This is a genomic window from Actinomycetospora sp. ABD4_176 (genome assembly GCF_056311855.1).
In genome coordinates this window covers 3,893,317-4,007,011 of the sequence record NZ_CM149974.1, presented here as the reverse complement: position 1 = coordinate 4,007,011, position 113,695 = coordinate 3,893,317, and the positions used below count along the sequence as shown (strand labels likewise).

Genomic DNA, 113,695 nt, shown 5'->3' with positions numbered 1-113,695 from the left:
CGTGACCCGCGCGGCAGGGCACAATGAGGCGTCAGTGAAGCGTGACGAGGTGTGGAGTCCGGACCCCGGACGCGGACGATCGGGAGCGAAGTGCATGCAGCTGCTCAGCCGCGGTGACGCCGGCCCGCCGGTCGCCGAGGTCCGGGCAGCACTCGAGGAGATGGGGATCCTCGAGCCGACGGGCCCCGGTCCGGCCCTGTTCGACGACCAGCTCGAGCAGGCCGTGCGCATCTTCCAGCAGCGCCGGGGCCTCATCACCGACGGCATCGTCGGTCCCGCCACCTACCGGGCCCTGCGGGACGCCCGCTGGGCGCTGGGCGACCGCATGCTGCTGCTCCACACCCAGCAGCCGCTCACCGGCGACGACGTGTTCTCACTGCAGGAGCGGCTGCTCGAGCTCGGGTACGACTCGGGCCGCGCCGACGGCGTCTTCGGCCGCCAGACCGAGCAGGCGCTGCGCAGCTTCCAGCGCGACTACGGCATGAGCCCCGACGGGATGTGCGGACCCCGCACCCTGCGCCACCTCGGCTACCTCGGCCGCAAGGTCACCGGCGGCCGCCCGGGCCTGCTGCGCGAGCAGGAGCGCCTGCACCGCGCGGGCCCGCGGCTCTCGGGCAAGCGCATCGTCATCGACCCGGGCCACGGGGGCGCCGACCGCGGTGTCTCGGTGGGCACCGGGGTGGAGGCCGTCACCGAGGCGGGGCTCGTGGGCGACATCGCCCGCCGCCTCGAGGGCCGCATGGCCGCCGCCGGCATGGAGGCGCTGCTCTCCCACGGTCCCGAGGACTGCCCCACCGACGCCGAGCGGGCCGGCTTCGCCAACTCCGCGGGCGCCGACGTCGTGCTGTCGCTGCACGTCGACGCCAACGCCAGCCCTGCCGCCAACGGCCTCGCCGCGTTCCACTTCGGCACCGGCACGGGCGCGACCTCGACGGTCGGCGAGGCCCTCGCGGGCTTCATCCACCGCGAGCTGCTGGCCCGCACCCGGATGCTCGACTGCGGGGTGCACCCGCGCCCGTGGGAGCTCCTGCGGCTCACGCGCATGCCCGCGGTCCGCGTGGAGATCGGCTACCTCACCAACGACCGCGACCGCGCCGCCCTGCTCGACCCGGGCTTCCGCGACGTCGTGGCCGAGGGGATCCTCGTCGCCGTCAAGCGGCTCTACCTGCTCGGGCAGGACGACAAGCCGACCGGCACGTTCACCTGGGCCGAGGTGCTCCAGCGCGAGAGCAACCGCCCGGCCGCCGCCCGCTAGGACGGCGGCCGGCCCGACGAACGCGGCGGGCGCGCCCGCTCAGCCGCAGCCCACGCGCGCCGGGGGCGCGGCGGCCGGGGCCGTCGAGATGGTCACCGAGCCCAGGAGCTGGGCGATGGCCGCCTCGACGTCCTCCTTCCAGTTGAAGCCGGTGCGCAGCTCGTAGCGCATCCGCGGCCAGCGCGGGTGGGGCGCGACCGTCTTGAAGCCCACCGCCCGCAGGAACGCCGCGGGCAGCACGCAGGTCGGGGTGTCCAGGTCGGTGCGACCGTGGCCCTCGGCGCGCGGGCGATCGGTGTCGTCCGCGAACGACTCGACGGCCTTCACGCCGCGACGGGTGAGGTCGCGGACGACGTCCTGCACCAGCAGGCGTCCGACGCCCTCGCCCGCGAAGTCGGGCAGCACGTGCAGCCCGCACAGCAGCACCGCGTCCGGGGACACGGGCGCGGTGGGGAACGCGGCGGCGCGCGGGACGGCGGTGGGCGGGGCGTAGAACGCGAAGCCGGCGGGGACGCCGTCGACGTGGGCGATCCGTCCGCACGAGCCCCACTCGAGGAGCACGCCGGAGACCCACGCCTCCTTCTCGAGCTCGACGGTGCCGAAGTCCTCCGCCTGGTCGCTCAGGTGCGGGGGGATCTCCCAGTAGACGCATCGACGGCACTGCTTCGGCAGCTCATCGATGTTGTCGAGGGTGACCCCGACACAGGTCCGCGACACGCGTTCCGCCTTCCCCGACGATGGTCGAGCTCGTCCGCGCCGTGTCCCGGCGAACCGATGCCCGCGAGGAGGATACGGGCACCGTCCCGCGTCGTCTCCGGCGCGGGGTCCCCCACGTGGACGAACCGGTCCGGACGATCGCCGCCACGGCCCGCCGCTCTCCGTCGATCTCAGGGCGCCCCCAGATCGACGCTGGGGGCCCCGACGATCAGTCCTGGGGTCCGGAGCCCGGGGAGGGCGCCGAGTCCATCAGACGCGCGATGCGCTCCAGATCGTCCACCGAACCGAACTCCACGACGATGCGGCCCTTGCGCTGGCCCAGCTCGACCTTCACGCGGGTGTCGAAGGTGTCCGACAGGCGCTCGGCGAGATCCTGGAGCCCCGGCGCGTGCATCGGCCGGCGGGCCGGCGCCTTCTTCGCCGGCGGCTGCCCGCCGCGGGCGAGCGTCACCGCCTCCTCGGCCGCGCGCACCGACAGGCCCTCGGCGACGATGCGCGCGGCGAGCTCCTCCTGCGCGCCCGGGTCGTCGAGACCGAGCAGCGCCCGGGCGTGCCCGGCCGAGAGGACGCCGGCGGCCACCCGGCGCTGCACCGCCACGGGCAGGCGCAGCAGGCGGATCGTGTTGGTGATCGCCGGGCGGCTGCGTCCGATGCGGTCGGCGAGCTGCTCGTGCGTCACGTCGAACTCGGTGAGCAGCTGCTGGTACGCCGCCGCCTCCTCCAGCGGGTTGAGCTGGACGCGGTGGATGTTCTCGAGCAGCGCGTCGCGCAGGAGCGTGTCGTCGGGCGTCTGCCGGACGATCGCCGGGATGTGCTCGAGGCCGACCTTCTGGGCCGCACGCCAGCGCCGCTCGCCCATGACGAGCTCGTGGGTGAGCGACGGCCCGCCGTCGGGAGCCGGCTCCGGGTCAGGCAGCTCGCGGACGACGATCGGCTGCAGCAGCCCGAACTCGCGGATCGAGTGCTCGAGCTCGGCGAGGGCCTCCTCGTCGAAGACCTGCCGCGGCTGGCGCGGATTGGCGCGGATGCCGTCGAGGCGCACCTCGCGGTACACCGCGCCGGCGACCTCGCCGGACACCTCGCCGGACACCTCGGGGCCGGGCGCCTCGGGGTCGGGCGCCGACCCATTGCTCGTCGGGGCCTCCGCCGGGGGCTCCGGCGTGCGCCGCGACCCGAACACGACGTCCGCGGCCTGGTTGCCGAGACCGTGCCGCGACGGGGCGGGGGCGCCCTCGGTCTCCGGGGGACCGGTCGGGATGAGGGCTGCGAGCCCGCGTCCCAGCCCGCCGCGCCGTTCGGTGCGCTCGCTCATCGCACTCCCTCACCCTCGCGCTGACGGCGCACGACCGCGCGCGCCGCGAACTCCCGTGCCGCGTCGAGGTAGCTCATCGCTCCTCGTGAGCCCGGGTCGTAGGTGAGCACGGTCTGACCGAAGCCGGGCGCCTCGGAGACCTTCACGCTGCGCGGGATGACGGTGCGCAGCACGACGTCGCCGAAGTGCGCCCGGACCTCGTTGGTCACCTGGTCGGCGAGCTTGGTGCGCCCGTCGTACATGGTCAGCAGGATCGTCGACACGTGCAGCTCGGGGTTGAGGTGCGACTGCACGAGCGCGATGTTGTTGAGCAGCTGGCTCAGGCCCTCGAGCGCGTAGTACTCGCACTGGATGGGGATGAGCACCTCGGGCGCCGCCACCATCGCGTTCAACGTGAGCAGGCCGAGCGACGGCGGGCAGTCGATGACGACGTAGTCGACGTCGAGCCGGTCGAGCGCCTCGCTCGTCAGGGCGTTCTTGAGTCGCGACTCCCGGTTGAGCATCGAGACGAGCTCGATCTCCGAGCCGGCGAGGTCGATCGTGGCGGGCACGCACAGGAGGTCCGACGAGCGCTCGCAGACGGCGGCGGCCTCGTCGATCGTCATCTCGCCGAGCAGGACCTCGTAGATCGAGGGGGTCCCGCTGCGGTGGTCGACGCCGAGTGCGGTGCTGGCGTTGCCCTGCGGGTCGAGGTCGACGACGAGCACGCGCGCGCCGTGCAGCGACAGCGCGGCCGCGAGGTTGACCGCGCTCGTCGTCTTGCCGACGCCGCCCTTCTGGTTGGCGACGGTGATGATGCGCCGCTCGGGGGGGCGGGGCAGTCGGTGGTCCTCGGGGTGCAGCACGCGCGCGGCGCGGGCGGCCTCCTCGGCGATCGGCGTCAGACCCTCGTCACCGTTCGGGTAGAGGACCTCGCCGGCGCCGAGCACGCCCGCCCCGACACTCGCCGCGGCGTCGCTGACGGCCTCGCGCACCTTCTCGGCGGAGGGACGGTCGGCGGGTGTTCCACGTGGAACAGAGCGGCTAGGTGTCGGTCGGTCGGTCACGGGCTCGATCCTTCCTGCCGCGCGCGCGGCGTCCGGAACCGGGGGAGGGGCCGCGTCGCTCGCTCCGGCTTACCAGCACGACGGTGGTCGCCGCTTCTCCCACGCCGCAGTGCACCACCCGTGGGTCGTCGCCACCGGCCGCGCGGATCTCCTTGAGGTCACGCTCGACCTCGCTCGCGGCGCTCGCGCCCTTCATCGCCGCCAGGATCCCACCCGGGCGCACGAGGGGGAGCGTCCAGGTCACGAGTCGCCCGATCGGCGCCACGGCCCGCGCCGTGACGACGTCGCTCTCCCCGCACCGGCGGCGGGCCTCGCGCTCCTCGGCGCGCCCCCGGACCACGGTGACGGTCAGCCCGAGCTCCTCGCAGACACGCTCCAGCCACGCCACCCGGCGCGCCATCGGCTCGAGGAGCGTGATCGCGAGGTCGGGGCGGGCGAGGGCGAGCGGGATGCCGGGCAGGCCGGCGCCGGACCCGACGTCGACCACCGACGCGTCGGCGGGCAGGACCTCGCCGACCGCGGCGCTGTTGAGGACGTGACGCTCCCAGAGCCGTGGGAGCTCGCGGGGACCGATCACCCCCTGCTCGTGGCCGGGCCCGGCGAGCAGCGCGACGTAGCGCTCGGCGGCCGCGAGGCGGTCACCGAACACCGCCGCGGCCGCCGCCGGGGTCGCCGGGACCGCCGACACCTCGACGGGACCGCTGCCGTCCGCGGCCCCGTCGTGGGTGGTGCTCATCGCCGTGTTCCACGTGGAACGTCACGCCGGATCGGACCGCTCACCGGTCTCAGCCCGCCGGGTGGACCACGACGCGACGGCGGGGCTCCTCGCCCTCGCTCTCGCTGCGCACCCCGCCGACCGCGGCGACCGCGTCGTGCACGATCTTGCGCTCGAACGGCGTCATCGGCCGCAGCCGCTGCGAGCGGTGGGTGTCCTTGGCCTCCTGGGCGGCGGTGCGCCCGAGGTCGGTCAGCTCCGAGCGGCGCTGCGAGCGCCAGCCGGCGACGTCGAGCATGAGGCGGTTGCGGGCACCGGTGGACTGCTGGACCGCCAGGCGCGTGAGCTCCTGGAGCGCTTCGAGGACGTCGCCGCGGGCGCCGACGAGCTTCTCGAGGTCCTTGCCCCCGTCCACGCTGACCACCGCGCGGCCGGCCTCGACGTCCAGGTCGATGTCCCCGTCGAAGTCGAGGATGTCGAGCAGGCGCTCGAGGTAGTCGCCCGCGATGTCGCCCTCGCGGACGAGCTGGTCCTCCGAACTGCGCTCGGCCCGCGACGCGTCCTCCGCCGGGCCGTCGGTCCGGGCCGAGCCGTCCTGCTCCTGCTCCTGGTCCTGGTCCTGGTCCTGCTCCTGCTCCTGCTCCTGCTCCTGCGACGCCACCGTCTCCGACACGCCGTCTCCTTCCGCCGGGCCCCGGAGGGCCGTCTGGCACGCGCTGCGCCGCTCCGCGCGCGTGCGGGTCCGTGTCCGGCTCGCGCGGCCCGGGGGCGTGCGCGATGGCCGGGGCCCGTGTCGGCGGGGGACGGTCCGGCCGTCCGCACCCGCCGCCCGCGGGCTACTTCTTCTTCTTGCCGCGCTTGCCCTGGCCCGAGGACGCCAGCTGGCCGCCCTTGCCGCCGTTGCCGCCGGCCTTGCCCGGCCCGCCGGCGGAGCCGTGGGAACCGTTGCCGCCGGACGCCCCCGACCCGTTGCCGGCACCGTTGGCGCCGCCGCGGGCGACCTTGCCGGGCGTCGCGGTGCCGGTCCCCTGCCGGGCGGCGCCGCCGTTGCGGGCGGGACCGACCTTGCCCGGCGCGCGCCGGCCCGAGCCCTTGCCGGGCTTGCCCCCGCCACCGGCCTTCGCGCCGGCCGTCGTGCCGGCCGTCGCCCCCGCGGCCGGCTGCGCGTCGGGCACGTCGCTGTCCGCGTCGACGGCGTCGTCCCGGCCGTCCCCGACGACGACCTCGTCGGCCGACTCCTCCGCGCCGGTCTCGGCGGTCTCGGTGGTCTCGGTGGTCCCGGAGGTCCCGGAGGTCCCGGCGGGGCGTCGGCGCTGCGGCTTCTGACCGACCTGCGGCTTCTGGCCGACCTTCGGGGCCATCGCGTCACGCTGCTCGCGGGCCTGCTCGCGCAGCTCCTCCTCCTCGCGGGCGATCTTGCGGTAGATGAGGAACTGCTGGGCGAGCGTCCAGGTGTTCTGGCTCAGGAAGTAGATGAGGATCGCGACCGGGAAGAAGACACCGAAGATCAGCAGGCCGGCCGGGAACAGCCACATCGTGATCTTGCCCATGATCGCGGCCTGCGGGTTCGCGGCGGCCGCCGGGCTCTGGTGCTGCTGCGAGACGCGAGCGGTGAAGTGCGTCGCCACCGCCGCGGCGATCATCAGGGGGAGCGCCACCGGCAGCACGCTCGCCTGGAAGTCACCGAAGGTGAACGAGAAGCTCCCGGGCGCGGGCATCCCGCCGGCGACGGCCTCGTTCAGCCGGACCCCGAAGATGTCGGCGTTGGTGAACGACTCGATGTCGGCGCGGTCGAAGACGTAGTTGTAGGGGAAGTTCGGCTGGAAGCCCCGCAGCACGTGGAACAGACCGATGAACACCGGCAGCTGGACCAGCAGCGGCAGGCAGCCCCCGAGCGGGTTGACCCCGTGCTCGCGCTGGAGCTTCTGCATCTCCTCCGCGAGCTTCTGCCGGTCGTTCTTGTACTTCTCCTGCAGCTTCTTGATCTGCGGCTGGAACTCCTGCATCTTGCGCATCGAGCGGACCTGGCTGATGAACGGCTTGATCAGCAGGGCCCGGAGCGTGAAGACGAGGAAGATCACCGACAGGGCCCACCCGAGGCCGCTGGCGGGCCCGAGGACGAAGCCGAACACCTCGTGCCAGAACCACATGATGGCCGACACGGGGTAGTAGATGAAGTTCAGCACGACTCTCGCTCCTCGTGGTGGGGGGTCTCGGCCCCCGTGTCGGCGGCGCGGCGGGGCCACCCGCACCGCGTCCGGTGCCCGCGGGGCGGCACCGGGTCCAGGCCTCCAGGGTGCCAGGGGGCGCACTTGGCCACCCTGACCAGGGTCAACCCCGTGCCGATCACGACCCCGTGCGTCCGCAGCGCGCCGACGGCGTAGGCGCTGCAGGTGGGGTGGAAGCGGCACGACGGCGGGAACATCGGCGAGATCCAGCGCTGGTAGAAGCCGAGCACGGCGACGAGCGCGCGCACGGCGACCGACGGCCGACCGACGGCGCCCGGCTCCCGGGCGTCAGCGGCGGGCGGTTCCCCCGCCGCGCCGTGCACCGGTGCCCGGTCCTCCACCGATGCCGTCCTCCTCGTCGCGACCACGGCCGCCCGCCGTGGGGATGCCGAGAACCCGTCACGCGGCGCTCCCGGTCGTGCGCTCCATGGTGCCCGTCCGCGGGCCCGGAAGCGACCGCCTGCAGGGCTCCCGCGGTCGGCCGTCGCCACCGTGGGAGCATCCGCCCCGTGTCGATCGACGGAGGGGCGGCCACCGAAGGACGCAGTGGTGGGGCGGACGGACCGTCGCCGGGCGTGCCCGCGGGGACGCGTCGCTCCCGCACCGTCCACCGGGTCCTCGCGGCCGCCGCGCGTCGGGGCTCCGCCGTCGAGAAGGAGATCCTCGGCCTCGCGGACCTCGTCGGCCCGGGCGACGTGTGCCTCGACGTCGGCGCCGAGTTCGGCCTGTACACCCACGTGCTCGCCGACCTCGTCGGGCCGGGCGGCGCGGTCCACGCCTTCGAGCCCCAGCGCGCCGCACACCGGGCGCTGCGGCTCGGCGTCCGCGCCGCGGGCCTCTCGTGGGTGCGGCTGCACCGGGTCGCGCTCGGCGCCGTCCCCGGGACCGCGGAGCTCTCCGTGCCCCGCCGCCGCGGCCTGCCGGTGCACGGCCGCGCGTTCGTGACGGCCGGGGCGTGCGACGACGGACCGAACCGGGAGTTCCCGGGGCGGCGCCTCGAGGTGGTCGCGGTCGAGACCCTCGACACCGCCGTCGCCGACCTCGTGCCGGGCCGGCTCGCGCTGGTCAAGGCCGACGTGGAGGGTGCGGAGGGCGCGCTGCTCGACGGCGGCGCCGCGACGCTCGCGGATCACCGACCGCACCTGCTGCTCGAGATCGAGGATCGGCACACGCGCAAGTACGGCGTCGGCGCCGACGCACTGTTCGATCGGCTCACGGGCGAGCTGGGGTACCGCGGCCACACCTGGGCGGCGGGCTGGCGGCCCGTCACGGGGATCGTCGACACCGAGCGGAACTACCTGTTCAGTCCGTGAGCCGCAGGCGGGCGAGAGCGGCGTCGAGGTCCTCGCCCAGCTCGGCGGACGTCGCGTCGGCGGCCGCCGGCTGCGCGCGAACCACCAGGTCCGTCCCGGCCGGCAGCGCCTCGAGGCGCGGGCGCAGGAGGTGACGCAGCCGCCGGCTGACCCGGTGGCGCGTGACGGCCGGACCCACGCCACGGCCGACGACCAGCCCCGCGCGGGCCGGCCGGTCGGGCGTCGGGGGGACGTCCGCGGGCGGCAGCGCGTGGACGACGAGGCGGCGGCGCCCGGCACGGCGTCCGCGGCGCAGCACGAGGCGGAAGTCCTGGGGCCGGGTGATCCGGAGCGGGCGCGGGAGCACGAGGGCGTCAGCGGGGAGGGGCGCGGGGACCCGGCACACGACGACGGGACCGCGTCCTGCCAGGAGCGGTCCCGTCGTGGGGTCGTGCCAGCGGGTCGGACCCGCGCGCGATCAGGCGCTGAGGGTCTCGCGGCCCTTGCGGCGACGCGCGGCGAGCACCGCACGGCCGGCGCGCGTCCGCATGCGCAGCCGGAAGCCGTGGGTCTTCGACCGCCGACGGTTATTCGGCTGGAACGTGCGCTTGCCCTTGGCCACTTTCGGGTTCTCCTGCTCCAACGCGTCGCGTGAGGGCGACACCACGGTTAGTCACGGATCGGATCCGGCCACCCGCACGGCAGCGGCTCCGCTTCGCGACCAGGGTAGCCGGTGCTGCGACCGGGTCGCCCACCCCGGGTCGGCACCGCCGTCCGGGGGAGGTTGTGGGCGTCGCGGGGAGCTTGTTAGCGTCCACCACTCGCCGAGGGTGCGACCTCGGCCCGGGGCCGGCGGAGTGGCTCCAGCGGGGGGTGGAGGACCCGGGCGTCGGGGGGCGCCCGTCGCACCCGCTCGCCACCCTCAGCGCGCCGTCGTGCACAGTTGTGGACAGGGCTGTGGACACGTGTGCCCAGCGACGGGTCGGCAGTACCCACGACGGTGTCAGGGGACGGAGGGGGTGCGGTGTCGGACCAGCTCTTCGACCTCGACGAGACCTGGGGTCAGGTCGTCGCCGAGCTCACCGCCGGCTCGGGCGACGGGGCGACGCTCTCCCCGCAGCAGCGGGCGTGGGTGCGCGTGACCCGCCCGCTCGGTCTGCTCGACGACACCGCGCTGCTCGCCGCGCCCAGCGAGTTCGCCAAGGAGGCGATCGAGCGTGCGCTGCGCGACCCGATCGTCGCCTGCCTCTCGCGCCACATCGGCCGGCCCGTCTCGCTCGCGGTGCGCGTGGACCACAGCGCCCGCCCGACGCCGGACATCGGGCCCAGCACGTCGCCGCTGCCGCGGGTCTCGCTCTCCGCCGACGGCGGTCACCCGACGAACGACGGCCACCACCCCGACACCGGGCCCGACACCGGCTACCTCGCCGCGACCTCGTCGCCGAGCGCACCCACGTCGTCCCACCGCGCCGAGGCGATCGCCGCGGCCGCCGGCGTCGGCCGGGTCACCCACAACCCGGACCGCGCGCACCCCGAGGAGGAGGTCGACGAGGTCCGCGAGGGCCTCGCCGCCGTCCACGAGATCTGGGCTCCGCGCACGCCGGGCGAGCCGGTCGGCGAGATGCGCGACACGGGCCCGGACCCGGCGCGCGGCGCCCCGCGCTCCCAGACCCGCCTCAACGAGAAGTACACCTTCGACACGTTCGTCATCGGGGCGTCCAACCGGTTCGCCCACGCCGCGGCCGTCGCGGTGTCCGAGGCGCCGGCGCGGGCGTACAACCCGCTGTTCGTCTGGGGCGACTCGGGGCTCGGGAAGACGCACCTGCTCCACGCCGTCGGCCACTACGCCCAACGCCTCTTCTCGGGCATGCGGGTGCGCTACGTGTCCACCGAGGAGTTCACGAACGACTTCATCAACAGCCTGCGCGACGACCGCAAGGTCGCCTTCCAGCGCCGCTACCGCGACGTCGACGTGCTGCTGGTGGACGACATCCAGTTCCTGGAGGGCAAGGAAGGGACCCAGGAGGAGTTCTTCCACACCTTCAACACCCTCCACAACGCGAACAAGCAGATCGTCGTGTCCTCGGACCGCCCGCCCAAGCGGCTGGAGACGCTCGAGGACCGCCTGCGCACCCGGTTCGAGTGGGGCCTCATCACCGACATCCAGCCCCCCGAGCTCGAGACCCGGATCGCGATCCTGCGCAAGAAGGCCGCCGGCGAGCGGATGGCCGCGCCGCCCGAGGTGCTCGAGTTCATCGCCGACCGCATCGAGCGCAACATCCGCGAGCTCGAGGGCGCGCTGATCCGCGTCACCGCCTTCGCCTCGCTCAACCGGCAGCCGATCGACCTCCAGCTCGCCGAGATCGTGCTCCGCGACCTCATCCCGGACTCGCGCCAGTCCGAGATCACGGCGCCGACGATCATGGCGGTGACCGCCGAGTTCTACAGCGTCTCCATCGACGACCTCTGCGGCCCCGGCAAGACCAAGGCGCTCGCCCTGGCCCGCCAGATCGCCATGTACCTCTGCCGCGAGCTGACCGACCTCTCGCTGCCCCGGATCGGGCAGATGTTCGGCAACCGCGACCACACCACGGTCATGCACGCGGACAAGAAGATCCGCAAGGAGATGGCCGAGCGCCGCCGGACCTACGAGCAGGTCCAGGAGCTCACCGCGCGCATCAAGCAGCGCGCCCGCAGCTGAGGCCAGCGACGCGGGAGCTCGCCCCCGAGGAGGCAGCGAACGGCACCCTCGCTGCCTCCCAGGCAGCCGGGGACGCCCCTCGCCGACCCTCGACGCGTGGGGGCGCCCAGGACGCAGCCAACGCCACCCTCGCTGCCCCTCCGCGCGCCCGGGCTCGCGCCGGGCCCGAGATCTCACGCTGCGTCGAGATCGGGCGTCACCTCGAGCGACGGACGGTGACCACTGGAGCAGGCCCGACGCGCCGAGACGACGGTGCCGCGCGCCGGGCTCCGTGTGCGGTAGCACACCGCGATCGTTCGACTCCCGATCGACCCACAGCTGGGGACAAGTCTGTGGACATCCGCCGCCCGGCGGTGGAAACGGGCGGGACGAGCCGGACAGCACGCGGTCCGTCCACCGGACACGCCGCTCCGTCCCCGGATCCGGGCACCGCCGACGCGGAGGTGTCCACACCGGAACCGGCCGCCCGACCTGCAGCGATCGCCCCGATCCACACCACGCACAGGACTTACTACTTCTACTGTTCTTCTCTCTTCGGAGAACGACAAGAGAACAGGTGGTGTGGACGCGTGGAGCGCGCCACGCCGAGGACGCGGCTCGACCACCCGAAGGGCGACCCGATCGGCCCGCACCGAGACCGGGCCCGGAGTGTCGGACCCCTCCTGCACGCTCTACCGTGATGCACCCGCGCCGGGGTGCGTCACCGCCCGACGGCACCGCGCCGGACGGAACTCGGCCACCGGCCCAGCAGGGGGAGGACCCGCGATGAAGTTCCGCGTCGAACGCGACGCCCTCGCCGACGCCGTGGCCTTCGTCGCCCGCAGCCTCCCGAGCCGCGCGCCCGTTCCGGTCCTCGGCGGCGTCCTGCTCGACACCGAGGGCGACGGCACGCTGACGGTCTCGGGGTTCGACTACGAGGTCTCCGCCCGCGTCGAGGTGCCGGCGATGATCGGCGACGCCGGCCGCGCGCTCGTGTCCGGTCGCCTGCTGGCCGACATCACCCGCGCCCTCCCGCCGCACCCCGTGGACGTCACCGTCGACGGGCCGCGCGCCGCCATCGCCTGCGGCAACGCCCGCTTCAGCCTCCCGACCATGTCGGCCGAGGACTACCCGCAGCTGCCGGACATGCCGCCGGTGGCCGGCGCGCTCGCCCCCGAGGTGTTCGCGCAGGCCGTCTCGCAGGTGGCCGTGGCCGCCGGCCGCGACGACACGCTGCCGATGCTCACCGGCGTCCGCATCGAGATCGACGGCTCGACGCTGACGCTCGCGGCCACCGACCGGTTCCGCCTCGCCGTCCGCGAGTTCTCGTGGGAGCCCGGCGAGAGCGCGGGCGGCGGCGAGTCGGGCGAGGTCGCGCTGCTCGCGCCGGCCAAGACCCTCGCCGAGGCCGCGAAGACGCTGACGTCGTCGGGCTCGCGCATCGAGCTCGCCCTGGCCCGCGGCGACGGCCTGCTCGGGCTCGCCGGTGGCGGCCGTCGCTCGACGACGCGGCTGCTCGACGCCGAGTTCCCGCGCTACCGCCAGCTGCTGCCCAAGGAGCACACCTCGGCGGCGGTCATCGAGATCGCGCCGCTGGTCGAGGCGATCAAGCGCGTGTCGCTGGTGGCCGAGCGCGGCACGCAGGTCCGCCTCGAGTTCGCCGACGACACGCTGCGCCTCACGGCGGGCGGTGACGACGAGGGCAGCGCCGAGGAGGAACTCGCCTGCCGCTTCGTCGGCGAGCCGCTGACCATCGCGTTCAACCCGGGCTACCTGCTCGACGGTCTCTCGGCGCTGGGCGCCGATCACGCGCACCTGTCGTTCACCACGCCCAGCCGCCCCGCGCTGCTGCGCCCCGCCGCCGCGCCCGCCGCGCCCGGCGCGGGCGACGACGCGGGGGCGGCCGACGCGCCCGCCGAGGCCGGCGCCACCGCCGTGGAGCCGGGCCCGGGAGACCAGGTGGACGACCTCCCCGAGCCCCGTCCGGGGTACCTCTACCTCCTCATGCCGGTGCGCCTCCCGGGCTGAGCCCCTACGGTTCGGCGCGTATCCCGACCCGTGCGCAGGAGCCGCCCCGTCCGGGGTGGCCGACCGAGAGGAACGCGACGTGCAGCTGGGGATGGTCGGACTCGGACGGATGGGCGGCAACATGGCCGAGCGGCTGCGCGCCGCCGGCCACGAGGTCGTGGGTTACGCCAACGACGGGTCCGGCGACGTCGCGTCGCTGGACGAGCTGGTCAAGGCGCTCGCGGCGCCGCGCACGCTGTGGCTGATGATCCCGGCGGGCGAGCCCACGCACTCCACGGTCCGCAGCCTCGCGGACCTGCTCGACGAGGGCGACCTCGTCGTCGACGGCGGCAACAGCAAGTTCACCGACGACACCGTGCACGCCGAGCTGCTCGACGCCCAGGGCGTCCGCTACGTCGACTGCGGCGTCTCCGGCGGCGTGTGGGGGCGCACCGAGGGCTACGGGCTCATGGCCGGCGGCGACGCGGCCGACATCGAGCGGATGATGCCCGTCTTCGACGCCCTGCGCCCGGAGGGTCCGCGCGACGAGGGCTTCGTGCACGCCGGCCCGGTCGGGGCGGGGCACTACGCGAAGATGGTCCACAACGGCGTGGAGTACGGCCTCATGCAGGCCTACGCGGAGGGCTACGAGCTGCTCAGCGCCGGCGGCCCGGTCGACAACGTCGGCGCCGTGATGAAGGCCTGGAGCCGCGGCACGGTCGTGCGCAGCTGGCTGCTCGACCTCATGGTCCGCGCCCTCGAGGCGGACCCGCACCTCGACGAGATCACCGGCTACGCCGAGGACTCCGGCGAGGGGCGCTGGACGGTCGACGAGGCGATCGTGCACGCCGTGCCCGCGCCGGTGATCTCGGCCGCGCTGTTCGCCCGGTTCGCCTCGCGCCAGGTCGATTCGCCGGCGATGAAGGCCGTCGCGGCCCTGCGCGCGCAGTTCGGCGGGCACGCGACGCACAAGGCCGGCGACGCGGCGAACGAGCCGCCCACCGGGGGTTGAGCGACACCGTCGGGACGAGCGGCGCGACGGGGAGGAGCTGATGTACGTCCGGGCGCTCTCGGTCACCGACTTCCGCTCCTGGGAGCAGGCCGACCTCACCTTCGCGCCCGGGGTCTCGGTGCTGGTCGGGGCCAACGGCCAGGGCAAGACGAACCTGGTCGAGGCCGTCGGCTACCTCGCGACCCTCGCCTCGCACCGCGTCGCCGGCGACGCCCCGCTGATCCGGCGCGGCGCCTCGTCGGCGACGGTGCGGGCGGTGGCGGTGAACGAGGGCCGCGAGCTCACCGTCCAGGTCGAGATCGCGAGCGGCCGGGCGAACCGGGCGCGGGTCAACCGCGCGCCGGTGCGCAGCCCGCGCGAGGTGCTCGGGATCGTGCGCACGGTGGTGTTCGCGCCCGAGGACCTCGCGCTGGTCCGCGGGGATCCGGGTGAGCGCCGCCGCTTCCTCGACGAGCTGCTGGTCGCCCGGGCACCGCGGTGGGCGGGGGTGCGCGCCGACTACGACAAGGTGCTGCGCCAGCGCTCGGCGCTGCTCAAGACCGCGAAGAACGCCCGCGGCGACACGAGCACCCTCGACGTCTGGGACGCCCACCTCGCCCGCGCCGGGGCCGCGCTGGTCACTGGACGCCTCGAGCTCACCGCGGACCTCGCGCCGCACGTCGCCCGGGCCTACGCCGAGGTGGCGCCCGAGTCCGAGCCGGTCGGCGCGCGCTACCGCTCGCGCGCGGAGGGCGTGGACGCGCTCGGCGCCCCGGAGGCCGTGCTCCCGCCCGCGGAGGACGTCGAGGCCGTGCTGCTCGAGGAGATGCGGCGGCGGCGCCACCAGGAGATCGAGCGCGGCGTGTGCCTGGTCGGCCCGCACCGTGACGACCTCGAGCTCACGCTCGGCGAGGGCCCCGCCAAGGGCTACGCGAGCCACGGCGAGTCGTGGTCGCTGGCGCTCGCGCTGCGCCTCGGCGGGTTCGAGCTGCTGCGCGGCGAGGGCTCGGAGCCGGTGCTCGTGCTCGACGACGTGTTCGCCGAGCTCGACGTCCGCCGCCGCCGAGCGCTCGCACGGACCGCCGCGCGCGCCGAGCAGGTGCTCGTCACGGCGGCCGTGGACGACGACGTCCCCGACGACCTGCAGGGAGCACGCTACGTGGTCGAAGCAGGCACGGTGCGTGAGATGACGGCGGTCGGTCGGACGACAGGGGGTGGTTCTGGTGGCCCGGACGCGTGACAGCGGTGGAGGTTCTGGGGACAGACCTGTGGACGCTGTGGACAACTCGGGCGACGTGCGGCGACCGGCGGGTGCTCCGGGCCCGGATCCGGGCCGCGACCAGCAGCGCCGTCCTGACCACGCTGTCCACACCCCCGAACCGGACGATCCGGGCCTGGACGGGGCTGCTGCGCCGGACGGTCCCGGCGGCCCGCGCCGGGGCGCCGACCTCGCCCGCGACGCGCTCGCCGCGGCCCGCGCCGCGTCGGCCGAGCGCCGGGCGGCCGGCGGCGGGGCCGCCGGGGTGCGCCGGCCGGTGCGCCGCGGCGGCGGGCCCGGACGCCCCCGGCGTCGTGGCTGGTCGGGGGCCGGTGCCGACGACCGCGACCCCCAGACCCTCGGCCGTCTCGCCTCCCGCCTCTCGGGCGACCGTGGCTGGGCACCGAAACTGGCGAACGGGTCGGTGTTCGGCCGCTGGGCCGAGCTGGTGGGCGCGGAGGTCGCCGAGCACGCCCGTCCCGAGTCCCTCCGCGACGGCGTGCTGACCGTGCAGGCGGACTCGACGGCGTGGGCGACCCAGCTGCGCCTGCTCCAGCGCCAGCTCGTCGCCCGCGTGGCCGCGGGCCTCGGGGACGGCGTCGTCACCTCCCTGCGCATCCACGGCCCCGCCGCCCCCAGCTGGCGGCGCGGACCACGCCACGTGTCGGGGCGCGGGCCGCGCGACACCTACGGCTGAGCGGCGTCGGGAAGCCGCGTCAGAGCCGCGAACGAGCCCCGGACGACCCTTCCCGGCCGGTCGGACCCTCCGACGGTCGTTTCGTGCGCCGTGTGACGCGCTGAGCGGCGTGCCCGGGCCGTTTCTGCACGAGCGACCCGGTAGACTGGAGGCCAGGACGGTCCCGCCCGCGCGCCTCGCGCCCGGGCACGTGCCCACGCGAGGGAGACACCGGAGCTCGTGGCAGCCGCACAGAACTCGGCCCAGAAGAAGAACAACGGGGACTACAGCGCCTCGTCCATCACGGTCCTCGAGGGCCTCGAGGCGGTCCGCAAGCGGCCTGGCATGTACATCGGCTCCACCGGCGAGCGGGGTCTGCACCACCTCATCTGGGAGGTCGTGGACAACGCCGTCGACGAGGCCATGGCCGGCTACGCGACGCGGGCCGAGGTGACCCTGCTGGCCGACGGCGGCATCTCGGTCGTCGACGACGGGCGCGGCATCCCGGTCGACACCCACCCCGTGGAGAAGAAGCCGGCGGTGGAGATGGTGCTGACCATGCTCCACGCGGGCGGCAAGTTCGACGACAAGTCGTACGCCGTCTCCGGTGGTCTGCACGGCGTCGGCGTCAGCGTCGTCAACGCGCTGTCCACCGCGCTCGACGTCGAGATCCACCGTGACGGCCAGGTCTGGACGCAGCACTACGACCACGCGCGCCCCGGCCCGCTCACCGAGGCCGGCAGGACGCGCAAGACCGGCACCACGATCACGTTCTGGGCCGACCCCCAGATCTTCGAGACGACGACCTACAACCTCGAGACGATCTCGCGGCGCCTGCAGGAGATGGCGTTCCTCAACAAGGGGCTGACCATCGTGCTGCGCGACGAGCGCAAGCCCGAGAACGCCGACGAGACCGGCGAGGTCGACGAGGCGCCCGACGCCGAGGGCTACGTGTCCAAGGTCAAGGAGCGCACGTTCCACTACCCGGGCGGCCTCGAGGACTTCGTCGCCCACATCAACCACGCGAAGGAGCCGATCCACCGCAAGCCGGTGGGGTTCCAGGCCGAGGGCACCGGCCACCAGGTCGAGATCGCGATGCAGTGGAACTCCGGCTACTCCGAGTCGGTCTACACCTTCTGCAACACGATCAACACCACCGAGGGCGGCACCCACGAGGAGGGCTTCCGCTCCGCGCTCACCGCCACGGTCAACCGCTACGCGCGGGACAAGAAGCTCATCAAGGACAAGGACCCGGCGCTCACCGGCGACGACATCCGCGAGGGCCTCGCGGCGATCGTCTCGGTGAAAGTCGCCGAGCCGCAGTTCGAGGGCCAGACGAAGACGAAGCTGGGCAACACCGAGGTCCGTTCGTTCGTCCAGAAGGTCTGCAACGAGCACCTGGCCGACTGGTTCGAGGCGAACCCGGCCGAGGCCAAGACCATCATCAACAAGGCGGTCGGCTCGGCGCAGGCCCGCCTCGCGGCGCGCAAGGCCCGCGAGCTCGTCCGGCGCAAGACCGCCGGCGACCTGGGCGGCCTGCCCGGCAAGCTCGCCGACTGCCGCAGCAACGACCCGGAGCGCAGCGAGGTCTACATCGTCGAGGGCGACTCGGCGGGCGGCTCGGCGAAGTCCGGCCGCGACTCGATGTTCCAGGCGATCCTCCCGATCCGCGGCAAGATCATCAACGTCGAGAAGGCCCGGATCGACCGCGTCCTCAAGAACAACGAGGTCCAGTCGATCATCACGGCGCTCGGCACGGGCATCCACGACGAGTTCGACCTCACCAAGCTGCGCTACCACAAGATCGTGCTGATGGCCGACGCCGACGTCGACGGCCAGCACATCCGCACGCTGCTGCTGACGCTGCTGTTCCGCTTCATGCGCCCGCTGATCGAGAACGGCCACGTCTTCCTGGCGATGCCGCCGCTCTACAAGCTCAAGTGGGGCGGTCGGAACGCCGAGCCCGAGTTCGCGTACTCCGACCGCGAGCGCGACGCCCTGCTCGAGGCAGGCCGCGCGGCCGGGAAGAAGATCAACAAGGACGAGGGCATCCAGCGGTACAAGGGCCTGGGCGAGATGAACGCCAAGGAGCTCTGGGAGACCACGATGGACCCGGAGACCCGGCTCATGCAGCAGGTGACGCTGGACGACGCGGCCACGGCCGACGAGCTGTTCAGCGTGCTCATGGGCGAGGACGTCGAGTCGCGTCGGTCGTTCATCACCCGCAACGCCAAGGACGTGCGGTTCCTCGACGTGTAGTCGAGGTCGAGGGCGGGCGGCGACGTTTCCCGTGGAACGACGCCCCCGCCCCGACCCGGACGGCCGCGGTGACCGGCGTGGACACGCCGGCTCGGGCCGACCGGGGAGCCGGGGGAGCACCCCCGGCCCCGATACAGTGCGAAAGGTGAGAGCCGCGTGACCGAGACGACCCTGCCTCCCGGTGGGTCCGGCGACCGCATCGAGCTGGTCGACATCCAGCAGGAGATGCAGCGCTCCTACATCGACTACGCGATGTCGGTCATCGTGGGTCGCGCGCTGCCGCTGGTGGAGGACGGCCTCAAGCCGGTCCACCGCCGCGTCCTGTACTCGATGTACGACTCGGGCTTCCGGCCCGACCGCAGCTACGTGAAGTGCGCCCGCGTCGTCGGCGACGTCATGGGGAACTACCACCCCCACGGCGACTCGGCGATCTACGACGCGCTCGTGCGCCTCGCGCAGCCGTGGTCGATGCGCTACCCGCTGATCGACGGACAGGGCAACTTCGGCTCGCCGGGCAACGACCCGGCCGCGGCCATGCGCTACACCGAGTGCCGCCTGACCCCCCTCGCGATGTCGATGCTCGCCGACATCGACGAGGAGACCGTCGACTTCATCGACAACTACGACGGCCGCACGCAGGAGCCGTCGGTGCTCCCGAGCCGCGTGCCCAACCTGCTGATCAACGGCTCGGCCGGCATCGCGGTGGGCATGGCGACGAACATCCCGCCGCACAACCTCCGCGAGGTGGCCGCGGGCGCGACGTGGGCGCTGGACAACCCGGAGGCCTCCGAGGAGGAGACCCTCGCGGCGCTCATGGAGCGCATCAAGGGCCCGGACTTCCCGACCGCCGGGCTCGTCGTCGGCACCGACGGCATCGACTCGGCCTACCGCACCGGGCGCGGCTCGATCCGCATGCGCGCGGTCGTCGAGGCCGAGGAGGACGCCAAGGGCCGCACGATCCTGGTCGTCACCGAGCTGCCCTACCAGGTCAACCCGGACTCGCTCATCGAGTCGATCGCGACGCTGGTGCGCGACGGGAAGCTCCAGGGGATCGCCGAGATCAACGACGAGTCGTCGGACCGGGTGGGCCGGCGCATCGTCATCACGCTGCGCCGCGACGCCGTGGCGAAGGTCGTGCTGAACAACCTCTACAAGCACACGCAGCTGCAGTACAGCTTCGGTGTCAACATGCTGTCGATCGTCGACGGCGTGCCGCGCACCCTGCGGCTCGACCAGATGATCCGGCACTGGATCCGCCACCAGATCGACGTCATCGTCCGGCGGACGCGCTACCGGCTGCGCAAGGCCGAGGAGCGGGCCCACATCCTGCGCGGCCTGGTCAAGGCGCTCGACGCGCTCGACGAGGTCATCGCGCTGATCCGGTCGTCGGAGACCGTCGACGTCGCGCGCACCGGCCTCATGGAGCTGCTCGACGTCGACGACGTCCAGGCCCAGGCCATCCTCGACATGCAGCTGCGGCGCCTCGCGGCCCTCGAGCGCCAGAAGATCGTCGACGAGCTCGCCGAGCTCGAGGAGACGATCCGGGACCTGCAGGACATCCTCGAACGCCCGGACCGCCAGCGCCAGATCGTCCGCGACGAGCTCGGCGAGATCGTCGAGAAGCACGGCGACGACCGGCTGACGCGCCTCGTCGGCTACGACGGCGAGGTCGCCGACTCCGACCTCATCGCCGTCGAGGACGTCGTCGTCACGATCACGCGCACCGGCTACGCGAAGCGCACGAAGACCGACCTCTACCGCACCCAGAAGCGCGGCGGCCGCGGCGTGCAGGGCGCGACGCTGAAGCAGGACGACATCGTCTCCCACTTCTTCGTCTGCTCCACGCACGACTGGCTGCTGTTCTTCACCAACCGCGGCCGGGTGTACCGGGCCAAGGCCTACGAGCTGCCCGAGGCCACCCGCAACGCCCGCGGCCAGCACGTCGCGAACCTCCTCGCGTTCCAGCCCGAGGAGCAGATCGCGCAGGTCATGCACATCCAGGACTACGAGGCCGCGCCGTACCTGGTGCTCGCCACGAAGTCCGGGCTGGTGAAGAAGTCGCGGCTGACCGACTTCGACTCCAACCGCGCCGGCGGCCTCATCGGCATCAACCTCCGCGAGGGCGACGAGCTCGTCGGCGCCGTGCTCTGCTCGGGCGACGACGACCTGCTGCTCGTGTCCGCGGAGGGCCAGTCGATCCGGTTCTCGGCGACCGACGACGCGCTGCGACCCATGGGCCGCGCGACGTCCGGCGTCACCGGCATGCGGTTCAACAGCGGCGACGAGCTGCTCTCGCTCGGCGTCGTCCGCGACGGCACGTTCCTGCTCGTCGCCACCGGCGGCGGCTACGCGAAGCGGACGCCGATCGAGGAGTACCCCGTTCAGAACCGGGGCGGCAAGGGCGTGCTGACGCTGCAGTACGACCGGCGGCGCGGGACCCTCGTGGGTGCGCTCATCGTCGAGCTCGACGACGAGCTGTACGCCATCACGACGAGCGGCGGGGTGATCCGGACGACCGCCAAGGAGGTCCGCAAGGCGGGCCGTCAGACCAAGGGCGTGCGGCTGATGAACCTCGGTGAGGGTGGCACGCTGTTCGCGATCGCCCGCAACGCCGAGAGCGCCGTCGACCCCGACGCGGGCGGCGCGACCACCCAGCCCCAGCCCTGATCGGCCACGGTCGTCCCCGACGTCCCCGGCCCCGTCACCGAGCGACGAGACGAGTCCTGCCGTGAGCACACCCAACAAGCCGGACGAGCCGAACCCCGCGACGTCGGAGACGTCGGGCGGGTCGCGGACGGGCACGCAGGAAGCGGATCGGTCCGGGGACTCCGGGGCCCGTGAGGTGGACTCGACCACGCAGGTCGAGGCCGTCGACGAGGGCAAGCCGGGCCGGCAGGGCACGCCGGACGAGCCCGCGGACGGTGAGCCGGCCGCGGCGTCCGGGTCGGGCGCGGACGCCGGCGAGTCGACCGCGGGCGGCCCGGCGGGCCCGCCCCCGCCGTGGCAGCGCGGGGGCGTGGCGACGGGCCCGCCGTCGGGCCCACTGCCGGCCGGTCGGCCCGGCGGCGCGCCGTCGGCGCAGCCGCGGTCCGGGCCGGGGGGCCAGGGCGGCTCCGGTGGCCCGGGGGGTCAGGGTGGCCCGGGGAATCAGGGCGGCCCCGGAGGCTCCGCCGGTCCGGGTGGCCCCGGTGGCGCGCAGCCGCCGTCGGGCCCGTTCCCGCGGCCCGGCGGCCCGGGCCCGCAGGGCGGCCCCGGCTACGGACGTCCGCCCGGCGAGGGGTCGGGGACGCCGGCGGGTGGCATCCCCGTCGCGGTGCGGACGGCGTCGGCGTCGGGCACCGCCCGGCCGGAGGGCACGGGCACGCCGAGCGGCTCCGGTATCGATGCGCCGACCAACCAGCTCACTCCCGAGCAGCTCGGGATGCGCCGCGACGACGAGCCGCGCCACGAGCCCGACGACGTCGCGGACCTCTCGGCCGGCCGCCCGCGCACGGCCAAGGCGCCGCGGCGGGCGAGCCTGCAGGTGCGCCGCTTCGACCCGTGGTCGGTGCTCAAGCTCGCGCTCGTGCTCGGCGTGGCCCTGTTCTTCGTGTGGATGTTCGCCGTCGGCGTGCTCTACGCGGTCCTCGACGGGATGGGCGTCTGGGCGCAGCTCAACGGCACCTATCAGGACCTGACGTCGGACTCCGGCGGCAGCGGCGAGCTCATCACCGCGGGCGGCGTGTTCGGCGTCGCGGCGGTGATCGGGGTCGTGAACATCATCCTGTTCACCGCGCTGGCCAGTGTCTCGGCGTTCATCTACAACATCTCCGCCGACGTCGCCGGCGGCATCGAGGTCACCCTGTCCGAGCGCGACTAGCGCTCCGGGAGGGCAGGGGCCGGGTGTCGGGCGCCGGGTGACCGTCGGGTACCGTGGCGCCCGCACCTGGTTGGTCGCTGCGAGGGCCCATAGCTCAGTTGGTTAGAGCGCGTCGCTGATAACGACGAGGTCGCTGGTTCAAATCCAGCTGGGCCCACCCCCACGGTGCACCCCACCGACACGACGGCCCCGGAGCATCGCGCTCCGGGGCCTTCGTCGTTCCGGCCTCTTCTCGGGGCCGATCAGCCCGAGAACGTCGCGGAGTGGTCGGAACCCTTCCGCTGGGCCTCCCACGCCTCGACCACGTTGTTGGGCACGCGGCCGCGGTCGGACACCTCGAAGCCCTGGGCCTTCGCCCACTCGCGGATCTGCTTCGAGGTCTCGCGGTCGTAGCCGCCGGGCGAGGTCGCGCGCGGCGTGCCCGTCCCCGCGCCCGAGCGACGGCGACCGCCGCCCGAGGAGCGCCGGCCGCCGGTGCGGCGGGCGGCCGCGACGTAGTCGGCGAGCGCGTCGCGCAGCTTCGCGCTGTTCTTGTCGTCGAGGTCGATCTCGTACGTCACGCCGTCGAGAGCGAACTCGACCGTCGTGATGTCCTCGGCCTCCTCGCCGGTCAGGTCGTCGACCAGGGTGACGATGGTCCTCTGCGCCATGGGGGGCGTGACTCCTCACTACTTCATCGAACCGATGAGGTGCCGTCTATTCGTTGCTCTTCCGACATTAGCAAAGAAATGACGAGGTGTTCGCACCGGTCCCGATTCGTGCCCTGGACGTCACGCTGTCGAGGACAAATGCGCCGTGAGGCCCTCCAGTCCGCTGGCGAACACATCCCGGGAGAAGAACGCCTTGAGCCGTTCGGCGTCATCCGGGTCACAGTCGAAGAGGACCGACCAGGACACGAAGCATTCGCCCGTCGAGGTCACGGGGAACACGCGGATGGTCGCGCGGTAGTCCTGGACCCCGAACGGCGATTCGAGGATGGCGTACGTGAGCGTCCGTTCGCGGTCGTCGAGGGCGACCAGCTGTTCGACCACGGTGCCGCCGTCGCCGTCCAGGGTGAGCCGGCGGACGGCCCCGACCTGGTCGGACGGGACGTCGCCGTCGAGCCGGCAGGCGGCGATCGCCGGGACCCAGGCGGTCAGGCTGTCGAAGTCGCGGACCACGCGCCAGACGGTGTCGACGTCGGCCGGGATCACCGTGCTGCTGCGGGTCTCGGGCATCAGAATCTCCTCCTCGGGGGTGGGGCGCAGGTCGACGAACGCGCGGGTGGTGGCCGTCAGGGCCTGTTCGGTGGGGAGGCGCTCCATGCTGCTGGCGCCGTAGAAGCCGTGGCAGGTGCGCGTGCGGGACAGGACGTACGCGGCGTCGTCCGGCGACGAGACGGGCCCGCCGTGCACGAGGACCAGGACGTCGTCGCGCACCGACAGCGCCGCCTGCGCCCACTCGTCGACGAGCGCGACGCAGTCGTCCAGCGACTTCGCGGTCTGCGCGCCGATCGAGCCGCCGGTGGTGAGGCCCATGTGACAGACGACGATGTCGGCGCCGGCGTCGGTCATCGCGCGGGCGTCGTCGGCGGAGAACACGTACGGGGTCGTCAACAAATCCTCGTCGTGTGCGGCGGCGATGAGCTCGACTTCACGGTCGAACCCCATCCCGGTCTCCTCGAGATTCACCCGGAAGGTGCCGTCGATGAGGCCGACGGTCGGAAAGTTCTGGACCCCGGCGAACCCGAGCTCACGCAGCTCGCGCAGGAAGCGGGGCCGGATGAGGAACGGGTCGGTGCCGTTCACCCCCGCGAGCACCGGGGTGTGCCGCACGACGGGGATGACCTCCCGCGCCATCTCGACGACGATGTCGTTGGCGTTGCCGTAGGCCAGCAATCCGGCGAGCGAACCGCGACCGGCCATGCGGTATCGGCCGGAATTGTAGATGACGATGAGGTCGATCCCGCCCTCCTCCTCGCAGCGCGCGGACAGGCCGGTGCCGGCGCCGCCGCCGACGATCGGCTCGCCGCGATCGACCTTGGCGCGCAGGCGCTCGAGGATCTCGGCGCGGGTCACGGGCGTCCTCCGGTGATCTCCTCGAGCGCGGCGACGAGGGTCGCGGCGAACTCGGGGTCGTTGACGTGGTGGGGGCTCTCGACGATCCGGTGGTCGTCGCTCTCCCGGAACTCCCGCCGCAGGGTGTCGAACAGTGCGGCGTCGGCCTCGGCATCGGCGAAGGGCATGCCGGGGGCGTCGAGGGCGGACACGCCGCCGGTGGGCAGCACGAGGCGCACGGGTCCGGGGCAGGCGTCGAGCTGCCGCGCGAGGAACGCGGCGGCGGCCCGGTTCTCGTCGGGCGTGGTGCGCATGAGGGTCACCTGCGCGTTGTGCTCGTAGAAGGTGCGCCCGCGGAAGTGCTCGGGGACGGTGTCGGGCGCCCCGAAGTTGACCATGTCGAGGGCTCCGACCGAACCCACCCACGGCACGCCGGTCCGCGCCACCGCGCCCAGGCGGTCCTCGGTGGCGGCCATGACGCCGCCGACGACGAGGTCGGCGATCTCGGTGGTGCTCACGTCGACGACGGCCTCGACCAGCCGGTCGTCGACGAGCTTCTCCATCGCGCGCCCGCCGGTGCCGGTGGCGTGGAAGACGAGGCAGTCCCAGCGGTCGCCGACGGCCTCGGTCACGGCGGTGACGCACGGCGTCGTCACCCCGAACATCGTCAGCCCCAGCGCCGGCCGGTCCTGCGCCGGCGGGGTCTCGGCGCCGATCATCCCGCCCAGCGCGTGCGCGGCGTTGGCGAGCACCCGCCGGCTGATGCGGTTGAGCCCGGCCACGTCGGTGACCGAGTACATCAGCGTCATGTCGACCGCGCCGACGTACGGCGCGACGTTGCCCGACGCCACCGTCGACACCACGACCTTCGGCACGCCCACCACGAGGCGCTGCAGCGCCGGCGTGGTGATCGCCGTCCCTCCGGAGCCGCCCAGCGCGAGGACGCCGGCGAGGTCCTCGCGCGCCGGCAGCCACCGCTCGAGCGCGGCGGTCATCGCCGCCACCGAGGTCCCGCGGTCGCCGGTGAACGCCTCGGCGCCCGCGACGTCGCGCGGGGTGACGTCGGCGGTGCTCCCGTCCGGGTCGCTGGTGCCGACGTCGACCGTCGTCACCGCGTGCCCCGCGTTGCGCAGGAGCCCGGCGACGTAGCGCAGCTCCTCGCCCTTCGTGTCGAACGTGCCCACCACGTAGGCACGATCCGTCCCGGCCATCCGCGCTCCCGTCCACGAGACCTCGTCGTCCGACGGGTGAGTCCTACCGCCCACCCGCCGCCCGGCGATACCCGTGGACGATCACCTCGGCACCGAGCCTCCGGCGGCGAGGGGCACGTTCGGCAGGTCCGCGGGGCCGTCGATCATGCGCAGCGTGCCCCTCGCGTGCTCGGGGGCGAGTGTAGGTGCTGCGGTACCGTGGGCCTGGTCGTCGTCGGAAGGGGTGCGGTGAAGGCACTCGTGACGCTCGCCCTGGCCGCCGGGGCCGCCCTGATCCTCCGGCGCCGTCGCGATCAACGACCGACGCGAGACGTCTGGCGCGAGGCGACCACCTCGTCCTGACCCTCGGGGACGTAGCTCAATTGGCAGAGCACCGCCTTTGCAAGGCGGGGGTTGAGGGTTCGATTCCCTTCGTCTCCACCATGTCTGACCTGCGACGAGGCCCGTCCGGACCGGTCGCCCGATCCAGGACGTGATGCGACATCGCGGCAGGCGAGGACGACGTCCTGGACGACCTCGTCGTGCCTGGGCAACATTTCCTCGCGCGACTGCTCGGCACGGTCCCGGCGGCAGCCGGCCATCAGGATGAGGGAGGGCGCGATGCTGACGGCGGCGTAGATCGGGCCTCGGCGTCAAGCATGCAGCCCTGCGCACCTGCTCCCCGCCGCCGAGAGCGTCTACCGGCGCACCGCGGACATCGTCAACGTCAGCTCCGGGGGCCGCCCGCGTCGGCTTGGGCGTCGCCAACCTCACCGAGCAGGCGTTGGTGCGTCAAGCGAGTCGCTGCGCCGGAATACCGCCGGCCGCGACGTCCGCGTCTCGATCGTCGAGCCCGGCCCGTCCTCACCGAGCTCTTCGAGCACATCCGCCCGAGGTGCTCAAGGGCGCTGAGGGGACCTTCGGTACCACCGATCTCCTCACCGCCGAGGACGTCGCCGAGACGATCCCGTTCGTCGTCACCCGTCGCGCGGGGCCGTGGTCGACGAGGTCCCGCTCCGCCCCGACGCCGTGCTCGGACCGGGCCCAGGCCGGGCGCCCCGCTCGGCGCCCGGGCCCGCCGGCCCCACCGTGCTCTGGCCACCGAACAGGGACGTCGGGAACCCGTCGGCGCGCAACGGACGGGCCATTGTGTCCTCGAGGAGCTTCACCACCTGTGTGGACCAGGCGTCGCCCCCGTATAGGGCGCGGGCACGCTCGAAGATCTGTTGGACCTGGCCGGCGACCTCGAGCGGCACCCCGTACGTCCGCCCGAGGTCGTGGGCGAGCCCGAAGTCCTTGCAGGCCAGGTCGAGGCTGAAGCGGAAGTCGTAGCTGCCGCTGAGGACGAGCTGGGTCTCGACCTCGAACGACCAGCTGTTGCCCGAGCTGTTCCGAATGCCCTCGTAGGCGCGACCCAGGTCGATGTCGGCCGCCTCGGCGAGCATGAGCGCCTCCCCGGCCACCCACTGGTGGACGAAGGCGAGCATGTTGGTGATGACCTTGAGCGTCGTCGCCTTGCCGAGGTCGCCGACGTGGATGACGGGGTCGGTCATCGCGGCCAGAAGGTCGCGATGGCGGGCGAAACACCGTTCGTCGCCGCCGACCAACGCGGTGATGCGGCCGACCTCGGCGGTGTGGACGCCACCGGTCACGGGACATTCGAGGGTCTCGACGCCCTGCTCCGCGGCGCGTCGAGCGAGGCGCCTGAGCACTCCGACGTCGTTGGTGCTCATGTCGATCCATGTGGCCCCGGCCGACGTCCCGCCCAGGATTCCGGCCTCACCCTCCACACAGCTGGCGACGACCTCCGGCGTGGGCAGGCAGGTGATCACGCAGTCGGCGCCCGCGGCGGCGGCACGCGGACTCGCGCGCCAGGCGGCCCCGGCGGCGAGCAGCGACGCGGCGTTCTCCGGGCGCAGGTCGGTGACGGCCACGTGATAGCCGGCCCGCAGCAGGCTGTGGACGAGCAGGCTGCCGAGGTGCCCGACGCCGACGAAGCCGATCGTCGGGCGAGGGACGGCACCGGGCCCCACAGGCGACGTCACCGGGTGTCCTGCGCGGCCGTCGCCGTCTCGACGGGCCGGACCCGGTCCGGGGCGAACACCCGACGCACCATCGGTGCGAAGAACGTCAGCGGTTCGGAGGAGTAGTCGGGGTCGAAGGAGTTCTGGTCGTAGTCCGCGCAGAAGCGCACGCAGTCGTCGTAGAAGGGATGCCCGGCCCAGCGCCGCCGCGCGTCGGGGTCCGCGCCGACGTGGTGGAACCAGTAGGCACCCTGGAACACCCCGTGGTGCTGGAGAACCCAGTGATTGCGCTCGCTGACGTAGGGCCGTACCAGCGCGGCGACGACCTCGGAGTGGTTGGCCGGCGCGAGGACGTCACCGATGTCGTGCACCAGCGCGCAGACCACGGTCTCCTCGTCCTCCCCGGCGTGGTGCGCCCGGGTGGCCGCCTGCAGGCAGTGCTCCAGTCGCGTGACTTGGTACCCGGTACGCACGTCCATCTCGCGCAGCCAGTCCAGGACGCGCTCGGGGAACTGCGCGAGCTCGGCCTCCTCGTAGGCGGCCAGCAGCCGATAGTCGGCGGCCGTCCCGTCGGCCATCGCGGTGAAGCCCACGGTGGGGTGCCCGTCCGGGGCGCTCACGACGGCCCCGCCTCGGTCTGGGCGGGCATCGGCTTGTGCTCGCCGCGCAGCACCCGCCGCCGCGCGAGGAAGTCGTCGAACTCCATGTAGACGTCCTGGAGGTGGCGCTCGCCGGTCGCGGGGTCGTAGGGCAAGCGCCCGTGCAGTACGCGGTGCGAGTGCACCGTGAGCAGGTCCCCGTCGTCCGAGCGGAACACGGCGCGGTAGCGGCCGGAGTCGATGATCGAGCCCAAGGTGCGGTAGGCGTCGTAGAAGGCCTCGACCTGGTCGAACGCGACCGACAATGGTTGGGCGAGCTGGTTGGAGAACCGGAAGAGCTTGATCTCTCCATCGGCGTCGAGGGTGACCATGGGGTTCTCGGCCCAAGTGTCCTCGTCGTCGCTGAACAGCTGGTACGGCACCGGGATCCGGCACAAGGTGTCGAAGTGCTGCGGGTGGCGTCGCCGCAGCTCGGTCAGGGCGGCCCACCCGTCGACCAGGGTGGATTCTCCCCCGGCGGCGCGGTTGGTCAGGAAGTGCAGCAGCTGCACGGACGGCGGCCAGTTGTAGCTGGGCATGTCGGTGTGGGGCTTGAGCTCGCCCGGGGTGTGTGCCACGTTGTAGCCGGCTGGGTCGTGGCGCACGTTGTGCACCCGTTCGAAGGCCACCTCGCGCACGTGGCCGACCGTCTCGGCGAAGCGCTCGACCTCGCCGTCGACCGACGGCACCCCGGTGACGATCGCCGCCCCGTGCTCGCGCACGGCGTCGAGGTAGGCGAGCTGCCGGGCGACGCTGCCGACCACCTCGGCGTGCCGGAAGCGGGGCGGCTCCGCCGGTGCCTCCGCCCACAGCGTCACCCGCGGCTCGCGGGCCCGGCGAGGGCGTGTCGAGTAGTCGTGCCGACGCAGCCACTCCGGGTGGTAGGTGCAGGCCTGCCCATCGTTCCAGAGCACGGCCAGCCCGTCGGCGGGGTCGAAGGACGCGGCCGTCGGCGCGATGGCGGGCGGGATGTGCGCGGTGAACAGCCGGCGCTCGCCCGACTGCGCCACCCGGTCGGCGGCGGCCCAGCTGTTGTCCCGGAGCCAGACGTAGTGGAACCGCCGCTCGACGCCGTCGAGGACGACGGCGAGGCTGCGTCCGCCCAGGGTCAGGGTCCCCTCCGGCTGATCGGACGATCCGGTTCCGGGGTGCTCGACGGTGGTCTGGCTCACGGGACCCCTCCAGGTGCGCAGGACGTGCACCCTGCACTCTCCGTCAGGGACCACCACCAACTCAAACAAGCTCTTCCCGGTCTCAGCCCTGCCTGGACCGATGGCTCGGACGGGCGCCATGCGGTTACCGTGCGACAATGACGGAGCGAGACCCGCTGCCTCCGCTCCCCGAGGTGCAGGCGTTCGAGGCCGCCGCCCGCCTGGGCAGTTTCACGGCGGCCGCGGGCGAGCTGCACCTGACCCCGGCCGCGGTCAGCCAGCGGATCCGCTCCCTGGAGACCCATCTCGGGGTGCGGCTGTTCGAACGTCTCGCGCGCAGCGTGGCGCTCACTGAACTGGGTCGTGCCTACCTGCCCCACGTGCGGGAGAGTCTCGACGACCTCGCCGTCGCCACCACCGGCCTGTTCGGACCCGCCCGTCGCGGCCAGCTCACGGTCCGCACCCAGGTGTCCTACGCCGCGACTTGGCTCGCCCCGCGACTCGCCCGCTTCGAAGGGGTGCACCCCGAGATCGAGCTCCGCCTGGTGTGCGCGGTGTGGTCCGACGCCCTGACCCCCGAGGGCGTCGACGTCGACATCCATCAGGGGCGCGGCGCGCAGATCGGCATCGACGCCGAGCTCCTCCACCACGACCACGCGGTCGTCGTGCACGGTCCCGCGCATGCCGAGCGCTACGGCCCGGTCCGCTCGACGCACGATCTCGGCGGGCGGCCCCGTATCCAGGTCCTCGGGTTCGACGACGTCTGGCAACGGATCCTCCCCGCGCGAGCGGCGGCGCCCTCCCGTGCGATCACCGTCGACACATCCGTCACCGCCCTCGAGCTCGCGGCGACCGGTGACGCGTGTGCGGTGGTGCCCGAGCGCTTCGCCCGCAGTGCCGTCCGAGCCGGACGGGTCGCCCTCACCGTCGATCACTCGTGGCCGATGCGCCAGGCCCACTACCTGCTCCGCACCCGCGACGCTCCTCATCCCGGCCCGCAGGCGCGTGCCTTCCTCGACTGGCTCGCCGACCTCGACGAGCACGACCCGCCCCTGGTCCCGCCGACCGCATCATCGTCGCCGTAGCGAGCAGGGACCCGGGCCGGCGAGCAGCGCCCTCCGCGCAGGGGCATGACGTCGCGACCACCGTGGCGGCGAGCCCTCGCACCGCCTGCCCGACCGATACCGCTGACCACCGGTCCCCGGCCGGAGTACGTTCCCCGGCAGGCGTGCCGGGAAGTCTGGTCGGCGATCGTTGGACGACGCCCGGGTCCGCCCGGGCCGACCGATCGGCGGCTCCCGTGCGCATCCTCGTGACCAGCTTCGGCACCCGCGGCGACATCCAGCCCTACGTCGCCCTCGCCGGCGCCCTCGTGCTCCGGGGTCACGACGTCACGCTGGCCGTTCCCGCGGCCTTCCGCGAGGTGGTCGAGGGTGTCGGCGCCCGGTGCCATCCCGCCGGCTCCCGCATGCTCACGATGCTGCAGGAGCTCATGCCCGAGCTGCGCGGCGCGCGGGACGCGCTGCGGTCGCTCGGGGTCATGCGCGACGCGATGCGCGAGCACCTCGACGAGCAGGCGGACGCGGCCCGGGCGGTCGACCCGCAGGTGATCGTCCACCACCCCAAGTGCCTCGCGGGTCCCCACCTCGCCGAAGCGCTGGGCGTGCCCGGGGTGCTGTCGATCCCGTTGCCGTTCTCCACACCCACCCGCGCGTACCCCATCCCGTTCCTGGGCGGGGCATCCCTGCCGGGGTGGGCCAACCGGGCGTCGTACTCGTTCACGCGCGCGGCCGGGGTGCTGTACGGGGGGATGATCAACGACTTCCGGCGCCGGCTCGGGCTGGGGCGCGTCGGGCGGCTCGCCGACCCGCTCCGCGGTCCGGACGGGCCACCGGTGCCCGTGCTCTATCCCTACAGCCGCCACGTGGTCCCGGTCCCGGCCGACTACCCACCGTCGGCGCACGTCACCGGCTACTGGTTCCTCGAGCGCGACCCGGCGTGGCGGCCGGACGCGCGTCTCGTCGACTTCCTGGCCGCGGGGCCGGCGCCGGTGTACGTCGGCTTCGGGTCGATGGGGTTCGGCAAGGGCGCCGACGAGCGGCGTGACGCCGTGCTCGACGCGCTCGCGGCGCACCGGCTGCGCGGGGTCGTCGCCACCGGGTGGGGTGGCCTGGCCGCGGGCGACGCCCCGTCGCCGGACGTCCTGGTCGTCGACGAGGTGCCCCACGACTGGCTCTTCGACCAGGTCGCCGCCGTCGTCCACCACGGCGGTGCGGGCTCGACGGGGGCGGGGCTGCGGGCCGGCCGACCCACCCTCGTCTGCCCCTTCGTCGGGGACCAGCCGTTCTGGGGTGCGCGGGTCCGCGCCGTGGGCGCAGGGCCGGCGCCGCTGCCCGCGCGGCACCTCGTCGCCGGCCTGTCCGAGCGCCTCGGTGTCCTCGTGCGCAGCGACGCGTTCCGGCGCGAGGCGGCCCGGCTCGGCGAGCGGATCCGCGACGAGGACGGCCTGTGCCGGGGTGTCGAGGTCGTCGAGGGCCTCGGCCCACGGTGAGATGCTCCGGCGCCGACGGACGGCGGCCCGACCGGCTTCCCGGAGATCTCATCCGCGACGGACGAGGTCGCCGGGCCGGGTGGAGCGCCGGCGTGATGTCGTGCGGCGATCCGGTCGAGGACCGGGGAAGGTGGTCCCGTGGAGACAGCGCGGCTCGGCGTGGTCTACGACATCGACGGTGTCCTGCGGGTCGCGCCCCTGTCCCGGCAGTGGGGCCGCCTGCGGGTCCTGATGAGCCGCGGCCCGCGGGACCGCCGCTCGCTCCTGGGCATGCAGCGCCTGCTGCGCACGGTCGCCGCCGACGTGTCGGCCGACGTCTTCTTCCTGACCACCCTGCCGCCGGCCCTGTCCCGGCCGCTGCAGCGCGCCCTGCGCCACGACCACTACCCATCGGGCATCCTGCTGACGGCCGGCCGCGCCCTGTTCTCGGGCTGGCTGGTCGGCGTGGGACTGGGACGCAAGCGCGCCGCGCTCGAGCGGCTGGCCGCGGAGCACCCGGACACGTCGTGGGTGCTCGTCGGCGACGACGCCGGCCACGACCCGGAGCTCTTCGCCGGCTTCGCGCGGGACCACCCCGGGCGGGTGGCCGCGATCGCGATGCGACGGCTGGTCGACGTCGAGCGGGTCGTCCGGCACCTCCGTCCCGACGCGCTCGGCGGCGGGGCGCCCCCGCTGGTCGAGGCGCCGAACGGCGAGGAGCTGCTGCCGCGGCTGCGTGCGGTGCTGGGGCTGGGTCGGCCGACCGGCGCGCCGGCGATCGAGGACTGGTTCCTCACCGCCGAGGAACGCGGCAACCCGGCGACCCGCCTGCGGTCGTGGACCGAGGGCAACGCGGTCCGGCTGCGCGTGCACGGCGGCAACTACTACGCCGCCCTCGCCGCACGCCTGGCCGGCACCGGCGACGGCGACCTCGTGCTGGTCGCGGGCTGGCGCGGTGACGGCGACCAGGAGCTCGGCGACGACGGACCGACGGTGGCCGCGGCGCTCGCCGGGACGGCGCGGCGCGGCGCGCGGCTCGCCGTCCTCCTGTGGCGCTCGCACCTGGAGGCGTTCGGCTACCACGTCGAACGGAATCGCCGACTCGCCGCGCACCTCCTCCCGCTCGGCGCCGAGGTGCTCCTCGACCAGCGGATCCGGCCGTTGGGCAGCCACCACCAGAAGCTCGTCGTCGTCCGCGACGCGGGGTCCGCCGGTGGGGCGGACGACGACGTCGCGTACGTCGGCGGCATCGACCTCGTCCTGGGCGCCCGCGACGACGCCGTCCACCGCGGCGACCCGCAGTCCGCCGCGAACGCCGACGAGTACACCCGCAGCCCCCGACACGACGCCATGGTCGAGCTGCGCGGGCCGGTCGTGCGTGATCTCGAAGAGGTCTTCCGCGAGCGGTGGGACGACCCGACGCCGCTGGCCCGGCTGCCCTGGCATTTCCTCCCCGACCGCCTCCACCGGCTGCCCCGCCGCGGGACACCGCTCCCGGCGCCCGTGCCCGACCCCGCTCCGGCCGGGCGGTGCGCCGTCCAGGTCCTGCGCACCTACCCGCGCCGTCGACCGCCCTATCCCTTCGCGCCGCGCGGCGAGCGCAGCATCGCCCGCGGGCTGATCAAGGCGCTGGGCCGGGCCGAGCGACTGGTCTACGTCGAGGACCAGTACCTGTGGTCCGCCGACGTCGCGCGGGTGTTCGCCGCGGCCCTGCGCCGCGCCCCGCGGCTCCACCTCATCGCGGTCGTGCCCCGGCCCGAGCACGACGACCGGCCGGGACCCGCGGTCCTGGGGCAGGGCGAGGCGCTCGCGATGGTGCACGAGGCCGGCGGCGCGCGGGTGCAGGTCCTCGACGTCGAGAACGACGGGCAGCGCCCGGTCTACGTGCACGCCAAGGTCTGCGTCGTCGACGACGTCTGGGCGACCGTGGGCAGCAACAACTTCAACACCCGCTCCTGGACCCACGACTCCGAGCTGGTCGCCGCGGTCCTCGACGAGGAGCGTGACGGACGCGCGCCGGCGGACCCCGCGGGCCTCGGCGACGGTGCCCGCGCCCTGGCCCGGCGCCTGCGCCTCGAGCTGATGCGCGAGCACCTCGAGCTCGGGGACGACACCGACCTGCTCGACCCCGACCACGCCGCGCGGGCCGTCCGGGAGCGGGCGGCCGCGCTCGACGCCTGGCACGCGGTCGGCGCCCGGGGCCCGCGCCCGCCCGGTCGCCTGCGCCGCCACGTCCCCGGCCACGAACAGGTCCGGTTGACCCTGCGGCGCCGCTGGCTGATCGACCCCGCCTACCGGATGGTGCTCGACCCCGACGGCCGTCCCTGGGGCGCCCGGCTCCGCCGCATCTACTGACCCCGCCGGTCAGTGGAGCGCGGCCTTGAGCACGATGATCACGACACCGAAGACGACCGAGCCGATGACCGACCCGATGGCGGTCGGTACCGAGAGCCGCCGGAGGTCGGCGAGGAGGAAGAAGGCACCGGCGAGGATTCCCGGGGCGGCGGCCATGGAGCTGGCACTGATCTCGTGACGGACCTCGGCCCGCGGCACCTTCCGCTCCGAGGCCAGAGCCGTCGACAGCAGCCCGACGCCGTCCCGGACTCGTCCGTAGCCGCCACCCTGACCTCCATCCACCTGTGTCGACGATGCGGGCGCCGCCCGCGAGCGGGCGGTCGGCCCGTGACGGACGCCGCGGCCCGGCGCCCCGGATGCGGTGGCGCTGGACGTGCCCGGCACGCTCCAGCCGGTCGATCACGGCGGTGGCGGCGCCGGTGCTCACGCCGAGGGACGCGGCCAGATCGTGACGGCGGGCGGGAGCAGCGTCATCGACCCCGAGGACACCGAGTGGGGCACCCGCCGCGCCCGCGGCCTCGACCCCTCGGGCCATAGATGGTGCTTCGGCACCTACCGGCCGGGCGAGGCCTGGTGAGGTCCGGGAGCCCCGGGCTCAGGCTGCCTCGAGCGTCGCGCGCAGGGCGAGCTCGGTGCCGACCCGCACGACCGGGCGAGCACGGAGCTGGTGCCCGAGCGGCGTGACGCGCGCGCGGAGCTCCGCGCCTGGTGGGACGAGCAGCGCGTCCACCAGCGCACCCACGCTCGGAGCGGCTGCGGCACCCGGTCGTCGGGGACCTCCTCGCAGCTGATCACCGGAAGACTGCGCCGCGCAGGACGAGGAAGGTGATGGCGGTCCCCACGCCCTGGGACACGACCCACGCCGTCACGGCGATCGCCGGCGCCGCGACGACCGCCGGGAGCAGGGCGAGCGCGACCCCGTGGGTCACCACCACGACGGCGGAGGTCGCGACGTAGAGCAGCGCGGTCCAGCCGAGCGCGCCCCGCACGCCGGCGGTGCGGAACGTCCAGCGCCGGTGGAGCACCGCGACGAGCGTGGTGCCGACGGCGAAGGAGGGGACCCGGGCGGCCAGCGGGTCGAGGCCGAGCGCCACGGCCGCGAGGTAGAGGCCCAGGCTCAGCGGCAGCACGAGGAGGCCGGTGGCGAGGAACCGCGCGATCCCGCCCACGAGGCCCCGCCGCGGCGACCCCGGCCCTGACACGATGCGCTCGTGGACGACGGCCGCCTGGCGATCGACACGCCGACACGGCAGCCGGCGTCGGTGTCGCGGCTCTCGATGCGGGTCGTCGCCCTCGTGCCGCCGCTGGTCGCCCTGGTGGTCGGCGCGCTCATCCTCAGCCGCGGTACCGGGCTCTGGGGGCGGGGGACCACGGCCGTGGCCCGGCTGCCCCGGGCCGGCGCACCCCGGCGCGCACGGCGGCGGCTCGCGGGCGCGGCCGTATCCTGAGCGGTCTCAGCTCAGCCGGCCGGGCGGAACGTCCGCGCGAAGCGGCCGAGGAGGTCGCTCCGCCCGCGCAGCACCTCGACCGCGCCGGTCGCGATCGCGCGGTCCGCCGCCCTGGCCGTCCGTACGGACGGGCACCGCGTCAGCCCGTCGCTGGGTGCGCGGCCGACACCGGCGAGAACACGTGCGGGGTCAGGACCGCGCGTCAGCACCTCGTCAGCACCGCGTCAGCACCGCGTCAGCACCGCGTCAGCACCGCGTCAGCACCGCGTCAGCACCTCCGGCCCGTGCTCGGTGACGGCGACGGTGTGCTCGGCGTGGGTGGTGCGCGAGCCGTCGGCCGAGCGGATGGTCCAGCCGTCGGGGTCGTAGACGATCTTCCCGGTCGTGCGGGCGAACCACGGCTCGAGCGCGAGCGTCAGCCCCGGCCGCAGTGTCAGGCCGCGACCGGCGCGCCCGTCGTTGGGGACGTGCGGGTCCTCGTGCATCGTGCGCCCCAGCCCGTGGCCGCCGAACTCGAGGTTGACCGGGTAGCCGTGCCGCGCGGCGACGCGCCCGATCGCGGCGGAGATGTCGCCGAGCCGGCCGCCGGGCTGCGCGGCGGCGATCGCGGCCTCGAGGGCCTCCTCGCCGGCGCGCACGAGGCGCCGGTCCTCCTCGGCGGCCTCGCCGACGATGACGGTGCGCGCGGAGTCGGCCACCCAGCCGTCGATCCCGAGGGCGAGGTCCATGGTCAGCACGTCGCCGTCGCGCAGGACGTAGCGGTGCGGCAGCCCGTGCAGGACGGCGTCGTTGACCGAGAGGCAGACGACGTGGCGGAACGGTCCGCGGCCGAACGACGGTGCGTAGTCCCAGTAGCACGACTGGGCGCCCCGCTCGCGGATCATCGTGCGGGCGTGCTGCTCCAGGTCGAGCAGGTCGACGCCCACCCGGGCGCGGTCGGCGAGCTCCGTGAGCACCTGGGCCACGAACCGCCCGGCGACCCGCATCCGCTCGATCTCGGCGGGGGTCTTGAGTTCGATCATCGGGCACTCCTGGTCGGGATAGTTATACCGGTATTACTATCACGCCCATGGTGCGTGTGCCGCTGACCCCGGAGGAGCGCGAGCGCGGGCAGCGGCTCGGTGAGGTCCTGCGGGAGGCCCGGGGGTCGCGGAGCATGGCGTCGGTCGCCGCGGCGGCCGGGATGTCGGTGGAGACGCTGCGCAAGATCGAGTCCGGCCGGGTCCCGACACCGGCGTTCTTCACGGTCGCCGCGCTGGCCGACGAGCTCGCGTTCCCGCTGGCCGACCTGGCCGCGGCGTGCGTCCCCGCGAGCGCCGACGACCAGCCGCGCACCGCCTGAGCTACAGGGGCGCGGGGGAGTCCGGCTCGCCCAGCCGCTGCACGAGCCAGCCGGTGCGCGGCGCGACCCCGAGCCGGTCGAGCACCCGCCGCGCCCCGCCCGGCCCGTCGCTCTCGAGCAGCTGGACGAGCAGGCGCCGGCGCACGACGCTGCGCCCGCGGGGGTCGGTGCTGCGGTCCGGGCGCACCCAGGTGGCGAGGCTCGGGTCGTCCTCGATGCCGGCCCGGAGGCGTTCGAGCGCCCGCCGCGCACCGTCGCTGAGGCTCATGTCCTCCGGGCGCGGCAGCAGGCCCGGTCGGGCCCCGATGCCGGCGTGCACCGGCCGGCCGATCTGCGCCTGGACCACGCCGAAGTCGACGCCCGCCTCCAGCACCAGCCGCCGGGCGACGGGGTCGAGCAGGCTCGCGACCAGGAGGTGCTCGCTGCCGACCCGCCAGGACCCGACCCGCTCGGCCTCCTGCAGCGCGCCGACCCCCCGCGCCCAGGACGTGGGGTCGCCGGCGTGCGGCGCCCCGTCGCCGGCGACGTCGGGGGCGCCGGACGGCGCGTTCCCGGGCCCCGACAGCACGTGCTCAGCGTGCCATCGCCGATCCGCTCCGTACACGGCCGCGCGGGCAACGACGCGGCGTCACGCCGTCGAGTCGTGCACGAGCGACCTCGATCGGACCTCGGGGCGGCGTGGCCGGGGCTGCGCGACCGGCACGGCCGGCACGGCCTCGGCGGTCCAGGCGCCGTCGCGGAACGTGGACCGCTCGGTGACGACGCCGCTGAGCAGCGCGGACGGCGTGACGTCGAAGGCCGGGTTGTAGACCGGGGTCCCGGGCGGCGCGGTCGGCGTCCCCGCGACCGTGCGGACCTCGTCGGCGTCGCGCTCCTCGATGGCGATGTCGGCACCGGTGGGCGTGGCGTGGTCGACGGTCGACTCGGGCGCCACGACGACCACCGGCACGCCGTGGCGGACCGCGGCGCACGCGTGCGCGTAGGTGCCGATCTTGTTGGCGGCGTCCCCGTTGGCGGCGATGCGGTCGGCGCCGACCACCACCGCGTCGACGAGCCCGCGCGCGATCGCCGAGGCGCCCGCGGCGTCGACGCACAGGCGGTGGTCCACGCCCATCTCGCGCAGCTCCCAGACCGTCAGGCGGGCGCCCTGGAGCAGCGGTCGGGTCTCGCACGCGAGGACCTCCGCGACGCGTCCCCGCTCGGCGAGCTCGCGGATCGCGCCCAGCCCGGTGCCCCAGGCCACGGCGGCCAGGGCGCCGCTGTTGCAGTGGGTCAGCAGGCGCAGCGGGCGGTCGCCGCAGAGCTCGGTGAGCAGGTCGGCGGCGCGGGCGGACAGGCGCCGGTTGGTGGCCTCGTCCTCGTCGAGCACGGCGCACGCCTCGGCGAGCACCGCGTCGGCGCCGTCGTCGAGGCGCGCGAGCGCCCGCTCCACGCCGCGGCGCAGGTTCACCGCGGTCGGGCGGACGGCGGCGACCCGCTCGGCCTCCGCCCGCACCCGGAGGTGGTCGCCGGGGTGCCGGCGGGCCGCGAGCGCGACGCCGAGGGCGCCCACGGCGCCCAGGGCGGGCGCGCCGCGGACGGTGAGGTCGCCGATGGCCGCGACCACCGCCTCGACCGTCGCGAGGCGCCGGATCCGGTACTCCGCCGGGAGCGCCCGCTGGTCGATCGCCGCGATCGCGTCGCCGTCCCAGTCCACGGTGCGCGTCACGACCACCACCTTCGCCGGGAGCCGGGCCGGGCGCCAGGTCCGTGCGGCGAGACGGCGGACGCTGATGCCCGGATCACCCGTTCCCTGCCAGGGTGGTGGGGGGCACAGCGCGGCGCCGTGGCCGCGCGCGACGAGAGGACGGCGTGATGGCTGAGGTCAAGGTCGAGCACGAGGTGACGCTGTCGCGCGAGGAGGTCGCCGACTGGCTCGCCGACCTCGCCGACGCCATCCGCGAGGGCGGATCGGCGGAGCTGTCGCTGTCCGGACCGGTGCTCACGCTGCCCCTCGCCGACGACATCGAGGTCGAGATCGAGGTGGAGATCGACGGCGACGAGGTCGAGCTGGAGCTCGAGCTGTCGTGGACGACCGGCCGGCGGGGGCGCACGGGCGGGGACGAGGACGCGGAGGACAGCGAGGACGACAGCGAGGACGACAGCGAGGACGAGGACGAGGGCGAGGACGGGGGCGACAGCGAGGGCGAGGGCGCCGGGGAAGGCGACGGCGCGGACGCCGGTGAGGGCGCCGCCGCGACGTCGTCGCCCGGCGCGGGCTCGTCGTCGGGCACCCCGGCCACCCCGTCGTCCGGGGCGTCCGGCGGGTCCGGGTCGTCCGGCTCCGCCGGGGCATCCGGGGCGTCCGGCTCCGCCGGGTCGTCGGGGTCCTCGGGGTCGTCTGCGTCCTCCGGCTCGTCGGGCGCCGCCGGCTCGCGCACCGCGCCGGGCCGCTCGGTGGCGAAGGGCCCGGTGAAGGACACGTCGGCCACGCCGGCGAAGGGGCGGGTCATGAGCGCCCCGAAGACACCCGCCAAGAGCCGGGGCGCCGCGTCCTCGTCGTCCTCCTCGTCGGGCTCCGGGAACGGCGAGGGCTAACCCGCCCGGCCCGCCGCGGAGATGTTGACCATCCAGCGCACGCCGAAGCGGTCGGTGCAGTCGCCGTAGAGGTCGCCCCACATCTGCTTCTCCAGCGGGGTGCCGACCGTGCCGCCCGCGGAGAGCTGCTCGTACCACCCGCGCAGCGTCGGCTCGTCGTCGCCGGACAGCGAGACGGTGACGTCGTTGCCGCGCTCGCGGGTGGACCCGGGCGGCATGTCGGAGACCATGAGCGTCATCCCGTCTCCGGTCTCGAGCTGCCCGTGCATGACCCTGTCCGCGTCCGGGCCCTCCATGCCCATCTGCCCGAAGGTCATGACGTTGCTGGTCGCGCCGAACACGCCGGCGTAGAAGGCGATGGCCTCGGCGGCCTCGCCGTCGAAGTGCAGGTAGGGGTTCAGCAGGACGGCCACGGTGTGCTCCGGTGATCGACGAGACGGGGCCCGACGGGAGCGGAAGGTAGACCCCGGGCGGGGCGTGCGGAACCCCTCGTCAGCCGTTCGCCGCGCAGTCCTCCGGATGCGCCTCGCAGTGCGGCGTCGTGCCCGGGAAGGCTCCCCGGTGGTCGGCCACCCAGCGGTAGGCCCACTCCTGCACGCCGCCGGTGGCCCGGTAGAGCAGCGAGGGCAGCGGGGTGCCGGTGATCTCGGAGAGCACCGCGTTCACGGCGTCAGCTCCGCTGCGGCGCACGCCGTCGCGCCCGCGCCACTGCACCGCCTCGCCGCACTCCTCGACGGTCGCGCCGACCGAGGCAGGCACGCCCGCGGCCTGGTAGGGCGCCACGTCGATGCGCCCGCGCCGGTCCAGCAGGCGCAGCCAGCCGACGCAGCGCGTGCAGAAGCCGCAGCGGCCGTCGAAGACCAGGCGGCCGGTCGTCGTGTCGGCGGAGGTCACCCGCTCCACCCTGCCAGCGCCGCGTGCACCGGGCCGCGTCAGGAGCCGCCCGGACGATGGGTCCCGAAGCTCCACACGTTGTCCTCGCCGTCGACGGCGGCGTACTCCCGGGAGCCGTAGGGCTGGTCGGTGAGGCCCATGGTCACGGTGGCGCCCGCGGCGACGGCGCGGTCGTGGTGGGCGTCGACGTCGTCGACCACCACGTAGATGACGGCCCGCCCGGTGGCGAACGCGTCGCCGCCGCGGCGGGGGCCCAGGAGCACCGCGCCGCCGCCGTGGGTCAGCTCGGCGTGCTCCACGGTGCCGGCCTCGCCGCGGTGCTCGGCGGCGACGGTGAAGCCGAACGCGTCGCGCAGCAGCACGACGGCCTCGTCCGGGTCCTGATAGCGCAGGGTCGGGTAGATGCTCATGGGTGACGACGCTAGGAGTCCGCGGCCGTCGCGTCTTGGACGTCGGGGAACCCCGCCCGCCACTCCTGCACGTAGCGGCTGGGCGTGCAGCCGGCGAGGTCGCGGAACTCGCGCACGAGGTGGGAGTGGTCGGCGAACCCGCAGGCCGCGGCCACGTCGGCGATGCGGGCGGCGATGCGGGCGGCGGACGGCTCGTCCGGGCCCCACGCGCCGGGCACGAGCAGCCGCGCGGCCTCCCGGAAGCGCAGCACGCGCCCGGCGGTCGTCGGGGTGAGGCCCACCTGGTCGCGGAAGCGGGTGGAGAGGTGCCGCCGGCTCCAGCCCGTCTCGTCGGCGAGGGTCGACACCGCGACCCGTCCGCGCGCCCCGGCCAGGCGGGCCCAGGCGTGCGTCACCTCGGGGTCCGGGCGGGTGCGCGAGCGGTCGAGCAGCCCGCACAGCTCGGCGTCGACGAGGGCGAGGCGCTCGCGGGGTGGTGTGTGTGCCAGGCGCTCGGGCAGTGCGGCGAGCTCCGGGGAGAGCGCGTCGAGGGGGACGATCCGGTTGGTCAGCGCGGACGTGGGCCGGTCGAGCAGGCGCAGCACCCCGAGCGGGGTGAGGTCGACCTGGACGCCCTGCTGACGGCCGGCGAACGCGGTGACGACGGCGCGGTCGTGCATGCCCGCGAGGAACGCGGCGTGGTGGGCGCGGCCGCCGGGTCCGGTGAGCTCCAGCGGGTCGGCCCAGGCGAGGATCAGCGTGCACGCGCCGTGGGGCGCCTCCCGCCGACGCAGCGGCGCCGAGGCCGCGACCTCGTCGTAGGGCTCGCAGCGGCGCACGACGTCGGCGAGCGCCGGGTGCGGACGTCGCCCGGTCGAGGTCACGTTGGCAGCCTGCCAAAAGCGGCGCGGAACGGATACCGTCCGGCCCGTGACGGGACAGGACGGAACTGGTCGGGAGGCCTCGACGCGCGTCGTGGTCGTGGGCGCGGGCTTCGGCGGCATCGCGGCGGCGATCGAGCTGCGCGAGCACGGGATCACCGACGTGGTGATCCTGGACAGCGCCCCCGAGATCGGCGGCACCTGGTACTACAACAGCTACCCCGGCGCGGCCTGCGACGTCCCGAGCCACCTGTACTCGTTCTCGTTCGCCCAGCGCAGCGACTGGTCACGGCTCTGCTCCCCCCAGCCCGAGATCCTCGAGTACCTCCAGGGCGTCGCCAAGGAGTACGGCCTCGGCGAGGTGTTCGTGCCGGACGTGCGCGTGGAGGCGGTCCGGCTCGACGAGGCGACGATGACCTGGACCGTCGAGGCGCAGGACGGCCGTCGCTGGGAGGCCGACGCCGTCGTGCTGGCCACCGGACAGCTCAACACCCCCGCCGTCCCGCCGATCCCCGGCGCCGACGACTTCGCCGGCCCGGCCATGCACTCCGCGCGCTGGGACCACGACGTCGACCTGGCCGGCAAGCGCGTCGCCGTGGTGGGGACGGGCGCGAGCGCGGTGCAGTTCGTGCCGGCCATCGCGCCCGAGGTCGGGGCGATGACCGTCTTCCAGCGCAGCGGCAACTGGTTCTTCCCGCGCAAGAACCGCTACTACCCGCCGGCGATGCGCCGCGCCTTCCGCGCCGTGCCGGGGATCATGCGCGCGCGCCGGTTCCTGCTCAAGGGCTACCTCGAGCTCCTGACGATCATGATCCGGCACCCGAGGACGGTCGGTCGGGCCGGGCGCGTCTGGTCGACGCTGTTCATGCGCCGCCAGCTGCGCGACCCGGAGGTGCGGCGCAAGGCCTGGCCGGACTACACGTTCGGGTGCAAGCGGATCCTCTTCAGCTCGCACTACCTGCCCGCGCTCGAGCGCGACAACGTCGAGCTCGTCACCGACCGGGTCACCGAGATCGTCCCCGACGGCGTGCGCACCGAGGACGGGCGGCACCACCCGGCCGACGTGCTCATCTGGGGCACGGGTTTCAGGAGCACCGACTTCATGTTCCCGATGGACGTCGTCGGACGCGGCGGGCGGACGCTGCAGGAGGAGTGGGGGCAGGGGGCGCACGCCCACCTGGGGATGACGGTGCCGGGCTTCCCGTCGCTGTTCCTGCTCTACGGGCCGAACACCAACACCTCGGGCGGCTCGATCATCGTCTTCCTGGAGGCGCAGGTCGCGTACGTGCGCCAGGCGCTCGAGGAGACCGCGCGGCGCCACGCCGCGGCGCTCGAGGTCCGCCGCGACGTCGAGCAGGCCTTCGACGAGCGCCTGCAGGCGCAGTTCGAGGGCACGGCGTGGACGCAGTGCGACTCCTGGTACCGCGACGAGTCGGGCCGCATCGTCGCCAACTGGCCGCGCTACATGGAGGAGTACGTCCGCGCGGTGGCGAAGCTCGACCCGACGGACTACGAGTTCGTCCCCCGCTGAGAGGGGCGGGTTGTCCACAGGCCCTGTCCACAGTGGGGACGAATGACAGCCGTGTCATTCCGACACGGGATCCGGGCCCTGTCTAGGGTCGGGGCATGCTGCGGCGCTCCGAGATCGAGCTGAAGACCTCCGGTGAGGTCGAGGCCATGCGCGAGGCCGGCCGCGTCGTCGCCCGCTGCCTCGACGCGGTGCGCGCCGCGGCGGCCCCGGGAGTGAGCCTGAAGGAGCTCGACCGCGTCGCCCACGACGTGATGGACGACGCCGGCGCGGTGCCCGCGTTCCTCGACTACCACCCGCACTTCGCGCCGAGCCCGTTCCCCGGGGTCATCTGCGCGAGCGTCAACGACGCGGTCGTGCACGCCATCCCCGGGTCCCACCGCCTCGCCGAGGGCGACCTGTTGAGCGTCGACTGCGGCGCCTTCCTCGACGGCTGGTGCGGCGACGCGGCCTTCAGCGCGGTCGTCGGCGCCGACGCCGACCCGGCGGACCTCGCGCTCATCGCCACCACCGAGCGCGCACTGCAGGCCGGCATCGCCGCCGCGCGACCGGGCGGGCGGCTCGGCGACATCGGCGCCGCGGTCAGCGCGGTCGCCCGCGAGGCCGGCTACGGGATGCTCGCCGACCACGGCGGGCACGGCATCGGGCGCGCGATGCACGAGGCGCCGCACGTCCCCAACGAGGGCCGCTCCGGCCGGGGGATGCGCCTGCGGCCCGGGATGGTCATCGCGATCGAGCCGATGCTCCACGCCGGCGGCGGTGACGACTACGTCCACGACGACGACGGCTGGACGCTGCGCACCGCCGACGGCAGCCGCGCCGCGCACGCCGAGCACACGGTCGCCGTCACCGCCGACGGCCCGCGGATCCTCACGCTGCCGTAGCTACGACCGGCTCGACGCGCGCCGCTGGTCGTCCTGCGGCGAGTCACCCTGCGACGAGCCCTCGCGCGGGGCGTCGGCGCGCTCGCGGTGCGCCTTCTCCCACTCGGCGTCGTCACGCGCGGCGTCCTGCCCGTCGTCCTGCCCGCTGCTCTTCGACGGCTTGCGCCGCACGCTGCGCCGGTCGAGGCGGTGCAGCTGCCCGTTGGTGTCGCGTCCCCAGTGGGTGCCGTGGGAGTCGGTGAACCGCATCTCGGGCACCGCCGGCGCCGAGTACAGCTCGTCGCGGCTGACGTCGTCGTGCCCGAACGGCAGCGACTGGATCTCGTCGCTCGCCGGGGGCAGCAGCGCCATCGAGACGCTGTGCTGCTCGTCGCTCGAGGGGAGGCTGAACAGGCAGCGCACCTGGAACACCGGGGAGTCGCCGCCGTTGTGGACGACGATCACGTAGTCCTCGTCCCGGTCATGACGCGCCCCCTCGTCGAGCCAGGCGGTGACGCCCTGGGCCTGCTGCTCCTGGCGGACCTCCACCTGGTCCTTGCGGTTCAGCAGCATGATCCAGACGTAGGCGGCGAACCCGAGCAGGGAGCCGGCGCTGCCGATCGCCGACACCCATTGGGCGGCGATCTGTGACGTGCTCATCGACGGAGGTCACCTCGGGGAGACGGAGCGGGTCGTGTGCGCACAGGTGCCCGCGCGCGGGGCCGTCTACGCTCCTGGTCGTGAACGCCTCGTGAGCGCTGAGCCTACCTCCTCCCCGCCGTCGGGCCGGTCGGGTCGCCCGTCCGCGCCGGACCCGCCCGGCCCCACGCCGCCCACCGGGGCGACGCCGGGCGCGCTCGTGCGGTGGAGCGTCGACGTCATCAACAGCCACGACGCGCCGTCGCTGCGCCAGGCCTGGGCGCCGGACGTCCGCGTGCGGTTCCCGATGCGCACCGTCCGCGGCGCCGACGAGCTCGTCGCCTGGTGGGCGAACGTGTTCACCGCCGTCCCCGACCTCACGATGACGATCGAGGGGATGGCGGAGCAGGGCACCGGCGAGAGCGGGCAGAGCGGGGAGGTCTTCCTGCGCTGGCGGCTCGCCGGGCACCACACCGGCGGCGACTGGGAGGGCATCGCGCCCTCGGGCGCCCGCCTGGACCTCGACGGGATGGACCACTTCGTCGTCGAGGACGGCCGCGTGACCAGCAACGTCGTGGTCTTCGACCAGATGCGGTTCGCCCGTCAGATCGGCCTGCTGCCGGCCGACGGCTCCCGCCTCGACGTCGGCCTCAAGACCGCGTTCAACGCGCTGGTGCGGCGCCGCGCCCGGCGCTAGCTCGCGGACTTGGCGGTGCTCGCCGTACCGGCCGTGCTGGCCGTACTGGCCGTACCGCTCGTGCCGTCCTTGCGGGTGCGCCCCTGGGTACCGCCGCGGCCGCGGAACTCCACGCCCGCGTCGACGAGCAGGCGGCGGACCCGACCGATGCTGTAGCCGGTCTCGGCGCAGATCTCACGGATGCTGGCGCCCTTCTGGTACCGCTTGAGCAGCTCGTTGCCCAGTTTGGTGCGCTCCGCCCCCGTCACCCGCTGGTTGCGCGCCAGCTCCGGTGTCTTCGCCATGCGAGGAAGTATCACAGCGCGTGGCCGAATGCCGCCACTACCGGCGATTACTCCTGAGTCAAGCGGTCGGGAGCGTACTGCGAACGAGTTCAAGGTCCGCCCGACGGCGGAGTGCGGGCACGGGCAGTGATCGAATCTGTTCGACTGTGTACTACCTGTAGGCGGGGTACTGCCGGCCGCGCGGCGCGACGTCCTCGGCGGACTCCGCGCCCCAGCTCGTCCACCCCGGACGGGCGTAGCGGGCGAACATCTCGAGGTAGGGCCCGGGGGAGCACGCCTCGATGAGGTCGTAGGCCTCCTCGGGCTTGCGGGAGTGCTCCCGCTTGCGGGTCTCGATCATGTTCACCTGCCGCCGGCCGGGCTCCAGCGTGCGCAGCGAGCCCCGCACCCCGAACAGGATCAGCTCGGTGACGTTGCGGAAGTAGAACCCGACGCCCCGCCCGTCCGGCCCGCCGTCCTTGCGCCGCTTGGCCCAGACGAGGTTGCTGACGTACCGGAAGCCCCAGCCCTGCATCACCGCGAGTCCCTCGGGCAGCAGGGCGTTCGGCACCCACAGGTAGAGGTGCGCGTTCGCTGAGACGACATCGGCCACCGGCAGCGAGGCGATCTCGGGCGCGGACATCGTGTCGTAGCGGTCGAGCCGCCGGTGCTCGGGCGCGACCTTGCCGGTGCGGTTGGTGAACCGCCACGGGGGGTCGGCGTAGACGCACGACCAGCCGCCGGCCGTGCGGGGGAGCGCGACGCTCTCCAGCGGCGTCGCGTCCGCGCGCAGGGGCTCCGCGCGGCGGGCCGGCGGGGGCGCGCCGGGGTCGTCGGGCGCGCCGGGGCCGATCCCTGCCGGGATCTGGGTGCCGGTGTCCGTGGTCATCTCGGCGCTGCCGGCGTCCGCCGCCAGGGTCATCGTCTCGGGCCTCCTCGCCGGGGTCGGGGTGGGCGGGACGCTAGCGCCGGGGTCCGACAGTGATCGATCGTGCGCCGGTGATCGGTCGTGCGCCGGTGATCGGTCGTGCGCCGGGTGCCCGTTCACCAGCTCACCCCGTCGGTGAGCATCCACGGTGCCGGGGCCTCGGGGCGCGCCGGCTCGCCGTCGGCGGGCACCCAGCAGCGCCGGGAGATCGCGACGGCGAGCAGGGGGCAGCCGCCGGCGTCGCCGCGCGTCATCCGGGACTCGAGCTTGCCGAGGTGGGTGGTCGTCGAGGTCGAGAGCCGGCTGCGGACCTCGTCGTCGCTGCGCCCTGCCGCGCGGGCCAGCTCGCGGGCGAGGTCGCGCAGGTCGTCGTGGGTGCGCGTGAGCAGGACCGCGCCGTCGATGAGGCCCGCGTCGTAGAGCGCGCGGTAGGCGGAGACGTCGCGGTCGAGGTTGCCGTCCTTGGCGTTCCACTCGACGTCGAGCGCCACCCGGCCCTTGACGTTGTCGACCTTGTAGCCCTCGTTGACGACCTCGCTCTCGCGCACCGTCACGCCCACCTCCCCCGCCGGCGCCCACGGCTGCACCTGCAGCCGCGAGGTGACGACGGTGTCGACGCGCCCCTCGCGCCACCCGCGCGACCGGAAGGCGGCGTTGAGCCGCGCGGCGAGGCGGGACTCGTTGCCGCCGGCCTCGACGAGGTCGGCGGTGGTGAGGGCGAAGTGGGCGAGCACGGCGCAGATCTCGGCGAACTCGTCCGGGCTCGTGGCGGCGAGGACGGCCGCGGCGTTGCGCGTCTCGCGCAGCTCGTAGCGCTCGCCGACACCGGCCGGCAGGGCGGTGCTCCAGCTGCCGGTGAGCTCCATGGCGGGCCAGTCTGCCCTACCGCCCCGCCCGTCCTCGCCCGCGCACGCCGGCCGGGCGTCAGGCGAGAGCGCGGCGGGCGTAGGCCTTGGTGCGTCGGAGGCGCCAGTAGGCGGCGACGAAGTAGACGACCGTCCCGGCGCCCGCGATCCAGAAGAACTGGTCGCGGCTGGCGGTGTAGGTGGCGACGTCCGGACTGGCCACGAGCACGAGCACGGCCGCACCGGCGACCACCAGGAGGTCGACGATCCACACCACCCGCAGCACCTGGCTCAGCGGCCGGCGGTCGGTCGTGTCCACGTCGGTCGGGGCCTTCCTCGCCTGCTCGGCGTGGAACACCTCCACCCGCTCGGCGAACAGCTCGTCGGCGGCCTCGCCCTCGGGGTACCGCTCGGCGGCGCCCATCCGCCGGGCGGCCACCACGTAGACGGCGACGGAGAGCAGGAACGCCGGCGGGAACAGGAAGTACACCGGCACGAGGCCCAGCACGAGCACCAGGAACGCGAGCCCGACCGGGAGGCCCCAGGCCAGCAGCGCCGGGGTGTTGCGCACCCCCTTGTACCGCGCCCAGTACCTCGTCAGCCCGAGCCGCGGGAGCAGGTGGTGCTCGGCGAGCAGGACGCCGCCGATCGGCACCAGGATGATCCCGATGTAGGTGACCAGGTCCAGGTAGCCGCGGTAGATGAACGGGAACAGGGCGGCGAGGACGACGAGGGCGCCGATGACGAGGGTGGCCCGCTGCCGGGAGAGCCGCGGGAAGAGGCCCTGGGCCGCGAGCCCGGAGCGGTACAGGTTGGCGTTGGCGGTCGTCCAGCCGCCGACGACGACGACGACCAGGCCGGCGTAGCCCAGGGCCTGGAACGCGACGGTCCCCGGCGAGATGACGTCGATGCCGGTCGACACGATCGCCGCCGCGGCCGCGCCCATGAACCCGGCCGCGATCCAGGCCACGTAGTGGCCGAGGAACATCCCGAACGCCGACATGTAGCCGTACCAGCTCTTCCTCGCGTACCGGAACAGCGACATGTCGATCAGCCCGACGTGGGCGAAGCTGTTCGCGGCCCAGGCGTAGCCGATGATCCCCAACAGCGTGATCCCCGCCGCGCCGTCGGGCGTCGTCCCCGTGAAGACGGCGCTCCCGCCGATCTCGAGGAGCTCGCCCCAGCCGCCCACCGTCGTGCTCCCGGTCGCCGCGTCGGCCAGTGCCGGGATGAGGACCACGCCGCCCGCCACGAACATCACCATGAGCCAGGGCGCGCAGATGCTGGCGAACTCGGCCAGCGCGGTGAAGCCGTAGGCCGCGACGAGGACCGCGACCGCGCCGAAGGCCACCGCGACCACCACGAAGCCCAGTGGGTGGGATAGGCCGCCTCCTGCGCGGGGAATCCGAAGACGATGCGCAGCGCGGTCGCCGACACCGTGATCATCGCGGCCGAGATGACCGCGAACACCACCGCGTTCACGCCGTTGTAGAGCTTCGAGGTCGGTCCGCCGGCGACCCGGTCGAGGAAGGTGTAGACGCTCAACCGTGTCCGGGTGGCGATCGGCGCGGTGACGAACCGGTAGCTCAGCACCGCGAGCAGGTTGCCGATCGCCAGGCCGATGAGGACGTCGACGATCCCGGCGCCGAGGGCGACGAACGTCGCGCCGAAGACGAACTCCGTGCCCGCGACGTTCTCGGCGGCGTAGAGCCCCGCGAAGTGCCCGGGCCCGTGGAGCTCGTGCTCGCCGACGGGCAGCTGCTCGGGGTCGAGGCCCTCGACCTGCCGGTCGACCTCGGCGGTGGTGTTCTCGGTCATGTGCTCCTCCGGGGCACCGCGGACCGACCCCGTCTCCGGTGGCGGCTCGGTGATGTGGTGCCGGCGTCGGGCCGGGACGTGACGGTGGGGGCGCTCCCCACGGGTGGGGGCCCGGGTGCGCCGTGGCGGTGGGACCTCCCGCCCCCCGGGCGGAAGCGGCGACACGCGACCGAGCCGGCTCGTCCGTTCGACCGGCCCGGAGATCCTTCGAGATGACGCTAGTCCTCGCGCAGCACCACCTCAGGCAGGTAACCGTGCTGGTAGAGCCGCTTCTCCCGAACCATGGGCGAGAACAGCGCCGCCATGAACAGGGTGGAGAACAGCACGAACAGCGGCAGCGCGACCCGCAGCCACGCCGGCCCGGGCAGCAGCGCGAGGAACGCCGCCGGGGTGGCCTGGACCGCGGAGCGGCCGAGGTGGCGCAGGAACCACGTCCGGCAGGTCAGGTCGTGCAGCACCCACGGCGCGTACCGCACGGGGAGCCGCGCCCCGAACGCGTACCCGAGCCAGCGCAGGACGCCCGGCCTCATGAGCCCTTCGCGCTCGCGACCGACCGACCGCCCGCCCGCTCCCGCGACCGCAGGCCCAGCGCGGTCGCCGCGAGCTGGGCCAGGTGCACCGGCTCGTGGCCCGCGTTCTCGAGCTGGCGGATCTGGGTCCGGCACGAGAATCCGTCCGCGAGCACCGCGGTGTCCGGGTCGGCGGCGCGGACCGCCGGCATGAGGCCGCGCTCCGCGCAGGCCGTCGAGACCTCGTAGTGCCCGTCCTCGAACCCGAAGTTGCCCGCGAGCCCGCAGCAGCCCTCGTCGAGCACCTCGGTGTCGATCCCCAGCGCGCCCAGCACCGCGCGGTCGGCGTCGAAGCCCATCGCCGCGTACTGGTGGCAGTGGATCTGGGCGACCGCCCTCTGACCGGTCACGGCGACGCCGGCGCGCAGCTCGTCGACGTGCGCGGCGAGCACCTCGGCGAGCGTGCGGGTCGAGGCCTTGAGCCGGACGGCGTCCTCGTCGTCCTCGCCGAGCAGCTCCACGACGTCCTGGCGCAGGGCCGCGGTGCACGACGGCTCGAGCCCGACGACCGGCACGCCGTCGTCGAGCCAGGGCTTGACGACGTCGAGGCTGCGCCGCACGACCTTGCGCGCGGTACCGAGCTGGCCGGTGGTGTGCCAGGTCAGCCCGCAGCACACGCCGCGGTCGGGGAGCTCGACGCGGTAGCCGAGGTGCTCGAGCACGGCGATGGCGTCGAGCGCGAGGTCCGGGTCGAACGCGGAGGTGAACGTGTCGGGCCACAGGAGCACGCGCGGCCGGGCGCTGTCGTGCCGGGCCGGGTGCGGGCCGGCGAGCCGGCGCAGCGGCGTCGGCGCGAGCTCGGGGATGTCGCGCTGGGGGGCGATGCCGCCGAGGCGCTTGGCGATCCCCGCCAGCGCGGGGCGGCGGGCGAGCGCGTTGGCCAGGCGCGGCACGCCCGGCACCGCGGTGGCCAGGCGCAGCCAGCGGGGCAGGTGGCCCATCGACCAGTGGCTGCGCGGGCGCTCCCGCGCGCGGCCCGCGTAGTGCTGGGCGAGGAACTCGGCCTTGTAGGTGGCCATGTCCACGCCGACCGGGCAGTCGCGCTGGCACGCCTTGCAGGACAGGCACAGGTCGAGGGCGTCGCGGACCTCGGTGGACCGCCAGCCGTCGGGCACGAGCTGGCCCGACGCCATCTCGAAGAGCATCCGGGCGCGCCCGCGGGTGGAGTGCATCTCCTCGCCGGTGACGCGGTAGCTCGGGCACATGTAGCCGCCCGAGTCGGTGATGCACTTGGCGACGCCGATGCAGCGCCGACTCGCGCGGGTGAAGCTGCCGCGGTCGTCGGTGTAGTGCAGCTCGGTGCTGCCGGGTCCCTGGCCGATGGTGGGCACGCCGACGAAGACCTTGAGGTCGTCGTCCATCCTGCGCGGCTCGACCACGCGGCCGGGGTTCATCCGGCCCTCGGGGTCCCACACGCCCTTGAACGCGCCGAACGCCTCGATCAGCTGCGGGGAGTAGGTCCGCTCGAGCAGCTCGGCGCGGGCCTGGCCGTCGCCGTGCTCGCCGGAGACCGACCCGCCGTGCTCGGCGACGAGGTCGGCGGCGTCGAGCAGGAAGGCGCGGAAATTGGCGAGGCCGGGGCGCGTGAGCAGGTCGAAGTCGATGCGCACGTGCAGGCAGCCGTCGCCGAAGTGCCCGTAGTAGGCGCCCTGGCGGCCGTGGCGGCGCAGCAGCGCGTCGAACTCGCGCAGGTAGGCGCCCATGCTCGCCGGCGGGACCGCGGCGTCCTCCCAGCCCGGCCACGCCTCGCCGCCGTCGGGGGAGCGGGTGACGATGCCCGACCCGTCCTCGCGGACCTTCCACAGCGCGCGCATCTGCTTCGGCTCGGAGACGACCTTGACGCTCGCCCCGTAGCGGGCCATCTCCCGGCCGATGGCGGTCGCCTTCGCCTCGGCCTCCGCGCGGTCGGCGCCGCCGGTCTCGACGTAGAGCCAGCCCTTGCCCTCGGGCAGCTGCTCGTGGGTGCGGTCGTCGGGCCGGCTCGCGCGTAGCGCCCCGATGACGCCGACGTCGACGCCCTCGATGGTCAGCGGGGCGTGCTCGCGGATCGGCATGACGTGGTCGGCGGCGGTGTAGGCGTCGGGGAAACCGAGCACGCACAGGGCCCGCACCGGCGGGGCCTCGACCAGCTCGACGGTCGCCTCGAGGATCGTCGCGCACGTGCCCTCGGTGCCGACCAGCGCGCGGGCGAGGTCGACGCCGGCGTCCTCGAGCAGCTGGTCGAGGTTGTAGCCGCTGACCCGCCGGGTGAGGCCGTCGACGACGAGCTCGTCGCGGATCGTCGTCCCGTACCGGTCGCGCAGCCGCGCGAGCTCGCGGTAGACCTCGCCCTCCCGGCCGGGCCGCTGTGCGGCCGCGGCGAGGTCGGGGGTGCGGCCGACGGTCATCCGCGTCCCGTCGGCGAGCAGGACGTCGAGCTCGCGGACGTTGTCGACGGTCTTGCCCCACGCCACCGAGTGCGACCCGCACGCGTTGTTGGCGATCATCCCGCCGAGCGTGCAGCGGTTGTGCGTCGACGGGTCGGGGCCGAACGTCAGGCCGTGGGGCCGCGCCGCCTCGCGCAGGTCGTCGAGCACGACGCCGGGCTGGACGCGGGCGGTGCGGGACGCGGGGTCGATCTCGAGCACGCGGTCGAGGTGGCGCGAGAAGTCCAGGATCAGCGCCTCGTTGACCGCCATCCCGCCGATGCTCGTGCTCGCCCCGCGCGGCAGCACCGGTACGGCGTACCGGCGGGCGACGTCGACGGCCGCCTCGACGTCGTCGAGGTCGACGGGCTGGACGACGCCGAGGGGCACGTGGCGGTAGTTCGAGGCGTCGGCGGACCACATGGCCCGGCTCGCGGTGTCGAAGCGCACCCTCCCGCGCACCGCCGAGCGCAGGTCCTCGGCCAGCAGGGACTCGGCGGACGAACGGCGCATGGTGGTCATCGGGAGTCAGTCTGCGCCGGTCGCGGCGCGGGCGCTGCCCGGGGTGGCGGGGGTGACGCAGCGAACGGGCGGTTCGCTGCTTCTATGCGCGCGAACTCCCCGTTCGCGCCGGCTCGAGGTCCGCGACGTGGGTGCGGGGCGCGCGGTCGAGCAGGCCGGTCGCGGCGTCGGGGGCGTCGAGCAGGACGAGGTCGGCGCGGGCGCCCGGGACGACGTCGTGCCCCGCGTCCCCGATCAGTGCCGCGGCGTGGCCGGTGACCATGTCCAGCAGGGTGTCGAGCTCCACGCCCTGCATGTGCCCCAGGGTCAGGGCGGCGTCGAGCGGGTCGCCGCTGCCGAACGGGGTGAAGGCGTTGCGGACGTTGTTCGACGAGCACGCGACGCGCACGCCGGCGTCGCGCAGCTCGCGGACCGGGGCGGAGGCGCCGACGAGGTAGAGGTCGGTGGGCGGGAGGACCGCCACCCCGACGCCCGCGGCGGCGAGCGCGTCGGCGGTGCGGCGCCGGCGGTCGGGGTCGAGGCCGGCGAGGGTCGTCACGTGACCGAGGACGACGCGGCCCGGCATCCCCGCGGCGCTCGTCATCGCGGCGATCTCGGCGGCGAGGTCGTGGCGCGGGTCGGAGGCACCCCCGCCCTCCCCGGCGGCGAAGTCGGCGTGGACGTCGACGGGCACCCCGTGCCGCTCGGCCAGGGCGAGCACGTCGCGCACGTGCTCGCGGCAGGCGTCCACGTCGTCCTCGGCGTAGCTGCACGCCCCGAGGACGTCGGCGCCGCGGGCGAGGGCCTCGAGGAGCAGGTCGCGGGTGCCGGGCCGGGCGGCGATGCCCTCCTGCGGGAACGCGACGACCTGGAGCTCGACCGCCCCGCGCCACGCGTCGCGGAGCTCGAGGAGCACGTCGAGGCTGGTCAGGCCCACGGTCGGGTCGACGTCGACGGGGGTGCGGACGCGCGTGACGCCGGCCGCGTGGGCGCGGACGAGCAGGTCCGTGGCGCGGGCGCGGACGTCGTCGGCGGTGAAGGTCTGCTTGCGCTCGGCCGTGCGGGCGACGGCGTCGCCGAGCGAGCCGACGACCTCCGCGCCGAGCATCGCCTTGTCGAGGTGCAGGTGCGGCTCGACGAGGCCGGGCAGGACGATCCTCCCGCCGCCGGCGAGGACGGGCCCGGGGTGGTCGGGTGCCGGACCGACCGCGGTGATCCGGCCGTCGGCGACCGCGACGTCCACCGGTCCGTCGTGGTGACGGGTGCGGACGTCGGTCAGGAGGTAGGTGTCGCGAGCAGCCACGACAGGTCCGTACCCGCCGCGAGCTCGACCGGCTCGTGGCCGCGGCGGAAGAGGCGGGCGGTGTAGCCGTCGAGGGTGAGGGTGTCGCCGTCGTCCGTCGCGTGCAGCCACGCGCCCTCGCGCAGCCCGACGACGGCGACGGCGTTCTCCTGGTGGAACTCTGCGAGGCGCTCCTCGCGGGTCTCGCCGCGATGGGTGGAGTGCGGGTCGGGGTCGAGGTAGTGCGGGTTGATCTGCACGGGGATGCGCCCGACGGCGTCGAGGCCACCGGGGTCGACGATCGGCATGTCGTTCGTCGTCATGATCGTCGGGCAGGCGAGGTTGGAGCCGGCGCTCGCACCCGCGTAGCGCAGGTCGGGTCGCTGTCGGAGCGCGTCGAGGACGCCGTTGTCGCCGGTGCGCCGCCGCAGGCGGAAGGTGTTGCCGCCGCCGACGAACACGGTCTCGCGGTCGGGGTCGGCATCGCGGATCGTGGCCGCCGGGTCGGGCTCGCGGTGCAGGCCGCGGACGTCGACCGGGCCGAGGACGTCCGCGAGCGCGCCGGCGACCAGGCGCGTGTAGGCGTCGAGGTCGTCGCCGGCCCAGGCCGCGAACCACAGCGTCCGGTCACCGACGTGCGCACGCAGCGGCTCGGCGGCGTGCGCGAACGGCACGTCGGCCCCGGGCGGGCGGGAGTTGGAGAACAGCAGCGCGTCGGCGGGCACGCCGCGATCCTCGCCGAGGCAGTCCCAGGAGCGCCGACGTGGGTGGGCGGCCGGGACGGAGACCACGGACACCCCGGGGCTCCGGCTCGGCGTCGCGGCGGTGCACCAGGCGCTCCTGATCGCCACCACGGCGTGTCGCGTGGACGAGGATGTGGCGATCCTGGCGATGAACGCCGGCGATGCCGCATCGCTCGCACCGTGCCTCAGCCGCCGCCGGCGACGGGGGCGCGGGGCGGGACGGTGGGGGTGCGGAGGGGGACGAGGCGCAGTGCGCCGGGGGCGTCGGCGGGGACGACCGGCGAGCGCGGGGCCACGGGGTCCACGCGGCGGTACGCCGACCCGAGCGGGGGGCGGGGGTCGGCCTCGCCCTTGTTGGGCCAGAACGCCATGGCCCGCTCGGCCTGCGCGGTGATCGTCAGCGACGGGTTCACGCCCAGGTTCGCCGAGAGCGCCGAGCCGTCGACGACGTGCAGCCCGGGGTGCCCGTAGAGGCGCTGGTAGCCGTCGACCACCCCGGTCTCCGCGGAGGCGCCGATCGGGCAGCCGCCGATGAAGTGCGCGGTCATCGGCATGTTCACCGCCTCGCCCCAGGTCCCGCCCGGGTCGCCGTCGATCATCTCGGCCATCCGCCGGGTGGTCTCGTTCGCCGCCGGGATCCAGGTGGGGTTGGGCGTGCCGTGGCCCTGCCGGGACACGAGCCGCCCGAAGCGCCGGCGCACGGTGATCGAGTTGTCCAGCGACTGCATCACCAGCGCGATCACCGTGCGCTCCGACCAGCGCCGCTTGTCCAGCGAGCGGACGAACGTGCGCGGGTGGCGGGCGATCGCACCGAGCAGCTTGACCAGGCGCGGCACCCGCCCGCCGCCGTCGGTCATCAGCGTCGTCAGCAGCCCCATGGCGTTCGAGCCGTAGCCGTATCGGCAGGGCTCGATGTGCGTGTCCTCGTCCGGGTGCCAGGACGACGTGATCGCGACGCCGCGGGTGAAGTCGCGGGGCCCGCCGCGCTCGGGCGCGCGGTGGGCCGTCGCGCCGACCAGCGCCTCGGAGTTCGTGCGGGTGAGCTCGCCGAGGCGCCGGGAGACGCGGGGGAGCACGCCGGTGTCGCGCAGCCGGTGCAGCAGCGACTGCGTGCCCCACGTGCCGGCGGCGAGCACCACCTGGTCCGCGGAGTAGGTGGTCCGTCCCCGCCCCCGCGTGGCCCGTGTCTCGACCACGTAGCCATCCGCGGTCGGCCGGACCGTGCGCACCGTCGTCTCCGGGTGCACGACCGCGCCCGCCCGCTCGGCGAGCGCCAGGTAGTTCGTCTCCAGGGTGTTCTTGGCGCCGTGGCGGCAGCCGGTCATGCACTCGCCGCACTCGCGGCAGCCCGTGCGGGCGGGCCCGGCGCCGCCGAAGAACGGGTCCGGTGACGTCACGCCCGGCCCCTCCCCGAAATACACGCCGACCTGGGTCGGGGTGACGGTGTCGCCGCGCCCCCGCTCCTGCGCGACCTGGCGCATCACGACGTCCGACGGCGTCACCGACGGCTGGGTGACCACCCCGAGCATGCGCGTGGCCTGGTCGTAGAACGGGTCGAGCTCGTTGCGCCAGTCGGTGATCGACGCCCACTGCGGGTCGCGGTAGAAGGCGTCGTTCTTCGGGCGGTAGAGCGTGTTCGCGTAGTTCAGCGACCCGCCGCCCACCCCCGCGCCGGCCAGCACCACGACGTCGCGCAGCACGTGGATGCGCTGGATGCCGTAGCAGCCCAGGCGCGGCGCCCAGAGGAAGTTCCGCAGGTCCCACGACGTCGCGGGCAGCGTGGCGGGCGTGAACCGGCGCCCCGCCTCGAGGACCCCGACGCGGTAGCCCTTCTCCGCGAGCCGCAGCGCCGTGACGCTGCCCCCGAACCCGGAACCGACGACGAGCACGTCGTAGTGGACGGCGTGTGGTGGCACGGCAGGAACCTAACCCGCCGGTAGCTGTGACGTGAAGTCACAGGTAGACGACGTCGCCCACACCCGCGGGCGCGCCCCGGAGGAGAGCGCGGCCGCCCCGAGGGCACCCCTCAGGGCACGACCACGACCTTGCCCACCGCCCCGTTCTCGACGGCCTCGTGCGCGGCGACGACGTCGTCGAGGGCGTAGCGGGTCACCGGCAGCGGCGAGAGCGCCCCGGCCGCGGCGGCGTCGGCGGTCCAGGCCGTGGCCGCCGCCAGCTCGTCGGCGGGCACGCCGTAGAGCAGCACGTAGCTGATCGCGGTGTTGGCGACCATGAGCCGGCGGGTCGGGATCACCGGGTCGTCCGGCTCGTTGGCGTACACCGCGATCACCGTGCCTGCGCCGCTGACCGCGAGGTCCAGCTCGAGGTTCGCGCCGAGCGCCACCTCGACGATCCGGTCGACGTGCGGGGCGAACTCGCGCACCCGGTCGACGGCGCCGTCCTCGCGGTAGTTGACGACGAGGTCCGCGCCCGCCGCCCGGGCGAGCTGCCCCTTCTCCTCCGAGCTGACGGTGGTGACGACGCGCGCGCCGGCGTGCTTGGCCAGCTCGATCGCGTAGTGCCCGACGGCCCCGGCGCCGCCCGCGACCAGCACCGTGGCCCCCCGCAGCGCCTCGCGGCCGTCCCCGCGCACGAGCAGGCAGTGCGCCGCGGTCACGGCCGGGACGCCCAGGCAGGCGCCCAGGTCGTCGGACGCGTCGTCGGGCAGGGGCGTGGCCCGCTCGACCGGCACGACCGCGTACTCCGCGGCCGTCCCGTAGCGGTTGCCGAACGCCGCGAGCTGCAGCCACACCCGCCGGCCGGACAGCGACGTGTCGACCCCGTCGCCGACCGCGTCGACCACCCCGGCGCCGTCCTGGTGCGGGATCTGGAACCCCTCGGGGTCCTGGCCGGTGAGGCCTGCGCGGGTCTTCCAGTCGGTCGGGTTGACCCCGGACGCGGCGATCCGCACGCGGACCTGGCCGGGTCCGGGCTCGGGGGTGTCGACGTCCTCGACCGACAGCACCTCGGCGGCCGGACCGGTACGGCGGTAGAGCGCAGCCTTCATGGCGGACCTGTGCCCGCCATCGCCGGTTCTCTACCCGGCGGCTTCCCGCAGCGCCCGGAACGCCGCCGCCAGCGTCGCGGGTGTCTGGTGGGCGTTGAGGCCGCTCGGGTTCGGCAGCACCCAGAGCCCGGTCTCCCCGAGGGTGCGCTCCTGGCGGCCGGCGGCGGCACGACGGTCGGCGAACGCGACGCGGTAGGCGCCGATCCCGACGACGGCGAGCCACGCCGGGCGGAGCTCGGCGACCAGCGCCCGCAGCCGCTCGCCGCCCGCGACCAGCTCGGCGTCGTCGAGCTCGTCGGCGCGCGCGGTGGCGCGCGGGGCGACGTTGGTGATGCCGAGGCCCAGGGACGGCAGCTCGCCCTGCTCGGACGGGGCGAACAGGCGCGGGGTGAAGCCCGAGGCGTACAGCGCGGGCCAGAAGCGGTTGCCGGGCCGGGCGAAGTGGTGGCCGGTCAGCGCGGAGAGCAGGCCCGGGTTGATGCCACAGAACAGCACACGCAGCGGGGGGTCGCCGGGGCCGGGCAGGACGTCGGGGAGGAGCTTGTCCCGCGCGGCCTCGAGCTCGTCGTGAGACGGCACGCGGGGGAGTATCACGTGCCCGATCCCCTGCCCCGATCGGCCGTTCGCGTCCCCAGGCCGGCCGCGACCCGGGATCCGCTCCGGGTCGGGCGGCGTCGAACGAGGTGTGGACGAACAGGACGGGCTCGGGGTGTCACCGGCGGCGCTGCGGGCCGCGGGCGCGGCGTGCGTCGCGGCGGCCGGGGAGGCGCCGGCGGACGGGCCGGCGGAGGCGGTGCGCGGGCTGGCGATCCTGCCCGCGGGGCGGGCGGCGCCGGCGGCCGCGGCGCTGGCGGACCGGTGGGAGGCGGCGGTCGGCCGGTGGTGCGACGACCTCGCCGCGCACGGCGAGGCGCTCGACCTCGCCGCCGCCACCTACCTCGCCGGCGACGACGACGCGGCGGGCGTCCTCGGGGGCGGGGCGCCGTGACGCTGCCGCTGACCCCGGCCCTCGCGGCGGTCCGCCTGCTCGCGGCCCGCGCGGACCTGGCCCGGGCCGGGGACGTGCTGGCCGGCGCGGTGCCGGACTGGCGCGGCGACGCGGCGCGGGGGGCGCAGGAGGCGCGCGCGGCCCTGCGCCGGCGGCACGAGGACCTGCTCGCCGACGTCGACGGGGTGCTCGCCGCGCTCGGGGTCGCGACGGTGGCGCTCGCCGGCGGCACCGCGCCCGCCGCCGTCGACGCGGCGCTGGCGCTCGCCCTGGACGCCGCGGGCCGCGACACCTCGCACGCACCGCCGACCACCCCGGCCGGCGCCCTCGACCCCGCCGGCGTCGCCCGGTGGTGGGCGGGCCTCGACCCGGAAGCGCGGGCGGCGCTCGAGCGCGACCGCCCGGCGCTGGTCGGCGGGCTCGACGGCCTGCCCGCCGCGGTCCGCGACCGCGCCAACCGGCGCCTGCTCGCCACCGAGCAGGGGCGCGCGCTCGCGGAGGAGCGCGCCGTGCGGGAGCGCCTGGCGCGGGTCCGCGACCCGGTCGGGCTGGTCACGGCCGCGTGGGAGCTGCGCGAGGTCCGGGCGCGCCTCGCGCGGCTCCGCGCCGTCGCCGCGGCCGTCGACCGCCCCGGGCGCGCGCTGCTGGATCTCGAGGTGGACCGGCACCCGGAGGACGGCGAGGGCGTGCGCGCCGCGGTCGCCCACGGCGACGTCGACACCGCCGCGCACGTCGCGGTCGTCACGCCCGGCTTCACCACCGGCGTCGACGAGCTCCCGGGGCGCCTCGAGGAGCTCGACGCCCTCGCCGCGAGCGCGGGACCGGGCACGGCGGCGGTCGCCTGGTACGGCTACGACGCGCCGCAGCTCGACGAGGTGGCCGACCCCGACCGGTCGGTGCTCGGGCGCGGTCCGGCCGAGGAGGGCGGGCGGCGGCTGGCGTCGTTCCTCGACGGGCTGGACGCCGCGCACCCCGGCCCGGACGCGCACGTCACGGCGGTCGGGCACTCGTACGGCTCGGTGGTCACGGCGGCGGCGCTCGCCCCGGGCGGCGCGGCCGGGGTCGACGACGTCGTGTACCTCGGCAGCCCGGGCGTCGGGCCGTCCCCGGGGCGCCCGCCGGGCCACGCGTGGGTGGTCGAGGCGCCCGGCGACCCCGTGGCCGATACCGGCTGGTTCGGGCCGGACCCCAATCGGATGCCCGGCGTCACCGGTCTCTCGGCGCGCGAGGTCGCGCTGCCCGACGGGCGGGTGCTCGCCGGGTCCCGCGGCCACGTCGGCTACCTGACACCGGGCAGCACCAGCGCGACCAACGTCGCCGCGGTCGTCGGCGGGCGACCGCAGGACGCGGTGCTCGACCGGGGCGTCGGCGCCGGCGACCGGCTCCGACGACTCTTCGAGTGAGGACGCGAACGGCCCGCCCCTGGTCGCAGGACGGGGGGCGGGCCGTGCCGACGAGGGTGGCCGGGTGCGGACCTACTCCTTGCCGCCGGTGGCGGGCTTGTCGGAGGAGACCGCGCCGTTCGGGCTGCTGCCGGACACCGCGTCGGTGGCCGTGTGGGTCGGGACCTCCTGGCTGCCGGCCTGGCCCGGCGCGACGGGCGCCTCGGTGGTCACCGGGCGGGGGCGCGGCGCGGGCGGCGGCGGGGGCGGCAGCTCCGGCTCGCGCCGGGTCGCCACAACGGCGATGCCCGCCCCGAGCACCGCGAGCACCACGAGCCAGAGGCCCCAGCGGCGACGCTTCTTCGGCTCCTCGGGCTCGATGCGGGCCGCGAGGTCCTTGCGCACCGAGGTCAGCCCGTCCTCGAACTGGCCGCGCACGGTCTCGCCGAGGTCGCGGAACTCGTCGGCGGTGGTCGGCACCGCGGACTGCTCGAGGCGCTTGCGGGCGTCCTTGGCGTACACCTTGGCCTGCTTGCGGGCCTCCTTGGCGGCCTTGTTGGCGCGCTTGCGGGTCTCCTCGCGGGCCTCCTGGGCGCGCTTGCGGGCCTCGGCCTGCGCCTCGTCGGCGCGTTGACGGGCCTCCGCGCGGGCGTCGAGGACGCGCTGGCGGGCTTCGTCGGCCGCCCGGCGGACGTCCTTGCGCACCTCGGCGCGCTTCTTCTGCCCCTGCTTGCGGGCCTTCTCGCGGTCCTTGCGGGCCTGGTCGGCGGCCTTCTGCGCGCGCTTCTCGGCCTGCTTGCGGGCCTTCTGGCCCTCCTTGCGCAGATCGTCCAGGTCCTCCCTGGCGCCGATCAGAGTCTTGCTGCTCAACGACTTCACCTCACTCGTCGGTGGGCGGCCATGATGCCCCCGGCCACTGCGGTGCAGGTGCCCGACCCGCCGGGACGTCACACCCCGGGGCGAGCGAAGCGACGGGGAATGTGTGACGGGGCGAGCGAAGCGACGGGGAAGGTGACGAGCGAGCGAAGCGACGGGGAATGTGTGACGGGGCGAGTGAAGCGGGGGGAAGGTGACCGCTACTCCATTCGAAGGTCGTCACGTGAGGGGTGGCACGATGGCCGGGTGACCACCGCCGACACCCCGACCGCCACGCTCCACACCTCCCAGGGGGACATCACCGTCCGGCTGTACCCCAACGAGGCGCCCACGACCGTCGCGAACTTCGTCGGTCTGGCCACCGGAGAGCAGTCGTACAGCGAGCCCAACGCCAAGGGGGGCAGCAGCGGCCCCTTCTACGACGGCACCATCTTCCACCGCGTCATCGCGGGATTCATGCTGCAGACCGGTGACCCGACGGGCACCGGCCGCGGCGGCCCCGGCTACAAGTTCGCCGACGAGTTCCACCCCGACCTGCGCTTCGACCGGCCCTACCTGCTCGCCATGGCCAACGCCGGGCCGGGCACGAACGGCTCGCAGTTCTTCATCACGGTCGCGCCGACCACCTGGCTCAACCGCAAGCACACGATCTTCGGCGAGGTCGCCGACCAGAGCTCCCGCGACGTCGTGGACGCCATCGCGGCCACCGCGACCGGACCGGGCGACCGCCCGGTCCAGGACATCGTGATCAACTCTGTCGAGGTCTCCTCCTGAGGAGCGGCTCCACCGTGATGACCCCGTGAGGACCCCGTGACGGCACCGGGACCCGGCCCCGCCGCGGGTCCGGACGCGGCGCCGTACTGCGTGCGGCACCCCGACCGGCCCACCGCGCTCGCCTGCACCCGCTGCGGGCGTCCCGCGTGCCCCGACTGCCTGCGCCCGGCTCCCGTCGGGGCGCACTGCGTCGACTGCATCGCCGAGGCCAACCGTGCCGGTGGGAACGTCCGCCGCCCGCGGGCCGCGACCGGCGGCCGGCCGGGCGAGCGACCCGTCGTGACGACGACGCTGGTCGTGGTCAACGTCGTCGTCTTCCTGCTCACGGCGGTCGCCGCCGGCAGCGTCTGGGACAACGTCGCCTCGCCGCTCGCCCAGGCCATGTGGCTCGTGCCCGCCGACGTCGCGGCCGGGCAGTGGTGGCGGCTCGTAACCTCGGGCTTCCTGCACATCGGCCCGCTGCACATCGCGGTCAACATGTTCGCGCTGTGGGTGCTGGGCCGGGACCTCGAACTGGTCCTGGGGCGGCTGCGATTCGCGCTGCTCTACGGGGTGTCGCTGCTCGGCGGCTCGGTGGCCGTCGTGCTCCTCGGCGAGACCTATCGCCCCGTCGCCGGCGCGTCGGGCGCGGTGTTCGGTCTGATGGGCGCCCTGCTCGTCGTCCTGCGCCGACTGCAGCTCAACCAGGGCCCGGCGCTGCTGATCGTCGGCATCAACGTCGTCCTGAGCTTCACGATCCCGGGTCTGTCGCTGCTCGGGCACCTCGGCGGCCTCGTCACCGGCCTGCTCGTGGCGACGGTCCTGGTGCACGGACCGGCCCGCTCACGCCCGACCGCCGGGCTCCTCGCCGTCGGCGGGATCGCCGTCGTCCTGCTCGTCCTCGTCGCGGTCCGGGTCCTGACCCTGACCGGTTAGCCGCCGCCCCGCCCGCGCCCGGTGGTGCTGGAGGGCGTCGGCGACCTCGACCGGGTCGGCGCCCAGCTCGAGGCGACCCAGCACGAGCAGCCGTCCGGGGTCCGTGCCCTCGTCGCGGACGTCCACCTCGAGGTACGAGGCGGGCAGGCCCAGCCGGCGCATGCGCACCGACCGCACGGCGTCGACGCGCGTCCACGGCCAGGCGTGCCGCCCGCCGACCCCGCGCAGCGCGAGCCCGTCGGCGTCGGCGCGCAACCGTGGGCGGGCCAGCGCCCCGAACGCCGCGGAGAGGGCCAGGGCGAGCGCGGCGAGACCGGTGAGCAGGCGGCCGGGCGGGTCGGTGGCAGCCACCGCCCAGGCCCCGAGCCCGAGGGCGCCGACCAGGCCGAGCACGACGGTCGGCCAGGGCGCGGCCCACGCCGTCGGCGGCTCGTCGCTCACCTGTCCACAGGGTTCATCCACAGCGGTGGACGAATGACATCGATGTGGTTCAGCGCCAGCGCATGGTCATCAGCAGCGAGACCACGATGAGCCCGAAGCCGATGAGGAAGTTCCACGCGCCGAGGTCCTGCATGAACGGGATCGACTCGGAGGCGAGGTAGTTGACCACCAGCCACGCCAGCCCGATGAGGCCGACGCCGAGCATGATCCCGACGTACAGCGGGTGTGACGGCCCGGCGGGCGCGGGCCCGGCCTTCGGGGGCGGGGTGTAGGCCGGCTTGCGGCGGACCTTGGACTTCGGCACGTCGGCTCCGATCGGGCGAGACACTCGAGCGGCAGTCTAGTGGACCGGGATCGATCTCCGCCCCCGTACGCTGGTCGGATGCGCGTCCTGGTCGTCGACAACTACGACAGCTTCGTCTACAACCTCGTCCAGTACCTCGCGCAGCTCGGTGCCGACCCGGTCGTGCGCCGCAACGACGTCGACGGGGTGGTCGACCTCGTCGACGAGGTCGACGGCGTGCTCGTCAGCCCGGGTCCCGGGACGCCGGAGGGCGCCGGCGCCAGCACCGAGGTCATCCGCCGCTGCGCCGCCGTGGGGCGCCCGATGCTCGGCGTCTGCCTCGGCCACCAGGCCCTCGGCGCCGCGTACGGCGGGGTCGTCGAGCGCGCGCCGGAGCTCCGCCACGGCAAGACCTCGCTGGTGCACCACGAGGGCGCCGGCGTGCTCGCCCGGCTGCGCACCCCGTTCACGGCCACCCGCTACCACTCGCTCACGGTGCTGCCCGACACGCTGCCGGCCGAGCTCGAGCCCACCGGCTGGACCGACGACGGCGTGCTGATGGCCATGCGCCACCGTGAGCTGCCGCTGCACGGCGTCCAGTTCCACCCCGAGTCGGTGCTCACCGAGGACGGCCACCGGCTGCTCGCGACGTGGATGGACCTGTCCGGCCACCCGGTCGACGACGGCGTGGTCCGCGACCTCACCGAGGGCCTGCGGGCGCTGGCGCTCGCCGCCGCCCCGCCGGCCTGAACCTCAGTTCCCGCCGGGGAAGAGCCCGCTGCCGCCGTCCTCGCCCCCGGGCTGGTAGCGGCCGACGACCACCGCCACGCTCGACCCGGGATCGGCGTTCGAGCCGGCGGACGGGTTCTGACTGAGGATCTTCCCGTCCTGCGACGGGTCGTCGACCGACTGCGAGGTCCGCTGCAGGTTGCCGCCGCGGAAGCCCGCGTTGACCAGCGTCTGCACCGCCTCCGACGGCAGCTGCCCGACCAGCGACGGCACCTGGACCTGGCCCTCGCTGCCCCGCGACACCCGCAGCGTCACCGTCGAGCCGCTCGACACCGTCGAGCCGGATCCCGGGTCGGTGGCGACGACGGTGCCCGCGGCCCCGCTCCCGTCGACCTCGGTGACCTCGACCTGCAACCCCACGCCCTCGAGGGTCGTGGTCGCGGTCTGGCGGTCCTGGCCGACGACGTCGGGCACGCGCAGCGTCTCGCGCTCCCGACCGATGGTCAGCTGCACCGGCGTGCCCGGCGCCAGGAACTGCCCGGCCGCCGGCTCCTGGGCGAGGACACGACCGATCTGGCGCGCGTCGTCGACCTCGCGCTGCTGGGGTACCGGCGCGAGGGTCAGGCCGAGGCGCTGCACGCTCGCCTGGGCCTCGTTCGCCGTCTGCCCCGTGAGGTCGGGGACCTGGACGCGGTCGGGACCCCGCCCGACGCGCAGCTCGACGACGCTCCCCGACGGCACCTCGAGCCCGCCGCTGGGGTTGGTGGTGACGACCTGGCCCACCTGCTCGGGTGTCGACGCCACGGGCATGACCGTCGGGCGCAGGCCCGCGGAGGACAGCGTCTGCAGCGCCGCGGCCTGCTGCTGCCCGACGACGGTCGGGACCGCGACGGTGTTGGCCCCCGGCGAGAACAGGAAGTACACGCCGGCCAGCGCGGCGAGCAGTGCGAGCACGGCGACGAACCCGAGGGCGCGCCGGCGCCCGCGCCGGCGCCGGGCCTCGGACTGCTCGGCCTGCCAGGCGGCGAAGTCGTCGACCTCGTCGACGGGTCCGGTGCCGCCGGCGACCGGCTGGCCGCCGGTCATGTAGTCGTCGCGCTCCTGCGCGGTCATCACCGCCGGCGCGCCCACCCGCTCGCCGGACAGGACGCGGTAGAAGTCCTCGCGCATCTCGTCGGCGGTCTGGTACCGGTTCGACGGGTTCTTGGCCAGCGACTTCAGCGTGATGGCGTCGAGCTCCGGCGGCACCCGCGGGTTGATCTCCGAGGGCGCGGGCGGGTCCTCCCGCACGTGCTGGTAGGCGATCGCGACCGGCGAGTCGCCGGTGAACGGCGGGCGCCCGGTGAGCAGCTCGAAGAGCACGCAGCCGGTGGCGTAGACGTCCGAGCGGGCGTCGACGGACTCGCCGCGGGCCTGCTCGGGCGAGAGGTACTGGGCGGTGCCGATGACCGCGGCGGTCTGGGTGACCGCGGGCTGGGCGTCGGACAGCGCCCGGGCGATGCCGAAGTCCATCACCTTCACCGCGCCGGCCGTGGTGATCATGATGTTGGCCGGCTTCACGTCGCGGTGGATGATCCCGTGACGGTGGGAGAAGTCGAGCGCCGCGCAGACGTCCGCGAGGACCTCGCAGACCCGGAAGGGCTCCATGGGCCCCTCGGTCTTGACGATGTCGCGCAGCGTCCGCCCCGCCACGTACTCCATGACGATGTAGGGCAGCGGCACGTCGTCGGTGGGCGTCTCGCCGGTGTCGTAGACGGCGACGATCGCGGGGTGGTTCAGCGCGGCGGCGTTCTGGGCCTCGCGGCGGAAGCGGATCTGGAACTGGGGGTCGCGGGCCAGGTCGGCGCGCAGGACCTTGATGGCCACGTCCCGGCCGAGCCGGACGTCGCGGCCGCCGTGCACCTCGGACATCCCGCCGTAGCCGAGCGCGGGCCCGAGCTCGTAGCGGTCGGACAGGAGCCGTGGGGTCGTCATCCTCAGAACTCCTGACAGGTGACGGTCACGGTCTCCCCGCGCGGGACGTCACCGGTCGGGGAGAGGTAGAGCACCCGGCACCGCGACGGGTCCGACGGGTCGCCGCCGAGGATCGTCGACACCTCGGGGTCGAGGCCCGACTCGCGCAGGGCGGCCGAGGCCACCGAGGCCGGGCGCCCGACGTAGTCGACCGGGTTGACCGACACCCCGTTCGCGGCGGACGAGGACGTCGTGGTGCGCGAGCTCCGCGTGGTCGTCGGGCTCGGCGTGGTGGTGGTCGACGAGGCCGTGGTGCTCGCGGCCGGGGGCGGCGGGCTCGACGTCTCGACCGAGTTCATCACCCAGAGCACGCCCGCGACGAGCAGCAGCGCCACGAGGGCGAGCGCGGCGACGGTGCCCCAGGGCCCGCGGCGCCGGGGCTCCTCGGGGCGCGACGCCCAGCGGTCGGGGCGCTCGGCCCCGCGCGGCGGCGACGGCTCGCGCGACATCGCCGGCGCGACGCGCGTCGACGGGTTGACGCGCTCGGTGGGCGCGCTGCCACTGCCCGGCAGCGGGAGCGGCTCGCCGCGCCGGACCGCGCCGACGGCCTGCGCGAACTCGCCGCCGGTCGCGTAGCGCTGCCGCGGGTCCTTGGCCAGCGTCGCCTCGATGAGCTGGCGGACCACCGGCGGCACGTCGTTCGGCAGCGGCGGCAGCGGGTCGCGGATGTGCATCATCGCGACCGTCACGGCGTTCTCCGACAGGTACGGGCGCCGCCCGGCCAGGCACTCGTAGCCGACGACACCCAGCGAGTAGACGTCGGAGGCGGGGCCGGCGTCGCCGCCGCCGGCCTGCTCGGGCGCGATGTAGTGCGCCGTGCCCATGACCATGCCCGAGCGCGTCACCGGCGCCGCGTCGACGGCCTTGGCGATGCCGAAGTCGGTGATCTTCACCTGGCCGGTCGGCATCACGAGGATGTTGCCGGGCTTGACGTCGCGGTGGACCAGCCCGCGCTCGTGCGCCGCCTCGAGCGCCCAGCCCGACTGCTCGAGGATGTCGAGGGTGTAGTCGACGCCCAGGCGCCCGTGCACGGCGAGGATCTGGGCCAGCGGCTCGCCGCGGACCAGCTCCATGACGAGGTAGGCGGTGGGCACCTGCACGGTGCCGTTGGCCGTCTGCCACTCGGTGGTGGTCTCGCCGTAGTCGTGCACCGCGGTGACGCCCGCGTTGTTCAGCGAACCGGCGGTGCGCGCCTCGGTGCGGAAGCGGTGCAGGAACTCGGGGTCGCCGGTGAGCTCCGCCTTGAGGATCTTCACCGCGACGGCGCGGCCGAGCCGGGCGTCCTCGGCCTCCCAGACCTCGCCCATGCCGCCGACCGCGATGCGCCGGCCGAGGCGGTAGCGGTCGCCGATGAGCGAGCCGGTGGTGGGGGCCATCAGTTGTCGCCCCCCAGGGCCGCGGCGATGACCGCGCGGCCGATCGGCGAGGCCACCGACCCACCGGTGGCCTCCTCGCCCCGGTTGCCGCCGCGCTCGACGATCACCGAGACGGCGATCTGCGGGTCGGGCACCGGGCCGAAGGCGTCGTACCAGGTGTGCGGCGGGTTGGTCTTGGGGTTCGCGCCCCACTCGGCCGTGCCGGTCTTGGACGCGATCTGCACGCCCGGGATGCGGCCCTGACCCGAGCCGTTGTTCTCCGAGCCGATCATCAGCCGGGTCAGCGTGTTCGCCGTCGACTGCGAGAACGCGCGCCCCGTGCTGTCCGGCTCGGTCCGCTCCACCGTCGAGAGGTCCTGGCCCTGGATCTGGGCGACCGTGTGCGGGGCCGTCGTCACCCCGCCGTTGGCCACGGTCGCGGCGATCATCGCGTTCTGCAGCGGCGTCAGCCGCACGTCGCGCTGGCCGATACCGGACTGCGCGAGCGAGGCGCCGTCGTCGAGGTCGCCGACCTCGGAGGCCTGGACGGGCATCGGAACGGTGAGCCCCGGGTTGCCGAAGCCCAGCGACGTCGCCATCTGGCGCAGGCGGTCCGGGCCGACCTGCACCGCGAGGTTGGCGAACGGCCCGTTGCAGGACTTCGCGAACGCCGTGGCGAACGGCACCGTCGCGCCGGGCCCGCACGGCTTGCCGTCGTAGTTCTCCAGCGTCGTCGTGCTGTCGGGCAGCGTGATCCGCGGCGCCGCGGTCACCGGGGCCTCGGGCGTGATGAGCCCGGCCTCGAGCGCCGCCGCCGTGTTGACGATCTTGAAGGTGGACCCGGGCGGGTAGGTCTCGCTGATCGCGCGGTTGGTCAGCGTCGGCGGGTCGTCCTCGGTGAGCTCGTTCCACGCCCGCTGCTGGACGGTGCCCGAGTGGCTGGCCAGCGGGTTCGGGTCGTAGGACGGCGTCGAGACCATGGCGAGGATCTCGCCGGTCTGCGGGCGGATCGCCACCACCGAGCCCTGGTAGCCGCGCGAGGTCATCGCCTCGTAGGCGGCGCGCTGCACCCGCGGGTCGATCGAGAGGACCACGTTGCCGCCGGCCGGGTCGCGACCGGTGATCGCGTCGGAGATGCGACGCACGAAGAGGCGGTCGTCGGTGCCGTTGAGCACCGGGTCCATCGCCCGCTCCATGCCGCCCGCGCCGTAGATCTGCGAGTAGTAGCCGGTCACGGGCGCGTAGAGCGGGCCGTCGGTGTACTCGCGCAGGTAGCGCAGCCGGTCGCCCGGGTCGGGGCTCTGGACGCTCCGGGCGAGCACCTCGCCGCCGGCCGAGATCTGGCCGCGCTGGCGGGAGTACTCGTCCAGCAGGACACGGGCGTTGCGGGGGTCCGCGCGGTACTCGTCGGCCTTGACGACCTGGATCCAGGTGGCCTGACCCAGCAGCAGCAGGATCAGCACCATGACCGCGAGGGAGACCCGTCGCAGCGGGGTGTTCACTCTCCTCGGGTCCTTCCTCGCGGGGCGGGGCCGGGATGGCCTCCGGGGGCGGCGTGACCGGCGTGACCCACCGGTCCCGCGGTGGCGTCCTGGTGGCGCACGCCCTGCGGCGGGGTGCGCACCTGGTCGCGCGAGACCATCTCGGTGCTCGCCTCGGCCAGCGGCGCGAGCGGGGCCTGCGGACCCGCCGGGGTGCCGGGACGCTTCTCCTGCGCCGGCTGCCGGGCCGCGTTCGACACCCGCAGGACCAGCGCCACGAGAGCGTAGTTGGCGACGAGCGACGAGCCGCCGTAGGACACGAACGGCGCGGTGATGCCGGTGTTCGGGATGAGGTTGATGACGCCGCCGACGACGACGAACACCTGCCAGGCGAGGGCCCAGCCGAGTCCGGCGGCGAGCAACTTGCCGAAGGTGTCGCGCACGGCCAGCGCGCTGCGCATCGCCCGCGTGGCGAGCACGCAGTAGATGACCAGCAGGGCCGCGATGCCGACGAGGCCGATCTCCTCGCCGAGCGAGGTGAAGATGAAGTCGGTGCTCGAGAAGGGCACGAGCTCGGGGCGCCCGGCGCCGAGCCCGGTGCCGCCCATGCCGCCGGTGGCCAGCCCGAACAGCCCCTGGCTGACCTGGAAGCCGCGGCCGTTGTAGTCGGCGAACGGGTCGAGCCACACCGAGACGCGGACCTGGACGCGCGAGACGAACGTCCACGCCGCGAAGGCGCCGGCGCCGAAGATCGTGAGACCGATGATCACCCAGGAGATGCGCTCGGTCGCCACGTAGAGCATCACGAGCACGATCCCGAAGAACATCAGCGAGGTGCCGAGGTCGGACTCGAAGACCAGGACCGCCATCGCGACGCCCCAGGCGACGAGCAGCGGCCCGAGGTCGCGGGGCCGGGGGAACGTCATCCCGAGGAAGTGCTTGCCGGCGCTGGTGAACAGGTCGCGCTTGACCACCAGGAACGACGCGAAGAAGACGACGAACAGGATCTTCGCGAACTCACCGGGCTGGATGCTCGCCGGGCCCAGGCGGATCCAGATGCGGGCACCGTTGACCTCGGAGAGCGAGGCGGGCAGCACCGCGGGCAGCGCCAGCAGGATCAGCCCGACGAACCCGGCGGTGTAGCCGTAGCGCGCGAGCGTGCGGTGGTCGGGCACGAGCCAGAGCACGCCGACGAAGAAGACGAGACCGATCGCGGTCCACCCGACCTGGCGCACCGCCTCCTGGGCCGGCTCCTCGTTGCCCAGGCTCGCGGCGCGTGCGATCCGGGCGAGGTCGATCCGGTGGATCATCACCAGCCCGACGCCGTTGAGCAGCGCGGCCAGCGGCAGCACCAGCGGGTCGGCGTAGGGCGCGAACTTGCGGACGGCGAGGTGCGCGAGCGCCAGCAGGGCCAGGTAGGCCGCGCCGAGGTAGAGCAGCGCCCAGGTGAGCTCCTGCTCCTGGTTCGCCTCGACCAGCACCAGCGCGCCGGTGGTGATCACCGCGGCGAAGGCGAGCAGCGCCAGCTCGACGCCGCGGCGCGTGGAGACGGCGGCCGCGATGGCCGGCCGCAGCGCGGTGCGGTCGGCCGGCCGCTCGACGCCGGGCACCCCGGGCGCCCCGGCGCCGGGGGCGGTGGGCCGCGTCATCACGGGACCCGGCAGTCCCGGCCCGGGACCTGCGGCTCGGTCGGCGCGGCGGACGCGACGGGCGCCTGGCCGGCGGCGGTGTCGGGCGTCCCGGGGACGGGCGCCGGCGCGCCGCCGGGGGCACCGGGCACCGCACCCGGGACGGCGCCGGGCACCGCACCCGGCACGGCACCGGGCACCGCGCCCGGGACGGCGCCGGGTACCGGGGTGGCGGCCACGGGCTCGCACGGCGGCAGCATCTGCTCGGTCCGCAGCCGGTCGACCGTCTGCTGGGCGCCCGGGAGGTCCTCGACGCGGATGCCGTCGCCGGCGAGCTGCTGGCGCGCGACGGGCGTGAGGTCGGCGACGCGCACCCCGGAGTCCTCCGCGACGCTCTGCAGCGAGACGCCGAGGAACGAGCCGGGCACGCCCTGGTAGATGACCACGGTGTCGTCGTCGCCGGCGACGTAGTACTGGCTCGACACGTAGACGGTCGCGGCGAGCACGGCGATGCCGGCGAGCGCGACGACGGCCAGCGCGGCGAGGGCCAGGCGCAGGCGCGTGCGACCGGGACGGCGGCGCGCGGACTCGGAGGCGGCGGGTGCGGGGCGCGCCTCGGGCTCGCTGCGGGTCAGCGTCGCGGCGGAGGCGCGCGCGGCCGCGGAGTCACCGGGCGGGGGGTCGGCGCGACCGTCGCCGGCGGCGCCGCCGTAGATGGGGTCGTGCTCGCCGTAGTCGACGTCCACGACGTCGGCGACGATGCAGGTGACGTTGTCCGGGCCGCCGCCCTTGAGGGCGAGCTCGATGAGGCGGTCGGAGCAGTCCTGCGGGTCGGGGATCGTCAGCGCGTCGGCGAGCGTCTCGGCGCTCACGACGCCGGACAGGCCGTCGGAGCACAGCAGGTAGCGGTCGCCGGAGCGGGCCTCGCGCACCGTCAGCGCGGGCTCGACGTCGTGGCCGGTGAGCGCGCGCAGCAGCAGCGAGCGCTGGGGGTGGCTGGCGGCCTCGTCCTCGGTGATCCGGCCCTCGTCGATCAGCGACTGCACGAACGTGTCGTCGCGGGTGATCTGCGTGAGGACGCCGTCACGGAACAGGTAGGCCCGCGAGTCGCCGACGTGGACCATGCCCAGCCGGCTGCCGGCGAAGAGCACCGCGGTCAGCGTCGTGCCCATGCCGTCGAGGTCCGGCTCCTCGGCGACGAGCTCGGTGATCGCGTCGTTGCCCTGGGCGGTGGCCTCGGCGAGCTCACCCAGGAGGTCGTCGCCGGGCTCGTCGTCGTCGAGCGGCACGAGCGCGGCGATGACCAGCTTCGAGGCCACCTCGCCGGCCGCGTGTCCGCCCATGCCGTCGGCGAGGGCGAGCAGGCGCGGGCCCGCGTAGACCGAGTCCTGGTTGTTCTGCCGCACCAGGCCCCGGTCACTGCGAGCGGAATAGCGCAGCACCAGGGTCACGGGTCGATCCTGCACGGGAGGGGACAGGGCGTCGTCACCCGGGTCCGGATGGGGGCCCGACCGAGCGGCGAGCTGGTCATGAGCGGAGCTCGATGACCGTCTTGCCGATCCTGATCGGGGTGCCCGCGGGGACCCGGGTGGGTCCGGAGACCTTGTTGCGGTCGAGGTACGTGCCGTTGGTCGACCCGAGGTCCTCGACGTACCAGTCGTCGCCCGACTGGGAGATGCGTGCGTGCCGGGTCGACGCGTAGTCGTCGTCGAGCACCAGCGTCGAGTCGTCCGCCCGCCCGATCATAATCGGACGGCCGTCCAGGGCGATGCGGGTGCCCGCGAGGGCACCGGCGGTGACGATCAGGGCACGCGGCCCCGAGCGGCCGCCGCCGCGGGCCGGCTTGGACGTTCCCCCGCGTGTCGGGGGACGTCGTCCGCCGGGCGCCGCGGCCCGCAGACCCGAGGCCGCGTAGAGGTCGCTGCGGACGACCCGCAACGCGGCGAGGACGAACAGCCACAACAGGGCCAGGAAACCGGCCCGCGTGATCTGGAGGACGAGTTCGGGCACGCCGACGGGCCTTCGGGCCTCAGCCCTGCGCGCGGAACAGCAGCGCGGAGTGCCCGACCCGGATGGTGTCGCCGTCGGCGAGCTGCCAGGTCTGCACGGGCGTGCCGTTGACCGTCGTGCCGTTGGTCGACCCGAGGTCGGACAGGGTGGCCTGCTGGCCGTCCCAGTTGATCTCGAGGTGACGACGCGACACACCGGTGTCCGCGAGGCGGAACTGGGCGTCCTGGCCGCGACCGATGACGTTCGAGCCGTTGACCAGCTGGTAGGAGCGGTTCGAGCCGTCGTCCAGCGTCAGCGACGCGGTCATCTGGCGGGTCTGCACGCCGCCGTAGCCGCCCTGCTGGCCGTACTGGTCGTAGCCGCCCTGCTGGCCGTACGGGTCGTACCCGCCCTGGCCGTACTGGCCGCCGTAGCCGCCCTGCTGGCCGTAGGGGTCGTAGCCGCCCTGCTGCGGGTAGCCGCCCTGCTGCGGGTAGCCCTGGGGCTGGCCGTACTGGTCGTAGCCCTGCTGGCCGTACCCCGGCTGCTGGTAGGGGTCGTAGCCGGGCTGCGGCTGGCCGTAGCCCTGCGGCTGGCCGTACTGGTCGTAGCCCTGCTGCCCGTACCCCGGCGGCTGGCCGTACTGGTCGTAGCCCTGCTGGCCGTAGCCCTGCTGCGGGTAGCCGCCCTGCTGGCCGTAGGGGTCGTAGCCACCCTGCTGCGGGTAGCCGCCCTGATGCGGGTAGCCCTGCGGCTGCCCGTACTGGTCGTACCCGCCCTGCTGGCCGTAGCCCTGCTGCGGGTAGCCCCCCTGCTGCTGCTGCGGGTAGCCGCCCTGCTGGCCGTAGGGGTCCTGCGGGTAGTTGCCGTCGCGACCCTGCTGGTCGTCCGGGTAGCGACCGGGTGCCTGACTCATGGGCTGTTCTCCTGCGGATCGGGGGCTCGCGGCCCGTCGCCGCGACGCGTCGGGGTCAACGGACGACCTGGTGCGGAACTGTCCCGTGTGCAGCGCGTCGGAACGCTCCAGAGAGACTACGACCTCACCGTATGTCTCCCACCCGCCCTCTGTGAGGTGCTCCTCCACGACCTCGATGAGCGAGTGGGTGATGGTCTCCTCGTCGCCGGCCAAACGTTCGTGGTCTGCGGGACTGAGCACCACCGTGTACTGATTGGGCGCCAGGCGACGCCCACCTGCCAACTCTCGCACGCCGTCCTCCGCCTCCCGGCGAAGGCCCTGTGCGATCTCCTGCGGGACGACCTTGCCACCGAACACGCGTGCGAAGGCGTCACCCACCAGTCCTTCGAGCTTGCGCTCGAAGCGCTGTGCGCGCCCCACCGCGATCCCTCCTCGTCCGACGCTCGCGCGGTCGTCCCGTCACTGCTGCCCCGTCCGGAGTGTCGCCACACCGGCCGGGAGGCCTCGATGGTATCGGTCGCCTCCTCGCCGGTGCCGACCTCCTTCCGAGCGCGTCGGAGGGCACGTGCTAGCGTTTTCCACAGATCACTCCGGGCGAGTGGCGGAATGGCAGACGCGCACGGTTCAGGTCCGTGTATCCGGAAGGATGTGGGGGTTCAACTCCCCCCTCGCCCACCAGCACTCCCTTCGATCTGCGGGCCCCGGTCGTGACCCACGGCCGGGGCCTTTGCTCATCCCGGAGGGGGTCGTGCCGGGGACCGCCGTCCCGGAGCCCGCAGACCGCCGGAGAGGACCGACGCGATGCACGACGCACGCCTCCTGCTCGAGCTCGGCGACGAGGCGGTGCGCCGCCTCGACCGCCGGGGCTACAAGCTCGACCTCGCGGGTCTGGAGGCGATGTCGTCGCGGCGGGCGAGCGCGATCGGGACGGTCGACGAGCTGCGCGCGGAGTCCCGGCGCGCGGCCGCCGAGGTCGGGAAGGCCGCGAAGTCGGGTGCGTCGTCGGCGGACGTGGACGCGCTGAAGGAGCGCGCGCGCGAGCTCAAGGAACGCATTCGCGAGGCGGAGGACGAGGTCGAGGCCGCCGAGGCGGCGCTGCGCGACCTGCTGCTCGTCATCCCGAACCTGCCGGCCGACGAGGCGCCCGACGGCGACTCCGAGGACGACGCCGTCGAGGTGCGCCGCGTCGGCGAGCCCCCGGCGTTCGGGTTCACCCCGCGCGACCACGTCGAGCTCGGCGAGGCCATGGGCATCCTCGACTTCGGCCGGGCGGCGAAGCTCTCCGGCGCCCGGTTCTCCCTCGCCCGCGGGCCGGGCGCGGCGCTGGAGCGCGCCATCGCCTCGTTCTTCCTGGCCCTGCACACGGGGCGGCACGGCTACACCGAGTTCTCCCCGCCCTACCTCGTGAGCGGGCAGACCATGACCGGCACCGGCCAGCTGCCCAAGTTCGAGGAGGACCTCTTCCGGACCGCCACCGGCGACCGGGGGCTCTATCTCATCCCCACCGCCGAGGTGCCGCTCACCGCGCTGCACGCCGACGAGATCCTCCCCGCCGAGACGTTGCCGCGCGCCTACACGTCCTGGACGCCGTGCTTCCGGTCCGAGGCCGGCTCCTACGGCCGCGACACCCGCGGCATCCTGCGGCTGCACCAGTTCTCGAAGGTCGAGCTGGTGCGCCTGTGCGCCGCGGAGGAGTCCTCCCGGGAGCTCGAGGTGATGCTCGGCCACGCCGAGGCCTGCCTGCAGGAGCTGGGCCTGGCGTACCGGGTGATCCGCCTCGCCGCGGGCGACATGGGCTTCAACGCCCGGCTCACCTACGACATCGAGGTGTGGCTGCCCGGCCAGGACACCTACCGCGAGATCTCCTCCTGCTCGGACTGCGGCACCTTCCAGGCACGCCGCTCGGGCATCCGCAGCAAGGACGCCCACGGCGGGCGGGGCCAGGTCGCGACGCTCAACGGCTCGGGCCTGCCGATCGGGCGCACCATGGCCGCCATCCTCGAGCAGTGCCAGTCCGAGGACGGCTCGGTGACGCTGCCCGAGGTGCTCGCCCCGTACGCGGGCTTCCGGCGGATCCTCGCCGACGGCACCACGGAGTAGGAGCCCCTACCGGCGGATCGCCGCCAGCTGGTGGGCGTGACCGACCAGCCGGCCCGCGGGGTCCCAGGCGCGGCACGACTCGTGCATGCGGTCGGCGCCGGCGTGCTCCACCCACTGCGTGACCCGCAGCGGACCCGGGGCGGGCTCGGTGACCACGTGCGCCGAGAGCGACATCGTCGGCGACCAGCCCAGCACGCCCATGTCGAACGTCGCCGGCGGCAGCACGTCGAGCACCACCAGCAGGCCCTCGGGCGTCCAGGGCTCGCCGGAGTCGAGGGCGGCCCAGCCCGAGATGCGGCCCTCGCCCGACGGCGCCCCACGGAGGAAGCCGGTGGTGCGCGGGTCGAGGCGGGTGTCGACGACGTCCATGATCGGTAGCGAGCCGCGGCCGTCGTCGGTGCTCGACGGGCTGCGCGGGCAGTCCTCGAACGGGGTGAGCTCCGGCGGGGGCGGTTCGACGTCGTGCGGCGACGGCGTCGCGGGCGGGCCGAGGACGCACGCGGCCTCGACCGCCGGGCCGCCCTGGTCGAGGCGCACGCGCAGCTGCGACGCCCCGCGCCCGAGCCGCAGCACGGTGACCTCGAGGGACGCCGGCCCGGGCTCGGGGGCCTGCAGGAACGTGCCGGTCACCGCCTGCGGGCAGGTGTGCTCCGGACGCTGCGCGGCGACCGTCTCGCGGGCGGCCCGGGCCAGCACGGCGAGGAGGTAGCCCCCGTGCAGCTTCGGGCCGATGCTCCACTGCTCGTCGAGGAGGACGGTGTAGCGCCCGGACTCCTCGGTGGGCTCGGGGCGCGTGGCCTTCTCGAACTCAGCCACGCGCGGCTCCGGTGGGTGTCGCCGGCCTCACGACCGCGGCGGGCGCGGCCGGTCGCCGGCTCCGCCGTCGGGGTCGCGCGGCGGGTGGGTCGGGCGGCCCGGGTCGGTCGGGGTGTCGGACGGCGCGGGGCCGGCGCCGGGGCGGGCGGTCGGCGGTCCGACGGGGCCCGTGGCGGGCTCGCCGACCCCACCGGGCCCGGTGGTGGAGGCGCCCGGGCCGGCCGGCGCGCCCTCGGCGTGCGGCGGGGTCGGGTCGGCGCCGCCCGCGTCCGGGGCGCTCGGCGTCTGCGTGCCGGGGGGCTGGTTGCCCGAGGGCCGCGGGCCGGGGGTGCCGGCGGCGCCCTGTGGGCCCGCCGTACCGGCGGTACCGGGGGTGCCGTGCTCGGTGCCGTCGCCGGCCGCCGCGCCCGGCGCCTGCGGGTCGCCCGTGCCCTGCTTGGCCGCCCAGCCGACGCCCTCGCCGACCTTCGCCTCGGCCCGCCCGATCTGGTCGGCGTACTTGCCGCCGGTCTTCTGGTCGACCCAGCGCGCGGCCTTGCCGATCGCGCCGCGGATGCTCTGCTCGTTGTCGGCCACCTTCTTGCTGGCCGTGTCGCGCAGGTCGTTGGCGAACTGCTTGCCCTGCTGCACGTAGTCGTCGCGGCTCATCGGTCCTCCACGGTCCGGGCGGAGCTCTGGACCGGCACGGTACCCGCGGGATCGCCCACCCCACACCCTGTCGAGGGCACCTCCGCCCGGGGGGAGGAGGTGCGGAGGTATCGCCGCGGGCGGGCCGTGCGGCAGGGTGGCCGTCGGTCGTGGCGAGCGGCCAGGCACGATGGGCGGGTGGACCCGGGGAGCCGGGCCCGCCGTGACGAGTGACGAACGACGAGCCGGCACGCGCCGGGGTGGACGGGGAACGAGGAGGCGCGCGGGCGTGAGTTCGACGGAGGCGGGCCCGCCGCCCACCGTGGGCGGCGGGCGCTACACCCTCGGCGACCTCATCGGCCGCGGCGGCGCGGCCGAGGTGTTCCGTGCCCGTGACGAGCTGCTCGGGCGCGACGTCGCCGTCAAGCTCTTCCCCGCCGGCGTCGGCGAGGCCGACGAGTCCCGGCGCCAGCGCGAGGTCCAGACGCTCGCCGGGATGAACCACCCCGGCCTGGTGACGATCTACGACGTCGGCCAGGAGCGCGACCGTGCGTACTTCGTCATGCAGCTCATCGAGGGCGAGTCCCTCGCCGACCGCATCCGCGGCGGCCCGCTCGCGCTCGGCGACGTCGTCGCCCTCGGTACCGCCCTCGGCGACGCGCTCACCTACGTCCACCGCCACGGCGTCGTCCACCGCGACATCAAGCCCGGCAACGTGCTGCTCGACATGGACGGCCGCCCGCACCTGTCGGACTTCGGCATCGCCGTGCTCGCCGACGCCACGAACATCACCGCGACCGGCATGGTCATCGGCACGGCGTCGTACCTGTCGCCGGAGCAGGTCCGCGGCCAGCAGGTGGGCCCGGCGTCGGACGTCTACGCGCTGGGCCTGGTGCTGCTCGAGTGCATCACCGCCCGCCGCGAGTACCCGGGCAACGCCCTCGAGGCGGCCGTCGCCCGGCTGCACCGCGCGCCCGAGATCCCGCCGGACCTGCCGGCGCCGCTGGGCAACCTGCTCGCGGCGATGACCGTCGACGAGCCCCTGGAGCGCCCCACCACCGAGCAGGTGGTCGGCGAGCTGCGCATGATGGCCCGCGAGGCCGGGATGGACGCCCAGACCGTGCTCGCCCCGGCGCCGGCCACGGGCAGCGGCGCGATGCGCACGACGGCGATGGGCCCGGGCACCGGCGCCACCGCGTACGCCCCGATGGGCGGGACCGCGAGCGGGCCGACGCGCCGCATGTCCACCCCGCCCGGCGGCTACGGCCCCGCGGCGGGTGCGGCGGGTGCGGCGGGTGCGGCGGGTGCGGCGGGTGCCGCCGGGGCCTACGGGGCCTACGGGTCCACGGGCGCGTACGGCGCGGCCGACCCGACGGCGCTCGTCGGTCCCGACGACCCGCGGACCGGCGGGGCCGCCGCGGCGCCGCGCCGGGGCCGGCGGGCCGCGGTCGTCGCGCTGCTGGCGCTGCTGCTCGCCGGCGGGGTCGGGGGCTACTTCCTGCTCTCGAACCGGGAGGAGGCGGCGCCGCCCGCGCTGCCCGTGCCCCCGCCCGTGCTGACGACGAGCAGCACGACAACCACCGAGCAGGAGACGACCACCCGCTCGCGGCGGACGACCACCCCGGCGCCGACCACGACGGTCGCCCCGCCCCCGGTGACCACCACGACCCGGACGACCACGGTCGCGCCTCAGCCCGGCGGGGGTGGCGGTGGCGGTGACGACGACGGAGGCACCGGCGGTGGCGGCGGTGGCGGCGGAGACGTCACCTCCTCCGTCCCGGCTGTACCGGCGCCGGGCGGCGGCGCCAACGGCACCGGCTGAACGCAGGCTCAGCCCCCGGCCACGCCGCCGAACTCGCCGGCGAGCACGCCGCGCCGGAAGGCGACCCACTCGTCGTCGCGGAAGTGGAGCACCGCGCCCGAGGCGGTCTCGTGCACGACGCGGGCGTCGTCCTCGTGCACCGTCACCTCGACGGCACCGTTGGCCGAGGGGGCGTCGCGGGCGACCTCGTCGAGGAACGCCGACCAGGCCCGGCGGTCGAGGTGCAGCACGGCACCCTCGCCGTGCTCCTTGGTGTCGCGGAGGTAGGTGTCGCCGTCGGCCTCGAGGACCTCGACGCAGCTCGCGCCGTTGGAGCTGAAGCTGGAGGTCCGCCATCCGTGGGTCATGGGCACGTCTCCTTGCACGGGGGGAGCGGTGCGGCGGCGGTGCCGGCCCCGGTCAGGAGCGCAGTGCCGCACGCCGGGTGCGGATCACCTCGAGCGAGGCGTCCTCCGGCAGCGCCGCGGAGCGGAGTCTGGCAGCGGCCGTGCGGTATCCGCCAATCCGGTCGGGATCCTGGACGTAGACCGCCCCGTCCTGGAACTCCACGTAACCGATCGATCGCGCAGCGTCGAAATCCAGGAGCGTGAACTCGCCGTCCAGCCCGTCGTGCACCGCGACGGCGAGCGGCATCACCCGGATGACGACGTTGTCCTGCTCCGAGAGGCGCAGGAGGTGGTCGAGCTGCTCGGCCATCACCGCCGGGCCGCCGACGAGGCGGTCGAGGATGGTCTCCTCGATCACCGCCTCGTAGTGCAACGGCCGGCCGTCGTCGTGCAGGCGCTGCTGGCGGGCGAGGCGCAGGCCCACCACGCGCTCCACGTCGACGACCGGCACGCGCAGCGCGTCCTCGAGCAGCGCGGTGGCGTAGGCGCGGGTCTGCAGCAGCCCGTGCAGCAGCAGCGGCTCGTAGGCGAACGCGGCCGTCGCCAGGCCCTCGAGCCCGACGAAGGTGCGCAGCCAGTCGGGGACGACGTCGGCGAACGGCGCCCACCAGGTCCCGCGGTCGGCGTTGGACGCGAGCGTGGCGAGCCGGCCGATGTCGCTCGTGGCCGCGCCGTAGGACTGCAGGAGCCGCGCGACCTCGTCGGGACGCTGCTGGTTCTTGCCCTGCTCCAGGTAGTTGATCTTCGCGTGGGTGCAGTCGAGGACCCGCGCCGCGGCGGTCTGCGTGTGCCCGGCCTGCTCCCGCGCTGCCCGGAGCTCGTTCCCGATCAGCCAGCGCAGGGCGCTCGGGTCGGACCGGTCCGGCCCCCGCGGTGTGTCCGTGTCGGCGGAACCGGCCTGTCCGGCCCCGCTGCGCTGCGTGTCCCCCTGCACGCGCCGAGTCCCCCTCGAGCCCCCGTGCGGCGCCGCCGGTCGGCGCCGGTCGCCCGGAAGGGTAGCCATCTCCCGCGACACGAACCGGTGAACTACGCTTCCCGCTACATGTAACAGTGCTGGCGCGCGATGTGGGGGTCCTCGTGTCCGAACCGTCTGCCGTGCGCCCCGCCTCCCCGACGGTCCCCGCGACGCCCGGCGAGGCGACCTGGATCCTCCCGGCCGAGCCGGCCTCCGGCACCACGACGACCACCGCCACCGGGCACCGCGCCACGCTGACCCACTGCCGCTGCGGTCTCCCCGTCGGCGGCGACGGCTACGACGTGTCCGTCGACCCCGAGCCCCACGACGTCGTGTCGGTGACCGTGCTCGGCCAGGTGCCGGGCGTGGCACGCTGGGACCGCGGCCCCGACGGCCTCTGGCACCCGGGCCGCTCGCGCTACCAGGCGCCGACCCCGCCGGTGCCCTGGCGCGCGCTGGGCGTGTGCGCCGCCCGGCGGCGGCACCGGATCGTGCCGGTACGCCGCGTGGGGTGAGCTCGGCTCGGCGCGACGCTAGGCGTGGCGGCGGAAGAGCGGGGCCCGTCCGGGCGGCTGCTCGACCTCGCCGACCGCCGGCGGCGGCGGCACGTCGAGGGTCACCGGCTCGTCGGTCGACACCGTGAACTCCTCGCCGTGGTGGCCGAGCTCGAGGTCGTCGCCCTTCTCGAGGGTGTAGGTCGCGTGCGCGCCCTCGATGGCCACGTGCACCGACCGCCCCCGCCACTGGATGCGGAACCGCAGGCCGGACAGCGCCGCGGGCAGGCGCGGCGCGAAGGTCAGCCGCCCGTCGTGGGTGCGCATCCCGCCGAGGCCCATGACGATCGCCGTCCACGCGCTGCCCAGCGCCGCGAGGTGGACGCCGTCGCGGACGTTGTGCTCGAGGTCGGCGAGGTCCATCTGCGCCGACTCGCACAGGTAGTCGTAGGCGAGGTCCATGTGCCCGGTCTCGGCGGCCATCACCGCGAGCGTGCCGGGGGACAGCGACGAGTCGCGGACGGTGATCCGCTCGTAGTAGACGAAGTTGTCGTGCTTCTGCTGCGGGGTGAAGGCGTCCGGGCACTGGACCATGGCCAGCACCAGGTCGGGCTGCTTGACGACCTGCTTGCGGTAGAGGTCGAAGTACGGGTAGTTGAGCAGCAGCGGGTAGTGCTCCTCGGGAGTGTTCTCGAAGTCCCACACCGCGTGGCGGGTGAAGCCCTCGCTCTGCTGGTGCACGCCGAGGCCCTCGTCGAACGGGATCACCATGGCGGTCGCGGCCGACCGCCAGCTCGCCACCTCCTCCGGGCTGACGTGCAGCCGCTCGGCCTCCCGCGGCCACCGGACCGCCGCGTCGGCGGCCCCGCGCAGGTTCTTCTGCGCCATGAGGTTGGTGTAGACGTTGTTGTCGGCCACCGCGGAGTACTCGTCGGGGCCGGTGACGCCGTCGATGCGGAACGCGCTGTCGCTGTCGTGGTGGCCCAGCGAGCGCCAGAGCCGTGCGGTCGCGACGAGCAGGTCGACGCCGACGGTGCGCTCGAACTCGCGGTCGTCGGTGGCGGCGACGTAGCGCATGACGGCGTCGGCGATGTCGGCGTTGACGTGGAACGCCGCGGTGCCCGCCGGCCAGTAGCCCGAGCACTCCTCGCCGTTGATGGTCCGCCAGGCGAACGCCGCGCCGTCGAGCCCGAGGTGGGCGGCGTGGGAGCAGGCGATGTCGAGCGTCGAGTGCCGCCAGCGCAGGGCGTCGGCGGCCGCGCGCGGCTGGGTGTACATGAACACCGGCAGGACGAACGTCTCGCCGTCCCAGAAGCAGTGACCGTCGTAGCCCTGGCCGGTCAGGCCCTTCGCGCCGATCGCCCGGTGCTCGGCCCGGGCCCCGGCCTGCAGCACCTGGAACAGGCAGAATCGCAGCGCCTGCTGCAGCCGCGGGTCCCCGTCGATCTCGAGGTCGGCCTTCTCCCAGAACGCGTCGAGGTACTCGCGCTGCGCGTCGAGCAGGCCGTCCCAGCCGGTGTAGACCGAGGCGTCGAGCGCGGCCTCCACCTGGTCGACGATCGCGGGCTGCGAGCGCTGGCTCGACCAGCCGTAGGCCATGTACTTCACGACCCGCAGCGTCTGCCCGGGCTTGAGGCGCGTGATGACGGTGGTGCGCCCCACGTTGTTCGAGCAGGAGCTCGTCACCTGCGCGTCGTCGGGACCGAAGACCTGGTGCTCCATGGCGGCGCCGACGCGCAGCTCGGAGCGCCGGGTCTGGTGGGTCATGCGCGCGCCGTGGCTCGAGTTGGAATGGTGCTCGGGCACGAGCACGTCCTGCAGCGCGGCCGCCACGCGCGGGTCGCCCTCGATGACGGGCATCTGCTCGTTGGCGAAGAGCTCGGACTGGATGACGAGCAGGGCCTCCGAGCCCGCGTCCTCGGGCACCGCGACCTCGTAGGAGATGGCCGCGACCGCGCGCTGGGAGAAGGACACCATGCGCGTCGAGGTGACGGTGACCCGCTGCCCGTTGGGCGAGGTCCAGTCGACGTGGCGAGTCAGGGTGCCCGCGCGCATGTCGAGGGTGCGGTGGTGGGCGTGCACCTCGCCGTAGCGCACGTCGAGCGGCTCGTCGTCGACGAGCACCCGGATGAGCTTGCCGTTGGGGACGTTGACCAGCGTCTGGCCCTCGTCCGGGAAGCCGAAGCCGCCCTCGGCGTGGGGCAGCGGGCGGGACTCGAAGAACGAGTTGAGGTAGGTGCCGGGCATCGCGTGCGGCTCCCCCTCGTCGAGGTTGCCGCGCATCCCGACGTGGCCGTTGGCCAGCGCGAACAGCGACTCCGTCTGCGGCAGGGCGTCGAGGTCGACGCGCGGCTCGTGCACCGTCCACGGGTCGACCCGGAAGGCGTTGGTGATCACGGGGAGCTCCTTCGTCGACTCCGGACGCGCGCACACCCGCGCCCCTCGGCCCGCCGGAGCCTCGGTCTCCCGCGGAGGTCGGCGGGAGCGTATCCGCCGGATGTTTCCTCCTTCGGGCCTACGGTGGTCGGCATGGTGTCCCGCGTCCGCATCCCCCGCACCGACCTCGAGGTCCACCCGCTCTGCCTGGGCGGCAACGTGTTCGGGTGGACCGCCGACGCCGAGACCTCGGCCGCCGTGCTCGACGCGTACCTCGACGCCGGCGGCGACTTCGTCGACACCGCCGACTCCTACACCTGGCGCGTCGAGGGCAACACCGGCGGCGACTCCGAGCGGGTGCTGGGCGGCTGGATGGCGGCGCGCGGGGTGCGCGACCGCGTGGTCGTGGCCACCAAGGTGGGGTCGTGGCCCGAGCGTCCGGGGCTGTCGCCGGAGAACGTCCGCGCCGCGTGCGACGACTCGCTGCGCCGGCTGCGCACCGACCACATCGACCTCTACTACGCCCACCGCGACGACCCGGACACGCCGCTCGAGGACGCGCTGGGCGGGTTCGACGAGCTCGTGCGGGCCGGCAAGGTCCGCCACGTCGGCCTGTCGAACTTCTCGGCCGAGCGCCTGACCTCGGCGCTCACCGTCGCCGAGCACCACGGGCTCACCCGGCCGGTCGCGCTGCAGCCGCACTACAACCTCGTCGAGCGGGCGGTCTACGAGGACGAGCTCGCCGACGTCGCAGCGTCCGCGGACCTCGGCGTCATGCCGTACTTCTCGCTGGCCAAGGGCTTCCTCACCGGCAAGTACCGCCCCGGTGACTCCCCGGACACGAGCGGCCCGATGGCCTCGGCGCGCGCCGGCGGCGCGGTGGAGTACCTCGACGACCGGGGCGTGCGCGTGCTCGGGGTGCTGGAGCAGGTCGCGGGCGCGCACGGGGTGCCGATGGCGTCGGTGGCCCTCGCGTGGCTGGCGGCCCAGCCGACCGTCACCGCGCCCATCGCGTCGGCCCGCAGCGTCGAGCAGCTGCGCACGATCCTGCCGATGGCGGACCTCGAGCTCGCCGACGACGAGGTCGCCGCCCTCACCGCGGCGTCGGAGGACACCCGCCTGGACGCGTGAGCCGCGCTCCGGTGGCAGGGCGCGCGCGGCTCGGGTTCGCTGTACTCCTGTGAGCGCGCTCTCGTCGGTGCACCGCGCCCTCCAGGTGTTGGAGGTCGTCGCGGCGGCGGGGGACGGCATCACGGCGAAGGCGGTGGCGCGCCGCCTCGAGTACAACCTGTCGACGACCTACCACCTGCTCGACAGCCTCGTCTCCGACGGCTACCTCGTGCGGCTGGAGGCCTCGCGCGGCTTCGGGCTGGGGCCGAAGCTGCCGGCGCTGCACGACCGGCTCGTCGCCCAGCTGCCGGTGCCCCGAGGGCTGGGCGGGATCCTCGGCGAGGTGCACGGCACCGCCGGCGCGGGCGCGCTCTACGCGGCGTTCCGCGACGACGACGTCGTGGTGGTCGCGCACGACGACTGCGCCGAGCACCCGGTGCCCGTCATCTCGACGTGGCGCGGCGCGCTGCACGCGACGGCGATCGGGAAGCTGTGGCTCGCCGAGTGCGGCGCGGCCGAGCGGCGCGCGGTCCTCGACCGCGACGGCCTGCCCGCGCACGCCTACCGCACGATGACCGACCGCGCGGCGCTCGAGCGCGAGCTCGACGCCGTGCGCCGCCGCGACCTCGCCGTCGACCGTGGTGAGCTGCGGGAACGCCTGGCCTGCATGGCCGCTCCCGTGCGCGTGCCGGGCGCCGACGGCCCGGTGCTGGTGGGCGCGGTCGCGGTGGCCGTGCCGGTCGTCCCCGCCGGCGGTCCCGGCAGCATCGCCGACCGTCGCGACCGCCTCGAGCGCGCCGTGCGCGAGGGCGCGCGCCGGCTGACGGTGGCCCTCCGGGATCCCGTTTCCACTGGGTGGGACGACGGCGGGCCGGGCGCCGTGCGGCGCGGATAACCTCCCGTGCATGAGTGCCCGGACCAGCGCCCCGTTCCGCGCCGACCACGTCGGGAGCCTCCTGCGCCCGCCCGCCCTCAAGGCGGCCCGCGACGACCACGCCGCCGGTCGCATCGACGCCGACGCCCTGCGCGCCGCCGAGGACGAGGCGATCCGCGAGGTCGTGAAGCTCCAGGAGGACGCCGGCCTGCAGGCGGCCACCGACGGCGAGCTGCGCCGCACGTCGTGGCACATGGACTTCCTCTACCAGCTCGACGGCGTCTCCTCGTCGAAGGACAGCTCGGTCGAGGTCGCGTTCCGCAACTCCTCGGGCGACATCACGTTCGCGGCCATGTCGCTGGTGATCGACCAGCGCATCGGGCTCTCGCAGACCATCTTCGGCGACGCGTTCTCGATGCTCGCCTCGACGGTGACGACGGCCGTGCCGAAGCTGACGATCCCCTCGCCGTCGATGCTGCACTACCGCCTCGGCGGGGCCCCGGTGCACGAGGGATCGCCGTACACCGACGCGGACACCTTCTGGGCCGACCTCGCGGCGGCGTACCGCGCCGAGGTCTCGCGGCTCTACGACCTCGGCGTGCGCTACCTGCAGCTCGACGACACCTCGCTGGCCTACCTCAACGACCCGGCCCAGCGGGAGTCGATGGCCGCGCGCGGCGAGGACGCCGACCACATGCACGTGCGCTACGTGGACACGATCAACGAGGTGCTCCGCGACCGCCCGTCGGACCTGCGCGTCACCACGCACATGTGCCGCGGCAACTACCGCTCCTCCTGGGCGGCCGAGGGCGGCTACGACCACGTCGCCGAGACCGTCTTCGGCGGCCTGCAGGTCGACGGCTTCTTCTGCGAGTACGACGACGCCCGCTCCGGCGACTTCTCGCCCCTGCGCTTCCTGCCCCGCGGCGACCAGCAGGTGGTGCTCGGTCTCGTGACCACCAAGACCGGCGAGCTCGAGGACCCCGACACGCTCAAGCGCCGCATCGAGGAGGCGACGAAGTACGTGCCGCTCGAGCAGCTCTGCCTCTCCCCGCAGTGCGGCTTCTCCTCGACGGTCGAGGGCAACGACCTCACCGCCGACCAGCAGCGCGCGAAGCTCGACCTCGTCGTCTCCGTGGCCCGCGACGTCTGGGGCTGACCCCGCCCTTTCGCGCCCAAGGACGAACGAACGGCGCTCTCGCTGCTTCCGAAGCAGCGAGAGCGCCGTTCTTGTTCTCGACGGCACCGCCGATCGCGACTCCGTGTCCTCCACGTGGGCGAAGAACGCCGCGAGCGGGGTCTTCCGTCGTCCACAGGGGACGCCGTCATCCCCGGACGACGACGTGTGCGTACCTCGCCCTCGTCGACAGGCCGGATGGTGGAGGCATGCCGCGCCGACCCCGCCGTCCGGGACCGACCTGGAGCGAGCTGGCCGCTCTCGCTCCCCGGCGCGTCGTCGCCGTCGCCGACCTGGTGGCCGCCGGGATGTCGTCGTCGACCGTCGCTCGTCGCATCCGTCGCGGGCTGTGGCAACGCCCGGTGCGCGGGACGGCGCTGCTCCAGAGCGGCCCGCCGACCCGGGACCAGCGCGTCGAGACCGCCCTGGTCTACGCGCGCCCCGACCCCGTGGTCACCGGCGTCGACGCGGCCCGGCGCCACAGTCTTCGCCGGCTCCCGGCCACCGACGACGTCCACGTCCTCGTGGCCGCGGACCGGCGCCTCACGTCGAGCGGGTTCGTGGTGGTCGAGCGCACCGAACGCCTGCCGACGCCGATCGTCCGCGACGACGTACCCGTGGCCCCGCTCGAGCGGGCGGTCGTGGACACCCTGCGGCGGTGCCCGGACCGCGACGAGGTGCGCGCGCTCCTGGCCGAGGTGGTCGGCGCCCGGCGGTCGACCGTCGCGCGGCTGCGCAACGAGCTCGAAGCAGGCTCGCAGCGAGGAACCGGGTTGGTGCGGGAGGTGCTCGTCGAGATCGAGGACGGGATCCGGTCGGCGACCGAGGGCTGGGCACGGGACCTGCACGCGCGCAGTGACCTGCCGCCGGTCCTGTGGAACCCCTCGGTGATGCGGGCCGACGGGCGGCTCCTGGGCCGGCCGGACGGCTGGTTCGACGACGTCGGGCTCGCGTGGGAGATCGATTCCTTCGAGTTCCACCCCGACGGCGACGACGCGACCGCGCGGCGACGGGCCGACTTCGTCGCCGCGGGTGTGATCGTCGTGAGCCATCGCCCGCGGCGACTGCGCACGGAGCCGCAGCGGGTGATCGACGAGGTGTGGAGCCACTACCTCCTCGCCGCCTCGCGTCCGCGCCCGCTCGTCCGGGCCGTCCCTGTCCGCGAGGCCGCCTAGCCCGGTTGGCCCAGGGCACTGATGCAGATGCGTCCACCTCCGACAAACTAACGGGGCTTTCGCTGCTACCGAAGCAGCGAAAGCGCCGTTCGTTCGTCACGAACCCCGCCGGAGCCGCCCAACCGCAGGGCCCTGTCCGCAGCGACCCGCTCAGACGCCGTAGCGCGCCGCGAGCTGGCCGCGGCAGATGCTCGTGTTCGCGTCCACGCCCACCTGGTAGGAGCGGGCCTTGCGCAGGTGGAGCGGCAGGGCCTCGACGCCGACGGTTGCGCCGGTGGGGTCGACGACGAGCGGGTCGGCGTCCCCGGCCGGGATGCCCAGCTCGCGGCGGCGTTCCCGCAGCCGCCGCAGGTCGTCGGAGGCCGGGGCGTCGCCCAGCGTCATGGCCGCCACGTCCTCCGGCGTCGCGCCGGCCCGCATGATCGGGCGGACGACGAGGTCGGTGCCGGCCATGAGCGCGCGCTCGGTGAACGTGCGCCGCAGGTCGTCGAGCTCGGAGACCGCCTCGCCGACCTCGGTGCCCGCCATCGACGACACGAAGCCCGCCCGGGCGGCGACGCCGGCGTTGATGGCGTCGGAGGCGAAGTGGTCGGCGAGGACCACGTCGGCACGGGTCACCCCGGGCGCCGCCGACACCGCGTCGTGGGCGTCGGCGACCATGAGGAACGCGAAGTTCGGGGCGCAGAAGTAGGTGGGCAGGCGCAGCGACACGTGCGCGACCCCGTCGTCGTCCACCGAGCACGACCCGACGAAGTCCAGCGAGACGACGTCGGTGTCGAGCTCGGGGTCGCGGACGGTCCGCAGCGCCTCCCACACCCGCGCCGCCGTGCCGGTCGCGGCGGCGGCCTCGGCCGCGTTCACCCCGCCGGGTCCGGTGGCGCGGGCGTCGGAGAGCACGGTCATGCCTGGGCCACCTCACGGTTGACGAGCTCGGCGTCGTCGGCCGACGCCGGCGCGCTGGCGTCCGACGAGAGCCGGCACTCGGCGGGCACCGGGATGTCGTAGAGCCGCGCGGCGTTCAGCCCGAGGATCTTCTTCTTGCCGTCGACGCCGAGGCGCGGGTAGTCGTCGTACTCGGCGCTCTCCGGGAAGTCCCAGTCGACCAGGCCCTCGACCTGCCACTTCGGTTCCCAGATGTTGTAGTCCGAGCCGAAGGTCATCTTGTCCTCGCCGACCCAGAACAGCAGCTCGCCCATGACCTTGGCGAAGAAGCGCGGGCGGGCGTGCATGAGGCCGCCGAGCACGACCGAGAGGCCGGCGTAGACGTTGGGCTCCTGCGTCGCCATGAAGCAGAAGTCCTCGATGCGCGGCAGGCCCACGTGCTCGACGACGAAGTTCAGGCCCTGGAAGTCGGTGGCGGCGTGGTCGACGTCGGAGACGTCGAAGGCGTCCTTGTCCAGCGGCCAGATCGTCGGGCCCTTGTGGACGTGGATGTTCTTGATGCCCAGCTCCTGGGCCCGCTCGAGGAAGCGGTAGCACTCGGGGTCGGACAGCTTGAAGCCCCGGGAGTCGCCGTTCCACTCCGCGGTGTAGAGCTTGGCGCCGAGCGGCTGGTACCGCTCGACGTTCTTCTCGAACTCCCGCATGCCGGCGTCCCCGTCACGCGGGTCGAAGCGGGTGTTCACCCGGAACTTCTCCGGGTGCTTCTTCGCGAGCTCGCCGTTGCGCTCGCTCGTGTTGAAGCCGTCCTTGTACCACTCGCGCAGGTAGGTCGACTGGAAGATCGCGACGTCGACGTGGCCCTCCTCGAAGACCTCGCGCATCAGCTGGTCCTCGGAGACCTTCTGGAACTCCTCGATCGGCTGGTGGGTCTCGGCCGGGCCGAGGGACTGGTAGGCGTGGAAGCACTCGATCCAGCCCTTGGCGTACTGCTCCGCACCCTGCACCCAGTTCTCGGGCGACGCGTCCCAGTAGTGCATGTGGGAATCGACGACGAAGTACTTCTCACCGTTCTTCTCGTACACGGGTGTGGCCTCCCTGGGTGCGCGGTGGCGTCGCGCGCGGTGGTGGTGGTCGCGTGGGGACCGCTCAAACGCGTCCCACATCACACGTGATCGTTCGGTCGTGGGCAAGGGGACGGTTTCCACCGGTCGCCGAAACGGACAACGGCGCCATCGGCGACGACCCCGGCGCCCCGGCTCGCCGGTATCGTCGGGGCCATGCGCATCGTCATCGCCGGTGGACACGGGAAGATCGCGATGCGGCTGGAGCGACAGGCCGCCCGACGGGGTGACGCGACCGTCGCCCTCATCCGCGACCCCGCGCAGGCCGACGACGTGCGCGAGGCCGGCGCCGAGCCCGTCGTCGCCGACCTCGAGGCCATCGGCTCCGGCGAGCTCGCCGCGCACCTGACCGGCGCCGACGCCGTCGTGTTCGCCGCCGGCGCGGGCCCGGGCAGCACGGTCGAGCGCAAGGGCACGGTCGACCGCGACGCCGCGCTGCTGCTCGCCGACGCCGCGGCGGCCGCCGGGGTGCGGCGCTACCTGCTGGTCTCCGCGATGAACATCGACAGCCCGCCCGCGCCCGGGGACGACGACTCGGTGTGGGCGCACTACCTGCGCGCGAAGAAGGCGGCCGAGGACGCGCTGCGGGCGAGAACGGATCTCGACCTCACGATCCTGCGTCCCGGGCGCCTGACCGACGACCCGGGCACCGGGCTGGTGCGGCTCGGCGCGGTCGGCTCCGCCACCCCGGTCGGCTACGGCGAGGTCACCCGCGACGACGTCGCCGCGGTCCTGCTCGCGCTGCTCGACACCCCGCAGACGGCGGGCGCCGTGCTCGACCTGGTCGGCGGCACGGTCCCCCCGGCGCAGGCCGTGGCCGCGCTCGGCGGGGCGAACGCGCCGCGCTGACTCACCCGCGCCGACTCACCCGGTGAGCCCCTGCTCGCGCAGGAACGCGCGCGCGACCTCGTCGGGGTCGCGGCCTCCCGCGGAGACGCGCTCGTTGAGCTGGCGCATGACCGGCTCGGTCAGCGTCGGCGCGAGCATCCGGCCCACCAGCGCCAGGCGTGGCGCGCGGCCCACCACGTCGCTGCGCACCGTCAGCGCCGCGTTGTAGGGCAGGAAGTAGCCGCGGTCGTCGACGAGCGTGGACAGCCGCAGCGGGTTGAGGCGGCCGTCGGTGGCGAACACCTCGCCGAACGTGCACGGCTTCGCCGCGGCGATGGCGTCGTAGATCTGGTCGATCTGGCGGGTGTGGAGCGAGCGGTCGTCGAGGGTCATCTCGTAGGTCTCGAGCATCCCCTGCAGCCCGTCCTCGCGGCCGGTGAACTCCTGGTCGACGCACAGGGTCCCCTCCGGCGCGCCCGACCGGACGAGGGCGGCGAAGTCGGAGATCGTGCGGACGCGCAGGCGCTGGGCGATGTCGGTGCGGACGCCGATCGCGTAGGTGTTGTTGAACGGGGTGGGGTCGAACCAGCTGACCCGGTTGCCCGCGTCGGCGGTGCGCACGGCCTCGAAGAGCACGCGCGGGTCGGCGATCGTCGACTCCTGCGACAGGTAGAGCCGCCAGGCCGTGCCGGTGTACTCCCAGTACATGTCGATCTGACCGCTGGTCAGGGCGGCGCGGACGTTCGCCGAGCCCTTGGTGTCGCAGCGGTCGACCACCGTCGCGCCGGTCGACTGGAGCACGGCGATGGTCATCTTGCAGAGCACGATCTGCTCGGCGAACTCCTTGCCGCCGACCGTGAGCGTCTGCCCGCTGAGGTCGACCTCGCGCGCGACACTGCCCGGCGGGGTCAGCCGCGGGCTCTCCGAGCAGGCCGCGAGGCACGTCGCGAGGGCCGTGGCGACGGCGACGAGCACGAGGATCGGGACCAGGGAGCGCCGGGATCGGAGCACGGGCGTGCAGCCTTCGTCGTCTCGGAACGGGTGGTGGACGGATCGTCGCCGTGGACGACGACGGCCGGCCGGGGTCCGGGGACCCCGACCGGCCGCCGCCGTCGTCACGCCGTCAGGACATCACCGTCGGGCTCACTGGCCGCCGATGAATCCCTGCTGCTGCAGCCAGCGCGTCGCGACCTGCTGCGGGTCCTGGCCCTGCGAGGACACCTGCCCGTTGAGGTCCAGCATCACCTCGTTGGTCAGGCGCGGGGTGATCGCCTCGAAGACCCGCGCGACGCTCGGGTTCCGGTCGAACACCTGCTGGCGGATGGTCGGCGACGCGTTGTACAGCGGGAAGTAGTTCTTGTCGTCCTGCAGCGTCACCAGGTTCAGGCCGGGAATGCGGCCGTCGGTGGTGAACACCTCGCCGAAGTTGCACGGGTTGCCGTTGGCCGTGGCCTGGTAGATGGCGCCCGTGTCCAGCGTGTTCAGTCGCGGCGGACCGGCCGGCGGGTTGGTGACGCCGTAGGTCCGGAAGAGCCCGGCCAGACCGTCGTCGCGGCCGGCGAACTCGGCCTCGACGCACAGCGTCGCGGCCGGGTTGCCGCTGTTCATGAAGTTGCCCCAGTCCGTCAGCGTGCGCAGGTTGTTCTGCTCGGCGAACGGCCGGGTCGTCGCGATGCCGTACGTGTTGTTGAACGGCGACGGCGGCAGCCACACGATCTGGTTCTGGGCCAGGTCGGCCTGACGGACCGCGTCGTACTGCTGCTGCGAGTCCGGGATCGGCGAGGCGTTGCCGAGGTGGGTGATCCACCCGGTGCCGGTGTACTCCCAGTACATGTCGATCTGGCCGCTGGTGAGCGCCGACCGGGTGGCCGCGGTACCGGTGATGTTGCACCGGTTGTTGGCCGTCGCGCCCACCGACTGGAGGGCCGCGATCGTCATGTTGCAGAGCACGAGCTGCTCGTCGAACTCCTTGCCCCCGACCGTGTAGGTCTGTCCGGCGAGGTTGATGCCGCTCGCGGCGAGGCTGCCGCCCTGGGCCTCGGGCTGGCCGCTGCCCGACAGGCCGCCGCAGCCGGCGGCCAGCAGGGCCGTGGCGGCGAGCGTCACCGCGCCCGCCCGCCAACCGGAACGACGACCGGCACGGCCGCCGCGGAATGTCCACCGCACAGTGATCTCCTTATCCTCCGGGGTCGGCCGGGCCTCGCGCGCGGGGCGGACGGCCGAGAGAAAACTCGAGGGCGGGCGCTAGCCCGACCGGGTGACGACGACCCGCTCGGCGACGCCGGCGAGCCAGTCGATGAGCAGGGCCAGCGCCGCGATGATGCCGCCGGCCACGAGCAGGACGTTGATGCGGTTGAGGCGCAGGGCCTGCTGCACGAGCTCGCCGAGCCCGCCCGCACCGATGTAGCTCGCGAGGGTGGCGGTACCGACGTTGAGCACCAGCGCGACCCGCAGGCCGGCGACGATGACCGGCACCGCCAGCGGGACCTCGACGCGGAAGAGCGTCTGGCGCGCCGACATCCCCATGCCCCGTGCCGCCTCGATCAGCGACTGGTCGACCTGCTGCAGGCCGATGACCGTGTTGCGGAGGACGGGCAGCAGGGCCGCCAGCGTGAGGCCGATGACCGCCGTCGTCGGACCGAAGCTGAAGGCGAACGCCATGAGCAGGAGGACACCGAACGGCGGCAGGGCCTGGGCGAACCCGCCGACGGCCAGGACCGGGCCCTGGAGGCGCCGGGCCCAGCGCCGGCTGAGCATGATGCCGACCGGCACCGCGATGACGAGCACGAGGATCGTCGACACGGCCGCGAGCACGAGGTGCTGGCGCAGCAGACCGAGGACGTTCGCGGGCTCGAGCACGCGCTGCTCGATGGTGTCGAGCTGCTGGGTCGAGATGTAGAGGAACAGCAGGCCGAGCCCGACGACGATGATCGCCGGGAGGATGACGAGGTCGTAGTGCTGGGCCCACAACCTCGCGGCGGTGCCCTGCTTCTTCTCCTCCTCCTCGGCGGCCGCGTCGGCCTGGGCGTCGATGGTCTCGCTCGTCGCGGTGCTCATGCCTTGCGCTCCCTCGTGCGCAGGCCGCCGACGAGGTCGTTCCAGTGCAGGACGCCCTGGGCGCGCCCCTCCTCGTCGACCACGGCCACCAGCGACGCCGACCCGTCGAGCATGACGTCGACGGCGTCGTAGACCGTGCCCGAGATCGGCACCGTCACCAGCGGCGTGCCCGTCGCGTCGGCGCCGGGCACGTGGCGCCACGACACCGGCTTGCCCGAGCCGTCGACCTCGGCGACCGGGGTGCCGTTGCGGCCCGGCGCGGCGCTCGCCCCGGCCTCGTCGGTCTCGATCGGGTGCAGCTCCAGGTGCGCGAGCTCCAGCAGGGACAGGCGCCGGACCGCGGCCCCGCCGCCCACGAAGTCGGAGACGAAGTCGTTGGCCGGGCGGGTCAGGACCGTCTCGGGGTCGTCGTACTGCTCGAGCCGGCCGGTCGCGAAGACGGCGATCTTGTCACCGAGCTTCACGGCCTCCTGGAGGTCGTGGGTGACGAACGCGATCGTCTTGCCGACCGTGCGCTGGATCTCGAGGAACTCGTCCTGGAGCCGGTCGCGGGTGATCGGGTCGATGGCGCCGAACGGCTCGTCCATGAGCATGACGGGCGGGTCCGCGGCCAGCGCCCGGGCGACGCCGACGCGCTGCTGCTGGCCGCCCGAGAGCTGGCGCGGGTAGCGGTCGCGGAACGTCGACGGCTCGAGGCCGACGAGGTGGAGGAGCTCGTCGGCGCGCTCGCGGATGCGTCCCTTGTCCCAGCCGAGCATCTTCGGGACCACGCCGATGTTGTCGGCGATGGAGAAGTGCGGGAAGAGGCCGCCCTGCTGGATGACGTAGCCGATCTCCCGGCGGAGCTGGTCACCGTTGACGTGGGTGACGTCCTTGCCGTCGAGCATGATGCGGCCGGACGTGGGCTCGATCAGCCGGTTGATCATCTTGAGCGTGGTCGTCTTGCCGCAGCCCGAGGGGCCGATCAGCATGACGATCTCGCCCTGCGGGATGTGCATGTCGAGCTGGCTCACCGCGGGCTGGGTGCTGCCCGGGTAGATCTTCTCGACGCCCTCCAGGACGATCATGTCGGGCTTGCCCGCACCGTCGGGGGTCTCGACGATGGGCTGGTCTGTGGTCTCAGACACGGATCCCCCTGGGGATGGTCAGGCGCTGGACGATGGCGAAGAAGATCTCGAAGACGGCGGCCACCACGAGGCAGAAGAGCGTGCCCGTGAGGACCTGGAAGAAGGAGTTCGCCGCGCCGATGCGGGAGATCCCGTTCAGCAGCAGGATCCCGAGGCCGGGGCCCTGGACCACGGCGCCGACCACGGCGATCGAGATCGAGATCAGCGTGGTGACGCGGATGCCGTTGAGGATGACCGGCCACGCCAGCGGCAGCTGGATGGTGAGCAGCCGGCGCATCCTGCTGTAGCCGAGCCCGCGCGCCGACTCGAGCACCGCACGGTCGACGGTCGTGAGGCCCGCCACCGTGTTCCGGAGCACCGTGTAGAGCGTGTAGATGACGAGGACGATGATCGCCGTCGTCACGCCCAGGCCGGTGAACGGCAGGAAGAGCGCGTAGAGGGCCAGCGAGGGCACGGTGAGCAGGGCGGCCGTGAAGACCAGGCCGCCCTCGCGGACGCCGGCGGCGAACCAGTCGACCGAGAAGCGCGGGGGGTCGGGCTCGCCGGTGGAGACCGCCAATCCCAGCGCGACGCTGATCGCCGAGCCGATGCCGACGGCGATGAGGACCACGAGGAAGTGGGCCTGGGTCAGGAAGAGGATCTGCTGGGAGTTCTCGCTGAGGTAGTCCAGGAAGGTCACGACGCTCCTCTCTCGGGAGCAGGGGGAGTGGACAGGGGGGAGACGTCTTCGGGGGCGAGCGGAGCGACGGGGGATTCTCCGGGGGCGAGCGGAGCGACGGGGGATTCTTCGGGGGCGAGCGGAGCGACGGGGGAGCCGGTGGCCGGGCCGGGTGGTCCGGCGCGGGCGGTGGCACGGCCCGGCGGGCTCGCCTCCGCCCCCAGGGACCGGGACAGGTCGGAGGCCGCCCGCAGCACCGCGGCGCGGACCTCGTCGAGGACGGGGTCGACGCGGGACTCGGGCCCGCTCACCCCGAGGGCGGCCACCACCGCGCCGCTGCTGTCGCGCACGGGGGCGCCGAGGGAGAGCAGGCCGCGGTCGGTCTCGTGACGGGCGAGAGCCCATCCCCGGCGGCGCTCGTCGCCGACCCGCGACACGAGCTCGTCGAGCGAGCGCGGCGCGGCCGGGCCGGCGGGCCCGAGGCCCTCGGGGACGATGATGCGCGCGATCGCGGCCGTGTCGAGGTCGAACAGGAGCGCACGACCGGTGGCGGTGCACGACAACGGCATCGTGCGTCCCACCCACCCCGCGGCGCGCAGCTCGCTGTCCGGCGCGGCGGTGCTGATGGTCATGACGGTGCCGCCGCTGCGGATGCCGACGTCGATCCGCTCGCCGAGCAGCACTGCCTCGCGCGCGACGGTGGCGTCGGCCTCGTCGCGCAGGCGGCGGTCCACGGCGGTCGCGCCGATGGCGAACAGCCGGGTGCCGATGCGGTAGCGCAGCGAGCCGGGCTCGCGGTCGACGTACCCGGCGTCGGCGAGGAGCTTGAGCAGGCGCGAGACCTGCGACTTGTCACGCCCGAGCTGGCGGGCGATCTCGACGACGCCGAGCGAGGACGGCCCGCCGGGGGCGCCGAGGAGGTCGAGGACGTCGAGCGCCCGATGCACGGGGCCGCCGGCCTCGTCGCGGGAGCGGCGCCCGCGCGGGGCGGGGGCGGACGTCTCGGACGTGCCGAGCGCGGTGGCGGGGGAGCGGGGTGCGGGCGTCTCCGGGCTGCCGGTGCGCGCACGAGGGCTCACGGCCCGCCCTCCCCTCCGGTGTCCCCGTCGTCGCGGACGTCCCTGGTGGGCGTCTGAGGCAACGGGCGTTGTCCCTGCGACAACGGCTGCCGGGACAGTAGGCGGGAGACACGGGGTTGTCACCCCGTTGGTCCGACATTCGAGCGATGTTCACCGCGCACAACCGACCGCGGACGGTGGTCGGATGCGCTCCGTCAGGTCGGACATCCGGCCATCCCCGCAGCTCCGCGCCGACATCGTGACCCGGGTCACGTCCCGATGAGCGCCTGCGTCACGGGCGGTGACGTGGACGCCGTATCGCGATCGTGATGTGTCGGGAACATCCGCGGTCGCCCGTTCGGGCCAACCGCCGGGGGACGCCGGGGCGGATCAGGCGCGGCCGGCGGGGCCCTGGGAGTCGATCGCGGTGCGCTGGCCGCCACCGAGACCCCACATGCCGAGCAGCCGGTCCTCGATCCGCTCGAGCTCGCCCGCGATCGCGACGTGGGCGCTGCGGCGCCGGCTCGAGGGCATCTGGTCCGCCGCGCGGATCGCGGACTCCATGTCCGTGAGCCGCTGCTCCGCGTCCTCGACGAAGGACCGGATCTCGCGCGCGCGGTCGTCGTCGCCGGCGCCGTGGCGGTCACGCAGGTCGTGCGCGGACAGGGCGAGGTTGTGCACGCGGGCGTAGAGGTGTGCGCCGCGGCCGGTGAACTCGGAGAGCTCGTCGGGGGCGATCCCGAGCTGGCGGGCGCGGTGGGCGTCCCAGCGGTCCCGCGCCACGCCGACGGCCTGGTAGACGATCGGGGCGACCACGGGCACCACGACCCGCGCGATCCCGATGTAGCGCTTGATCTTCGCGCCGGTCCAGGGGTCGACGGCGGCGCCCTCGAGCCCGTCGTCGGACTCGAGCTCGGACTCGTCGGACTTCCGGCGCTTCTTCGCGGCCTTGAGCGCCTTCTTGTCGCCGAGGAGGGTCGCCTCCTGGGTCTCCGCGAGGTGACGCGCGGCCAGTGCCGCCCGGCGCCGTTCCTTCTGCGCCTTGACGGCGAGGTCCGCGGCCTTGCGGCTGACGACGAAGACGTCGTCGCCGACCTGCGTCGCGTCCGCCTCCGTCGCGGGCCGTCCGCGGCGCCGCAGCAGTCCCATGGGCCCTCCCGTCGTCGTGCCCGTGGGCGCGGCGCCCCGGACGGATCGCCCGCACCCTAGTGGCCGGGCGGACACGCCGGAGAAGTGATCGTCCCCGCGCGTCGGTGCGCGGTGTCGGGGACGGTCCCGGCCGGTCGGGGGCCGTATGCCCGGGTCCTCCCCGCGCCACACCCGCCGGTGCCCCGGACGGGGTCCCGGACGGGCTCCCGGACGCTGAGGAGCCCGCGACCAGCGGCGCTGTCGGGGTGACGTGGGAAACTCGCGCCATGAGCACGACCGCCGCGTACGAGGCCGACGACGGGTGTCCGCCCGCCGCGCCCGCCCCGACGCGGCGGCCGGTCCTGCTCGACGCCGCCGCGACCACGCGGTGCCGCCGCCGGGTCCACCTCGAGCACGTGCCGCCCGAGGACCTCGGGCCCGGGGGCGTGCCGGCCGGCGACGACGCCGACCCCGGGGTCGCGATGCGCCGTGCCGACGCGGCGGCGCACCGGGCGGTGCTGGCCGCGCGCTGGGCGGAGCTGCTGGGCTCCCGCTGGGCGGCGGTGCCCGCGGCGCCGACAGCCGCGGCCCGCGTCGTCGCGACGCGCGAGCTGCTGGCCGACGACGAGCGCCGGCCCGACGTCGTGGGCAACGCGGAGCTCCCGGCGGCCGAGGGGCGCCGTGGCGGGGCGGAGGCGCTGGTGCGCGCGGTGCCCGGCGAGCCGGCCTCGGGCTGGTGGCCGCTCATCGTCGTGCGCCACCGCGTGACCGACCCGGGCGAGGGCGCGCTGACCTCGCCGCTCGGGCAGCCCTACCCCGAGGCGGCGACGTCCGACGGGACGCGGCGGGTCCGCACGGTCACGCGCGACGTCATGCGCCTGGCCCACCTGCACCGCATGCTGCGCGCCGCCGGCCTCGCGCCGCCCGAGGCGCCGGACGCGCCGGTGTGGGGCGGGGTCGTCGGCATGGACGCGGACGTCGTGGTGTGGATCGACCTCGCCGACGCCGGGCCCGGCGGGCGCAGCGCGCTCGAGACCTACGACCGGCGCCACGGCGACCGGCTCGCCGTCGCCGAGTCCGCCCGCGCGCGGGGGCCCGCGCTGGCCGAGCCCTCGCGGATCACCGAGTGCCGCCGCTGCCCCTGGTGGCCGACGTGCGAGTCCGCGCTGCGGGCGGCCGACGACGTCAGCCTCGTCGTGCGCGGCGACGCCGCCCTTCGCCTGCGCGGCCGGGGTGTCACGACGGTGCGCGAGCTCGCGGCGCTCGACCCGGCGGCGGGGCTGCCCGGCCCGGAGCCGGACCCGGAGCTCCCCGAGGTCGGCGAGGTGCCGGACCTCGTCGAGGCCGTGGCGCTCGCCCGGGCCTGGACCCGCGACGTCCCGCTCGTGCGCCGCGTCGCCCGCCCCGTGGTGGCGCGGGGCGACGTCGAGGTGGACGTCGACATGGAGAGCCTCGGCGAGGACGGCGCCTACCTGTGGGGCGCCCTGCTCACCGGCGCGGACATCGGGCTCGAGCACGGCTACCGGGCGTTCGTGACGTGGGACCCGCTACCCACCCGCGACGAGGGGCGCTCGTTCGGCGAGTTCTGGACGTGGCTCACGGAGGTCCGGGCCCGCTGCGCCGCGCGCGGGCTCGTGCTGCGCGCCTACTGCTACAACGAGCAGGCCGAGAACCGCTGGCTGCGGGCCTCGGCCGAGCGCTTCGCGGGCATGCCCGGCGTGCCCCCGGCCGCCGAGGTCGAGGAGTTCATCGCGTCCGAGGCGTGGATCGACCTGTTCCCCGCCGTCAGCGAGTCGTTCCTGTGCCCCCACGGCAAGGGCCTCAAGCGGGTCGCGCCGTCGGCGGGCTTCTCCTGGCACGACCCGGAGGCCGGCGGGGAGAACTCCATGCGCTGGTACCGGGACGCGGTCGGGCTCGACGGCGGCGAGCCCGACCCCGGCCAGCGCGAACGCCTGCTGGTCTACAACGCCGACGACGTGTGGGCCACGTGGACGCTGCGCACATGGATGACCTCGGAGCGTGTGCTCGAGGTGCCCCACCTCGCCGATCTCTAGCGGGCCCCGTGGGCGGTCAGCGGGGCTGCATCCGCAGGCCTCCGTCGAAGCGGATGACCTCGGCGTTGAGGTAGTCGTGCTCGATGATCTGGGCGACGAGCTGCGCGTACTCGTCGGGGCGCCCGAGCCGCTGCGGGAACGGGATGCCGGCGGCGAGCTGCTCGCGGAACGAGTCCTCGACACCGGCGAGCATCGGGGTGTCGATGATCCCGGGCGCGATCGTCATGACGCGGATGCCGTACTGCGCGAGGTCGCGCGCCGCGGGCACCGTCATGCCGACCACGCCGCCCTTGGACGCCGAGTACGCGATCTGACCGATCTGGCCCTCGAACGCCGCGACCGACGCGGTGTTGACGACGACCCCGCGGGCGCCGTCGGCGAGCGGCTCGGTCTGCGCGACGGCCTCGGCGGCCAGCCGCATCACGTTGAAGGTGCCGATCAGGTTGACGCCGATGACCTGGTTGAACAGCGCGAGGTCGTGCGGCCCCTTCTTCGACAGCACGCGGCCGGCGGTGCCGATGCCCGCGCAGTTGACGACGACGCGCAGCGGCAGCCCGGTGGCCGTGGCCGCCTCGACCGCCGCGGCCACCTGGTCGCCGTCGGTCACGTCGGCCCCCACGTACTCGACGCCGTCGAGCGCCTCGGCGCCGTCCACGGCCTTCGGCAGGTCGATGGCGACGACCCGCGCTCCGTCCTTCGCGAGCCGGCGCACGGTGGCGCCGCCGAGGCCGGAGGCCCCGCCGGTGACGATCGCGGCGACGTCGGTGGTGTCCATCTCTCTGCGGCGCTCCTCTGCGGCACGGTCACGACAGGGGGTCCTGTACCCCGTGCGGGAGGCTAACCCCGACATCGCGGCGCGGTCAGCACTGACTGTTCGTGAACGGCGCCACGTCGGTCAGGGACGGGCGATGCCGAGCTGGTAGTCGTCGAGGTAGCCCGACGCGAACCCGGCCTCGGAGTAGGCGAGGTAGAAGTCCCACATGCGCACGAAGGTCTCGTCGAACCCGAGCGCGCGCACCTCCGGCTCGTGCTCGAGGAACGTCGCGCGCCAGCGGTGCAGCGTCTCGGCGTAGTCGAGCCCGATCGAGCGCCGGTCGACCACCGCCATCGACGTGTGCCGCGCCAGCGTCCCGTCGATCGCCTCGAGGCTCGGGATGAGGCCGCCGGGGAAGACGTACTTGTGGATCCAGGTGTACGACGACTTGGTCGCCTCGAGGCGGTGGTGCGGCATCGTGATCGACTGCAGCCCGAAGCGGCCGCCCGGTGCGAGCAGCCGGTCGACGGTCGTGAAGTACTCGGGCCAGAAGTGCGCCCCGACCGCCTCGATCATCTCCACGCTGATCACGGCGTCGTAGGTGCCGGTGGCCTCGCGGTAGTCGCGGACGTCGATCGTGATCCGGTCGGAGACGCCGGCCCGCTCGGCGCGGACGCGCGCGAGCTCGGCCTGCTCGACCGACAGGGTCAGCGTGGTGACCCGCGCGCCGCGGCGGGCGGCGCGGATCGCGGTCTCGCCCCAGCCGGTGCCGATCTCCAGCACGTGCTGCCCGGCGCGCACGCCGGCCAGGTCGAGGACGCCGTCGATCTTGCGGTGCTGGGCGTCGACGAGGGGCTCGCCGGGACGCTCGGGGTCGAACCAGGCGGCCGAGTACATCATCGACTCGTCGAGGAAGAGCGCGAAGAGCTCGTTCGACAGGTCGTAGTGGCGGTGCACGTTCTCCTGGGACACCTCGGCGTCGGCGGCGACCTCCTCGCGCGGCTGCCCGCGGTCGTAGAGGCGGCGCAGCCCGCGCAGCGGTCGCGGGACGAGCTCCTCGACGTGGTCGGTGAGGGTGCGCAGCACGCCGACGAGGTCGTCGGAGTCCCAGTCGCCGACCATCCAGGCCTCGCCGAAGCCGATCAGGCCGAGCCTGCCGAGACGGGTGAAGAACGCCTCGGGCCGGATCAGGCGCAGGCCGGGCCCGGAGGTGTCGCCCTCGAGCGACCCGTCCGGCCACACGAGGTGCATCGGCAGCCGCTTCATCGCCGCGCGGACCAGGCCGCGGGCCACGCTCATCCGCAGCTGGTGCTCGCCGGGGTCCTGCAGGCCCGGCCAGACGCCCTCGGCGGGCCTCGGCACGACGCGGCCGGTGGCAGGGGCGGTACTGCGCGTGCTCGGCGACACTGGGTCGTCCTCTCGTCCGCGGCCCTCGGGCTGGACCGCTGGGGCCTCGGCTGACGGTCGTGGGTGGCGCAGCCCGTGCACGCCACGTCGCCGCCTCCTTCGCGACGCGCCGCCGAGGTGTTCGCTGCTTTTCGCGGAGATCACGTCGGAGCCGGTCTCGCGTGACCGCTCACGGACCGCTGTCGTGCGTTACCGTGCGGAACCTGCCCAGGTCGGACGCGGTCCGGCGGCGACCGTGGAGGAAGGTGCGATGGGCGTCCCGGAGCAGCTGCGACGGCTCGACGAGGACCTGGCCACCGGCCGGGTCGACGCCGAGTCCTACCGGCGCCGACGGGACGCGATCCTCGCGAGCCGCCTGCCCCCGCCGCCCGCCGCGCGCGACGACCTCGACGACAGCGAGCTCGACGCGGCCGAGCGCGAGCTGGGGTTCGACCCCGAGTTCGACGCCGGGTACGCGGCGGGGCGTCCGCCCGGCGGCGGTGCGGATCGGTCGGCGCCGCGGGCGGGTGGGACGCCGTCACGGCCGGGTGGGCCGTCGGCTCCGGGGTCCCCGAACGGGCGGCCCCCCGCGGGCCCGCCTCCGGGTGACCGCCCCGTCCCGCCCCCGGGGCCGGCGAGCCGGCCGACCGGTGGACCGGCCGGGCCCGGCGGACCCGCCGGAGGAACCGGAGGACCCGGCGCACCGCAGGCGGGCGGACCCGCCGGCGGTGCGGGCCACGGGCCGGCACCGCCGGCCGGCGCTCCGAGCCCCGCGGGACCCGCGGGATCCGAGCCCCGGCGTCCGCCGGACGGGCGTGACGGCGGCGCGCGCGGGCCGACGGCCGACACCCCCGGCGTACCGCCACCCGCCGGCGGCCCGACGGGCGGACCGTCGCGGCCGTCCGACCCGGCCCCCGGCGCGCCCCCGTCCCCGCCGGCACCACGGGCCGCCGGCGCCGCCGACGCCGCGGTGGCCCTGCCGGCCGCCGGCGCGGTGGCCGGCGCCCTCGCCCCGAGCGAGCCCCCGGCCACGGGGGAGCCCGGCACCGGAGAGCCGACGAGCTCGGCGACCCCGGGCTCGCCGATGGCCGAGGAGCCGACACCGGCGGAGCGCCCGGCGGCGTCGAGCGGCGCCACCGCCGAGGCCTCGGCGCCACCATCGGCGCAGGCTCCGTCGTCCACGGAGACCTCGTCGTCCACGCAGAGCTCGCCGCCTGCGGACAGCCCGGCGCCCGTCGAGCCCGCGTTCGTCGAGCCCGTGCCGGCCGAGCCCACGCCCGTCGAGCCCGACGCGGCCGAGCCCGCGGCGGCCGAGCCCGCGGCAGCCGAGCCCGAGCCCGACGAGCCCGCGTCGGCCGAACCCGCCTCCGACCCGCCTGCCGGGCAGGACGAGCCGGCCGCCCCCCGCGGCATCCCGGTCCCGGCGACGCCCGCGGAGGCGCCGCCGCTGCCCGAGACGCGCTCGTCGCCCGGGCTGCGTCCCCCGCCGCCCCCGGCCGAGGAGGGCGACGTCGAGACCGACGAGCGGCCCCTGCCGGCCGACCCCTTCCCGCCGCCGTTCCGGTGGTCGGCGGACCAGGCGGAGGACGCCTCGCCCGACACGACACAGGTGGTGCGCGACGCCGCGGGTCCGGCCGCCGCCGACCGCACGCAGGTCGTGAGCCGGGGGGAGCGGGCGCCGGTGGCGGAGGAGACCCAGGTGGTGCGCCGGCGTCCGGCCGCGGAGCCGCCGTGGTCGGGACCGCCGGGACGCGCCGGGCGTTCTCCGTGGGCCGGCGGCCCCGCCCGGCAGGCGTCCCCGCCGCCGGAGCGCACGCAGTTCGTGCCCGGCGCGCCGGCGCGGTCGGCGGGGGGCGGCGTCGTGCGCCCCGAGGACACCGCGCCGCCGTGGGCGAGCGCCGCCGCCCGCTCCGAGGGGTTGCAGGGCCGCGAGCTCTTCGCCCGCGGACCCGGGCCCCGGGCCGGCGTCATCCTGGGGACCGTCGCCCTGCTGCTGCTCGTCGCGATCGTGCTGGTGGCGTCGATCGCGCTGGCGTGAGGCGCCGACACTAGGCTCCGTGTCCGTGGCGACCATGGTCACCTTCCACGCACACCCCGACGACGAGTGCATCGCCTGCGGCGGCGTCATGCGCGCCGCCGCGGACGCCGGGCACCGGGTCGTCCTGGTGGTCGCGACGCGCGGCGAGCACGGCGAGATCGTCCCGGGCGTCCTCGAGAACGGCGAGACGCTCGCCGAGCGCCGCGTCAAGGAGACCCACGCGGCGGCCGAGGTGCTGGGCGTCGCGCGGGTGGAGTTCCTCGGCTACGTCGACTCCGGCATGGTCGACACGGACACCAACGGCGCGCCCGGGTCGTTCTGGTCGGCGGACGTCGAGGAGGCCGCCGGGCGGCTCGCGGCGATCCTGCGCGAGGAGGACGCCGAGGTCCTCACCTGCTACGACCGCATCGGCGGCTACGGCCACCCCGACCACGTCCAGGTCCACCGCGTGGGCCGCCGGGCCGGGGAGCTGGCCGGCACGCCGCGGGTCTACGAGTCGACGAGCAACCGTGACGACTTCCGGCGCATGGCCGCGATGGCGCGCGAGGCCGGCGAGGAGATGCCCGACCTCGACCCCGAGGGCTTCGGCTCCCCCGAGGCGGAGCTGACCACCCGCGTCGACGTGACGCCCTGGCTCGCCGCGAAGCGGGAGGCGATGCGCGCGCACCGCAGCCAGATCCCCGACGACTCCTTCTTCCTCGCCCTGCCCGACGACCGGTTCGCGCTGGCCTTCGGCACCGAGTGGTTCATCCGCGTCGGCGGCGACCCGACGCAGCGCGAGGACACCCTCTTCCCCGCGTAGGCCGGGCACGTCGCGACCCGCCCGGGAGCCCTCGTCGGCGACCCCGCCGCCCGGCGTGGTGGTATGGACCGCGACACCGACACGGCGGGACGGAGCGGGCGGATGCCGAACGAGATCGTCGTCGATCGGCGCCCCGTCGGGGGAGAGAGCTGACGTGGCGACCGGTCTCGACCCGGCGAGCGGTCCGGTCCGCGAGATGCCCACCCTCGTCGACGACACCCCGCCCACCGCCACCCGTCGGCGACCGTCGCCGGAGACGCTGCTCACGGCCGCCGTCGGCGCGCTCCTGGGCGGGCTGTTGTTCCTCGCGGCCTACCGCGGCATGCCGGACGACTCCTACATCACCCTCGACTACGCCCGGAATCTCGCCGAGCTCGGGCACTGGGGTCTGACCCCGTTCCGCGACGCGAACTCGGCCACCTCGCCGCTCAACGTCTGGCTGCTCGCGGGCGGCATCCTCGCGACCGGGCGCCCGGCGGTGTCCGTCGGCCTGGTCCTCGTGCTGACGACGGCCCTCACGGCGGTCTGGGCGGCGGGGCTCGCCCGGCTCGTCGGCGTCCGCCCGCTGGTGCTGGGGTCGCTGACGGTCGGGCTGGTCGTCACCTCGCCGATCTTCGCCTCGGTGGTCGGCATGGAGTCGTTCCTGGTGGTGGCGACCCTGGTCGGTGTCGCGCGCTACGCGGCGGAGCGCCGGGTCGTCGCCACCGGCGTGCTCGCCGGGCTCGCAGTGCTCACCCGGCCGGATTCTCGTGCTCCCCGTCGTCGTGGTCGTCGCCGTCCTGTTCGTGGTCCGCGAGCCCCGCGAGCCCGTCCGTGGCCTCCTCGCCCTCGTCCTCGGCGCGCTCGTGGCGCTGCCCTGGCACCTCTGGTCGTGGGTCGCGCTCGGGAGCTTCGTGCCGGACAGCCTCATCATCAAGACGGGTGGGGCGTTCCCGAACGGCGAGGTCTTCGGCAACGGCCCGCTGTTCATGGCGCAGCGGTGGCCGGTGTCGATGCTGCTGATCGGCGTCGTCGTCGGCGTCGGTGTCGTGTCCCTGGTCGTGTCGGCCGCACGCTGGGTCGCCGGCCGGGGCCGGTTGCTGGACCGGGTCGTCGTCGCCTGCGGCCTGGCGGGGGCCGCGCACTACGGCGCCTACGCGGCGATGGGTGTCTCGTCCTACATCTGGTACTACTGCCCCTCCCTCGCGCTGCTGACGCTGTGCGCGGCCCTCGGCGCCGCGGACCTGAGCGCGCGGCGCGCGGGGGCGGTCACCGCGGGGCTCGCCGTCCTGTCCGGCGTGAGCGTGGGGCTCATGATCGCTCCGGGCGTGCCCTGGGCGTTCCCCACGCTGTACGGGAACTGGGCCACCGCGGCGCAGTACCAGACGGCCGGGCAGCAGCTCGGCGCGGCGCTGCCGCCCGGGGCGAGTGTCCAGGCACCCGGCGAGATCGGCGGCCTGGCGTTCGCCTGCCGGTGCGACATCGTCGACGAGTTCTCCGACCAGTCCCGCGTCCGTGCCCTCGTCGAGGAGCGGTCGGCGCAGGCCGGACCGCTGACGCGCGCGCTCCTGCGCGTCAACTACCTGCACGCGGACACGGCGCCGCCCGACCCGTTCGAGTACGTGCTGCGCTGGGAGCCGGGCCCGGGACCGGGATGGCCCACGGACGTGCCGGGGCGGGGCCAGGGACGGATCGTCCTCGGCCCGCCGAGCCAGGACTACCGCGCCGACACGCGGCCCGTCGGCTGATCGTCGGGGCTGATCGTCGAGGTACGGCCGCGCCCGCGCCGACGTCGCGGGCGTCCTCAGCCCTCGAGGATGTAGCCACGCCCGCGGACGGTGCGGATCCGCTCCGCGCCGAGCTTGCGGCGCAGGTAGCCGATGTAGACCTCGACGATGTTCGACGTCGGCGGGCCGCCCCACACGCGCGTGACGAGCTGCTCCTGCGACATCGCCTGGCCCCGCGGGTGGCGGATGAGCGCGTCGACCACGGCGAACTCGGTGCGCGAGAGGCTCACCGGCTTGTTCTCGACGAAGACCTGCTCGAGCGCTGTGTCGACCGCCACTTCCCCGCGGCGCAGGAAGAGCTGCGCGGTGGGCCGGTCGTCGCCCAGGCGCAGCCGCAGGCGCGCCAGCAGCTCCTCCATGGGGAAGGGCGTGACGAGGTAGTCGTCCTGGGTCGCGCGGAGGGTCGAGACCGTGCGGTCGCGGGCTTCCGGGCTGGTCAGGGCGATGACGGGGGTGCGCGGGCTGTCGCGGTGGAGGTCGGCGAGCACCTCGACCGGCCGCAGCCCGGGCATCTCGACGTCGAGGACGACGGCGCGCGCACCGCTCGCCCGGGCCGTGGCCCCGACGCTCCAGCTCTCACGAAGGAGTTGCGGTTCGAAGCCGTGGGACCGCAACGTCCCCACGAGGACGCTCGTTGTGCGGTGGGACGGGGCCACGCACAGCACGCGGCCCCGCTCCGCGCCCGCATAACGGTCAGGTCTCATCGCGGCCACTGTGGCCCGAGCTGCTCGCGGTTTCAATCGACGAGCGCCGAGCGGAGACGTGATGCTCGTCGGCGTCGCCGACCGGTGGTCACCTGAGAGCCGGGCGGGGCGAGCGGAGCACGGATTCATCCTTTCGGCGGCATCAGCCTGCCGATCGTCGCGCCGAGCGGGCCTGCGAGCGGTGTCCGGACACGGATGTTCTCAGGGTCGGCCCCGTCACCCGGTCGTGTCCCTACCGTGACCTTCCGTCGGAGCCGGACGGCGACGCTCCCCCTCACGTCATGCCGCCGTCCGTGCTCCGCCGACACACCACCCGTGGACACCCGTGTCCCCGACGCCGACTCCCCGGACGAGCTCCCCACGTCCCGGCGCCGCGGGCACCCGTAGGAGGTTCCCCGTGCCCCGACGCGGACGACATCGCGTATCACTCCCCAAGCGGCTGCTCGCGATCGTGGCGGCCCTGCTCATCACCGGCGGCATCGTCACCGTCGCCGGCTCGGCCTTCGCCGACGACGACTCCGGCTCGGGCTCCGACTCCGGGATCCTCAGCTCGCTCACCGGCGACGACGAGGGCTCCGGCGACGACGAGGACTCCGAGGACTCCGAGGACTCCGAGGACTCGGAGAGCGGCCGGTCCGGCTCCGAGGACTCGGAGGGCGAGGACGGCCAGGACGGCCAGGACGGCCAGGACGGCCAGGACGGCCAGGACGGCCAGGACGAGGGCCGGGGCGACGAGGGCCAGGACGGTGAGGACGGCGAGGACGGTCAGGACGAGGGCCAGCGCCGTGCCGCCGAGAACAACGGGATGACCGAGGACGTCGGCGAGGTCGAGGCCGACAACGAGGCCCCCGAGGTCGAGGCCGCCGAGGCCCAGGAGGAGGAGTTCCCGGGCCGCGACGAGGCCGCGAACGCCGACGCGGGCGACTTCGTCGACATCAGCGATGTCGAGGAGAACGGCAACATCGGCGAGGGCGGTGTGTTCACCGGCGGGTCCTACTCCGTGGACTGCGGCGTCAGCCACCACAACAACTCCGACAACTACATGGCCGCGCCGGGCAAGCGGAACGGTGCCCAGCACGTCCACGACTACGTCGGCAACCACACCACCGACGCGAACTCCGACGACGACCCGCTGCAGGAGGCGGCCGACGCGGGCCAGACCTCCTGCGTCAACGGCGACGGTTCGGCGTTCTTCTGGCCGGTGCTGCGCGACATCAACGGCCAGGCCCCCGACGAGGGCGAGGACGGCGGCAGCCTCGACGGCAACGTCGGCTCGATCGTCCAGCCGGCCTCGGTCGACCTGCGCTTCCACGGGCACGGCGACCGGGAGGTCGAGCCCATGCCGACCCACCTCATGATGATCATGGGCAACGCGAAGCAGGGCGCGCAGGACGGCAAGAACGTCAACGCGAAGTACACCTGCACGGGCGCCGGGAACGAGAACCGGATCACCGAGCAGTACCCGATCTGCGGGGACAACGAGCGGCTCACCCGTATCCTCGACTACCCGAGCTGCTGGGACGGGGAGAACCTCGACTCGAAGGACTTCCGGTCGCACATCTTCTTCCCGGACGAGCAGGGCAACTGCGAGGACGACCAGACGCCGATCCCGGCGCTGCGGATCACCCTGCAGTACGAGCAGCCCGAGGGCCGCACCTTCCAGATCGACAGCTTCCCCAACGAGCAGCACGACCCGCGGACCGACCACTCCGACTACCACAACATCGCGAGCCAGGCCTCGAACGATGCCGGTGCGGAGTGCATCAACAACGACGAGCAGTGCGCGAACCTGCCGCAGTAGGCCGCGACTGAGCACGAACCCGAGGGGCCGTCCCCGTGATCTCCGCGATCACGGCGGGCGGCCCTCTCGCGTTCGTGCGCTCGCCGACCTACCGTCGGGGGCAGGCGCCGACGCGGCGCTCACGGGAGTCCGGGCGAAACCGGGCTGAGAGGGGACCTCGCCGAAGCAGGGCGGCAGCGGTCCCGACCGTCGGAACCTGATCCGGATCATGCCGGCGCAGGGAGGCTGCGAATGAGCACGTCCACGTCCACCTCCGGGACCGGTGCGCACCCCGAGGTCGCGCCCACCCTCGACGGACCCGTCCCCCAGACCCTGGGCTTCCTCGACCAGGGCGCCTTCTGGGCCAACCTCGGCGTCAGCCTGCTGGGCTTCGCCGGCGTCCTCGCCGTCCTCCAGCCCGCCGGGGCGCCGCCGCTGACCGTCACCGCCGCCGTCGTCGCCACCGTCGTCGGGACCCTGATCGGCAGCGCGATGGTCGGGCTGTCCGCGATGCCGGGCGCCGCGACCGGGGCGCCGGCGATGGTGCTGCTCCGCGGCCTGTTCGGTGGGGTCCTGTCGTGGGTGCCGTCGGTGCTCAACGTCGTCCAGCTGATCGGGTGGGGCACGTTCGAGCTGGTCGTCATCGCCCAGGCGGGCACGCTGGCGCTCGGCGGGCCGACGTGGGCGTGGGTGGTCGGCGCCGGGGTGGTGACGACCCTGCTGACCCTGCGCCCGCTCGGGATGCTGCGGCTGCTGCGCCGGGTGGTGACGATCCTCGTCGCGATCTCCGTCGCCTACCTGGCCTGGTGGCTCTTCACGCGCCCGGAGCTCGACCTCGCCGCCGGCGGCGGTTCCTGGGCCGGGTTCTGGGCGGGCACCGACGCGGCGATCGCCGTCGCCGTCTCCTGGATCCCCGTCGCCTCGGACTTCTCCCGGCACTCCCGGCGCGTCTCCACCGCGTTCACCGCGGCCACGGTCGGCTACGGCATCACCCAGATCGTCTGCTTCGTCGTCGGCCTGGCCGCCCTCGCGCTGGTGGCGGGCGACGGCGACGCGGTGTTCGCGCCGATGCTGGCCGCGCCGCTCGGGCTCGTGGCGCTGCTCGTGCTCACCGCGCGCGAGACCGACCAGTCGTTCGCCAACGTCTACTCGACGGCGGTCTCGGTGCAGAACCTCGCGCCGCGCGCCGACCGTCGCGTGCTCTGCCTCGTCATCGGCGCGCTCATCACGGTGCTGGCCCTCGGCGTCACCATCGACGACTACGCGGTCTTCCTCGCGGTCATCGGGTCGGTGTTCGTGCCGCTGCTCGGCGTGGGGGTGGGGGACGCGCTGGTGCGTCGCGGCGCCGCGGGCGACCTGTCGCGCTGGGCGCCCTCCCGCCCGCTGATGGTCGTCGCGTGGGCGGTCGGGCTCGTCGTGTACCAGCTGGTCAACCCGGGTGGCGCGCCCGTCTGGTCCGCCGCCTGGACCGCGCTGCGCGACGCCCTGGGGCTCACGCCGCCGTCGTGGCTGTCGGCGTCGCTGCTGTCGTTCGTCGTCGCGACCGCGGCGGCCGCGGGCCTCGCCCTCGTGGAGCGCCGCCGCCGGACGTGACACTCGTCCGGGTGACGGGGCCGGGGTCGGTCCGGTACTGCTGACGGTGCCGGCGTCGTCGGGGGCGAGGAGGACCGATGGGTCGTCCGCGAGGCCTCGCGCGCGAGCTGCGCTCGCCGATGACGCTGCTGCTCGTCGCCGTCTGCGTCGTCGCCGGGGTGTGGGCGGCGGTGGTGCTCACCCCCGACCAGGACGTCGAGGCCTTCGGGCAGCGGATCAGCGTCGGGGCGCAGCCGCCGACCGCGACGCCGTCGGGGCCGCCGCGGATCGTCCAGATCGGCAACACCAGCCTCGACGTCCCGGACGTGACGGTCTACGGGCCGCTGCGCCCGCAGCTCTCGATCGGGCCGGTGGCGCGCAACGAGACCGCCGGGCGCGCCGTGGAGTCGCTGGCGGAGGGCCGCAGCCCGGCGGACGCGCTGGCGGCGATCGTCGGCGGCTTCGAGCGCTGGTACGCCTGGGCGACGCTGATCCTCGTCGCGGTGGTGCTCGGCGTGTGCGGGCTCGTCGGGTCGGTGCGCGTCCTCGCCGCGCTGCGACGGACCGCGCGACGGTCCGGGGCGGGCGCGCGTCCCGCCGTCATCGCCCGCCGGCTCTCGCGGACGCTGACGCGCTCGACGCTCGTCGCCCTCGCCTCGGCCCTCGTGGTGTGGGGCGTGTGCGGGGTGCTCGCCGTCGCCGGGGCCCAGGGCCTGCGCGACGCCCGCTCGCTGACCGACCTCACCGGCGCCCACCACGTCACGCCGTCGCCGGTCGGCCCCGCGGTGTCCGGGGTGCGCGGCGTGGTGATCGGGGACTCGCGCGTCGCCCGCCTCGGCGGGCCGCCGACACCGGACGCGACGCCCGAGGACCTCGCCTGCGCCCGCAGCAGCGACTCGCTCGCCCGCCAGATCGGGTCCGCGCTCGGCGACGAGGTGCTCAACCTCGCCTGCTCCGGCGCCCGCATCAGCGCGGGTCTGCGCGCCCCGCAGCAGGCCGGCGGGCAGCTGGTGCCGCCGCAGATCGGGCGGCTCAAGCAGGTCGAGGACCCCGCGTTCGTCGTCGTCGCGGTCGGCCCCAACGACCTGGACTGGACCGACCTCATCGGCTACTGCTACGCCGCCGACGACTGCGCCGACAACTTCACCGCCGGCGAGTTCCGCTACCGGCTCGCCACCTTCGACCGCGACTACGCCGACCTCCTCGCCGACCTCGCCACGCTGCCGTCACGGCCGCGGGTCGTCGTCGTCACCTCCTACGACGTCCTGCGCCCGGACGCGCAGTGCGCCACGGTCCGCGGACCGCTGCAGTACTCCGGGCTCACCCCGGACGAGATCGCGCTGCTCGCGGGCCGCAACGCCGAGCTCAACGGCGTGCTCACCGCGGGGGCGCAGCGCTACGGGTTCGAGGTCGTGGCCCCGCCGCTGCGCCCGCTGTGCACGCCGTCGCCCGACGGGCTGGGCCCCGACCTGCAGTCCCTCGAGGACCCGCACCCGTTCCACCCGACCGGCGTCGGCGTGCTGCGCCTCGCGATCCCCGTCGTCGACCGGATCGGGGTGCCGCCCGGCGCACCGCCGCCCGGCTGATCCCGGCGGCGGGCGTCGATCGGGGGACGGACGGCTACTCCCCGGCCGTGAGGATGCGGACGCTGGGACGTACCGGGATCAGGATCAGTCCCTACTGCCTGGGCGCGATGATGTTCGGTGCCTGGGGCAACACCGACCACGACGACTCGATCCGGATCATCCACCGCGCACTCGACGCCGGGATCAACGTCGTCGACACCGCCGACGTGTACGCGCAGGGCGAGTCGGAGGAGATCGTCGGCAAGGCGCTGAAGAACCGGCGGGACGACGTCGTGCTCGCCACCAAGGCGCACGCGCCGATGGGCGACGACCCGAACCACCGGGGCAACTCACGGCGCTGGCTCGTGCGCGAGGTGGAGGACTCGCTGCGGCGGCTGCAGACCGACCACGTCGACCTCTACCAGATCCACCGCCCGGATCCGGAGACCGACGTCGAGGAGACCCTCTCGGCGCTCACCGACCTCGTGCGCAGCGGGAAGGTGCGGGCGATCGGGTCGTCGACGTTCCCGGCGTCGGAGATCGTCGAGGCGCAGTGGGTCGCCGAGCGCCGGGGCCTCGAGCGCTTCCGCAGCGAGCAGCCGCCGTACTCGATCCTCAACCGCGGCATCGAGCGCGAGGTGCTCCCGGTCTGCCGGCGCTACGGCATGGGCACGCTGGTCTGGAGCCCGCTGGCGATGGGGATGCTCACCGGGAGGATCCGCAAGGGTCAGGAGGCCGGGACGCAGCGCGCGCAGCGCACCCCGGGCCGGTTCACCGACGAGCGCAAGCTCGACGCCGTCGAGGCGCTGGTCCCGCTCGCGCAGGAGGCCGGCCTGTCGATGGTGCACCTGGCGATGGCCTTCGCCGTGTCCCACCCGGCCGTGACGTCCGCGATCATCGGGCCGCGCACGATGGAGCAGCTCGAGGACGTGCTCGCCGGGGCCGAGGTGACCCTCGACGACGAGGTCCTCGATCGCATCGACGAGATCGTCCCGCCCGGCGTCGACGCCAACCCCGGCGACGTCTCCTACGAGCCGCTCGCCATCGGCGAGGTCACCCAGCGCCGCCGCCCGCGCGGGGAGCGGGCCGCCGCCGGGAATTAATTCCCCCGAAAGGGGCGGATGGCGGATGGAAGCCGGGCATCCCCTCGACAACGCTGATCACCGAATTCCACCTCCGGAAGGGGTCCCGCGATGGGCACCGTCGCCGTCGTGATCGTCATCGTGGTGGTGCTGCTGGCGTTGGCGGGGGTCGGCGCCCTCGTGCTCTCCCGGCGCCGCCGCCAGCAGCAGCTCCAGCAGGAGTTCGGCCCCGAGTACGAGCGCCGCGTCTCCGAGACCGGCGACCGCAAGGAGGCCGAGCGCGAGCTGCGCGAGCGCAAGGAGCGCCACGACCAGCACGAGCTCCGGCCCCTCCAGGGCAACGAGCGCGAGCGGTTTCACTCCGACTGGCAGCAGGTGCAGCGTGGGTTCGTCGACGACCCGGGCGGCGCGGTCGAGCACGCCGACGCGCTGCTCGTGACGATCATGCGGGCCCGCGGTTACCCCGTCGAGGGCGGCGAGCGGCGCACCGAGGACCTCTCGGTCGCCCAGCCCCACCTCGTCGAGGACTACCGCGAGGCGCAGCGGGTCGTGACGGCCCACCGGCAGGGGTCCGCGACCACCGAGGACCTGCGCTCCGCCTTCACGTCGTTCCGCACGCTGGTCGAGGCGATGCTGGAGGACGGCGCGACCCAGGGTGGGCACGACCGCGCACCCGGCGGGCCGGGTGATCGGTACGGCGGGCAGCCCGGCGGTCCGGGTGATCAGTACGGCGGGCAGCCCGGCGGTCCGGGTGGTCAGTACGACGGCCACGACGGCCACGACGGCCACGACGGCCACGACGGTCACGGCGGC

Annotated in this window: 107 protein-coding genes, 3 tRNA genes and 1 pseudogene (1 of these 111 cut by a window edge); 45 read left to right on the top strand and 66 right to left on the bottom strand. The window is 74.5% G+C overall.

From position 1 onward, the window contains the following. Positions 1 to 94 precede the first annotated feature (94 nt). Positions 95 to 1,255 (top strand): N-acetylmuramoyl-L-alanine amidase, encoded by a 1,161-nt coding sequence (locus ACYX4T_RS19470; RefSeq protein ID WP_476010926.1) that lies wholly within the window; start codon positions 95 to 97, stop codon positions 1,253 to 1,255. Positions 1,256 to 1,294: 39 nt separating this feature from the next. Here ACYX4T_RS19470 and ACYX4T_RS19465 read toward each other — a convergent pair whose 3' ends face one another. From ACYX4T_RS19465 to yidD, 7 genes are all read right to left on the bottom strand, one after another. After that, a complete protein-coding gene (locus tag ACYX4T_RS19465; RefSeq protein WP_476010925.1) occupies positions 1,295 to 1,972 on the bottom strand; it encodes a GNAT family N-acetyltransferase in 678 nt (225 codons plus the stop codon). Positions 1,973 to 2,180: 208 nt separating this feature from the next. After that, on the bottom strand, positions 2,181 to 3,284 hold the full coding sequence (locus tag ACYX4T_RS19460) for a ParB/RepB/Spo0J family partition protein (protein WP_476010924.1): 1,104 nt from the start codon (positions 3,282 to 3,284) through the stop codon (positions 2,181 to 2,183). Beyond that, positions 3,281 to 4,213 carry a ParA family protein gene (locus ACYX4T_RS19455; RefSeq protein WP_476015314.1) on the bottom strand — a complete coding sequence of 311 codons (933 nt, stop codon included), beginning with the start codon at positions 4,211 to 4,213 and terminating at the stop codon, positions 3,281 to 3,283. Before ACYX4T_RS19455 ends, ACYX4T_RS19460 begins: the two co-directional genes overlap by 4 nt. A 94-nt stretch (positions 4,214 to 4,307) precedes the next feature. Further along, positions 4,308 to 5,066, bottom strand: a complete 759-nt coding sequence (gene rsmG, locus ACYX4T_RS19450) for a 16S rRNA (guanine(527)-N(7))-methyltransferase RsmG (protein ID WP_476010923.1) — start codon at positions 5,064 to 5,066, stop codon at positions 4,308 to 4,310. Between the two features lie 49 nt (positions 5,067 to 5,115). Next, positions 5,116 to 5,718 (bottom strand): Jag family protein, encoded by a 603-nt coding sequence (locus tag ACYX4T_RS19445; RefSeq protein ID WP_476010922.1) that lies wholly within the window; start codon positions 5,716 to 5,718, stop codon positions 5,116 to 5,118. Between the two features lie 163 nt (positions 5,719 to 5,881). Then, entirely contained in the window at positions 5,882 to 7,231 is a 1,350-nt protein-coding gene (yidC, locus tag ACYX4T_RS19440; protein WP_476010921.1) for a membrane protein insertase YidC, read from the bottom strand. After that, the gene (gene yidD, locus ACYX4T_RS19435; protein WP_476010920.1) at positions 7,225 to 7,614 is read right to left on the bottom strand and encodes a membrane protein insertion efficiency factor YidD; all 390 of its coding nucleotides are present in this window, start codon (positions 7,612 to 7,614) and stop codon (positions 7,225 to 7,227) included. Before yidD ends, yidC begins: the two co-directional genes overlap by 7 nt. A gap of 234 nt (positions 7,615 to 7,848) precedes the next feature. Between yidD and ACYX4T_RS19430 the strand changes: the two genes are divergently transcribed. After that, a complete protein-coding gene (locus ACYX4T_RS19430) occupies positions 7,849 to 8,586 on the top strand; it encodes an FkbM family methyltransferase (protein ID WP_476010919.1) in 738 nt (245 codons plus the stop codon). On the opposite strand, the gene rnpA is transcribed toward ACYX4T_RS19430, so the two are convergent. Further along, positions 8,576 to 8,932, bottom strand: coding sequence for a ribonuclease P protein component (gene rnpA / locus ACYX4T_RS19425; RefSeq protein ID WP_476010918.1), 357 nt, complete (start codon positions 8,930 to 8,932; stop codon positions 8,576 to 8,578). The two genes, ACYX4T_RS19430 and rnpA, sit on opposite strands and share 11 nt — an antisense overlap. A 111-nt stretch (positions 8,933 to 9,043) precedes the next feature. Then, positions 9,044 to 9,187 (bottom strand): 50S ribosomal protein L34, encoded by a 144-nt coding sequence (gene rpmH / locus ACYX4T_RS19420; protein WP_133826811.1) that lies wholly within the window; start codon positions 9,185 to 9,187, stop codon positions 9,044 to 9,046. A 402-nt stretch (positions 9,188 to 9,589) separates the two neighbouring features. Here rpmH and dnaA point away from each other — a divergent pair, with 402 nt between their 5' ends. The 9 genes from dnaA (at position 9,590) to ACYX4T_RS19375 (ending at position 22,452) form a co-directional block, all read left to right on the top strand. Continuing rightward, positions 9,590 to 11,266, top strand: coding sequence for a chromosomal replication initiator protein DnaA (gene dnaA / locus ACYX4T_RS19415; protein WP_476010917.1), 1,677 nt, complete (start codon positions 9,590 to 9,592; stop codon positions 11,264 to 11,266). A gap of 765 nt (positions 11,267 to 12,031) precedes the next feature. Beyond that, positions 12,032 to 13,273 (top strand): DNA polymerase III subunit beta, encoded by a 1,242-nt coding sequence (dnaN, locus tag ACYX4T_RS19410; RefSeq protein ID WP_476010916.1) that lies wholly within the window; start codon positions 12,032 to 12,034, stop codon positions 13,271 to 13,273. A 79-nt stretch (positions 13,274 to 13,352) separates the two neighbouring features. Continuing rightward, complete coding sequence (gene gnd, locus ACYX4T_RS19405) at positions 13,353 to 14,264, top strand: phosphogluconate dehydrogenase (NAD(+)-dependent, decarboxylating) (protein ID WP_476010915.1); 912 nt, start codon at positions 13,353 to 13,355, stop codon at positions 14,262 to 14,264. 40 nt (positions 14,265 to 14,304) lie between these two features. Then, entirely contained in the window at positions 14,305 to 15,483 is a 1,179-nt protein-coding gene (gene recF, locus ACYX4T_RS19400; protein WP_476010914.1) for a DNA replication/repair protein RecF, read from the top strand. A gap of 154 nt (positions 15,484 to 15,637) precedes the next feature. Next, positions 15,638 to 16,198: a DciA family protein gene (locus ACYX4T_RS19395; RefSeq protein ID WP_476015313.1), complete on the top strand. Its 561-nt coding sequence runs from the start codon at positions 15,638 to 15,640 to the stop codon at positions 16,196 to 16,198. Between the two features lie 219 nt (positions 16,199 to 16,417). After that, complete coding sequence (gene gyrB / locus ACYX4T_RS19390; protein WP_476010913.1) at positions 16,418 to 18,436, top strand: DNA topoisomerase (ATP-hydrolyzing) subunit B; 2,019 nt, start codon at positions 16,418 to 16,420, stop codon at positions 18,434 to 18,436. A gap of 156 nt (positions 18,437 to 18,592) precedes the next feature. Continuing rightward, positions 18,593 to 21,103: a DNA gyrase subunit A gene (gene gyrA, locus ACYX4T_RS19385; protein ID WP_476010912.1), complete on the top strand. Its 2,511-nt coding sequence runs from the start codon at positions 18,593 to 18,595 to the stop codon at positions 21,101 to 21,103. 376 nt (positions 21,104 to 21,479) lie between these two features. Continuing rightward, positions 21,480 to 22,295 carry a DUF3566 domain-containing protein gene (locus ACYX4T_RS19380; protein ID WP_476015312.1) on the top strand — a complete coding sequence of 272 codons (816 nt, stop codon included), beginning with the start codon at positions 21,480 to 21,482 and terminating at the stop codon, positions 22,293 to 22,295. An 83-nt stretch (positions 22,296 to 22,378) separates the two neighbouring features. Further along, positions 22,379 to 22,452: transfer RNA gene (locus tag ACYX4T_RS19375), tRNA-Ile, on the top strand. An 85-nt stretch (positions 22,453 to 22,537) separates the two neighbouring features. On the opposite strand, the gene ACYX4T_RS19370 is transcribed toward ACYX4T_RS19375, so the two are convergent. From ACYX4T_RS19370 to ACYX4T_RS19360, 3 genes are all read right to left on the bottom strand, one after another. After that, positions 22,538 to 22,945, bottom strand: a complete 408-nt coding sequence (locus ACYX4T_RS19370; RefSeq protein WP_476010911.1) for a histone-like nucleoid-structuring protein Lsr2 — start codon at positions 22,943 to 22,945, stop codon at positions 22,538 to 22,540. Between the two features lie 120 nt (positions 22,946 to 23,065). Further along, a complete protein-coding gene (locus ACYX4T_RS19365) occupies positions 23,066 to 24,352 on the bottom strand; it encodes a phosphoenolpyruvate hydrolase family protein (RefSeq protein WP_476010910.1) in 1,287 nt (428 codons plus the stop codon). After that, entirely contained in the window at positions 24,349 to 25,542 is a 1,194-nt protein-coding gene (locus ACYX4T_RS19360) for a Tm-1-like ATP-binding domain-containing protein (protein ID WP_476010909.1), read from the bottom strand. Before ACYX4T_RS19360 ends, ACYX4T_RS19365 begins: the two co-directional genes overlap by 4 nt. Between ACYX4T_RS19360 and ACYX4T_RS19355 the strand changes: the two genes are divergently transcribed. Together ACYX4T_RS19355 and ACYX4T_RS19350 are read left to right on the top strand one after the other, a co-directional pair. After that, positions 25,447 to 25,884: a DLW-39 family protein gene (locus ACYX4T_RS19355; RefSeq protein WP_476010908.1), complete on the top strand. Its 438-nt coding sequence runs from the start codon at positions 25,447 to 25,449 to the stop codon at positions 25,882 to 25,884. The two genes, ACYX4T_RS19360 and ACYX4T_RS19355, sit on opposite strands and share 96 nt — an antisense overlap. Before the next feature lie 5 nt (positions 25,885 to 25,889). Next, positions 25,890 to 25,965, top strand: a tRNA-Ala gene (locus ACYX4T_RS19350). A 533-nt stretch (positions 25,966 to 26,498) separates the two neighbouring features. On the opposite strand, the gene ACYX4T_RS19345 is transcribed toward ACYX4T_RS19350, so the two are convergent. From ACYX4T_RS19345 to ACYX4T_RS19335, 3 genes are read right to left on the bottom strand one after another with little or no spacing between them, the layout of a single operon-like run. Then, entirely contained in the window at positions 26,499 to 27,566 is a 1,068-nt protein-coding gene (locus ACYX4T_RS19345) for an NAD(P)-dependent oxidoreductase (protein ID WP_476010907.1), read from the bottom strand. Then, on the bottom strand, positions 27,563 to 28,165 hold the full coding sequence (locus ACYX4T_RS19340; RefSeq protein WP_476010906.1) for an HD domain-containing protein: 603 nt from the start codon (positions 28,163 to 28,165) through the stop codon (positions 27,563 to 27,565). The genes ACYX4T_RS19345 and ACYX4T_RS19340 overlap by 4 nt, the downstream gene beginning before the upstream one ends. Further along, positions 28,162 to 29,355 (bottom strand): TauD/TfdA family dioxygenase, encoded by a 1,194-nt coding sequence (locus ACYX4T_RS19335; protein ID WP_476010905.1) that lies wholly within the window; start codon positions 29,353 to 29,355, stop codon positions 28,162 to 28,164. The genes ACYX4T_RS19340 and ACYX4T_RS19335 overlap by 4 nt, the downstream gene beginning before the upstream one ends. A 137-nt stretch (positions 29,356 to 29,492) precedes the next feature. On the opposite strand from ACYX4T_RS19335, the gene ACYX4T_RS19330 reads away from it, so the two are divergent. The 3 genes from ACYX4T_RS19330 to ACYX4T_RS19320 all read left to right on the top strand — a co-directional run bounded on the left by ACYX4T_RS19330 (position 29,493) and on the right by ACYX4T_RS19320 (position 34,219). Further along, entirely contained in the window at positions 29,493 to 30,419 is a 927-nt protein-coding gene (locus tag ACYX4T_RS19330) for a LysR substrate-binding domain-containing protein (protein ID WP_476010904.1), read from the top strand. Positions 30,420 to 30,634: 215 nt separating this feature from the next. Beyond that, complete coding sequence (locus tag ACYX4T_RS19325; RefSeq protein ID WP_476010903.1) at positions 30,635 to 31,885, top strand: glycosyltransferase; 1,251 nt, start codon at positions 30,635 to 30,637, stop codon at positions 31,883 to 31,885. A 138-nt stretch (positions 31,886 to 32,023) separates the two neighbouring features. After that, positions 32,024 to 34,219: a phosphatase domain-containing protein gene (locus ACYX4T_RS19320; protein WP_476010902.1), complete on the top strand. Its 2,196-nt coding sequence runs from the start codon at positions 32,024 to 32,026 to the stop codon at positions 34,217 to 34,219. 9 nt (positions 34,220 to 34,228) lie between these two features. Here ACYX4T_RS19320 and ACYX4T_RS19315 read toward each other — a convergent pair whose 3' ends face one another. The 4 genes and pseudogenes from ACYX4T_RS19315 to ACYX4T_RS19300 form a co-directional block, all read right to left on the bottom strand. Further along, positions 34,229 to 34,501 carry a hypothetical protein gene (locus ACYX4T_RS19315; RefSeq protein ID WP_476010901.1) on the bottom strand — a complete coding sequence of 91 codons (273 nt, stop codon included), beginning with the start codon at positions 34,499 to 34,501 and terminating at the stop codon, positions 34,229 to 34,231. A 124-nt stretch (positions 34,502 to 34,625) separates the two neighbouring features. Continuing rightward, positions 34,626 to 34,754: pseudogene (locus ACYX4T_RS19310) on the bottom strand (hypothetical protein); the annotation flags it as partial. 60 nt (positions 34,755 to 34,814) lie between these two features. Beyond that, positions 34,815 to 34,961 carry a hypothetical protein gene (locus ACYX4T_RS19305; protein WP_476010900.1) on the bottom strand — a complete coding sequence of 49 codons (147 nt, stop codon included), beginning with the start codon at positions 34,959 to 34,961 and terminating at the stop codon, positions 34,815 to 34,817. A 49-nt stretch (positions 34,962 to 35,010) separates the two neighbouring features. Next, a complete protein-coding gene (locus tag ACYX4T_RS19300; protein ID WP_476010899.1) occupies positions 35,011 to 35,421 on the bottom strand; it encodes a GtrA family protein in 411 nt (136 codons plus the stop codon). A 9-nt stretch (positions 35,422 to 35,430) separates the two neighbouring features. On the opposite strand from ACYX4T_RS19300, the gene ACYX4T_RS19295 reads away from it, so the two are divergent. Next, entirely contained in the window at positions 35,431 to 35,667 is a 237-nt protein-coding gene (locus ACYX4T_RS19295) for a hypothetical protein (RefSeq protein WP_476010898.1), read from the top strand. Between the two features lie 257 nt (positions 35,668 to 35,924). Here the strand turns inward: ACYX4T_RS19295 and map (ACYX4T_RS19290) are convergent, their stop codons facing one another. After that, positions 35,925 to 36,689 (bottom strand): type I methionyl aminopeptidase, encoded by a 765-nt coding sequence (gene map / locus ACYX4T_RS19290; protein ID WP_476010897.1) that lies wholly within the window; start codon positions 36,687 to 36,689, stop codon positions 35,925 to 35,927. A gap of 47 nt (positions 36,690 to 36,736) precedes the next feature. On the opposite strand from map (ACYX4T_RS19290), the gene ACYX4T_RS19285 reads away from it, so the two are divergent. Continuing rightward, on the top strand, positions 36,737 to 37,009 hold the full coding sequence (locus ACYX4T_RS19285; protein ID WP_476010896.1) for a helix-turn-helix domain-containing protein: 273 nt from the start codon (positions 36,737 to 36,739) through the stop codon (positions 37,007 to 37,009). A gap of 1 nt (position 37,010) precedes the next feature. On the opposite strand, the gene ACYX4T_RS19280 is transcribed toward ACYX4T_RS19285, so the two are convergent. After that, complete coding sequence (locus ACYX4T_RS19280; RefSeq protein WP_476010895.1) at positions 37,011 to 37,577, bottom strand: hypothetical protein; 567 nt, start codon at positions 37,575 to 37,577, stop codon at positions 37,011 to 37,013. Positions 37,578 to 37,637: 60 nt separating this feature from the next. Further along, entirely contained in the window at positions 37,638 to 38,717 is a 1,080-nt protein-coding gene (gene mtnA, locus ACYX4T_RS19275) for an S-methyl-5-thioribose-1-phosphate isomerase (RefSeq protein ID WP_476010894.1), read from the bottom strand. A 146-nt stretch (positions 38,718 to 38,863) separates the two neighbouring features. Here mtnA and ACYX4T_RS19270 point away from each other — a divergent pair, with 146 nt between their 5' ends. Further along, positions 38,864 to 39,586 carry an amphi-Trp domain-containing protein gene (locus tag ACYX4T_RS19270; protein WP_476010893.1) on the top strand — a complete coding sequence of 241 codons (723 nt, stop codon included), beginning with the start codon at positions 38,864 to 38,866 and terminating at the stop codon, positions 39,584 to 39,586. Here ACYX4T_RS19270 and ACYX4T_RS19265 read toward each other — a convergent pair. The 4 genes from ACYX4T_RS19265 to ACYX4T_RS19250 form a co-directional block, all read right to left on the bottom strand. Beyond that, on the bottom strand, positions 39,583 to 39,999 hold the full coding sequence (locus ACYX4T_RS19265; RefSeq protein WP_476010892.1) for a VOC family protein: 417 nt from the start codon (positions 39,997 to 39,999) through the stop codon (positions 39,583 to 39,585). The genes ACYX4T_RS19270 and ACYX4T_RS19265 overlap by 4 nt on opposite strands. A 79-nt stretch (positions 40,000 to 40,078) precedes the next feature. Beyond that, entirely contained in the window at positions 40,079 to 40,480 is a 402-nt protein-coding gene (locus ACYX4T_RS19260; RefSeq protein WP_476010891.1) for a thiol-disulfide oxidoreductase DCC family protein, read from the bottom strand. Between the two features lie 38 nt (positions 40,481 to 40,518). After that, positions 40,519 to 40,890, bottom strand: a complete 372-nt coding sequence (locus ACYX4T_RS19255) for a VOC family protein (protein ID WP_476010890.1) — start codon at positions 40,888 to 40,890, stop codon at positions 40,519 to 40,521. A gap of 11 nt (positions 40,891 to 40,901) precedes the next feature. After that, positions 40,902 to 41,753 (bottom strand): helix-turn-helix domain-containing protein, encoded by an 852-nt coding sequence (locus tag ACYX4T_RS19250; protein ID WP_476010889.1) that lies wholly within the window; start codon positions 41,751 to 41,753, stop codon positions 40,902 to 40,904. Positions 41,754 to 41,799: 46 nt separating this feature from the next. On the opposite strand from ACYX4T_RS19250, the gene ACYX4T_RS19245 reads away from it, so the two are divergent. Beyond that, positions 41,800 to 43,281: a flavin-containing monooxygenase gene (locus ACYX4T_RS19245; RefSeq protein ID WP_476010888.1), complete on the top strand. Its 1,482-nt coding sequence runs from the start codon at positions 41,800 to 41,802 to the stop codon at positions 43,279 to 43,281. A 95-nt stretch (positions 43,282 to 43,376) separates the two neighbouring features. Then, entirely contained in the window at positions 43,377 to 44,162 is a 786-nt protein-coding gene (gene map / locus ACYX4T_RS19240; RefSeq protein ID WP_476010887.1) for a type I methionyl aminopeptidase, read from the top strand. Here map (ACYX4T_RS19240) and ACYX4T_RS19235 read toward each other — a convergent pair whose 3' ends face one another. Continuing rightward, positions 44,163 to 44,801: a hypothetical protein gene (locus tag ACYX4T_RS19235; protein WP_476010886.1), complete on the bottom strand. Its 639-nt coding sequence runs from the start codon at positions 44,799 to 44,801 to the stop codon at positions 44,163 to 44,165. A gap of 91 nt (positions 44,802 to 44,892) precedes the next feature. Between ACYX4T_RS19235 and ACYX4T_RS19230 the strand changes: the two genes are divergently transcribed. Continuing rightward, positions 44,893 to 45,477: an ester cyclase gene (locus tag ACYX4T_RS19230; RefSeq protein WP_476010885.1), complete on the top strand. Its 585-nt coding sequence runs from the start codon at positions 44,893 to 44,895 to the stop codon at positions 45,475 to 45,477. On the opposite strand, the gene ACYX4T_RS19225 is transcribed toward ACYX4T_RS19230, so the two are convergent. The 12 genes from ACYX4T_RS19225 to mug form a co-directional block, all read right to left on the bottom strand. Continuing rightward, the gene (locus ACYX4T_RS19225) at positions 45,474 to 45,761 is read right to left on the bottom strand and encodes a helix-turn-helix domain-containing protein (RefSeq protein ID WP_476010884.1); all 288 of its coding nucleotides are present in this window, start codon (positions 45,759 to 45,761) and stop codon (positions 45,474 to 45,476) included. The two genes, ACYX4T_RS19230 and ACYX4T_RS19225, sit on opposite strands and share 4 nt — an antisense overlap. Positions 45,762 to 45,912: 151 nt before the next feature. Continuing rightward, complete coding sequence (locus tag ACYX4T_RS19220) at positions 45,913 to 46,662, bottom strand: MT-A70 family methyltransferase (RefSeq protein WP_476010883.1); 750 nt, start codon at positions 46,660 to 46,662, stop codon at positions 45,913 to 45,915. Positions 46,663 to 46,784: 122 nt separating this feature from the next. Then, the gene (locus ACYX4T_RS19215) at positions 46,785 to 47,534 is read right to left on the bottom strand and encodes a BglII/BstYI family type II restriction endonuclease (RefSeq protein WP_476010882.1); all 750 of its coding nucleotides are present in this window, start codon (positions 47,532 to 47,534) and stop codon (positions 46,785 to 46,787) included. Positions 47,535 to 47,592: 58 nt separating this feature from the next. Then, a complete protein-coding gene (locus ACYX4T_RS19210; RefSeq protein WP_476010881.1) occupies positions 47,593 to 48,876 on the bottom strand; it encodes a purine-cytosine permease family protein in 1,284 nt (427 codons plus the stop codon). Next, positions 48,771 to 49,331, bottom strand: coding sequence for a hypothetical protein (locus ACYX4T_RS19205; RefSeq protein WP_476010880.1), 561 nt, complete (start codon positions 49,329 to 49,331; stop codon positions 48,771 to 48,773). Before ACYX4T_RS19205 ends, ACYX4T_RS19210 begins: the two co-directional genes overlap by 106 nt. A gap of 218 nt (positions 49,332 to 49,549) precedes the next feature. Next, positions 49,550 to 49,861, bottom strand: coding sequence for a DUF5313 family protein (locus tag ACYX4T_RS19200; protein WP_476010879.1), 312 nt, complete (start codon positions 49,859 to 49,861; stop codon positions 49,550 to 49,552). Further along, positions 49,858 to 52,827 carry an FAD-binding and (Fe-S)-binding domain-containing protein gene (locus tag ACYX4T_RS19195; RefSeq protein WP_476010878.1) on the bottom strand — a complete coding sequence of 990 codons (2,970 nt, stop codon included), beginning with the start codon at positions 52,825 to 52,827 and terminating at the stop codon, positions 49,858 to 49,860. The genes ACYX4T_RS19200 and ACYX4T_RS19195 overlap by 4 nt, the downstream gene beginning before the upstream one ends. Positions 52,828 to 52,909: 82 nt before the next feature. After that, complete coding sequence (locus tag ACYX4T_RS19190; protein WP_476010877.1) at positions 52,910 to 54,109, bottom strand: amidohydrolase family protein; 1,200 nt, start codon at positions 54,107 to 54,109, stop codon at positions 52,910 to 52,912. After that, positions 54,082 to 54,813 (bottom strand): dipeptidase PepE, encoded by a 732-nt coding sequence (gene pepE, locus ACYX4T_RS19185; protein WP_476010876.1) that lies wholly within the window; start codon positions 54,811 to 54,813, stop codon positions 54,082 to 54,084. Before pepE ends, ACYX4T_RS19190 begins: the two co-directional genes overlap by 28 nt. A gap of 203 nt (positions 54,814 to 55,016) precedes the next feature. Further along, entirely contained in the window at positions 55,017 to 56,747 is a 1,731-nt protein-coding gene (locus ACYX4T_RS19180; protein WP_476010875.1) for a GMC oxidoreductase, read from the bottom strand. A 110-nt stretch (positions 56,748 to 56,857) separates the two neighbouring features. Continuing rightward, positions 56,858 to 57,838 (bottom strand): NADPH:quinone reductase, encoded by a 981-nt coding sequence (locus tag ACYX4T_RS19175; RefSeq protein WP_476010874.1) that lies wholly within the window; start codon positions 57,836 to 57,838, stop codon positions 56,858 to 56,860. 30 nt (positions 57,839 to 57,868) lie between these two features. Further along, a complete protein-coding gene (gene mug / locus ACYX4T_RS19170; RefSeq protein ID WP_476010873.1) occupies positions 57,869 to 58,417 on the bottom strand; it encodes a G/U mismatch-specific DNA glycosylase in 549 nt (182 codons plus the stop codon). 106 nt (positions 58,418 to 58,523) lie between these two features. On the opposite strand from mug, the gene ACYX4T_RS19165 reads away from it, so the two are divergent. Continuing rightward, positions 58,524 to 58,826 (top strand): hypothetical protein, encoded by a 303-nt coding sequence (locus ACYX4T_RS19165; protein ID WP_476010872.1) that lies wholly within the window; start codon positions 58,524 to 58,526, stop codon positions 58,824 to 58,826. Continuing rightward, positions 58,823 to 60,229, top strand: a complete 1,407-nt coding sequence (locus ACYX4T_RS19160; protein WP_476010871.1) for an alpha/beta hydrolase — start codon at positions 58,823 to 58,825, stop codon at positions 60,227 to 60,229. Before ACYX4T_RS19165 ends, ACYX4T_RS19160 begins: the two co-directional genes overlap by 4 nt. A gap of 72 nt (positions 60,230 to 60,301) precedes the next feature. Here the strand turns inward: ACYX4T_RS19160 and ACYX4T_RS19155 are convergent, their stop codons facing one another. Next, positions 60,302 to 61,078, bottom strand: coding sequence for a hypothetical protein (locus ACYX4T_RS19155; protein WP_476010870.1), 777 nt, complete (start codon positions 61,076 to 61,078; stop codon positions 60,302 to 60,304). A 252-nt stretch (positions 61,079 to 61,330) separates the two neighbouring features. On the opposite strand from ACYX4T_RS19155, the gene ACYX4T_RS19150 reads away from it, so the two are divergent. Next, the gene (locus ACYX4T_RS19150; protein WP_476010869.1) at positions 61,331 to 61,858 is read left to right on the top strand and encodes a peptidylprolyl isomerase; all 528 of its coding nucleotides are present in this window, start codon (positions 61,331 to 61,333) and stop codon (positions 61,856 to 61,858) included. A gap of 36 nt (positions 61,859 to 61,894) precedes the next feature. Then, positions 61,895 to 62,773, top strand: a complete 879-nt coding sequence (locus tag ACYX4T_RS19145; RefSeq protein WP_476010868.1) for a rhomboid family intramembrane serine protease — start codon at positions 61,895 to 61,897, stop codon at positions 62,771 to 62,773. On the opposite strand, the gene ACYX4T_RS19140 is transcribed toward ACYX4T_RS19145, so the two are convergent. After that, a complete protein-coding gene (locus ACYX4T_RS19140; RefSeq protein WP_476010867.1) occupies positions 62,681 to 63,214 on the bottom strand; it encodes a PH domain-containing protein in 534 nt (177 codons plus the stop codon). The genes ACYX4T_RS19145 and ACYX4T_RS19140 overlap by 93 nt on opposite strands. A gap of 49 nt (positions 63,215 to 63,263) precedes the next feature. Continuing rightward, positions 63,264 to 63,518: a cell division protein CrgA gene (crgA, locus tag ACYX4T_RS19135; RefSeq protein WP_274231264.1), complete on the bottom strand. Its 255-nt coding sequence runs from the start codon at positions 63,516 to 63,518 to the stop codon at positions 63,264 to 63,266. A gap of 78 nt (positions 63,519 to 63,596) precedes the next feature. Here crgA and ACYX4T_RS19130 point away from each other — a divergent pair, with 78 nt between their 5' ends. Next, the gene (locus tag ACYX4T_RS19130; protein WP_476010866.1) at positions 63,597 to 64,247 is read left to right on the top strand and encodes an aminodeoxychorismate/anthranilate synthase component II; all 651 of its coding nucleotides are present in this window, start codon (positions 63,597 to 63,599) and stop codon (positions 64,245 to 64,247) included. 3 nt (positions 64,248 to 64,250) lie between these two features. On the opposite strand, the gene pknB is transcribed toward ACYX4T_RS19130, so the two are convergent. From pknB to ACYX4T_RS19095, 7 genes are all read right to left on the bottom strand, one after another. Further along, the gene (gene pknB, locus ACYX4T_RS19125) at positions 64,251 to 66,200 is read right to left on the bottom strand and encodes a Stk1 family PASTA domain-containing Ser/Thr kinase (protein WP_476010865.1); all 1,950 of its coding nucleotides are present in this window, start codon (positions 66,198 to 66,200) and stop codon (positions 64,251 to 64,253) included. Between the two features lie 2 nt (positions 66,201 to 66,202). Then, positions 66,203 to 67,615, bottom strand: a complete 1,413-nt coding sequence (locus ACYX4T_RS19120; RefSeq protein WP_476010864.1) for a serine/threonine-protein kinase — start codon at positions 67,613 to 67,615, stop codon at positions 66,203 to 66,205. Beyond that, positions 67,615 to 69,096: a peptidoglycan D,D-transpeptidase FtsI family protein gene (locus tag ACYX4T_RS19115; RefSeq protein ID WP_476010863.1), complete on the bottom strand. Its 1,482-nt coding sequence runs from the start codon at positions 69,094 to 69,096 to the stop codon at positions 67,615 to 67,617. The genes ACYX4T_RS19120 and ACYX4T_RS19115 overlap by 1 nt, the downstream gene beginning before the upstream one ends. Beyond that, complete coding sequence (locus ACYX4T_RS19110) at positions 69,093 to 70,724, bottom strand: FtsW/RodA/SpoVE family cell cycle protein (RefSeq protein ID WP_476010862.1); 1,632 nt, start codon at positions 70,722 to 70,724, stop codon at positions 69,093 to 69,095. Before ACYX4T_RS19110 ends, ACYX4T_RS19115 begins: the two co-directional genes overlap by 4 nt. Continuing rightward, entirely contained in the window at positions 70,724 to 72,154 is a 1,431-nt protein-coding gene (locus tag ACYX4T_RS19105) for a PP2C family protein-serine/threonine phosphatase (protein WP_476010861.1), read from the bottom strand. Before ACYX4T_RS19105 ends, ACYX4T_RS19110 begins: the two co-directional genes overlap by 1 nt. A 76-nt stretch (positions 72,155 to 72,230) precedes the next feature. Further along, entirely contained in the window at positions 72,231 to 72,713 is a 483-nt protein-coding gene (locus tag ACYX4T_RS19100) for an FHA domain-containing protein FhaB/FipA (protein ID WP_274231257.1), read from the bottom strand. A gap of 19 nt (positions 72,714 to 72,732) precedes the next feature. Next, positions 72,733 to 74,028: a DUF3662 and FHA domain-containing protein gene (locus ACYX4T_RS19095; RefSeq protein WP_476010860.1), complete on the bottom strand. Its 1,296-nt coding sequence runs from the start codon at positions 74,026 to 74,028 to the stop codon at positions 72,733 to 72,735. 172 nt (positions 74,029 to 74,200) lie between these two features. Here ACYX4T_RS19095 and ACYX4T_RS19090 point away from each other — a divergent pair. Both ACYX4T_RS19090 and serS read left to right on the top strand, forming a co-directional pair. Beyond that, a tRNA-Leu gene (locus ACYX4T_RS19090) sits at positions 74,201 to 74,286 on the top strand. Between the two features lie 123 nt (positions 74,287 to 74,409). Beyond that, on the top strand, positions 74,410 to 75,708 hold the full coding sequence (gene serS / locus ACYX4T_RS19085; protein ID WP_476010859.1) for a serine--tRNA ligase: 1,299 nt from the start codon (positions 74,410 to 74,412) through the stop codon (positions 75,706 to 75,708). Positions 75,709 to 75,714: 6 nt separating this feature from the next. Here serS and ACYX4T_RS19080 read toward each other — a convergent pair whose 3' ends face one another. Both ACYX4T_RS19080 and ACYX4T_RS19075 read right to left on the bottom strand, forming a co-directional pair. Continuing rightward, the gene (locus tag ACYX4T_RS19080) at positions 75,715 to 76,524 is read right to left on the bottom strand and encodes a thioesterase family protein (RefSeq protein ID WP_476010858.1); all 810 of its coding nucleotides are present in this window, start codon (positions 76,522 to 76,524) and stop codon (positions 75,715 to 75,717) included. A gap of 27 nt (positions 76,525 to 76,551) precedes the next feature. Continuing rightward, complete coding sequence (locus ACYX4T_RS19075) at positions 76,552 to 77,172, bottom strand: antitoxin (RefSeq protein WP_476010857.1); 621 nt, start codon at positions 77,170 to 77,172, stop codon at positions 76,552 to 76,554. Positions 77,173 to 77,440: 268 nt separating this feature from the next. Here ACYX4T_RS19075 and ACYX4T_RS19070 point away from each other — a divergent pair, with 268 nt between their 5' ends. Then, positions 77,441 to 78,973 (top strand): serine/threonine-protein kinase, encoded by a 1,533-nt coding sequence (locus ACYX4T_RS19070; protein WP_476010856.1) that lies wholly within the window; start codon positions 77,441 to 77,443, stop codon positions 78,971 to 78,973. An 8-nt stretch (positions 78,974 to 78,981) separates the two neighbouring features. Here ACYX4T_RS19070 and ACYX4T_RS19065 read toward each other — a convergent pair whose 3' ends face one another. Next, positions 78,982 to 79,320 (bottom strand): DUF397 domain-containing protein, encoded by a 339-nt coding sequence (locus tag ACYX4T_RS19065; protein WP_476010855.1) that lies wholly within the window; start codon positions 79,318 to 79,320, stop codon positions 78,982 to 78,984. 52 nt (positions 79,321 to 79,372) lie between these two features. Further along, positions 79,373 to 80,293 (bottom strand): helix-turn-helix domain-containing protein, encoded by a 921-nt coding sequence (locus ACYX4T_RS19060; protein WP_476010854.1) that lies wholly within the window; start codon positions 80,291 to 80,293, stop codon positions 79,373 to 79,375. Between the two features lie 143 nt (positions 80,294 to 80,436). Between ACYX4T_RS19060 and ACYX4T_RS19055 the strand changes: the two genes are divergently transcribed. After that, complete coding sequence (locus ACYX4T_RS19055; protein WP_476010853.1) at positions 80,437 to 80,829, top strand: hypothetical protein; 393 nt, start codon at positions 80,437 to 80,439, stop codon at positions 80,827 to 80,829. 18 nt (positions 80,830 to 80,847) lie between these two features. On the opposite strand, the gene ACYX4T_RS19050 is transcribed toward ACYX4T_RS19055, so the two are convergent. Then, positions 80,848 to 83,205: a glycoside hydrolase family 65 protein gene (locus ACYX4T_RS19050; RefSeq protein WP_476010852.1), complete on the bottom strand. Its 2,358-nt coding sequence runs from the start codon at positions 83,203 to 83,205 to the stop codon at positions 80,848 to 80,850. Between the two features lie 132 nt (positions 83,206 to 83,337). Between ACYX4T_RS19050 and ACYX4T_RS19045 the strand changes: the two genes are divergently transcribed. From ACYX4T_RS19045 to ACYX4T_RS19030, 4 genes are all read left to right on the top strand, one after another. Further along, a complete protein-coding gene (locus tag ACYX4T_RS19045; protein ID WP_476010851.1) occupies positions 83,338 to 84,315 on the top strand; it encodes an aldo/keto reductase in 978 nt (325 codons plus the stop codon). A 49-nt stretch (positions 84,316 to 84,364) separates the two neighbouring features. Beyond that, complete coding sequence (locus tag ACYX4T_RS19040; RefSeq protein WP_476010850.1) at positions 84,365 to 85,189, top strand: IclR family transcriptional regulator; 825 nt, start codon at positions 84,365 to 84,367, stop codon at positions 85,187 to 85,189. 10 nt (positions 85,190 to 85,199) lie between these two features. Beyond that, positions 85,200 to 86,327 carry a 5-methyltetrahydropteroyltriglutamate--homocysteine S-methyltransferase gene (locus ACYX4T_RS19035; RefSeq protein WP_476010849.1) on the top strand — a complete coding sequence of 376 codons (1,128 nt, stop codon included), beginning with the start codon at positions 85,200 to 85,202 and terminating at the stop codon, positions 86,325 to 86,327. 227 nt (positions 86,328 to 86,554) lie between these two features. Next, the gene (locus tag ACYX4T_RS19030) at positions 86,555 to 87,520 is read left to right on the top strand and encodes a hypothetical protein (RefSeq protein WP_476010848.1); all 966 of its coding nucleotides are present in this window, start codon (positions 86,555 to 86,557) and stop codon (positions 87,518 to 87,520) included. A 150-nt stretch (positions 87,521 to 87,670) separates the two neighbouring features. Here ACYX4T_RS19030 and ACYX4T_RS19025 read toward each other — a convergent pair whose 3' ends face one another. Both ACYX4T_RS19025 and ACYX4T_RS19020 read right to left on the bottom strand, forming a co-directional pair. Then, positions 87,671 to 88,423, bottom strand: a complete 753-nt coding sequence (locus tag ACYX4T_RS19025) for a metal-sulfur cluster assembly factor (RefSeq protein WP_476010847.1) — start codon at positions 88,421 to 88,423, stop codon at positions 87,671 to 87,673. Next, positions 88,420 to 89,484: an amidohydrolase family protein gene (locus ACYX4T_RS19020; protein WP_476010846.1), complete on the bottom strand. Its 1,065-nt coding sequence runs from the start codon at positions 89,482 to 89,484 to the stop codon at positions 88,420 to 88,422. Before ACYX4T_RS19020 ends, ACYX4T_RS19025 begins: the two co-directional genes overlap by 4 nt. A 195-nt stretch (positions 89,485 to 89,679) precedes the next feature. On the opposite strand from ACYX4T_RS19020, the gene ACYX4T_RS19015 reads away from it, so the two are divergent. Beyond that, positions 89,680 to 90,372 carry an SDR family oxidoreductase gene (locus tag ACYX4T_RS19015; protein WP_476010845.1) on the top strand — a complete coding sequence of 231 codons (693 nt, stop codon included), beginning with the start codon at positions 89,680 to 89,682 and terminating at the stop codon, positions 90,370 to 90,372. 15 nt (positions 90,373 to 90,387) lie between these two features. On the opposite strand, the gene ACYX4T_RS19010 is transcribed toward ACYX4T_RS19015, so the two are convergent. From ACYX4T_RS19010 to ACYX4T_RS18980, 7 genes are all read right to left on the bottom strand, one after another. Next, positions 90,388 to 91,362, bottom strand: coding sequence for a glycine betaine ABC transporter substrate-binding protein (locus ACYX4T_RS19010; RefSeq protein ID WP_476010844.1), 975 nt, complete (start codon positions 91,360 to 91,362; stop codon positions 90,388 to 90,390). Positions 91,363 to 91,494: 132 nt separating this feature from the next. Beyond that, on the bottom strand, positions 91,495 to 92,517 hold the full coding sequence (locus ACYX4T_RS19005; protein WP_476010843.1) for a glycine betaine ABC transporter substrate-binding protein: 1,023 nt from the start codon (positions 92,515 to 92,517) through the stop codon (positions 91,495 to 91,497). Between the two features lie 78 nt (positions 92,518 to 92,595). Next, entirely contained in the window at positions 92,596 to 93,408 is an 813-nt protein-coding gene (locus ACYX4T_RS19000; protein ID WP_476010842.1) for an ABC transporter permease, read from the bottom strand. Further along, positions 93,405 to 94,535, bottom strand: coding sequence for an ABC transporter ATP-binding protein (locus tag ACYX4T_RS18995; RefSeq protein WP_476010841.1), 1,131 nt, complete (start codon positions 94,533 to 94,535; stop codon positions 93,405 to 93,407). The genes ACYX4T_RS19000 and ACYX4T_RS18995 overlap by 4 nt, the downstream gene beginning before the upstream one ends. Continuing rightward, positions 94,528 to 95,214 (bottom strand): ABC transporter permease, encoded by a 687-nt coding sequence (locus ACYX4T_RS18990; protein WP_476010840.1) that lies wholly within the window; start codon positions 95,212 to 95,214, stop codon positions 94,528 to 94,530. The genes ACYX4T_RS18995 and ACYX4T_RS18990 overlap by 8 nt, the downstream gene beginning before the upstream one ends. Then, complete coding sequence (locus ACYX4T_RS18985) at positions 95,211 to 96,272, bottom strand: IclR family transcriptional regulator (protein WP_476010839.1); 1,062 nt, start codon at positions 96,270 to 96,272, stop codon at positions 95,211 to 95,213. The genes ACYX4T_RS18990 and ACYX4T_RS18985 overlap by 4 nt, the downstream gene beginning before the upstream one ends. Positions 96,273 to 96,641: 369 nt before the next feature. Continuing rightward, positions 96,642 to 97,400 (bottom strand): DUF6474 family protein, encoded by a 759-nt coding sequence (locus ACYX4T_RS18980; RefSeq protein ID WP_476010838.1) that lies wholly within the window; start codon positions 97,398 to 97,400, stop codon positions 96,642 to 96,644. A 266-nt stretch (positions 97,401 to 97,666) separates the two neighbouring features. On the opposite strand from ACYX4T_RS18980, the gene ACYX4T_RS18975 reads away from it, so the two are divergent. Beyond that, the gene (locus tag ACYX4T_RS18975) at positions 97,667 to 99,433 is read left to right on the top strand and encodes a TM0106 family RecB-like putative nuclease (protein WP_476010837.1); all 1,767 of its coding nucleotides are present in this window, start codon (positions 97,667 to 97,669) and stop codon (positions 99,431 to 99,433) included. A 16-nt stretch (positions 99,434 to 99,449) separates the two neighbouring features. On the opposite strand, the gene ACYX4T_RS18970 is transcribed toward ACYX4T_RS18975, so the two are convergent. Then, positions 99,450 to 100,208 (bottom strand): SDR family NAD(P)-dependent oxidoreductase, encoded by a 759-nt coding sequence (locus ACYX4T_RS18970; protein WP_476010836.1) that lies wholly within the window; start codon positions 100,206 to 100,208, stop codon positions 99,450 to 99,452. 120 nt (positions 100,209 to 100,328) lie between these two features. Then, a complete protein-coding gene (locus ACYX4T_RS18965; protein WP_476010835.1) occupies positions 100,329 to 101,549 on the bottom strand; it encodes a class I SAM-dependent methyltransferase in 1,221 nt (406 codons plus the stop codon). 295 nt (positions 101,550 to 101,844) lie between these two features. Here ACYX4T_RS18965 and ACYX4T_RS18960 point away from each other — a divergent pair, with 295 nt between their 5' ends. The 3 genes from ACYX4T_RS18960 (at position 101,845) to ACYX4T_RS18950 (ending at position 106,140) form a co-directional block, all read left to right on the top strand. Continuing rightward, complete coding sequence (locus ACYX4T_RS18960) at positions 101,845 to 103,611, top strand: DNA polymerase III subunit gamma/tau domain-containing protein (RefSeq protein ID WP_476010834.1); 1,767 nt, start codon at positions 101,845 to 101,847, stop codon at positions 103,609 to 103,611. Between the two features lie 25 nt (positions 103,612 to 103,636). Continuing rightward, positions 103,637 to 104,413 carry a PIG-L family deacetylase gene (locus ACYX4T_RS18955; protein WP_476010833.1) on the top strand — a complete coding sequence of 259 codons (777 nt, stop codon included), beginning with the start codon at positions 103,637 to 103,639 and terminating at the stop codon, positions 104,411 to 104,413. Positions 104,414 to 105,162: 749 nt separating this feature from the next. After that, positions 105,163 to 106,140, top strand: coding sequence for a hypothetical protein (locus ACYX4T_RS18950; protein ID WP_476010832.1), 978 nt, complete (start codon positions 105,163 to 105,165; stop codon positions 106,138 to 106,140). Between the two features lie 56 nt (positions 106,141 to 106,196). On the opposite strand, the gene ACYX4T_RS18945 is transcribed toward ACYX4T_RS18950, so the two are convergent. After that, entirely contained in the window at positions 106,197 to 106,802 is a 606-nt protein-coding gene (locus tag ACYX4T_RS18945) for a response regulator transcription factor (protein ID WP_476010831.1), read from the bottom strand. A 532-nt stretch (positions 106,803 to 107,334) separates the two neighbouring features. Between ACYX4T_RS18945 and ACYX4T_RS18940 the strand changes: the two genes are divergently transcribed. The 5 genes from ACYX4T_RS18940 to ACYX4T_RS18920 all read left to right on the top strand — a co-directional run. Further along, positions 107,335 to 108,684 (top strand): DUF1996 domain-containing protein, encoded by a 1,350-nt coding sequence (locus ACYX4T_RS18940; RefSeq protein WP_476010830.1) that lies wholly within the window; start codon positions 107,335 to 107,337, stop codon positions 108,682 to 108,684. 231 nt (positions 108,685 to 108,915) lie between these two features. Next, positions 108,916 to 110,256, top strand: a complete 1,341-nt coding sequence (locus tag ACYX4T_RS18935) for a purine-cytosine permease family protein (protein WP_476010829.1) — start codon at positions 108,916 to 108,918, stop codon at positions 110,254 to 110,256. Between the two features lie 77 nt (positions 110,257 to 110,333). Then, positions 110,334 to 111,821 carry a GDSL-type esterase/lipase family protein gene (locus ACYX4T_RS18930; RefSeq protein WP_476010828.1) on the top strand — a complete coding sequence of 496 codons (1,488 nt, stop codon included), beginning with the start codon at positions 110,334 to 110,336 and terminating at the stop codon, positions 111,819 to 111,821. A gap of 47 nt (positions 111,822 to 111,868) precedes the next feature. Beyond that, positions 111,869 to 112,903 (top strand): aldo/keto reductase, encoded by a 1,035-nt coding sequence (locus ACYX4T_RS18925; protein WP_476010827.1) that lies wholly within the window; start codon positions 111,869 to 111,871, stop codon positions 112,901 to 112,903. Positions 112,904 to 112,993: 90 nt separating this feature from the next. Then, positions 112,994 to 113,695, top strand: the 5' portion of a protein-coding gene (locus ACYX4T_RS18920) for a hypothetical protein (RefSeq protein ID WP_476010826.1). The gene runs 213 nt beyond the window's last position; 702 of the gene's 915 nt are visible here — the first part of the coding sequence; its start codon is at positions 112,994 to 112,996; its stop codon lies off the right edge, out of view.

Coding starts and splice junctions, on each gene's coding strand:
- ACYX4T_RS19200 (WP_476010879.1), bottom strand. CDS start 49,861: ATGAGGCCGGGCGTCCTGCGCTGGCTCGGGTACGCGTTCGGGGCGCGG.
- ACYX4T_RS19130 (WP_476010866.1), top strand. CDS start 63,597: ATGCGCGTCCTGGTCGTCGACAACTACGACAGCTTCGTCTACAACCTC.
- ACYX4T_RS19220 (WP_476010883.1), bottom strand. CDS start 46,662: ATGACCCTGGCGGCGGACGCCGGCAGCGCCGAGATGACCACGGACACC.
- ACYX4T_RS19270 (WP_476010893.1), top strand. CDS start 38,864: ATGGCTGAGGTCAAGGTCGAGCACGAGGTGACGCTGTCGCGCGAGGAG.
- ACYX4T_RS18930 (WP_476010828.1), top strand. CDS start 110,334: ATGGGTCGTCCGCGAGGCCTCGCGCGCGAGCTGCGCTCGCCGATGACG.
- ACYX4T_RS18935 (WP_476010829.1), top strand. CDS start 108,916: ATGAGCACGTCCACGTCCACCTCCGGGACCGGTGCGCACCCCGAGGTC.
- ACYX4T_RS19460 (WP_476010924.1), bottom strand. CDS start 3,284: ATGAGCGAGCGCACCGAACGGCGCGGCGGGCTGGGACGCGGGCTCGCA.
- serS (WP_476010859.1), top strand. CDS start 74,410: ATGCACGACGCACGCCTCCTGCTCGAGCTCGGCGACGAGGCGGTGCGC.
- ACYX4T_RS18975 (WP_476010837.1), top strand. CDS start 97,667: ATGAGCACGACCGCCGCGTACGAGGCCGACGACGGGTGTCCGCCCGCC.
- ACYX4T_RS19360 (WP_476010909.1), bottom strand. CDS start 25,542: ATGGCCGGGACGGATCGTGCCTACGTGGTGGGCACGTTCGACACGAAG.
- rsmG (WP_476010923.1), bottom strand. CDS start 5,066: ATGAGCACCACCCACGACGGGGCCGCGGACGGCAGCGGTCCCGTCGAG.
- ACYX4T_RS19065 (WP_476010855.1), bottom strand. CDS start 79,320: ATGACCCACGGATGGCGGACCTCCAGCTTCAGCTCCAACGGCGCGAGC.
- recF (WP_476010914.1), top strand. CDS start 14,305: ATGTACGTCCGGGCGCTCTCGGTCACCGACTTCCGCTCCTGGGAGCAG.
- ACYX4T_RS19175 (WP_476010874.1), bottom strand. CDS start 57,838: ATGAAGGCTGCGCTCTACCGCCGTACCGGTCCGGCCGCCGAGGTGCTG.
- ACYX4T_RS19035 (WP_476010849.1), top strand. CDS start 85,200: ATGAGTGCCCGGACCAGCGCCCCGTTCCGCGCCGACCACGTCGGGAGC.
- ACYX4T_RS19120 (WP_476010864.1), bottom strand. CDS start 67,615: ATGGCCCCCACCACCGGCTCGCTCATCGGCGACCGCTACCGCCTCGGC.
- ACYX4T_RS19110 (WP_476010862.1), bottom strand. CDS start 70,724: ATGACGCGGCCCACCGCCCCCGGCGCCGGGGCGCCCGGGGTGCCCGGC.
- ACYX4T_RS19025 (WP_476010847.1), bottom strand. CDS start 88,423: ATGACCGTGCTCTCCGACGCCCGCGCCACCGGACCCGGCGGGGTGAAC.
- ACYX4T_RS19205 (WP_476010880.1), bottom strand. CDS start 49,331: ATGACCGAGAACACCACCGCCGAGGTCGACCGGCAGGTCGAGGGCCTC.
- ACYX4T_RS18980 (WP_476010838.1), bottom strand. CDS start 97,400: ATGGGACTGCTGCGGCGCCGCGGACGGCCCGCGACGGAGGCGGACGCG.
- ACYX4T_RS19285 (WP_476010896.1), top strand. CDS start 36,737: ATGGTGCGTGTGCCGCTGACCCCGGAGGAGCGCGAGCGCGGGCAGCGG.
- map (WP_476010897.1), bottom strand. CDS start 36,689: ATGATCGAACTCAAGACCCCCGCCGAGATCGAGCGGATGCGGGTCGCC.
- ACYX4T_RS19225 (WP_476010884.1), bottom strand. CDS start 45,761: ATGGCGAAGACACCGGAGCTGGCGCGCAACCAGCGGGTGACGGGGGCG.
- map (WP_476010887.1), top strand. CDS start 43,377: ATGCTGCGGCGCTCCGAGATCGAGCTGAAGACCTCCGGTGAGGTCGAG.
- pknB (WP_476010865.1), bottom strand. CDS start 66,200: ATGACGACCCCACGGCTCCTGTCCGACCGCTACGAGCTCGGGCCCGCG.
- ACYX4T_RS19075 (WP_476010857.1), bottom strand. CDS start 77,172: ATGAGCCGCGACGACTACGTGCAGCAGGGCAAGCAGTTCGCCAACGAC.
- ACYX4T_RS19015 (WP_476010845.1), top strand. CDS start 89,680: ATGCGCATCGTCATCGCCGGTGGACACGGGAAGATCGCGATGCGGCTG.
- ACYX4T_RS19215 (WP_476010882.1), bottom strand. CDS start 47,534: ATGGAGCTCACCGGCAGCTGGAGCACCGCCCTGCCGGCCGGTGTCGGC.
- ACYX4T_RS19045 (WP_476010851.1), top strand. CDS start 83,338: ATGGTGTCCCGCGTCCGCATCCCCCGCACCGACCTCGAGGTCCACCCG.
- ACYX4T_RS18970 (WP_476010836.1), bottom strand. CDS start 100,208: ATGGACACCACCGACGTCGCCGCGATCGTCACCGGCGGGGCCTCCGGC.
- dnaN (WP_476010916.1), top strand. CDS start 12,032: ATGAAGTTCCGCGTCGAACGCGACGCCCTCGCCGACGCCGTGGCCTTC.
- ACYX4T_RS19255 (WP_476010890.1), bottom strand. CDS start 40,890: ATGAGCATCTACCCGACCCTGCGCTATCAGGACCCGGACGAGGCCGTC.
- ACYX4T_RS19330 (WP_476010904.1), top strand. CDS start 29,493: ATGACGGAGCGAGACCCGCTGCCTCCGCTCCCCGAGGTGCAGGCGTTC.
- ACYX4T_RS18960 (WP_476010834.1), top strand. CDS start 101,845: ATGGGCGTCCCGGAGCAGCTGCGACGGCTCGACGAGGACCTGGCCACC.
- ACYX4T_RS19000 (WP_476010842.1), bottom strand. CDS start 93,408: ATGAGCACCGCGACGAGCGAGACCATCGACGCCCAGGCCGACGCGGCC.
- ACYX4T_RS19235 (WP_476010886.1), bottom strand. CDS start 44,801: ATGAGCACGTCACAGATCGCCGCCCAATGGGTGTCGGCGATCGGCAGC.
- ACYX4T_RS19370 (WP_476010911.1), bottom strand. CDS start 22,945: ATGGCGCAGAGGACCATCGTCACCCTGGTCGACGACCTGACCGGCGAG.
- ACYX4T_RS19030 (WP_476010848.1), top strand. CDS start 86,555: ATGCCGCGCCGACCCCGCCGTCCGGGACCGACCTGGAGCGAGCTGGCC.
- ACYX4T_RS19470 (WP_476010926.1), top strand. CDS start 95: ATGCAGCTGCTCAGCCGCGGTGACGCCGGCCCGCCGGTCGCCGAGGTC.
- ACYX4T_RS19195 (WP_476010878.1), bottom strand. CDS start 52,827: ATGACCACCATGCGCCGTTCGTCCGCCGAGTCCCTGCTGGCCGAGGAC.